This is a genomic window from Streptomyces sp. NPDC030165, assembly GCF_055573595.1.
The window spans coordinates 147,791-262,623 of the sequence record NZ_JBVIBD010000015.1 but is presented as its reverse complement, the minus strand read 5'-3'; the positions used below and the strand labels follow the sequence as shown (position 1 = coordinate 262,623).

At 73.3% G+C, this 114,833-nt stretch carries 93 protein-coding genes (1 of these 93 cut by a window edge); 48 read left to right on the top strand and 45 right to left on the bottom strand.

The features are described 5' to 3' along the window. The 3 genes from ACZ4Z1_RS27285 to ACZ4Z1_RS27275 form a co-directional block, all read right to left on the bottom strand. Positions 1-621, bottom strand: the beginning of a protein-coding gene (locus ACZ4Z1_RS27285) for a GMC family oxidoreductase N-terminal domain-containing protein (RefSeq protein ID WP_468489251.1). The gene continues 1,236 nt to the left of window position 1, outside the view; only the first 621 of its 1,857 coding nucleotides appear in the window; its start codon is at positions 619-621; its stop codon lies beyond the left edge, outside the window. 41 nt (positions 622-662) lie between these two features. Then, positions 663-2,339 carry a succinic semialdehyde dehydrogenase gene (locus ACZ4Z1_RS27280; protein ID WP_468489250.1) on the bottom strand — a complete coding sequence of 559 codons (1,677 nt, stop codon included), beginning with the start codon at positions 2,337-2,339 and terminating at the stop codon, positions 663-665. 354 nt (positions 2,340-2,693) lie between these two features. After that, positions 2,694-4,364, bottom strand: coding sequence for a serine/threonine-protein kinase (locus ACZ4Z1_RS27275; RefSeq protein ID WP_468489249.1), 1,671 nt, complete (start codon positions 4,362-4,364; stop codon positions 2,694-2,696). A 301-nt stretch (positions 4,365-4,665) separates the two neighbouring features. On the opposite strand from ACZ4Z1_RS27275, the gene ACZ4Z1_RS27270 reads away from it, so the two are divergent. Beyond that, on the top strand, positions 4,666-5,811 hold the full coding sequence (locus ACZ4Z1_RS27270; RefSeq protein WP_468489248.1) for a hypothetical protein: 1,146 nt from the start codon (positions 4,666-4,668) through the stop codon (positions 5,809-5,811). Here the strand turns inward: ACZ4Z1_RS27270 and ACZ4Z1_RS27265 are convergent. Beyond that, a complete protein-coding gene (locus tag ACZ4Z1_RS27265; RefSeq protein ID WP_468489247.1) occupies positions 5,753-6,895 on the bottom strand; it encodes a M64 family metallopeptidase in 1,143 nt (380 codons plus the stop codon). The two genes, ACZ4Z1_RS27270 and ACZ4Z1_RS27265, sit on opposite strands and share 59 nt — an antisense overlap. A 439-nt stretch (positions 6,896-7,334) precedes the next feature. Here ACZ4Z1_RS27265 and ACZ4Z1_RS27260 point away from each other — a divergent pair, with 439 nt between their 5' ends. Together ACZ4Z1_RS27260 and ACZ4Z1_RS27255 are read left to right on the top strand one after the other, a co-directional pair. Next, positions 7,335-7,988: a response regulator gene (locus ACZ4Z1_RS27260; RefSeq protein ID WP_468489246.1), complete on the top strand. Its 654-nt coding sequence runs from the start codon at positions 7,335-7,337 to the stop codon at positions 7,986-7,988. A gap of 56 nt (positions 7,989-8,044) precedes the next feature. Then, positions 8,045-9,163: a sensor histidine kinase gene (locus ACZ4Z1_RS27255; RefSeq protein ID WP_468489270.1), complete on the top strand. Its 1,119-nt coding sequence runs from the start codon at positions 8,045-8,047 to the stop codon at positions 9,161-9,163. 139 nt (positions 9,164-9,302) lie between these two features. On the opposite strand, the gene ACZ4Z1_RS27250 is transcribed toward ACZ4Z1_RS27255, so the two are convergent. Further along, entirely contained in the window at positions 9,303-9,677 is a 375-nt protein-coding gene (locus ACZ4Z1_RS27250; RefSeq protein ID WP_398348562.1) for an STAS domain-containing protein, read from the bottom strand. A gap of 407 nt (positions 9,678-10,084) precedes the next feature. Between ACZ4Z1_RS27250 and ACZ4Z1_RS27245 the strand changes: the two genes are divergently transcribed. Both ACZ4Z1_RS27245 and ACZ4Z1_RS27240 read left to right on the top strand, forming a co-directional pair. Further along, positions 10,085-10,696 (top strand): sigma-70 family RNA polymerase sigma factor, encoded by a 612-nt coding sequence (locus tag ACZ4Z1_RS27245; protein WP_468489245.1) that lies wholly within the window; start codon positions 10,085-10,087, stop codon positions 10,694-10,696. After that, entirely contained in the window at positions 10,693-12,057 is a 1,365-nt protein-coding gene (locus ACZ4Z1_RS27240; RefSeq protein WP_468489244.1) for a zf-HC2 domain-containing protein, read from the top strand. The genes ACZ4Z1_RS27245 and ACZ4Z1_RS27240 overlap by 4 nt, the downstream gene beginning before the upstream one ends. Positions 12,058-12,115: 58 nt before the next feature. On the opposite strand, the gene purU is transcribed toward ACZ4Z1_RS27240, so the two are convergent. Together purU and ACZ4Z1_RS27230 are read right to left on the bottom strand one after the other, a co-directional pair. Further along, positions 12,116-12,988, bottom strand: coding sequence for a formyltetrahydrofolate deformylase (gene purU / locus ACZ4Z1_RS27235; protein WP_468489243.1), 873 nt, complete (start codon positions 12,986-12,988; stop codon positions 12,116-12,118). A 105-nt stretch (positions 12,989-13,093) separates the two neighbouring features. Beyond that, positions 13,094-13,543, bottom strand: a complete 450-nt coding sequence (locus ACZ4Z1_RS27230; RefSeq protein ID WP_468489242.1) for an SCO4402 family protein — start codon at positions 13,541-13,543, stop codon at positions 13,094-13,096. A gap of 180 nt (positions 13,544-13,723) precedes the next feature. On the opposite strand from ACZ4Z1_RS27230, the gene ACZ4Z1_RS27225 reads away from it, so the two are divergent. Next, positions 13,724-15,073 (top strand): ABC transporter substrate-binding protein, encoded by a 1,350-nt coding sequence (locus ACZ4Z1_RS27225; RefSeq protein WP_468489241.1) that lies wholly within the window; start codon positions 13,724-13,726, stop codon positions 15,071-15,073. A gap of 73 nt (positions 15,074-15,146) precedes the next feature. Here the strand turns inward: ACZ4Z1_RS27225 and ACZ4Z1_RS27220 are convergent, their stop codons facing one another. The 3 genes from ACZ4Z1_RS27220 to ACZ4Z1_RS27210 are packed head-to-tail and all read right to left on the bottom strand — an operon-like array spanning position 15,147 to position 18,745. Then, a complete protein-coding gene (locus tag ACZ4Z1_RS27220; protein WP_468489240.1) occupies positions 15,147-16,127 on the bottom strand; it encodes an ABC transporter substrate-binding protein in 981 nt (326 codons plus the stop codon). Between the two features lie 45 nt (positions 16,128-16,172). Next, complete coding sequence (gene fes / locus ACZ4Z1_RS27215; protein WP_468489239.1) at positions 16,173-17,585, bottom strand: enterochelin esterase; 1,413 nt, start codon at positions 17,583-17,585, stop codon at positions 16,173-16,175. Continuing rightward, complete coding sequence (locus tag ACZ4Z1_RS27210; protein ID WP_468489238.1) at positions 17,582-18,745, bottom strand: nucleotide disphospho-sugar-binding domain-containing protein; 1,164 nt, start codon at positions 18,743-18,745, stop codon at positions 17,582-17,584. Before ACZ4Z1_RS27210 ends, fes begins: the two co-directional genes overlap by 4 nt. A 156-nt stretch (positions 18,746-18,901) precedes the next feature. On the opposite strand from ACZ4Z1_RS27210, the gene ACZ4Z1_RS27205 reads away from it, so the two are divergent. The 7 genes from ACZ4Z1_RS27205 (at position 18,902) to ACZ4Z1_RS27175 (ending at position 28,391) form a co-directional block, all read left to right on the top strand. Then, complete coding sequence (locus ACZ4Z1_RS27205) at positions 18,902-22,549, top strand: ABC transporter ATP-binding protein (protein WP_468489237.1); 3,648 nt, start codon at positions 18,902-18,904, stop codon at positions 22,547-22,549. Between the two features lie 7 nt (positions 22,550-22,556). Then, the gene (locus ACZ4Z1_RS27200; protein WP_468489236.1) at positions 22,557-23,624 is read left to right on the top strand and encodes a glucose-1-phosphate thymidylyltransferase; all 1,068 of its coding nucleotides are present in this window, start codon (positions 22,557-22,559) and stop codon (positions 23,622-23,624) included. 103 nt (positions 23,625-23,727) lie between these two features. Next, positions 23,728-24,720 carry a dTDP-glucose 4,6-dehydratase gene (rfbB, locus tag ACZ4Z1_RS27195; protein WP_468489235.1) on the top strand — a complete coding sequence of 331 codons (993 nt, stop codon included), beginning with the start codon at positions 23,728-23,730 and terminating at the stop codon, positions 24,718-24,720. Continuing rightward, the gene (gene rfbD, locus ACZ4Z1_RS27190; protein ID WP_468489234.1) at positions 24,717-25,604 is read left to right on the top strand and encodes a dTDP-4-dehydrorhamnose reductase; all 888 of its coding nucleotides are present in this window, start codon (positions 24,717-24,719) and stop codon (positions 25,602-25,604) included. Before rfbB ends, rfbD begins: the two co-directional genes overlap by 4 nt. After that, on the top strand, positions 25,592-26,245 hold the full coding sequence (locus ACZ4Z1_RS27185; RefSeq protein ID WP_468489233.1) for a dTDP-4-dehydrorhamnose 3,5-epimerase family protein: 654 nt from the start codon (positions 25,592-25,594) through the stop codon (positions 26,243-26,245). The genes rfbD and ACZ4Z1_RS27185 overlap by 13 nt, the downstream gene beginning before the upstream one ends. After that, entirely contained in the window at positions 26,242-27,321 is a 1,080-nt protein-coding gene (locus tag ACZ4Z1_RS27180) for a FecCD family ABC transporter permease (protein ID WP_468489232.1), read from the top strand. Before ACZ4Z1_RS27185 ends, ACZ4Z1_RS27180 begins: the two co-directional genes overlap by 4 nt. Beyond that, positions 27,318-28,391, top strand: a complete 1,074-nt coding sequence (locus ACZ4Z1_RS27175; protein WP_468489231.1) for a FecCD family ABC transporter permease — start codon at positions 27,318-27,320, stop codon at positions 28,389-28,391. The genes ACZ4Z1_RS27180 and ACZ4Z1_RS27175 overlap by 4 nt, the downstream gene beginning before the upstream one ends. A 57-nt stretch (positions 28,392-28,448) precedes the next feature. Here the strand turns inward: ACZ4Z1_RS27175 and ACZ4Z1_RS27170 are convergent, their stop codons facing one another. After that, positions 28,449-29,861, bottom strand: coding sequence for a DNA polymerase III subunit gamma/tau domain-containing protein (locus ACZ4Z1_RS27170; RefSeq protein WP_468489230.1), 1,413 nt, complete (start codon positions 29,859-29,861; stop codon positions 28,449-28,451). Positions 29,862-29,975: 114 nt separating this feature from the next. Here ACZ4Z1_RS27170 and ACZ4Z1_RS27165 point away from each other — a divergent pair, with 114 nt between their 5' ends. After that, positions 29,976-30,659 (top strand): hypothetical protein, encoded by a 684-nt coding sequence (locus tag ACZ4Z1_RS27165; protein WP_468489229.1) that lies wholly within the window; start codon positions 29,976-29,978, stop codon positions 30,657-30,659. A gap of 120 nt (positions 30,660-30,779) precedes the next feature. On the opposite strand, the gene ACZ4Z1_RS27160 is transcribed toward ACZ4Z1_RS27165, so the two are convergent. After that, on the bottom strand, positions 30,780-32,171 hold the full coding sequence (locus ACZ4Z1_RS27160; protein WP_468489228.1) for a transcriptional regulator: 1,392 nt from the start codon (positions 32,169-32,171) through the stop codon (positions 30,780-30,782). Between the two features lie 668 nt (positions 32,172-32,839). Here ACZ4Z1_RS27160 and ACZ4Z1_RS27155 point away from each other — a divergent pair. From ACZ4Z1_RS27155 to ACZ4Z1_RS27125, 7 genes are all read left to right on the top strand, one after another. Further along, positions 32,840-33,511 carry a bifunctional DNA primase/polymerase gene (locus ACZ4Z1_RS27155; protein ID WP_468489227.1) on the top strand — a complete coding sequence of 224 codons (672 nt, stop codon included), beginning with the start codon at positions 32,840-32,842 and terminating at the stop codon, positions 33,509-33,511. A gap of 244 nt (positions 33,512-33,755) precedes the next feature. Then, positions 33,756-34,613: an ABC transporter ATP-binding protein gene (locus ACZ4Z1_RS27150; RefSeq protein ID WP_468489226.1), complete on the top strand. Its 858-nt coding sequence runs from the start codon at positions 33,756-33,758 to the stop codon at positions 34,611-34,613. Next, the gene (locus ACZ4Z1_RS27145; RefSeq protein WP_468489225.1) at positions 34,610-36,274 is read left to right on the top strand and encodes a transporter; all 1,665 of its coding nucleotides are present in this window, start codon (positions 34,610-34,612) and stop codon (positions 36,272-36,274) included. Before ACZ4Z1_RS27150 ends, ACZ4Z1_RS27145 begins: the two co-directional genes overlap by 4 nt. A 277-nt stretch (positions 36,275-36,551) precedes the next feature. Then, entirely contained in the window at positions 36,552-37,985 is a 1,434-nt protein-coding gene (locus ACZ4Z1_RS27140; protein WP_468489224.1) for a DHA2 family efflux MFS transporter permease subunit, read from the top strand. Positions 37,986-38,138: 153 nt separating this feature from the next. Continuing rightward, entirely contained in the window at positions 38,139-38,975 is an 837-nt protein-coding gene (locus tag ACZ4Z1_RS27135; protein ID WP_468489223.1) for a hypothetical protein, read from the top strand. After that, positions 38,972-39,502, top strand: coding sequence for a hypothetical protein (locus tag ACZ4Z1_RS27130; RefSeq protein ID WP_468489222.1), 531 nt, complete (start codon positions 38,972-38,974; stop codon positions 39,500-39,502). Before ACZ4Z1_RS27135 ends, ACZ4Z1_RS27130 begins: the two co-directional genes overlap by 4 nt. Before the next feature lie 11 nt (positions 39,503-39,513). Beyond that, positions 39,514-39,678: a hypothetical protein gene (locus tag ACZ4Z1_RS27125; RefSeq protein ID WP_468489221.1), complete on the top strand. Its 165-nt coding sequence runs from the start codon at positions 39,514-39,516 to the stop codon at positions 39,676-39,678. Positions 39,679-40,600: 922 nt separating this feature from the next. Here the strand turns inward: ACZ4Z1_RS27125 and ACZ4Z1_RS27120 are convergent. Then, positions 40,601-41,350, bottom strand: a complete 750-nt coding sequence (locus ACZ4Z1_RS27120; RefSeq protein WP_468489220.1) for a dienelactone hydrolase family protein — start codon at positions 41,348-41,350, stop codon at positions 40,601-40,603. Between the two features lie 108 nt (positions 41,351-41,458). Between ACZ4Z1_RS27120 and ACZ4Z1_RS27115 the strand changes: the two genes are divergently transcribed. Then, entirely contained in the window at positions 41,459-41,950 is a 492-nt protein-coding gene (locus ACZ4Z1_RS27115) for a MarR family winged helix-turn-helix transcriptional regulator (RefSeq protein ID WP_468489219.1), read from the top strand. Positions 41,951-42,038: 88 nt separating this feature from the next. Here the strand turns inward: ACZ4Z1_RS27115 and ACZ4Z1_RS27110 are convergent, their stop codons facing one another. From ACZ4Z1_RS27110 to ACZ4Z1_RS27100, 3 genes are all read right to left on the bottom strand, one after another. Continuing rightward, positions 42,039-43,016 carry an NAD-dependent epimerase/dehydratase family protein gene (locus ACZ4Z1_RS27110; RefSeq protein ID WP_468489218.1) on the bottom strand — a complete coding sequence of 326 codons (978 nt, stop codon included), beginning with the start codon at positions 43,014-43,016 and terminating at the stop codon, positions 42,039-42,041. 64 nt (positions 43,017-43,080) lie between these two features. Beyond that, positions 43,081-43,953, bottom strand: coding sequence for an alpha/beta fold hydrolase (locus ACZ4Z1_RS27105; RefSeq protein ID WP_468489217.1), 873 nt, complete (start codon positions 43,951-43,953; stop codon positions 43,081-43,083). 992 nt (positions 43,954-44,945) lie between these two features. Continuing rightward, the gene (locus tag ACZ4Z1_RS27100; RefSeq protein WP_468489216.1) at positions 44,946-45,638 is read right to left on the bottom strand and encodes a metal-dependent transcriptional regulator; all 693 of its coding nucleotides are present in this window, start codon (positions 45,636-45,638) and stop codon (positions 44,946-44,948) included. A gap of 389 nt (positions 45,639-46,027) precedes the next feature. Between ACZ4Z1_RS27100 and ACZ4Z1_RS27095 the strand changes: the two genes are divergently transcribed. Then, positions 46,028-46,786: an SIS domain-containing protein gene (locus ACZ4Z1_RS27095; RefSeq protein WP_468489269.1), complete on the top strand. Its 759-nt coding sequence runs from the start codon at positions 46,028-46,030 to the stop codon at positions 46,784-46,786. A 37-nt stretch (positions 46,787-46,823) separates the two neighbouring features. On the opposite strand, the gene ACZ4Z1_RS27090 is transcribed toward ACZ4Z1_RS27095, so the two are convergent. Beyond that, positions 46,824-48,152 carry a PAS domain-containing protein gene (locus tag ACZ4Z1_RS27090; RefSeq protein ID WP_468489268.1) on the bottom strand — a complete coding sequence of 443 codons (1,329 nt, stop codon included), beginning with the start codon at positions 48,150-48,152 and terminating at the stop codon, positions 46,824-46,826. A 683-nt stretch (positions 48,153-48,835) separates the two neighbouring features. Next, entirely contained in the window at positions 48,836-49,537 is a 702-nt protein-coding gene (gene pdxH / locus ACZ4Z1_RS27085) for a pyridoxamine 5'-phosphate oxidase (RefSeq protein ID WP_468489215.1), read from the bottom strand. A 539-nt stretch (positions 49,538-50,076) separates the two neighbouring features. On the opposite strand from pdxH, the gene ACZ4Z1_RS27080 reads away from it, so the two are divergent. Continuing rightward, positions 50,077-51,174, top strand: a complete 1,098-nt coding sequence (locus tag ACZ4Z1_RS27080) for a citrate synthase 2 (protein WP_468489214.1) — start codon at positions 50,077-50,079, stop codon at positions 51,172-51,174. Here the strand turns inward: ACZ4Z1_RS27080 and ACZ4Z1_RS27075 are convergent. Next, a complete protein-coding gene (locus ACZ4Z1_RS27075; RefSeq protein ID WP_468489213.1) occupies positions 51,156-51,578 on the bottom strand; it encodes a VOC family protein in 423 nt (140 codons plus the stop codon). The two genes, ACZ4Z1_RS27080 and ACZ4Z1_RS27075, sit on opposite strands and share 19 nt — an antisense overlap. A 140-nt stretch (positions 51,579-51,718) precedes the next feature. On the opposite strand from ACZ4Z1_RS27075, the gene ACZ4Z1_RS27070 reads away from it, so the two are divergent. Further along, complete coding sequence (locus ACZ4Z1_RS27070; protein ID WP_468489212.1) at positions 51,719-52,690, top strand: helix-turn-helix transcriptional regulator; 972 nt, start codon at positions 51,719-51,721, stop codon at positions 52,688-52,690. Here ACZ4Z1_RS27070 and ACZ4Z1_RS27065 read toward each other — a convergent pair. The 8 genes from ACZ4Z1_RS27065 to ACZ4Z1_RS27030 form a co-directional block, all read right to left on the bottom strand. Then, positions 52,687-53,325: a TetR/AcrR family transcriptional regulator gene (locus ACZ4Z1_RS27065; RefSeq protein ID WP_468489211.1), complete on the bottom strand. Its 639-nt coding sequence runs from the start codon at positions 53,323-53,325 to the stop codon at positions 52,687-52,689. The genes ACZ4Z1_RS27070 and ACZ4Z1_RS27065 overlap by 4 nt on opposite strands. After that, positions 53,313-54,116, bottom strand: coding sequence for an enoyl-CoA hydratase family protein (locus ACZ4Z1_RS27060; RefSeq protein ID WP_468489210.1), 804 nt, complete (start codon positions 54,114-54,116; stop codon positions 53,313-53,315). The genes ACZ4Z1_RS27065 and ACZ4Z1_RS27060 overlap by 13 nt, the downstream gene beginning before the upstream one ends. Continuing rightward, entirely contained in the window at positions 54,113-55,705 is a 1,593-nt protein-coding gene (locus ACZ4Z1_RS27055) for a 4-coumarate--CoA ligase family protein (protein ID WP_468489209.1), read from the bottom strand. The genes ACZ4Z1_RS27060 and ACZ4Z1_RS27055 overlap by 4 nt, the downstream gene beginning before the upstream one ends. 131 nt (positions 55,706-55,836) lie before the next feature. Further along, complete coding sequence (locus tag ACZ4Z1_RS27050) at positions 55,837-57,066, bottom strand: acyl-CoA dehydrogenase family protein (protein ID WP_468489208.1); 1,230 nt, start codon at positions 57,064-57,066, stop codon at positions 55,837-55,839. Next, positions 57,063-58,961, bottom strand: coding sequence for an acetyl/propionyl/methylcrotonyl-CoA carboxylase subunit alpha (locus ACZ4Z1_RS27045; protein WP_468489207.1), 1,899 nt, complete (start codon positions 58,959-58,961; stop codon positions 57,063-57,065). The genes ACZ4Z1_RS27050 and ACZ4Z1_RS27045 overlap by 4 nt, the downstream gene beginning before the upstream one ends. A 7-nt stretch (positions 58,962-58,968) precedes the next feature. Beyond that, positions 58,969-60,567, bottom strand: a complete 1,599-nt coding sequence (locus tag ACZ4Z1_RS27040; protein WP_468489206.1) for an acyl-CoA carboxylase subunit beta — start codon at positions 60,565-60,567, stop codon at positions 58,969-58,971. Then, positions 60,564-62,264: an acyclic terpene utilization AtuA family protein gene (locus tag ACZ4Z1_RS27035; protein WP_468489205.1), complete on the bottom strand. Its 1,701-nt coding sequence runs from the start codon at positions 62,262-62,264 to the stop codon at positions 60,564-60,566. The genes ACZ4Z1_RS27040 and ACZ4Z1_RS27035 overlap by 4 nt, the downstream gene beginning before the upstream one ends. Next, positions 62,261-63,070 carry a TIGR03084 family metal-binding protein gene (locus ACZ4Z1_RS27030; RefSeq protein WP_468489204.1) on the bottom strand — a complete coding sequence of 270 codons (810 nt, stop codon included), beginning with the start codon at positions 63,068-63,070 and terminating at the stop codon, positions 62,261-62,263. The genes ACZ4Z1_RS27035 and ACZ4Z1_RS27030 overlap by 4 nt, the downstream gene beginning before the upstream one ends. Before the next feature lie 1,153 nt (positions 63,071-64,223). Here ACZ4Z1_RS27030 and ACZ4Z1_RS27025 point away from each other — a divergent pair. Genes ACZ4Z1_RS27025 through ACZ4Z1_RS27015 form a run of 3 tightly spaced genes read left to right on the top strand, consistent with a single transcriptional unit; the run spans position 64,224 to position 66,807 of the window. Further along, the gene (locus ACZ4Z1_RS27025; protein WP_468489203.1) at positions 64,224-65,456 is read left to right on the top strand and encodes a hypothetical protein; all 1,233 of its coding nucleotides are present in this window, start codon (positions 64,224-64,226) and stop codon (positions 65,454-65,456) included. Continuing rightward, entirely contained in the window at positions 65,453-66,058 is a 606-nt protein-coding gene (locus tag ACZ4Z1_RS27020) for a hypothetical protein (RefSeq protein ID WP_468489202.1), read from the top strand. The genes ACZ4Z1_RS27025 and ACZ4Z1_RS27020 overlap by 4 nt, the downstream gene beginning before the upstream one ends. Further along, positions 66,055-66,807 (top strand): ATP-binding cassette domain-containing protein, encoded by a 753-nt coding sequence (locus tag ACZ4Z1_RS27015; RefSeq protein ID WP_468489201.1) that lies wholly within the window; start codon positions 66,055-66,057, stop codon positions 66,805-66,807. Before ACZ4Z1_RS27020 ends, ACZ4Z1_RS27015 begins: the two co-directional genes overlap by 4 nt. 34 nt (positions 66,808-66,841) lie before the next feature. Here the strand turns inward: ACZ4Z1_RS27015 and ACZ4Z1_RS27010 are convergent, their stop codons facing one another. The 3 genes from ACZ4Z1_RS27010 to ACZ4Z1_RS27000 form a co-directional block, all read right to left on the bottom strand. Beyond that, on the bottom strand, positions 66,842-67,726 hold the full coding sequence (locus ACZ4Z1_RS27010) for an EamA family transporter (RefSeq protein WP_468489267.1): 885 nt from the start codon (positions 67,724-67,726) through the stop codon (positions 66,842-66,844). A gap of 226 nt (positions 67,727-67,952) precedes the next feature. Next, on the bottom strand, positions 67,953-70,841 hold the full coding sequence (locus ACZ4Z1_RS27005; RefSeq protein WP_468489200.1) for an FAD-binding and (Fe-S)-binding domain-containing protein: 2,889 nt from the start codon (positions 70,839-70,841) through the stop codon (positions 67,953-67,955). Positions 70,842-70,901: 60 nt separating this feature from the next. Then, a complete protein-coding gene (locus ACZ4Z1_RS27000) occupies positions 70,902-72,269 on the bottom strand; it encodes an FAD-binding oxidoreductase (protein WP_468489199.1) in 1,368 nt (455 codons plus the stop codon). A 134-nt stretch (positions 72,270-72,403) separates the two neighbouring features. Here ACZ4Z1_RS27000 and ACZ4Z1_RS26995 point away from each other — a divergent pair, with 134 nt between their 5' ends. Both ACZ4Z1_RS26995 and serC read left to right on the top strand, forming a co-directional pair. Next, on the top strand, positions 72,404-73,438 hold the full coding sequence (locus ACZ4Z1_RS26995; protein ID WP_468489198.1) for a helix-turn-helix transcriptional regulator: 1,035 nt from the start codon (positions 72,404-72,406) through the stop codon (positions 73,436-73,438). A gap of 17 nt (positions 73,439-73,455) precedes the next feature. Further along, on the top strand, positions 73,456-74,574 hold the full coding sequence (serC, locus tag ACZ4Z1_RS26990) for a phosphoserine transaminase (RefSeq protein ID WP_468489197.1): 1,119 nt from the start codon (positions 73,456-73,458) through the stop codon (positions 74,572-74,574). A 61-nt stretch (positions 74,575-74,635) separates the two neighbouring features. On the opposite strand, the gene ACZ4Z1_RS26985 is transcribed toward serC, so the two are convergent. After that, complete coding sequence (locus tag ACZ4Z1_RS26985) at positions 74,636-75,457, bottom strand: ABC transporter permease (RefSeq protein ID WP_468489196.1); 822 nt, start codon at positions 75,455-75,457, stop codon at positions 74,636-74,638. Then, entirely contained in the window at positions 75,454-76,449 is a 996-nt protein-coding gene (locus tag ACZ4Z1_RS26980) for an ATP-binding cassette domain-containing protein (protein WP_468489195.1), read from the bottom strand. The genes ACZ4Z1_RS26985 and ACZ4Z1_RS26980 overlap by 4 nt, the downstream gene beginning before the upstream one ends. Positions 76,450-76,583: 134 nt before the next feature. Here ACZ4Z1_RS26980 and ACZ4Z1_RS26975 point away from each other — a divergent pair, with 134 nt between their 5' ends. Beyond that, a complete protein-coding gene (locus tag ACZ4Z1_RS26975; RefSeq protein WP_468489194.1) occupies positions 76,584-77,351 on the top strand; it encodes a TetR/AcrR family transcriptional regulator in 768 nt (255 codons plus the stop codon). A 33-nt stretch (positions 77,352-77,384) separates the two neighbouring features. On the opposite strand, the gene ACZ4Z1_RS26970 is transcribed toward ACZ4Z1_RS26975, so the two are convergent. Continuing rightward, the gene (locus ACZ4Z1_RS26970) at positions 77,385-78,398 is read right to left on the bottom strand and encodes a hypothetical protein (protein ID WP_468489193.1); all 1,014 of its coding nucleotides are present in this window, start codon (positions 78,396-78,398) and stop codon (positions 77,385-77,387) included. Between the two features lie 725 nt (positions 78,399-79,123). Between ACZ4Z1_RS26970 and ACZ4Z1_RS26965 the strand changes: the two genes are divergently transcribed. Both ACZ4Z1_RS26965 and ACZ4Z1_RS26960 read left to right on the top strand, forming a co-directional pair. Beyond that, positions 79,124-79,813 carry a GDSL-type esterase/lipase family protein gene (locus ACZ4Z1_RS26965; protein WP_468489192.1) on the top strand — a complete coding sequence of 230 codons (690 nt, stop codon included), beginning with the start codon at positions 79,124-79,126 and terminating at the stop codon, positions 79,811-79,813. Positions 79,814-79,904: 91 nt separating this feature from the next. After that, positions 79,905-80,903 carry an aldo/keto reductase gene (locus ACZ4Z1_RS26960; protein ID WP_468489191.1) on the top strand — a complete coding sequence of 333 codons (999 nt, stop codon included), beginning with the start codon at positions 79,905-79,907 and terminating at the stop codon, positions 80,901-80,903. A gap of 149 nt (positions 80,904-81,052) precedes the next feature. On the opposite strand, the gene thpR is transcribed toward ACZ4Z1_RS26960, so the two are convergent. The 3 genes from thpR to ACZ4Z1_RS26945 all read right to left on the bottom strand — a co-directional run bounded on the left by thpR (position 81,053) and on the right by ACZ4Z1_RS26945 (position 83,602). After that, positions 81,053-81,619 (bottom strand): RNA 2',3'-cyclic phosphodiesterase, encoded by a 567-nt coding sequence (gene thpR, locus ACZ4Z1_RS26955; protein WP_468489190.1) that lies wholly within the window; start codon positions 81,617-81,619, stop codon positions 81,053-81,055. Positions 81,620-81,716: 97 nt separating this feature from the next. Beyond that, the gene (locus tag ACZ4Z1_RS26950) at positions 81,717-83,123 is read right to left on the bottom strand and encodes an MFS transporter (RefSeq protein ID WP_468489189.1); all 1,407 of its coding nucleotides are present in this window, start codon (positions 83,121-83,123) and stop codon (positions 81,717-81,719) included. A gap of 29 nt (positions 83,124-83,152) precedes the next feature. Beyond that, a complete protein-coding gene (locus tag ACZ4Z1_RS26945) occupies positions 83,153-83,602 on the bottom strand; it encodes a MarR family winged helix-turn-helix transcriptional regulator (RefSeq protein WP_468489188.1) in 450 nt (149 codons plus the stop codon). A 130-nt stretch (positions 83,603-83,732) separates the two neighbouring features. On the opposite strand from ACZ4Z1_RS26945, the gene ACZ4Z1_RS26940 reads away from it, so the two are divergent. Continuing rightward, positions 83,733-83,921, top strand: a complete 189-nt coding sequence (locus ACZ4Z1_RS26940) for a ribbon-helix-helix protein, CopG family (protein ID WP_078624588.1) — start codon at positions 83,733-83,735, stop codon at positions 83,919-83,921. Between the two features lie 45 nt (positions 83,922-83,966). Here ACZ4Z1_RS26940 and ACZ4Z1_RS26935 read toward each other — a convergent pair whose 3' ends face one another. Further along, positions 83,967-85,436, bottom strand: a complete 1,470-nt coding sequence (locus ACZ4Z1_RS26935) for an NCS2 family permease (RefSeq protein WP_468489187.1) — start codon at positions 85,434-85,436, stop codon at positions 83,967-83,969. Between the two features lie 286 nt (positions 85,437-85,722). Here ACZ4Z1_RS26935 and ACZ4Z1_RS26930 point away from each other — a divergent pair, with 286 nt between their 5' ends. Both ACZ4Z1_RS26930 and ACZ4Z1_RS26925 read left to right on the top strand, forming a co-directional pair. Then, on the top strand, positions 85,723-86,010 hold the full coding sequence (locus ACZ4Z1_RS26930) for a DUF2530 domain-containing protein (protein ID WP_468489186.1): 288 nt from the start codon (positions 85,723-85,725) through the stop codon (positions 86,008-86,010). Between the two features lie 137 nt (positions 86,011-86,147). After that, the gene (locus ACZ4Z1_RS26925) at positions 86,148-88,565 is read left to right on the top strand and encodes a cation-translocating P-type ATPase (protein ID WP_468489185.1); all 2,418 of its coding nucleotides are present in this window, start codon (positions 86,148-86,150) and stop codon (positions 88,563-88,565) included. 26 nt (positions 88,566-88,591) lie between these two features. On the opposite strand, the gene ACZ4Z1_RS26920 is transcribed toward ACZ4Z1_RS26925, so the two are convergent. Continuing rightward, the gene (locus ACZ4Z1_RS26920) at positions 88,592-91,855 is read right to left on the bottom strand and encodes a sacsin N-terminal ATP-binding-like domain-containing protein (RefSeq protein WP_468489184.1); all 3,264 of its coding nucleotides are present in this window, start codon (positions 91,853-91,855) and stop codon (positions 88,592-88,594) included. A gap of 755 nt (positions 91,856-92,610) precedes the next feature. Next, positions 92,611-93,510, bottom strand: a complete 900-nt coding sequence (locus tag ACZ4Z1_RS26915) for a DUF3027 domain-containing protein (protein ID WP_468489183.1) — start codon at positions 93,508-93,510, stop codon at positions 92,611-92,613. 586 nt (positions 93,511-94,096) lie between these two features. On the opposite strand from ACZ4Z1_RS26915, the gene ACZ4Z1_RS26910 reads away from it, so the two are divergent. Genes ACZ4Z1_RS26910 through ACZ4Z1_RS26895 form a run of 4 tightly spaced genes read left to right on the top strand, consistent with a single transcriptional unit; the run spans position 94,097 to position 97,670 of the window. Continuing rightward, positions 94,097-95,452, top strand: coding sequence for an MFS transporter (locus tag ACZ4Z1_RS26910; protein WP_468489182.1), 1,356 nt, complete (start codon positions 94,097-94,099; stop codon positions 95,450-95,452). A gap of 26 nt (positions 95,453-95,478) precedes the next feature. Then, positions 95,479-95,991: a hypothetical protein gene (locus ACZ4Z1_RS26905; protein ID WP_361156982.1), complete on the top strand. Its 513-nt coding sequence runs from the start codon at positions 95,479-95,481 to the stop codon at positions 95,989-95,991. Between the two features lie 36 nt (positions 95,992-96,027). Continuing rightward, entirely contained in the window at positions 96,028-96,822 is a 795-nt protein-coding gene (locus ACZ4Z1_RS26900; RefSeq protein ID WP_468489181.1) for a futalosine hydrolase, read from the top strand. After that, a complete protein-coding gene (locus tag ACZ4Z1_RS26895) occupies positions 96,819-97,670 on the top strand; it encodes a 1,4-dihydroxy-6-naphthoate synthase (RefSeq protein WP_468489180.1) in 852 nt (283 codons plus the stop codon). The genes ACZ4Z1_RS26900 and ACZ4Z1_RS26895 overlap by 4 nt, the downstream gene beginning before the upstream one ends. 30 nt (positions 97,671-97,700) lie before the next feature. Here the strand turns inward: ACZ4Z1_RS26895 and ACZ4Z1_RS26890 are convergent, their stop codons facing one another. After that, positions 97,701-98,084 carry a cold-shock protein gene (locus tag ACZ4Z1_RS26890; RefSeq protein WP_031001692.1) on the bottom strand — a complete coding sequence of 128 codons (384 nt, stop codon included), beginning with the start codon at positions 98,082-98,084 and terminating at the stop codon, positions 97,701-97,703. A gap of 211 nt (positions 98,085-98,295) precedes the next feature. Between ACZ4Z1_RS26890 and ACZ4Z1_RS26885 the strand changes: the two genes are divergently transcribed. Next, positions 98,296-98,535 carry a hypothetical protein gene (locus ACZ4Z1_RS26885; RefSeq protein ID WP_468489179.1) on the top strand — a complete coding sequence of 80 codons (240 nt, stop codon included), beginning with the start codon at positions 98,296-98,298 and terminating at the stop codon, positions 98,533-98,535. A gap of 19 nt (positions 98,536-98,554) precedes the next feature. Here the strand turns inward: ACZ4Z1_RS26885 and ACZ4Z1_RS26880 are convergent, their stop codons facing one another. Next, a complete protein-coding gene (locus tag ACZ4Z1_RS26880) occupies positions 98,555-99,238 on the bottom strand; it encodes an HAD family hydrolase (protein ID WP_468489178.1) in 684 nt (227 codons plus the stop codon). A gap of 115 nt (positions 99,239-99,353) precedes the next feature. On the opposite strand from ACZ4Z1_RS26880, the gene ACZ4Z1_RS26875 reads away from it, so the two are divergent. The 4 genes from ACZ4Z1_RS26875 to ACZ4Z1_RS26860 all read left to right on the top strand — a co-directional run bounded on the left by ACZ4Z1_RS26875 (position 99,354) and on the right by ACZ4Z1_RS26860 (position 103,554). Next, positions 99,354-100,382 (top strand): FecCD family ABC transporter permease, encoded by a 1,029-nt coding sequence (locus ACZ4Z1_RS26875; RefSeq protein WP_468489177.1) that lies wholly within the window; start codon positions 99,354-99,356, stop codon positions 100,380-100,382. Further along, a complete protein-coding gene (locus ACZ4Z1_RS26870; protein ID WP_468489176.1) occupies positions 100,379-101,467 on the top strand; it encodes a FecCD family ABC transporter permease in 1,089 nt (362 codons plus the stop codon). The genes ACZ4Z1_RS26875 and ACZ4Z1_RS26870 overlap by 4 nt, the downstream gene beginning before the upstream one ends. Before the next feature lie 92 nt (positions 101,468-101,559). Continuing rightward, positions 101,560-102,420, top strand: coding sequence for an ABC transporter ATP-binding protein (locus ACZ4Z1_RS26865; protein ID WP_468489266.1), 861 nt, complete (start codon positions 101,560-101,562; stop codon positions 102,418-102,420). 57 nt (positions 102,421-102,477) lie between these two features. Beyond that, on the top strand, positions 102,478-103,554 hold the full coding sequence (locus ACZ4Z1_RS26860; RefSeq protein WP_468489175.1) for an ABC transporter substrate-binding protein: 1,077 nt from the start codon (positions 102,478-102,480) through the stop codon (positions 103,552-103,554). Positions 103,555-103,623: 69 nt separating this feature from the next. On the opposite strand, the gene ACZ4Z1_RS26855 is transcribed toward ACZ4Z1_RS26860, so the two are convergent. Then, positions 103,624-104,979: a hypothetical protein gene (locus ACZ4Z1_RS26855; RefSeq protein WP_468489174.1), complete on the bottom strand. Its 1,356-nt coding sequence runs from the start codon at positions 104,977-104,979 to the stop codon at positions 103,624-103,626. Positions 104,980-105,145: 166 nt separating this feature from the next. On the opposite strand from ACZ4Z1_RS26855, the gene ACZ4Z1_RS26850 reads away from it, so the two are divergent. Then, a complete protein-coding gene (locus ACZ4Z1_RS26850) occupies positions 105,146-107,770 on the top strand; it encodes a helicase-associated domain-containing protein (RefSeq protein ID WP_468489173.1) in 2,625 nt (874 codons plus the stop codon). A gap of 57 nt (positions 107,771-107,827) precedes the next feature. Here ACZ4Z1_RS26850 and ACZ4Z1_RS26845 read toward each other — a convergent pair whose 3' ends face one another. After that, complete coding sequence (locus ACZ4Z1_RS26845; protein ID WP_468489172.1) at positions 107,828-108,406, bottom strand: Uma2 family endonuclease; 579 nt, start codon at positions 108,404-108,406, stop codon at positions 107,828-107,830. 343 nt (positions 108,407-108,749) lie between these two features. Between ACZ4Z1_RS26845 and ACZ4Z1_RS26840 the strand changes: the two genes are divergently transcribed. Next, positions 108,750-110,393 (top strand): DNA repair helicase XPB, encoded by a 1,644-nt coding sequence (locus tag ACZ4Z1_RS26840; protein ID WP_468489171.1) that lies wholly within the window; start codon positions 108,750-108,752, stop codon positions 110,391-110,393. Positions 110,394-110,418: 25 nt separating this feature from the next. On the opposite strand, the gene ACZ4Z1_RS26835 is transcribed toward ACZ4Z1_RS26840, so the two are convergent. Beyond that, on the bottom strand, positions 110,419-111,660 hold the full coding sequence (locus ACZ4Z1_RS26835) for a glycosyltransferase 87 family protein (protein ID WP_468489265.1): 1,242 nt from the start codon (positions 111,658-111,660) through the stop codon (positions 110,419-110,421). 328 nt (positions 111,661-111,988) lie between these two features. Further along, positions 111,989-112,180: a hypothetical protein gene (locus ACZ4Z1_RS26830; RefSeq protein WP_468489170.1), complete on the bottom strand. Its 192-nt coding sequence runs from the start codon at positions 112,178-112,180 to the stop codon at positions 111,989-111,991. A 491-nt stretch (positions 112,181-112,671) separates the two neighbouring features. On the opposite strand from ACZ4Z1_RS26830, the gene ACZ4Z1_RS26825 reads away from it, so the two are divergent. Beyond that, positions 112,672-114,708, top strand: a complete 2,037-nt coding sequence (locus ACZ4Z1_RS26825; RefSeq protein ID WP_468489264.1) for a HelD family protein — start codon at positions 112,672-112,674, stop codon at positions 114,706-114,708. The last annotated feature ends 125 nt before the right edge of the window (positions 114,709-114,833 follow it).

The following is a 114,833-nucleotide window of genomic DNA, read 5'->3' as shown; positions in this document are numbered from 1 at the left end:
CGCGCCGCCGAAGTACGGGTCCGGGACCTCGGTGCCGGGCGCGGCCTGCGCCGTACCGCCGGCGTCCTGGCCGTCGCCGAAGAAGACGCCGACGGGCGCCAGGTGGAAGGAGTCGCCGACGCCCATCTTCTCGGCGGTGGCCTTGAGGTGGACGTCCGAGGGGGTCATGGTCGGGTTGAGGCGTACGCCGAGCATCCGCCGCGCCTGGTCGTAGTACGGCTTCAGCTCGTCCTGCCAGTCGGTGATGTGCCCCCACTGCCGGTCGTCGAAGAACTGTTTCGGCGGTACGTAGAGGGTGTTGGCGTAATTGAGCGAACCGCCGCCGACCCCGGCGCCCGCCAGGACCATGACGTTGCCGAGCAGGTGCACGCGCTGGATGCCGTAGCAGCCGAGGGCGGGCGCCCACAGGTAGTTCTTCAGGTCCCACGAGTTCTTGGGCAGGGTGGCGCGGGTGAAGCGGCGCCCGGCCTCCAGGACGCCGACGCGGTAACCCTTCTCGGTCAGGCGGAGTGCGGAGACGGAGCCGCCGAAGCCCGAGCCGATGACGAGCACGTCGTAGTCGTACCCGGTCCCGTCCCCGGAGGCGTCGGACCGGTTTCGGGCAGGGTTGTCCTGGGGCACTGGCACTCCCTCGGTCTCGGGCGGGCGCTGGGGCCCGGGTCTCAGCGGAGGCGGAACGCCTTCATCGCCCGCAGGCTGCGGGTCATGAACGCCGCGTACGTCTCGTCGTCCATGCCGAACGACGGGGCGAGCGGCATGAGGCGCTGGTGGGCGACGGTCTGCGCCTCGGTGTACTTCAGGATGCCCTCGGAGCCGTGGCGGCGGCCGAGTCCGGAGTCGCCCATGCCGCCCATCGGGGACTGGACACTGCCATAGCCCGCGGCGTACGCCTCGTTGACGTTGACGGTGCCGGTACGCAGCCGGGCGGCGACGGCGCGTCCGCGGCGGCCGTCCCTGGTCCAGACGCTGGAGTTCAGGCCGTACGGGGTGGCGTTGGCGCGGGCGATCGCCTCCTGCTCGTCGCGGAAGCGGTAGACCGAGACGACCGGGCCGAAGGTCTCCTCCTCGCAGACGGCCATCGGAGACTCGACGCCGTCGAGGATGGTGGGCTCGTAGAACAGCGGGCCGATGTCCGGGCGGGGGCGGCCGCCGGCGACCAGCCGGGCGCCCTTGGCCACGGCTTCGTCCACGTGCCGGGTGACGGTCTCCAGCTGCCGCTCGCCGGCCAGGGAGCCCATGTCGGCACCGTAGGCGAGGGCGTTGCCCAGGCGCATCGCCTTCGTGCGGGCGGCGAACCGCTCCACGAAGGCGTCGGCTATGGACTCATGGACGTACAGCCGCTCTATGGAGATGCACAGCTGGCCGGCGGAGGAGAAGCAGCCGCGTACGGCGCCCGCCGCGGCCTTGTCCACGTCGGCGTCGTCCAGCACCAGCATGGCGTTCTTGCCGCCGAGTTCGAGGGAGACGCCGACCAGGCGGGCGGCGGCGCCCTGGGCGACCTCGCGGCCGGTGCGGGTGGAGCCGGTGAAGGAGACGTAATCGGCGTGCTTGACGACCTCGGGGCCGACGACCGGCCCGTCGCCGAGGACGACCTGCCAGACCTCCGGGGGCAGCCCGGCCTCGATGAGCTGTTCGCGGGCCCACAGGGCGGTCAGCGCGGTCTCGGTGTCGGGCTTCATGACGACGGCGTTGCCGGCGGCGAAGGCGGGCAGCGCGTCGCCGACGGACAGCTCGAAGGGGTAGTTCCAGGGCGCGATCTGCCCGACGACGCCGCGCGGCTGCCGCAGTTCGGTGACCTTCGTCAGGGTCGGTACGACGCCGGTGTGGCCGCGGGGGCGCAGGTACGCCGGAGCCTTGCGGCCGTAGTGGCGGGCGGCGACGGCGACCGCCTGGATCTCCTCGTGGGCGTGCAGCCGGGCCTTGCCGGTCTCCAGCTGGATCAGGTCCAGCACTTCGGCCTGGCGGCGGAGCACCAGGTCGTGGAAGCGCAGCAGGACGGCGGCGCGCTGCCGTACGGGCACCTCTGCCCAGGCACGCTGGGCGGCGCGGGCCCGCTCGAAGGCGGTGGCGACGTCCTCGGGCGTGGACTCGGGCAGGTCCGCCAGCTTCTCACCGGTGAACGGTGTGTGGTTGGCGGTCCGGCCGCTGCCGGTCACGCCGCGGGTGAGGCGGGTGACCAGGTGCGGGGTGACCACGTCGGCGGCGGTACGGGTGCCGGCGGCAGCGCGGGCGACGGGGTTGCCGCCGGCTGGGGCGGTCCGGTCGGCGACCGTGGTGCCGGCGGGTGCGTCGCCGACGGGTGCGGAGGAGCGGGTTCCGGTGTCCTGCGAGTCCGTCATGCGGGCGAGCGTATGCCGCGCCGGACGCTTTGGGTACCCACCGGTAACGAGTTTTCACGTCCTGGGCACAATCGCGCCAGTATTCACTGGCCACAAGGCCGCTGTGCTGGGAGCTTGCGAGTGCGGGAGCGGGCCGGCGAGGTGTGGCGGGCCGGTCGGGAGTTCCGTGGGGCGTCCGGCCGCGGAGCCGGTGCCCCCTCGGATGCCCTGGATCTTCAGGAAGATCACCGCGTTCGCGAACAGCTCGTCGCCGTCCTTGTCCTTACCTGCCCGGGAACGGCCGCCCGCACCCGGTCCGGTGGGCGGTACCGCCGTGTGACCCGCGTCCCGCTGCCACCTGCGCACATCCCGGGATCAGCCGCCCGGACCGGACTTCACCGGGTGGAACGTGCGCAGGGCGAGCGCGAAGTGCCGTTTTGCCCGGCCGCGTTCGGCGAGCGGCGCCGAGACCCACACGTCGTACGTCCGGCCGCCCTCCTCCCAGCTGAGGTCGAAGGTGTGCCGGGGGCCGCCGTCCCCCGGACCGCCGTCCCAGGTGAACTCCCACAGGGCGGCGGGGCGGCCGCGGTGTGTGGCGCGCGAGACCGTGCCGTCGCGGTAGCCGGGGTAGCGGTCGGGGCCTTCGGCGTGTGCGCGGCGCATCGTGCCGAGCGGTCCGGCGGGGGCCTGCTTCTGGAGGTGGATGCCGAGCCGGTAGCGCTTGCCCGGGGAGTAGTAGAAGACGCGTGGTTTCTCGTAGGAGCGGGAGAAGCCGTCGGGGACGGCGAGAGCGAAGCCGAGCGGGTCGCGCACGATGTGGTAGCCCGGCGGGGCGGTGGCGGTGCCGCCGGGGCTGGGGGCGGGCGTGCCCGTACCCGGACCGTCCGTACCGGCGGCGTCCGTACCAGGGCTGCCCGAACGCTCCTGCGACGGCCGCGACTGCGTGGCCCGGGACCCGCCGCCCTTCCCGTCCGCGTCCCCGCCCCGGAGGACCAGCGCCGCGAGGCCCACACCCGCCCCCGCGAGCACACACACGGCCAGGCCCGTGAGGAGCGCGGTGCGAGCGCGTCCGGTGTGCGGACGGGCCGCGGCGGCCAGTGCGCGGTCCGCCAGGGCGTCCGGTATCGGGACGCCGTGCGTACGGCCCGGCTCGTGCGGATGCCCAGAAGGTCCGGAGGCGGTGGGCGCGGGCGGCGGCGGTGTCCCGGGGGCGCGGCCCGACTGGAGGTAGCCGCGCAACAGCCGCTCCGTACCCGGGATGTCCAGCCGCCGGTCCGGGTCGCGCTCCAGCAGGCCGCGGACCACCGCCAGGAGGGGCCGGGCGGGCTCCGGCAGTTCGATCTCGTCGTGCACGACCGCGTTCAATACGCCGCCCAGCGAGTCGCGGTGGAACGGCGACCGCCCGCTGAGCGCCGCGCACAGCAGCGCACCGACCGACCACAGGTCCGCCGCCGGCCCGGCGTGCCGGCCGGCCATCCGCTCGGGCGCGGTGTACTCGGGCGAGCCGACGAACCCGCCGGCCTCGGTCAGCGTCGGACCGCCGGGGACCTGGGCCACGCCGAAGTCGGTGAGGACGACCCGGCCGGTGCCCTCCTCCAGCAGGACGTTGGCGGGCTTGATGTCGCGGTGCAGGACACCGCGCGCGTGTGCCACCCGCAGCGCGCCGAGCAGGGCGAGCCCGATGCGTGCCACCTCGCGGGGCGCGAGCGGCCCGCCGCCGGTCAGCCGGTCGGCGAGGGAGCCGCCGTCGACCAGTTCCATGACGATCCAGGGGCGGGCGTCCTGTTCGACGACGTCGTACAGGACGATCACGTTCGGGTGCTTGATCTGCGCGACGGTCCGGGCCTCACGCATCGCGCGCGCCCGCTGGTCCACGGGGTCCGCGCCGGCCGGGCCGTCGTCCAGGTGCAGTTCCTTGACCGCGACCTGGCGGCGCAGCATCTCGTCGGTGGCGCGCCAGACCGTGCCCATGCCGCCGCGGCCGAGCCGTTCGCCCAGGCGGTAGCGGCCGGCGATGAGCCGGCCCTCACCCCGCAAGCTCCCCATGGGGTCATCTTGCCCCAACGGCCCGGCACGGGCGGCGGATGTCGTCGGGACACGGGGTGTGCGAGAGGCGCACGAGTCGGTTGCGCACGATTGCGGCGCGCGCCCGGGGGCAGGGAGTGGGAAGCTCCGCCGGACGGTGTGCGGTGGGGCGAGGTGACCGCGCGTACGGCAGTGCCGCACGACACACGCGGGGGAACCTCCGCCGCCTCCGCCGCCGTCCTTGACACAGTGAGGCGGCAGCGGCACACGGCCGTGGGAACAGGGCAGCGACAGGCGGACAGTCGGCAGCACACGGGCCGGCGTGGGTGAGAACGGCTTGGCGGACCGGGGGTCGGACATGGTGATGCAGGACGGCGGTGCGGTGGATGTCCGGCCCGGCCCCGATCCCGGCCGGGCGGCGGCCGGGCACGAGCGCGCGTACCGCACGGCGGGGGCCGCCCTCGCGCTCTACGGCGGCGCGCTCACCGCGTGGACGGTCTACGGGATCATCCAGGGCGACGGCAGCGTCTGGGACTTCTTCGAAGGGCTCTTCAACCCGCGCGCCTCCTTCTTCATGTGGACGCTCGGGCCCGGCGAATGGGCCCTGGTCGTCGCACTGCTGGCGGTCGCGGCCGGGGCGCTGGCCCTGCGGCGGGTGGCACGCACGGGCGCGCTGCTGCTGGGCTGGGTGATGCTCGCCCAGTCGGTGCGCGAGATCGTCGGCCTGTGCCACGCCGGGTACCGGCAGTTGTACGCCCTGGAACCGCTCGGCGGCTGGGTGCTGGCGACACGGGCCCTGGGACTGCTGGCCGCCCTGGTCGTGGTCGTGTCGCTGCTCGGGGCCACGGAACGGGCGGGGGCGGACGGGGACGCCGCGGACGGCGGGGAGCGCGGCGTCCGGGCCGGGGTGGCAGAACGGCCGTGCGCCGGCGCCCACTCGTGGTGGCGGCGCCGGCTCTCCCGTATCTGCGGGGTGCTCTTCCTGGTCATGGGCGTGGCGCGGCTCGCCTGGACGGTCTGGGGCATGGCCGAGGAGCACCTCGCCCCGGGCTCCTACCTGCACCGGGCGGTGGACGGCTCCACGGCCGGCGGAGCCGTCCAGCTGTCCCAGTCCGGCGAGTTCACCACGCTCTCGTCGGTGACCGTCCTGCTGGTGCTCGGTGTGCTCGCCGTCCGCAGCGACCGCGACGTGCGCGGCGCACTCCTGGTGTTCGCCGCTGTCGAGCTGTACCTGACCGTGCGGACGGTGGTGCTGCTGACTGTCACCGGTTTCTTCGGCGGCCCGATCGTCACGGGCGAGAGCGCGGTGTCGCTGGTGCTGACGGCCTACGAACTGGCCGCCACGACCTCGGTGGTGGTCCTGGCGACCGGCCGCTCGTTCAGTGCGTACGGCTCGTACGAGGGTCGGCTCAGCGGCCCGTATGGCGGTGGAAGCCATCGATCATCGCCTGACGGCCGGGCAGGTTGAACTCGCGGCCCAGCGTGCGCATGATCGAGTCGGCGGTGGGCCGGTTGAGGCCCTTCGGGTGGTAACCGGCGCCCTCGAAGGCACCGACCTTGCCGCCGTCCGGCGAGTTCCGGCCGAGATAGCGGTACCACTTGGCCTTCTTGGCCTTCAGCTGCGCGGCGCTCATTTTGGTGATGTTCGGCGCGGCCGGCTCCGGGCCCGTGTACGTGCCGTTGGTGTCGTACACGTACTCGTCGGCCAGCTTCCCCAGGGAGTGGCCCGTCTCGTGGACCGCCACCTGCGCGGAGTCGCGGTGGTCGGAGGAGGCGGTGGCGATGCCGTCGTACCCGACGGGCGAGGTGATGTCGTTGTAGCCCGCGCCGCCGTACTTCGTGGAGTTGCCCAGGACGATGACGAGGTCGGCGTCCGGGGCCTTGGAGGCGTACGACTCGACCTTGCCGGTGTCCACGCACAGCAGGCGCTCGATGTCGTCGCACCAGAAGCGGGCGTCCAGCGCGGTGTCCTTGACCACGTCCTTGGACGGGTCGCCGGAGACGCCGGACTGGTTGGATACGGCGTCCACGGCCCAGACGTTGAACAGCGAGCGGTTCGAGGCGTACGGCTCGACGGCGGAGATCTGCGCCCACTTCGCCTTCACGTCGGCGTGGAAGTCCTTCTGCTGGGCGAGCGTGTAGCCGTCGCCGATGAAGACGACATCGACCTTTTTCGCGGTGGGGCCTTTGCGGATGACCGGGGTCACGTCGCCGTCGGCGGCCAGTTCGGCGGCGGAACGGGCGCGGTGCGCGCCGGCCAGGCTCTTGGGGGTGGCGACCGGGACGGTGGTGTGCCGGGGGTGGCCCTGCGGGCCGGTGAAGTACTCGACCTGCTGGGTGCGGGGGGCCCCGAGCGAGGGCGCCGGGGCCGGGGCAGCCGTGGGGGAAGCCGCGGCGGTGGGGGCGGTGGCCGCTGTGCCGCCGACGAGCGCGAGGCCGGCCGCGGCGGCGGCCAGGCGTATGCCCGTACGGCTGCGGGTGGCCGCCCGGGTGCGTATGCGAGCCCGTATGGAAGTGCCGGGCGGTGTGGGGGTACGCCGGGGTCTGTGCACGAAGAAGCCTCCGAAGCGATGCCGGGCCGTGCCCCGGGGGGCCGTGCTCCGAGGGGGGTGGTGGCCCCGCGCGACGCCCGGCAGGCGGGCGTGCGGCGGATCGCGGACAACCTAGAGGCGGCAGTGACGGGAGGCAACGGGTGGGGCGGAAGTTGTCCGGAGGTGAGGGGATTCGGGCCGCTGACGGGCCGTGCAGCGTGGCGGCCGGGCTCGACGGCAACGGCCGCCGCGTGTGGGGGTCGCGGCGGCCGTCACTGTGAGCTGCACCGCGTGGTCGGCTGGTGGCCCCCTCGGTGGTGCAGCATGAAAGGCACTCTGCCCGCGGGCGCCACCTCACGGCATCCTCCGCAGGTCGTGCACCGACCCCCGCCGTCCGGCGGGGGTGGGCCACGCCACGCGGCGGGCAGGCCCGAGGACGCGATGCAGAGAGGGGCGGCCGGTGATCCGTGTCGCGGTGGTGGACGACGAGCGGCTGGTCAGATCCGGGCTGCGGATGATTCTGGGCACCGCCCCGGACATCGAGATGGTCGCGGACTGCGGCGGCGCCGAGGCCGTGGACACCGTGCTGGACAGCGCGGCGGACGTCGTGCTGCTCGACATCCGGATGCCGGACGTGGACGGGCTGACCGTGCTGCGCCGGCTGCGCGCCGCCCCCGAACCGCCCGCCGTGGCCATGCTGACCACGTTCGACGTGCAGGAGTACCTGACCGCGGCGCTGCGCGAGGGCGCGGCCGGCTTCCTGCTCAAGGACTCCGACCCCGAGCAGCTCGTCCGGGCCGTACGGACCCTGGCCGAGGGCGGCAGCGTGCTGGACCCGGGCGTCACCCGGGCCGTGATCGGCGGCTTCCTCACCGCCGGGGACCAGGCCGCGGCGGCCCGTGCCGTACGGGCCCTGACGCCACGGGAGTCCGAGGTGCTGGCCCTGCTGGGCGAGGGCCTGGGCAACGCGAAGATCGCGGAGCGGATGGGGCTGGCGCCGAGCACGGTCAAGGACCACGTACGGACGCTGCTGGGGAAGCTGGGCGGCCTCAACCGCGTCCAGGCGGCGATCCTCGCGGACCGCGCGGGCCTCGTCCCGGGCGGTCCCCGGTGAGCGCGCGCGGCGGCTTCCCCGGCGGCATACGCCGGGTCGTACCGCTCGTCGTGCCGATGTTCCTGTCCATGGTGGACGCCTTCCTCGTCAACGGACTGGACCTGGGCCTGGAGTTGGGCGTCTCGCTGGTCGCCGCGGCCGCGCTGCTGCTGCGGCGGCGGCTGCCGCTCGCCGTCTACCTGGTGTCCCTGCCCGGCCTGTACATCGGCTACATCTGGTTCGCGCCGATGATCGCCCTCTACACCCTGGCCGCGCTCCGGCCCGGCCGCGCCCGGCTCGGCGTCTGCGCCGGGCTGCTGATCGCCGCGCACTTCCTGCCGTACCCGGTCTCCGACCTGGACCTGGGCGCGCACCGCGAGAACGTCCAGGTGCTGATCGACGCGACGGTGACCTCGGCCGCGCCCATCGCGCTGGGCCTGCTGGTGCGCACCCGCCGCGAACTCGCCGCCCGGGTCGACGACCTGACGCGCAGCCTGCGCCGCGAGGACCGGCTGATCGCGGACCGGGTGCTGGCCACCGAGCGGGCGCGACTGGCCCGCGAGATGCACGACGTGGTCGCGCACCAGGTCAGCCTGATCAGCCTGCAGGCCGGTGCGGTGCAGGTGAGCACCGGGGAGGAGGCCGCGCGGGAGTCGGCCCGCACGATCCGCGAGCTGTCCGTCCGGACCCTGGAGGAGCTGCGGCACATGGTCGGCATCCTGCGGGCGGCGGGCGGCGGCAGCACCGACGCGCGGGAACCGGCGCCGCAGCCGGACCTGGCCGAACTGCCGCGGCTGATCGAGCTGAGCGCCCTGGACGTCGATTACGAGCACGAGGTGCCGGCGGGGGCGGCCGGGGCGAAGGCGGTGGAACGGGCGGCCTTCCGGACCGTCCAGGAGGCGCTGACCAACGTACGCAAGCACGCGCCGGGCGCGCGGGTACGGGTACGGGTCGAGGCGGTGGGGGCGGAGCGGAGCCCCGGAGGGGAAGGGCCGGCGGCCCCGCGGGGACTGCGGGTGGAGGTGCGCAACGGGCCGCCGGACGCTTCCGCTCCGGTCCCGGCGCTGCCGGGCGGCGGCCATGGTCTGGTCGGTCTGCGCGAGCGGGCCCAGAGTCTGGGCGGGCTGCTGGAGGCCGGGCACACCGCGGACGGCGGATTTCTCGTGCGGGCGGAATTTCCGCGGGAGGCGGAGTGACGGCACGTGACCGTTGGGGGGAGTGAATGTCGCGCGGCCGAGAAGAACTCACAGAAAGTCAACAACTCCAGGTAATCGGTTCATTACCTGGAGCGATCAAAAGGGAACGTGTTCGTCCGGCCCTGCCGTGGGCACGCGGTTACGCGGAGAGCGGGGCGGCCGCTTCGTCGACGGCCGTGCTCAGGTCCGGGTAGACCTCGAAGAGACGGCGGACGCCGAGCGCCGCGAGCACCCGGTTGACGTGCGAGCCGTCCACCGCGCCCTGGGCGGGCAGGATCAGCCGCAGCCGTCCCTGGCAGGACCGCATCAGCCGGCGGGCGGCGATCAGCACGCCGACGCCGCTGGAGTCGCAGAACCGGACCTCGGAGAGGTCGAGCACCACGCTGCGGCGGCCCTCCGCGACCGCGTCGTGCACGTGCTGGCGTACCGCCGGCGACGTGACCAGGTCCATCTCGCCGGAGACCTGCAATACGGCCCAGCGGCCCTGCTCGCCTTCTGTCACCTTCAACGACACGCGCTCGAAGCCTTTCGCTCGCTTGCGGACGGGACACCCTCCGACACCAACCGGAATGCACCCTTCCCGCCTCGACTGCCCGGCCGCTCTTCCCTGAAACTCTTCAGAATTCTTTGCGCAACAGGCCGTTCCCCTCCAAGGCTATGCCCAGTGAGCGGGGAACTTTCCCCGGGAACCGGTCACACACGGATAACACATCGGCAGATACGGACGCGAACGGTTGCGCTTCGGTCCGCTATGAACGGGCATTACCACCAAAAGTGACCGTCTCCATACCATCCGTGGACCACCGGTCGAGTGGGTTTGCCGCAAAGAGGCGTCAATGTCGGACCGGACCACTACATTCGATGGCACGGTGGAGTGCGGGACCGTGCCGGGGCACGGCGGCGGCGAGGGATGGGGGCCGGATGGGACATGACGCACCGCCGCGCTGGGACAGGCGGATGCAGCAGCGGCTGGCGCGCGGCGAGGCGGCCGCGCTCGGCGAGCTGTACGACCGGTTCGCTTCGCTTGTGCACAGCCTTGCCCGCCGGGTGCTCGGCAGCGAGACGGCCGCCGACCGCATCACCCGCGAAGTCTTCGGCTACATCTGGGAGAACCCCGACTCCTACGACCCCAAACAGGGCTCGCTGCGCTCCTGGGTGGCCCAGCTCGCCCACCGCCAGTCCGTGCACCGGCTGCGCCAGACCGAGGCCGCCTCCGCCCAGGACCGCGGCCAGGACGCCCCCGAGCCCGCCGAGGTGGAACGCCAGATCCGCGAGGCCTCCACCGCCGCCCGCGCCGACTACATCGTCACGTCCATGCCCGCCCCGCTCCGCGCCGCCCTGGAGCTGGCGTACTTCCAGCGCCGCGACTACCGCCAGACCGCCGCCGACCTGGGCGTCACCGAGGACGAGGCCCGGCGCCGGCTGCGCCTGGGTCTCCAGCTGCTGTCCACCGCGCACCACCACCAGGCCCTGCCGCCCGCCCGGCCCGCGCAGTCCCCGCCCAGCGGCCCCGGACCCGGACGGCAGCCGTGAACGGCCCGGAGGAGTGGGACCGGCACGACCGGCACGACCCTCATGATCCGCACGACCCGGGCGCCCCGCAGGGCCCCGGTACCGGCGGCGCGTCCCGCTCCGGCGGCCGGCCCCGTATACCGTCCCCGCGTACGGCGGCCGAGGACAACGGGCCGCTGCCCGACGCGCCCCCGCCGGCAGCTGAACCGCCGGCGGCGGAACCACCCGAACCGGAGCCGCCGGCACCGGCAGCACCCGCGCCCGCGCCCGCCCCTCCCCCGCACCGGATCCTGAAGTCCCTGCTGGGCGCGTGGGCGCTGGCCGCGTGCTCCCCGGAGGAGACGGCCGCCGTCGAGGACCACCTCACGGACTGCGCGCCCTGCGCGGACGAGGCGCTGCGCCTGCGCGACGCGGTCGGCCTGCTGCATCCGGCCGACCCGCTGGACCTCGACCCGCTGCTGCGTTCCCGCGTCCTGGAGGGCTGTCTGGGCCGCCGTCCGGCCCGTATCCCGGTTCCGGAGTGGGCGGCTCCGTACGACGCGGAGGCGGCCAAGCTGGACGCGCTGCTCAGCGACATGGGCGAGGCGGAGTGGCGGGCTCCGGTACGGCTGCGCTGGTTCCAGGGCGAGCGGCCCGCCGAGCGGCACACCACCGTCGCCGGAGTCATCGGACATCTGATGGCCGTGGACGGCCTGGTCGCCGCCGCGCTCGGCCTCGGCGACCCGCTGGGCGCCGCCGCCCCGCACGGGCCGGCCGGGCCCGGTGACCGTACGGAAGCCTGCTGGCAGGCGATCGCGGACGGCCGCGCCCCGCACGCCACCCGGGCACCGTGGCGCGACCAGAGCCACACCCTGATCCGGACGGTGTCCTTCGCCGGGCACGGCGTCGCCGAACTGACCGTGCCGTACGGGGACGACCACCTGCCGCTGCGCGACGCCTTCCTGGACCGCGCCTTCGAGTGCTGGGTGCACGCGGGCGACATCGCCGAGGCGGTGGACTATCCGTACGAGGCCCCGGCCCCCGGGCATCTGCACCTCATGGTCGACCTGGCGGCCCGGCTGCTGCCCCGCGCGCTGGCCGCACGGCGCCGGGCCGGGCTGGCGCCGCCGCCGCAGCGCCTGGTCGCGGCGGGCGCGCCCGGCCGTACGCTGCATCTGGAGGTCGAGGGCTGCGGCGGCGGTCACTGGTACATATCCCTGGACTCGCCGGGCGCCGTCGGCACACCGGACCGCACGGTCGCGCACATCGCGCTGGACAGCATGGAGTTCTGCCAGCTCGCGGCCGGGCACGTGCTGCCGGAGGAGACGGCCGCCGGGCAGCGCGGCGAGCCGGAGGCGATCCGCGACGTGCTGTTCGCCACGGCGTCGCTCTCACGGCTCTGAGGCTGTACGGCCGTGCGCCCGCCGGGCACCTGACCGGCGGGCCGGCCGGCCCGGGCCGCTACGCGAAGACGACCGTGCGCGCGCCGTTGAGCAGGACGCGGCGCTCGCTGTGCCACTTCACGGCGCGCGCCAGGGCCTGGCACTCCACGTCCCGGCCGACGGCCACGAGCTGGTCCGGCGTGACGCCGTGGCCGACGCGCTCGACCTCCTGCTCGATGATCGGGCCCTCGTCCAGGTCCGCCGTCACGTAGTGCGCGGTGGCCCCGATGAGCTTGACGCCGCGCGCGTGCGCCTGGTGGTAGGGCTTGGCGCCCTTGAAGCTCGGCAGGAAGGAGTGGTGGATGTTGATGATCCGCCCGGACAGGGCCTTGCACAGGTCGTCGGAGAGCACCTGCATGTAGCGGGCGAGCACGACCAGCTCGACGTTCTCCTCCCGGACCAGCTCCAGCAGCCGCGCCTCGGCGGCGGCCTTGGTGTCCTTGGTCACCGGGATGTGGTGGAAGGGGACGTCGTAGGAGCCGGCCAGCTCGGCGAAGTCGGTGTGGTTGGAGACCACGGCCGCGATCTCGACCGGCAGCGCGCCGATCCGGGAGCGGAAGAGCAGGTCGTTGAGGCAGTGTCCGAACTTGGACACCATCAGCACGACGCGCATCTTCTCGTCGGCGCGGTGGATCTGCCAGTCCATCTGGAAGGAGTCGCCGACCGCGGCGAAGCTGGCGCGCAGCTTCTCGACGCTGACCGTGGCGTCCGCGCTGAAGTGGACCCGCATGAAGAAGAGCCCGGTGTCGTGGTCCCCGAACTGCTGGCTGTCCTCGATGTTGCAACCGGTCATGAACAGGTAGCTGGACACCGCGTGCACGATGCCCTGCTTGTCCGGGCAGGAGAGGGTGAGGACGTACTGGTCGGGGGTACTGGGCTGCGAGTCGCTCATGACCTCATAGGGTCGCACATTCCCGGCCGTGGTCCGTCCCCCGGCGGCCGGGCCGCCGCGGGACGGACGCGGGCGAAACCTTTCGGCCGTACGGCCCGGGCGCCCTCAGGCCGCGGCGCCGTGGCTCCGCGTCATGATCGCCAGGACTTCGAGGGAGTGCGGCGGCGCGTCCGGGTCCTCACCGTCCGCCGTCGCCATCCGTACGTGCGCGTCGCGCGCGGCCCGTACCGCCTCCGGCCAGCCGTGGTGCTCCAGGTAGGCGGTGACCGGGGCGTCCGGGCCGACCTGGTGCATGATCCGCAGCACCCGCAGGACGGCGACGTCGACCAGGGACGCCTCCTGGGAGTCGCGGAAGATCGTGCCGACGTACTTCTCGGCGGACCAGTTGTCCAGCCAGGTGTCCTCGACGAGGCGGTACACGGCGTCGGTGACGTCCCCGTACCCCGGGAGGCCGGCCAGCCAGGTCTCCCGCTGGAAGACGGGGTCGGAAAGCATGTGCAGCGCGGAGCGCACATTGCTGCGCCAGCGCCACCACGGCATGTCGGTCAGCGGCATGGCGCCCATGGTGGTCGAGCGACGGCCGCGGCGGGAAGACTTCTCCGAACCTTGCACAGTATTCGATCGTACGTTCTCGGCCGATGATCACCGGCGGCCCCCCGGAGTTCACCCCGCTGTCACCGCTCGTTGCTCCGGCGTCACTCACACGTTCCGGGCGAAGCGGAATGCTCCGTGCACATGACCGGACGGCGACGCCCCTCCTCCCCCCGCCCCTTCCCCCGCGTCCTCGCAGCCGTCACCGCTGCGACGGCCTGCACGGCGGCCCTGGCGTCACTGCTCTCGGCCTGCGGCTCCCTCCCCGGCGCCTCGGGAGGCTCCGGGGAGAAGGAGCCGCTCACGGTGATGACGTGGGCACCGGTGAATACCAAGGCGACCAACATGCCGGGCATGCCCGCGATGGCCGAGGCGTACGCACGCTGGGTCAACTCCCGGGGCGGCATCGACGGCCATCCGCTGAAGGTCGTCACGTGCAACGACCACAACGACTCGGTGGCCGCCGCACACTGCGCGCAGCGCGCGGTCGACGCCGGGGTGGTCGCGGTCGTCGGCTCGTACAGCCAGTTCGGCCGCTCGTTCATCTCGCCCCTGGAGCGGAACGGCATCCCCTACCTCGGCGGCTACGGCGTCTCCGACGAGGAGTTCGCCAGCCCCCTGTCGTACCCGGTCAACGGCGGGCCGGCGGCCCTCCTGGCGGGCAACGGGCGCCAGCTGGCGAGCGTCTGCGAGCGGGTCTCGCTGGTGCGCCCGGACACCATCCAGGGCGACAAGATGCCGGCCCTGATCAGCGCGGGCCTCGCCGACGGCAGCCGCGCCGCCGCGAAGGACGTCCGCGCGCCCGAGGACGGCACCGACTACACCGACGCGGCCCGGCGCGCCCTGGACGGCGTGGGCGCCACGTCGGCCGGGCCGGGCGCGGCGGGCGGCACGAAGGGGGCGGGCGGCTGCGTTTCGGCCACCCTCGGCGAGCGCACCGACACGTTCTTCGACTCCTTCCGGCGCCTCCAGCCCGACGGCTCGAAGGTGCGGATCGCCTCGGTGCTGGGCAGCGTCGGGCAGGCGCTGGTGGACCGTACGGGCGGCCGGTCCGGGCCGCTGGAAGGCGCGTACCTGACCGGCTGGTACCCGGTCGCCAGCGACCCGCGCTGGAACCCGATGCGCAAGGTCGTCAACGACCACGCCTTCGGCGACAACCGCATCGACCCCGCCGACCCGGGCGTGCAGACGACGTGGATCGCCTACACGGTGCTGCGCGCGGTCGTCGAGCAGCTCGGCAAGGAGGGCGTCGGGGACATCACGGCCCACGCCGTGCAGCAGGCGCTGGACCGCGGCGACCGGCCCGTGGACACCGGCGGCCTGACACCGAAGCTGCGCTGGCGCTCCGAGGACATGCTCGCGGTGCAGGACTTCCCGCGCATAGTGAACGGGCTGGTGACCTACCAGGCCGTACGGGACGGGCGGTTGGTGGCGGCGAAGGAGGGCTTCGTGAACGTCGCCGGGACGCTGGAGAAACCGCGGGCGGAGAGCTGAGGGGCGGGCGGCGGCGTGAGCCGTCCGGGGGGCGCCCCGTGACGCCCTCGCCGCCCGCCCCGCGCAGGCCCGTTCAGCTCTTCTTCGCCAGGGCCTGCTCGACGTCCGTGAGGACGGCCTGCGCGGCGAGCGGTCCGCCCGAGCTGTTCCACGCGGAGCCGTCGATCACCACGACGTGGTGCTTCCCGACGGCCTTGAGCTTGGTGAAGTTCGGTACGCCGGTGGCCTCCTTCAGGCCCTTCTCCCCCGCGGCCCTGTCGCCCAGCGCGCCGAGGAACAGCCAGTCGCCGTCGATGGTGTCCAGGCGCTCCAGGCTCACCGCCTCGCTGTGACCGGAGCTGGCCCCCTGCTGGCCCTGCGGCCGCTTCAGGCCGAGCGCGGCGAGGGTGTCGCCGACGTGCCCCTTGCCCTTGCCGACGACCGAGGGCGCGCCGTTCTGCCAGCGGATGACGCTGGTGACGGCCCCGGCGTTGGCCCCGAGCCCGTTCTTGACGGTCCTGAGGCGGGCGTCGAAGGAGGTCAGCCACTTCCGGCCGTCGGCCTTCTTGCCGAGGGCGTCGGCGGTCGCGGTGAAGGCGTCCCGCCAGGGGGCGTTGAGCTTGGCGGTGAGCACGGTGGGGGCGATACGGCTGAGCTTGTCCCGGACGCGCTTGGCGCCCACCGTCTCGTCCAGCAGGATCAGGTCGGGGCGCAGGGCGGCGAGCTTGTCCAGGTCGGGTTCGGCGACGTTGGCGACGATCTGCGCGGACCCGGCCTTCGGCGCGAGGTAGCCGGCCACGCCGGACTGGCCGCGGCCGCTGGTCGCGCCGATCGGGTGGGCACCGAGGGCGAGCGCGGCGTCGAGGGTGGGCTCGCTGAGCGTGACCACCTTCTTGGGGGCGGTGGGCACCGTCACCTTCTTGCCGTTGGCGTCGGTGACGGTACGGGTGCCGGAGCCGCCCGCCGTGCCGTCGGCGCCGCCCTTGCCGCCGGAGCCGCCGTCCCCGCAGCCGGCGAGGGTCAGGGCGCCGGCCAGGGCGACGGTGAGCAGGACGGCGGGTCGGCGGAAACGCATCGGGGTTGCTCCTTGGGTGTGCGGAAAGCGGACGAAGTGGCGGGATCAGCGGGGAGCGGCCACCGGGCGGGCGGCCGGCGTTCCAGGACCGAGGAGGGTGATCAGCCCCTGGGCCAGGGCGACGGACCAACATGCGTAGTCATGGCCGCCGTTGAATTCGGAGCCGGTGACGGGGTGACCGCCGGCGCGGAGCGTCCGGCGCAGGTCGCGGGTCTGTTCGAGCATGCCCCACTCGTGCAGGCCCACGTCCAGGTGCACCCGCAGGCCGCGCGGGGCCCCTTCGGCGTAGCGGCGGGTGATCCACGCGGTCTCTTCGGCCGGTTCGCCCGGAGGCCGCCACCACAGGGAGGGGGACTGGGCGAGGACGTTGCCGAACCGTTCCGGGGCGGCGTACCCGGCGTACAGGGCGGTGAGTCCGCCCAGGCTCTGCCCCGCGACGACCGTGCGCGCCGGGTCCGTGGCGACCGGCAGCCATGCGGCGGCCCAGGGCAGCAGCTCCTCGCCCAGGAAGGTGACGTACGCGGGGTGGCCGCCGAACTCCCGGGCGCGGGTGGCGTTGTCGACGGCGTGCGGGGCGAGCACGGTCAACGGCGGGATCGCGCCGTCGGCGAGGAGGCCGTCGAGCACGTCCTCCAGGTGGAGCTGACCGAACCACATGTCGCCGTCGAGCAGGACGAGGGTGTCGGTGGGCTCCCTTGCGCCGTCCGTGATGGGTGGCTCGTACACCCACACCTCGCGCGCCGCGTCGCCGAGCGCGGCGCCGGTCACCTGGTGCCGCCGTACCGTGCCGCGCGGCGTGCCAGGGCGCGCGGGGAGGGTCCAGGGGCGCGGGGGCGCGTGCGGGAGCTCGAAGACGGACCCGGGCGGTCCGTGCCAGCGGGTGGCGATCGTACGGGGGTTGAGGGGGTCGCCGACGCCGGTGGCGGCCAGGCTGCCGAGGTCGCCGGGCGGGCGGCCCTCGGTGTCGGGGGCGATGCGGTACGAGCCGCGGTGGTCGTCGCGCAGGCGGTACGTCAGGTGCCACACGTCCGTACCGGGCAGGCGGCGCATCAGACCGGCGGCCAGGTCCGCGCGGTCCATCAGCCGGTTGACCATCAGCAGTACCTGGCGGGTGGCGGGGCCGCCGCGCCAGAGGAAGGTGACGGCGCGGTGGCCGGGGTCGCCGTCGAGTGGTTCGACCAGCGGGGTGCCGGCGTCCGCCACTTCGGCCCAGAAACGGTCCAGCACGGTGGCGCGGGCGTCCGCCGCACCGGCGTCGGCCGCGGTCCCGGCTTCGGTCCCGGCGTCGGCCGCGGTACCGGTCCCGGCATCGGCCGCGGTGAGCTGCGCGGCGAGCCGCGTCAGCCGTGGGCTGTCCGTGGTCTCGGCCGGGTGCGGCCGGGGGACGCGGGGCGGCCCGGCGGGGGCCGCAAGGGCGGTGGGGGCACCGGCCGGCGGGGTGCCGTCCGCGTGGGTCATCTGTCCGCTCCCTGGGAGAGGGCCAGTTCGACGAGTCGGGGTACGGCGTCGGCGGGGCTGGGCATGGCGGCCATCTCCTCGGCGGTCTCGCGGGCGGCCGTGGCCAGCGTCCCGTCCTCCAGGAGCCGCCGTACCAGGTCGCGCCCGGGGCGGTCGGGGTCCGCGAGGGCGGACGGGTCCCGCGGTACGAGGCCGCAGCCGCGCGCCTGGACGGCCGCCGCGTTGGCGGGCCGGTCGGCGCCCTCGCCGAGGACGAGCTGCGGCAGGCCGGCGTCCAGGGCGGTCAGGGTGGTGCCGGCGCCGCCGTGGTGGATGGTGGCGTCGCTGCCGGCAAGCAGCGCGCCCAGGGGCGTCCATTCCACGGGGCGTACGTTGCCGGGGAGCGGCCCGAGTGCCGACAGGTCGGCGCCGCCGAGCGCCAGCACGAACTCGGCGTCGGTCACGCGGGCGGCGTCGACGACCCACTCGACGGGCGAGACGCCGTCCACGACCGGGCGGACGGTGCCGAGGGTGACCGCGATCCGGGGGCGCTTGCGGTCCTCGAAGAGCCAGTGCGGGAGCGCGCCGCCGCCGTTGTACGGGACGTAGCGCAGGTGGCGGCGGTGCGGTTCCGCCGTGACGCTCATGGTGGGCGGGGTGACGTCGAGCCAGGCGGCGACCGGTTCCGGCCCGGCGAGGCGGTGGCGGGCGTACCCGTCGGCGAGGGCGTCGTTCATCATCGCGACGTGCCGGCCGGTGTGGCCGAAACCGACCGCGTGCAGGACCGAGGGGATGCCGAGGGCGGCGGCCACCAGCTGGCCGGCGACGCCGTTGGGCGTGTGTACGACGAGGTCGGGCCGCCAGTGGCGGGCGACGTCGACCATGGTGTCCGCCATCTCCTCGCTGAAGAAGGAGAATCCCTTGCCCTTGGGAGCGGCGCGCTGCTCGCCCGGGGCCGGCGGCTTGCCCCGGCGGCCTTTCTCCATTGCGGCGTACAGGGCGTCGGGGTCGGTGCCGGGCGCGCAGTCGACGGCGGGCAGTCCGGCGGCGACGGTGTGGCCGACGGCGCGTCCGCAGGTGGCGACGAGGACGTCGTGGCCCGCGGCACGGAACGCCTGGGCCAGCGGGACCATCGGGTAGAGCAGTCCGAAGAAGGGAGGTCCGGCGAACAGGACACGCATCGACAACCTGCTTTCTTTCCCGACGAGGCGTCAGGTCGGTTCCAGGGCACGGGTGGTGCGGCGGAGCGGCGTGAAACGAGTGGTTCGGCGTGCGTGTGTGCCAGGTCACACACCCTGAGTGGCGATCCGCCACTTAGGTAAGCCTAAGCTAACCACGTGCTCAGCAGGTCAACAACGCCCCCCGGCTGGATACGCAGGCTCGGCGCCGCGTGCCGGCACCACCCCCGACTCCTCCTCGCGGTCGCCGTGAGTTCCGTGTTCGGCACAGGACTTGAGGCGGTCGGCCCGCTGCTGGCCCGGCTCGGCGTCGACGACGCCGTGGCCGGACACACCGGCCGCATCGGCTGGCTCGCCGCCGCCATGGCCGGCCTGGCGCTGGTCCAGTTCGGCGCCGAGTTCACCCGCCGCTACACCGCCGGAAAACTCGCACTCGCCGTTCAACACCGGCTGCGCACCCAGGTGTTCGACTCCCTCCAGCGCCTGGACGGCGTCAAACAGGACGCGCTGCGCACCGGCCAGGTCGTCTCCCGCGCCAACAGCGACCTCACGCAGGTACAGATCATGCTCGGGATGCTGCCGATCCCGCTCGGCACCTCGGCCCTCTTCCTCGTCGCCGTCGGCGCGATGCTGTGGCTGTGCGCCCCGCTCGCCCTGGTCGCGCTCACCGTGGTGCCCGCCACCACGTGGGCCGCCGCCCGCAGCCGCGCCCGCCTCGTCCCCGCCACCCGCGAGGCGCAGGCCGGGGCCGCCCGCGTCGCCGAGCAGGTCGAGGAGGCCGTCACCGGCGTACGGGTGGTCAAGGGGTTCGGCCAGGAGGACCGCGAGACCGACCGGCTGGCCCGTACCGCCCGCGGCCTGTTCGGGCGGCGGATGCGGGTGGCCCGCATCCAGGCCGGCGCCACCGCCACACTCGCGGCGCTGCCCGCGCTCGGCCAGGTCGGGGTGCTCGCCCTCGGCGGCTGGCTGGCGCTGCGCGGCACCATCGGGCCCGGCACCTTCCTCGCCTTCGCCGCCTACCTGGCGCTGCTGGCCGGGCCCGCCCGCCTGTTCGCGAGCTTCCTGGTCACCGCCCAGCAGGCGCGCGCCGCCGCCGAGCGGGTCGGCGAACTCATCGACGCCCGGCCCGACATCACCGAACCGGACGAGCCGGCCGCCCTGCCCGCCGGTCCGGTCGGCCTGGAACTGCGCGACGTACGCTTCGGGTACGCACCCAGCGACCCGGTCCTCGACGGCGTCTCCCTGACCGTACGGCCCGGCGAGACGCTGGCCCTGGTCGGCCCGTCGGGCTCCGGCAAGTCCACCGTCTCCCTGCTGCTCCCCCGCTTCTACGATCCGCAGGCAGGCTCCGTGCACGTCGGCCCACCGGGCGCGGCCCCCGACGTGCGCGCACTCTCGCTCGCGGACCTCCGCTCCACCATCGGCGTGGTCTTCGAAGAGCCCTTCCTGTTCTCCTGCTCCGTCCGGGACAACATCGCCTACGGCCGTCCGGACGCCACCGACGAGCAGGTCAGGGCCGCCGCCGAGGCCGCCGAGGCGCACGGGTTCATCGCCGCCCTGCCCGACGGGTACGCCACCGAGGTCGGCGAGCGCGGGCTGACGCTCTCCGGCGGTCAGCGGCAGCGCGTGGTACTGGCCCGCGCCCTGCTGGCCGACCCGCGCGTGCTCGTGCTGGACGACGCGACCTCCGCCGTGGACGCGGGCACCGAGGCCGCCATCCACCGCACGCTGCGCGCCGTCACCGGCGACCGGACGACCCTGCTGATCGCGCACCGCCGCTCCACGCTCCAGCTCGCCGACCGCATCGCCCTCCTGGACGACGGCCGCGTGGTGGACACCGGCACCCAGGAGGAACTGGCCGAGCGCTGCCCGCTGTTCCGCGAGCTCCTGGCCGGGCCCGGCGACTCCCTCGACGTACGCGTCACCACCGGCCCGCACACCGGCGACCGGGGCGTCACTCCGGACCTCTGGCCGGAACCCCCCGCCGACGCGGACCGGGACACGCCCGAGGACACCACCGACGACCCGCGCCTGGACGAGGCACGGCTGCGCGCCCCCGACCCCGACGCACGCTTCCGGCGGCTGCTCACCCCCGTACGCGCCGCCCTGCTGCTGGGCCTGCTGCTCGTCGTCGCCGACTCCCTCGCCTCCCTCGCGCTGCCCCTCCTCGTCCGTCACGGCCTGGACGCCGGGGTCGGCGCGGGCGACGGCAGCGCCCTCACCGCCACCGCCCTCGCCGCGCTGCTCGTCGTCACTGCCGGCTGGGGTGTACTCACCGTCCAGGCACGCGTCACCCGGCGGGCCGGGGAACGGGTGCTGTACGGCCTGCGGGTGAAGACCTTCGCCCACCTCCAGCGGCTGGGCCTGGACTTCTACGAGCGCGAGCGCGGCGGCCAGATCATGACCGCCATGGTCAACGACATCGACGCGCTCTCCGCCTTCCTCCAGACCCACCTGCTGGCCTCGGTGGCCGCGCTGGCCACACTGTGCGGCGCCGTGGTGGCGATGCTCGCCGTCGACCTGCCGCTGGCCCTGACGGCGCTCGCCCCCGTCCCGCTGATCGCCGTGGCCACCGCCGTCTTCTGGCGGCTGTCCTCCGCCGCGTACACCGACGCCCGCAAGCGCGTCGGCGAGGTCAACTCCAGCCTCCAGGAGAACGTCTCGGGCCTGCGCGTCGCCCAGTCCCAGAGCCGGGAGGGCAGGACCGCCGAGGAGTTCGGCAGGCTCTCCGAGAACTACCGCGCCGCCCGGCTGCGCGCCCAGCGCTACGCCGCCGTGTACTTCCCGTGCGTCAACCTCACCGCCGAACTCGCCAAGGCCACCGTGCTGCTGTACGGCGCGCACCGGGTCGCGGACGGCGGCATCGGCCCCGGCGTCCTGGTCGCCTTCACGCTGCTCCTCGGCATGTTCTTCTCACCGGTCCAGCAGCTTTCGCTCGCCTTCGACGGCTACCAGCAGGCGTCCGTCGGGCTGCGCCGCACCCTGCAACTGCTGCGCGTCACGCCCTCCGTGCGGCCCGCCGCCGATCCCGTACCCGTACCGGACCGGCTGCGCGGCGCGGTCGAACTGCGCGCCGTCACCCTCCGCCACCCGGGCGCCGAACAGCCGTCCCTGGACCGGGTCAACCTGCGCATCGGGCCCGGCGAGACGGTCGCGCTCGTCGGCGCCACCGGCGCGGGAAAATCCACCGTGGTCAAGCTGCTCGCCCGCTTCCACGACGCGACCGAGGGCCAGGTACTGGTGGACGGTGTGGACGTCCGTGCCTACGACCCGTCCGCCTACCGGCGGCTGCTCGGCGTCGTCCCCCAGGAAGCCCACCTGTTCACCGGGGACATCGCCGACAACGTCCGCTACGGCCGGCCCGACGCCACCGACCAGGAGGTCGAGGCGGCCGTACGGGCGGTGGGCGCGCTGCCCGCGGTGGCCGCCCAGCCGTACGGCTTCCACCAGCCCGTCGGCGAACGCGGACAGCGCCTGTCCGCCGGGCAGCGCCAGCTCGTCGCGCTGGCCCGCGCCCACCTCGTCGCCCCCGGCCTGCTGCTGCTCGACGAGGCCACCGCCGCCCTCGACCCGGCCACCGAACGCACGGTCCTGGACGCCGGGGACCGGCTGGCCGCCGGCCGCACCACCGTCCTGGTCGCGCACCGCCTGGCCACCGCCGCCCGGGCCGACCGCATCGTCGTCCTGGACGCCGGGCGGATCGCCGAAGAAGGCACCCACCAGCAGCTCCTCGCCGCCGACGGCCCGTACGCCCGCCTGTGGCACCACCACTCGGCCGCCGAACCCGCCCCCCTCACCCAAGGATGACCCCCTCATGAAGGCACTTGTCCTCTCCGGAGGCACCGGCAGCAGACTGCGTCCCATCACCCACACCGCCGCCAAGCAGCTCGTCCCCGTCGCCAACAAGCCGGTGCTCTTCTACGGCATCGAATCCCTGGTCGCCGCGGGCGTCACCGATATCGGGATCATCGTCGGGGACACCGCGGCGGAGATCCGCGCGGCCGTCGGCGACGGCTCGCGCTTCGGCGCCCGCGTCACCTACCTCCCCCAGGAACGGCCCCTCGGCCTCGCGCACGCCGTCCTGACCGCCCGCGACTGGCTCGGCGACGACGACTTCGTGATGTACCTCGGTGACAACTTCGTGGTCGGCGGGATCACCGAACTCGTCGAGGAGTTCCGGCAGTCCCGGCCCGACGCCCGCATCCTGCTCACCAAGGTCCCCGACCCCACCGCCTTCGGCGTCGCCGAACTCAGCCCCGAAGGGCGCGTGCTGCGCCTGGAGGAGAAGCCCAGCCACCCGCGCAGTGACCTGGCCCTGGTCGGCGTCTACCTCTTCACCCCCGGCGTGCACGACGCCGTACGGGCCATCTCGCCCTCCGTGCGCGGTGAACTGGAGATCACCGACGCCCTCCAGTGGCTGGTCGACGCCGGACGCACCGTGCAGTCCACCGTCATCTCCGGCTACTGGAAGGACACCGGCAACGCCACCGACATGCTGGAGGTCAACCGCACCGTGCTGGAGGGGCTGCCGCCCGCCGTCCTGGGCGACGTGGACAGCGACAGCGAACTGGTCGGCCGGGTCCGCATCGAGGCCGGGGCCAGCGTCGTACGGTCGCGGATCGTGGGCCCGGCCGTCATCGGCGCGGGCAGCGTCGTCCGCGACTCCTACATCGGCCCCTCCACCTCCGTCGCCGACGGCTGCCTGATCAGCGGCAGCGAGGTGGAGTTCTCCATCGTCCTGGGCGACTCCCGCATCGAGAACGCCGGACGGATCGAGGGCTCGCTCATCGGCCGCATGGTCCGCATGAGCGGCGCCGCCCGCGCGCCGCGCGCGCACCGCCTGGTGCTCGGCGATCACAGCCAGGTGCAGATAGCGCCCTGAGCCCGGTGCCCGCCCACGCGCCGCGCCACCCCGGGCCCGGCGGGCCGCCGTCCGCCCCCGCCCGACCGCATCCCCGTTCCCCTTCCCTTCTTGGACCGACACCTTGAGAATCCTCGTCACCGGCGGGGCCGGCTTCATCGGCTCCCACTTCGTCCGCACCCTGCTCACCCCCGAAGGCCCCGGCGGCGGGCCGCACGTCATCACCGTTCTGGACGCCCTGACCTACGCGGGGAACCGCGCCAACCTCCAGCCCGTGCAGGACGACCCCCGGTTCACCTTCGTGCACGGCGACATCCGCGACCAGCCGCTGGTGGACGACCTGCTGGCCGACCACGACGCGGTGGTGCACTTCGCCGCCGAGTCGCACGTCGACCGCTCCATCGCGGGCGGCGCCGACTTCGCCGCCACCAACGTCCTCGGGACCCAGGTCCTGCTGGAGTCCGCCGTACGCCACCGCGTCGCCCGCTTCGTCCACGTCTCCACCGACGAGGTGTACGGCTCGATCGAGGACGGCTCCTGGACCGAGGACCAGCCACTGGCCCCCAACTCCCCCTACTCCGCCACCAAGGCCGGCTCCGACCTCCTCGCCCTGGCCCACCACCGCACCCACGGCCTGGACGTGTCCGTCACCCGCTGCTCCAACAATTACGGCCCCTACCAGCACCCCGAGAAGGTCATCCCGCTCTTCGTCAGCCGCTTGCTGGCGGGCGGCCGCGTCCCGCTGTACGGGGACGGGCTCCACGTACGCGACTGGCTGCACGTCGACGACCACTGCCGGGCCCTGCGCCTGGTCCTCGAGGGCGGCCGGCCCGGCGAGGTCTACAACATCGGCGGCGGCACCGAACTCAGCAACAAGGACCTCACCGAGCGCCTTCTCGCCGCCTGCGGCGCCGGCTGGGACCGGGTCGACCACGTCACCGACCGCAAGGGCCACGACCGGCGCTACTCCGTGGACTGGACGAAGATCCGTACCGAGCTGGGCTACGTTCCGCGGCACTCCTTCGAGGACGGGCTCGCCGAGACCGTCGCCTGGTACCGCGACCACCCCGACCGGTGGGCCCCCACCGCTCAGGTCCTCGGGGGTGCCGCCCGGTGAACCGCTGGCTGATCACCGGCGCGAGCGGCATGCTCGGCCGCGAGGTGTGCCGCCTGCTGGCCGCCGAGGACATCTGCGCGCTCCCCCTGGACCACCGGTCGCTGGACCTGACCGACACCCGCGCCGTGGAGTCCGCCCTGCGCCGCGTCCGGCCGGCCGTGGTCGTCAACTGCGCCGCGTACACGGACGTGGACGCCGCCGAGTCCCACGAGGAGCAGGCGCACCGCGTCAACGCCCACGCCGTACGCGGCCTGGCCCGCGCCTGCGCCCGCGGCGGCGCCCGGCTGCTGCACGTCTCCACCGATTACGTCTTCGCGGGCGACGCCGCCGCCCCGTACACCGAGGGCGCGCCGACCGGGCCTCGCACCGCCTACGGGCGCAGCAAACTCGCGGGCGAACAGGCCGTCCTGTCCGCACTGCCGCACACCGGGACCGTCGTCCGCACCGCCTGGCTGTACGGGGCGCACGGCCGCAACTTCGTCCGGACCATGGCCGAGCGCGCCGCGCGCGGCGCCGCCGTGGACGTCGTCAACGACCAGACGGGCCAGCCCACCCCGGCCCGCGACGTCGCTGAACGACTGCTCGCCCTGGGGCGCGGCCCCGCCCGCCCCGGCGTCTTCCACGCCACCACGAGCGGCCTGACCACCTGGTACGGGCTGGCCCGCGAGGTCTATCGGCTGGCGGGCGCCGACCCGGACCGCGTGCGGCCCACCGACAGCGCCGCCCTGGGCCGGCCCGCCCGCCGCCCCGCCTGGAGCGTGCTGGGCCACGACCGCTGGGCCGCCGCCGGGCTGCCCGCGCCCCGGCACTGGCGGGACGCGCTCGCCGCCGAATTCGCCACCGTCACCGCGACACTGGGAGGAGCCGTCTCATGCGCCCGCTGAGCATAGAAGGAGCCTGGGTCCGCGAACCGCTCGTGCACCGGGACGACCGGGGCTCCTTCCACGAATGGTTCACCCAGCCGGAGTTCACCGGCGCCACCGGGCGCGCCCCGGTCCTGGCGCAGGCCAACTGTTCCGTCTCCCGCCGCGGTGTGCTGCGCGGCGTGCACTTCAGCGAGGTGCCGCCCGGCCAGGCCAAGTACGTCACCTGCGTACGCGGCGCCGTACTGGACGTGGTGGTGGACCTGCGGACCGGCTCCCCCACATACCGCGCCTGGGAGGCCGTACCGCTGGACGAGGACGGGCTGAGCGCGGTGTACCTCTCCGAAGGGCTCGGCCACGCCTTCATGGCCCTGACCGACGACGCCACCGTGGTCTACCTGTGCTCCACCGGCTACCGGCCCCGCCGTGAACACGGCGTCCACCCGCTGGATCCGGACCTGGGCATCGGGTGGCCCGCCGGCGTCACCCCACTGCTGTCCGCCAAGGACGCCGCCGCGCCCACGCTGGAGGAGGCGGAGCGGCTGGGGCTGCTGCCTTCGTACGAGGTGTGTGTACGGCACCGCGACGAGGAATCCGCTCGCCCCGGGGACGAGGAGCCCGTACGTCACCGGGCCGCCGTACGGGAAGGCAGTGCGGCGTGACGACGGCCGCGCCCCCGGCGCGCGCCGGTTCGCCCGCGCCGGAGACCCCGCCGGCCCCGACACCCCCGGCCGCACCACCCGCCGGGCGCCGCGTGCTGCGGGCCGGCGGGCTGCTGCTGGGCCTGGCGCTGCTGGCCGTAGTGGTGCTGGCGAGCATCGCCGTGGGTGCCAAGGCCATCCCTCTCGACCAGGTGTGGCACGGCCTGTTCGAGTCGACCGGCACCGCCGACGACCGGATCGTGCGCGAACTGCGCCTGCCGCGTACCGCGCTGGGCGTCGCGGCGGGTGCCGCCCTCGGGCTGGCCGGCGCCGTGATGCAGTCCCTCACCCGCAACCCCCTGGCCGACCCCGGCCTCCTCGGCGTCAACGCGGGCGCCTCGGCCGCCGTCGTCACCGCGATCAGCGTGCTGGGCATCGCCTCCTTCACCGGTTACCTGTGGTTCGCGCTGGCCGGCGCCGGTGTGGCGGCCGTCCTGGTCAACGCGCTCGGCGGCAGCCGGGCCGCCACCCCCGTACGCCTGGCCCTGGCGGGCACCGCCGTCAACGCCGCCCTCTTCGGCTACGTCAACGGACTCCAACTGACGGACCTGGGCGCTCTGGAGACCATGCGGCACTGGTCGGTCGGCACCCTCGCGGGCCGCCGCGGCGACCTGCTGCTGACCGCGCTGCCCTTCCTCCTCGCGGGCGCCGTCCTCGCCCTGGCCGTGGCCCGTCCCCTGAACGCGGTCGCCCTGGGCGAGGACACCGCCCGCTCCCTCGGCGCCCGGACCGGCCGCACCCGGGTGCTGTCCATCGCCGCCATCACCCTGCTGTCCGGCGCCGCCACCGCCGTCTGCGGGCCGATCGGCTTCGTCGGCCTGATGATCCCGCACGCCGTACGCGCCTTCTGCGGCCCCGACAACCGGTGGCTGTTCCCCTACTGCGCCGTCTTCGCGCCGGTCCTGCTCCTGGGGTCCGACATCATCGGCCGGGTGCTGGTCCCGCCGACCGAGATCGAGGTCGGGGTCGTCACCGCGTTCTGCGGCGGTCTGCTGTTCATCCACCTCGTCCGCCGGCGGAAGGTGGCCCAGCTGTGACCGCCGTACGCACCCCGACCGCGCGCCGCACGGCGCCGCGCCCCACCGTCCTGCGCACCCGCGGCGGGCTCTCCCTCCGGCTGGGCCGCCGCGCCCTGCTGGTCTGCGCGGCGCTGGCGCTGACCGGTGCCCTGGTGGCCGTCCTGTCCCTGGGCACGGGCAGCTACCGTCTCAGCCCCGCCGAAGTCCTCGCCACCCTCTTCGGGGACGGCCCGCCCGGCGCGGACTTCGTCGTGGGCGACCTGCGGCTGCCCCGGGTGCTGGACGGGCTGCTGGCCGGGTTCGCGATGGGCCTGAGCGGCGCGGTCTTCCAGTCACTGGCCCGCAATCCGCTCGGCAGCCCCGACGTCATCGGCTTCGGCAGCGGAGCGTCGGCCGGCGCCCTGGTCTCCGTCATCCTCCTGGAGGCGGGCACCGCGCAGATCGCCCTCGGCGCGGTGCTCGGCGGACTGGCCACCGCCGCCGCCGTCTACCTGCTGGCCTGGCGGCGCGGCGTACACGGCTACCGCCTGGTGCTCGTCGGCCTCGGCGGCTCGGCGGTCCTGGGCTCGCTCACCAGCTACCTCTACGTACGGGCCGACATCGGCAAGGCCGCCGAAGCCGCCACCTGGATGATCGGCAGCCTCAACGGGCGCGGCTGGTCCGACGTGGGCGTGGCCGCGCTCGGCGTCGTCGTCCTGGCCCCCGCCGTCCTGGCGCTGGCCCGGCGGCTGTCCCTGCTGGAGATGGGCGACGACACGGCGGCGGCCCTGGGCGTCGCCCCCGAACGCAGCCGCCTGGCCCTCCTCGCCACCGGCACCGGCCTGACGGCACTCGCCGTCGCCGCCGCCGGCCCCGTCCCCTTCGTCGCCCTCGCCGCGCCCCAGCTGGCCCGCCGTCTCACCCGCTCCCCTGGCCCCAACGTCCTGCCCGCCGCCTGGATGGGCGCCGTCCTGGTCACGCTCGCCGACTGGTCGGCGCAGCGCATCTCCGGTACGGGCATCCTGCCGGTGGGCGTGATCACGGGAGTGGGTGGCGGGGTGTATCTGGCGTGGCTGCTGTTCCTGGAGAGGAGGGCGGGGAAGGTGTGAGGGGGGTGGTGATCGGCGTGGGAGCGTCGGCCGCTCACGGGCCGGGAGTCCGGCCCGTCAGAGCTGTTCCGGGCGGCGTTCGGTCAGCTTGTACTTCTGCGCGATCGGGTTCCACAGCTTCGCCGCCTGCTGTTTGGCCTTCGTGGCCCGCCCACTGTCCGCGTTGCCCTGGGCGGGCTCCTTGCCGCCGCGGGCCTTGCCCTTGTGGCAGCCGTTCTTGCCCTTGACCTGACCGGCCCAGGCCGCGTAGTGGTTGTCGGCCGAGGCGGAGGACTTCCACGCCTCGTTGAGCGCCGCGGTCAGCTCGCCGCTGCCGGGCAGCTTGTCGACGGGGAGCTTGGCCAGGCGGCTGACGAGGTCGTTGCGCTGTGCCGCGGCGTCCCGCAGGTCCTTGGCCGCGGCGTCGAGGTTGTCGCACGACTTGATGCTCTTGACCGCGCCGATCACGGCGGAACGGCTGTTGTTGCTGTCCGCCAGGAGCGCGTCCAGGTCCTTGGCCTGCGCGGCCGCCGGGTCGGCTGACGGCGACGGCTGCTGCTTGGCGTCCGTGCCGCCCGCGCCGTCCTTCGCCGCGCCGGACGCGCCGCCGGACTCCTGCTTCTTGGGGCCGTCGTCACCGCCCCCGCTGAGCGCCCAGCCGACACCGAGACCGGCGCCCGCCAGGGCGACCACGGCCACACCGATGATCACGGCGGGCGCGAGGCGACGACGCCGGCCGCCGCCGTCCGGCTCGTAGTCCGAGTGCGGCGCGTAGTGGTCGTACTGCTGCCGGCCGGAGGGCTGCCGGCTGAAGGACTGCCGGCCGTACGGGCCCTGAGGCGGCTGGTCCGCGTCGTCGAAGCGGGGCAGCTGTGCGGTGGCGTCCGGCACGCCGCCCGGTACTCCGGACGGGGCGGCACCGCCCGGTCCGGAGCGGAACAGGCCCTCGAACTCGGCGGGGGTCGCGCGTTCGCCGGGGGCGCCGGGGGCTGCGGGCGCTCCGGAACCTCCGGGCCGTACGCCGAAGGGTGCGCCGGGGGGCGGCGTGGGACCTCCGGCGCCTATCGGCGGTATGAACTGGGTGGCCTCGGAGTCGGCACCGGGCGGCGCGGGCTGACCGGACGGCGCGGGCTGAGCGGGCTGTGCAGATGGTGCGGGCTGTGCCGCGCCGGGCTGCGGGCCGTTCGGCTTGATCGCACGCAGCGTGCGGGTGGACTCACCGGGCGACTCGGGACGTGCGCCCGCGGGGCCGCCGGCCTGCGGCGGAAGCGGCGCGGCACCGGGCATCGGGCCGGGCTGCCCGCCCTGGGCGCCCGCTCCCGTCCGGCCCTGCTGGGCGCCGATGGGGCGCAGCAGGGCCGTGGATTCCGGGTCGCCGGCGGCGGGCGGCATCGGCGCACCGGCCTGCGGCGTCGCGCGGACGAGCTGGCCGTGCGACGTCTGCTCACCGGACTGCGGGTCGAACGGGGATATCAGTGCGGTCGCTTCCATGTCCGGGGAAGGGGCCTGCCCCGGCTGCGCAGGATTCTGCTGAGGCTGCGTCTGCTGAGGCTGCATCTGCGAGGGCTGCGTCTGCGGGGGCAGAGGCATGGCGGGCGGAGGCTGTTGCTGCTGGAGCGGCGGTTGCGGCTGCTGGGCGGGCGGTTGCTGGGCGAAGGGCTCCTGGCCATACGGCTGCTGCTGGGCGTACGGCGCTTGCTGCTGGCCGTACGCCTGCTGCCCCTGCCCGAACGGCTGCTGCCCGGGGGCCTGCTGCTGGTACTGCGGCGCCTGCCGGCCGTAAGGCTGGCCGGGCACCTGCTGCCCACCGTACGACTGCCCCTGGGCCGACTGCCCCTGGACGGGCTGCCCCTGGGCCGGTTGTCCCTGAACCGGCTGTCCCGGAAGCGGTTGTCCCGGAAGCGGTTGTCCCGGAAGCGGTTGTCCCTGGCCCGGCGCCCCCTGGGCCGGCGCCCCCTGGGCCGGCTGTCCCTGAACCGGCTGCTCGCCCGGTGCCTGCTGCTGCTCGGGGCCCCAGGGCTGCCCCCAGGGCTGGCCCGCGGGTGGTGCGGCCTGCCGGCCGGGGACCCACGGATCACCGTGAGCGGGCAGCACAACGCCCTCTCGCGCGGGCTCGCCCGCAGGATTGTGCGGGTCGTTGCCCTGTCCGCTCTGCGTCACCGGGACTCCTACGATCTGCTGACTTACGGAAGCGTCGGCTCACGCTACCGGGTCGCAGTCGCGTTCGACCATGTCCCCTGGTCACCACCCACCCGAAGCGCCCCACAAGGGGCTTCCAGGCCCTTCTGAGGGCCTTCTGGGGTACGGAGGAACCGCCGGGCGGGCCCTGCGCGGCCCGCCCGGCGGGAAAGGACGAGGCGGCCCGGGCGCCGACCAGCCCTCCCCCGGCTGCCGCGGGCCGCGAATCCGCTACGCGGCTGCCCGCAATTCCAGCCGGGCACCGAACTCCCGCACCACCGGCTCGTCCCGGTACGGCTCCAGCCGCAGCTGGAAGTCCTCCAGGTACTCCGCGCCCCGGTTGGACCGCAGCCCGCTCAGCAACTCGACGGCCTGGGTGCCCGTGTGGCACGCCTGCTCGATCTCGCGCTGCTGGACCTGTGCGCTGGCCAGCAGCACCAGCCCGATGGCGCGGCGTCGTGCCCGCCCTTCGGGATGCCCGTCCACCGCTTCCTGCGCACGCTGGCGGGCCGCGCCCGCCTGCCCCAGGTCGCGGTGGCAGTGCGCGAGTTCGTCGGCCAGGTAGGCCTCGTCGAAGTGGGAGATCCACACCGGGTCGTCGCCGGTGCCGGAGGAGCCGACGGCGCGTTCCATGGCGCCCACGGCCCGGCCCGCCACGACCTGGAAGGCCCGCGCGTCCCCCATCAGGGCGTGCCCGCGCGCCTCCGCCGCGAAGAACATCGCCTCCGCGCGCGGCGTGACATGCCCGCGCGCCCCTTCCTGCGCGGCCTTCGCGAGCTGCGCGATCTCCCGCGGGTTGCCGAGCGAGGCGGCGAGGTGGCTCATGCTGGCGGCCAGCACGTACCCCCCGTACCCGCGGTCGCCGGCCGCCTGCGCCAGCCGCAGCGCCTGGATGTAGTAGCGCTGCGCCAGTCCCGGCTGGCCGGTGTCGACGGCCATGTAGCCGCCCAGTTCGGTCAGCCGGGCGACCGCCGCGAACAGTTCGCGGCCGACCGATTCCCGGTACGAGCCGGCCAGCAGCCCGGAGACGACGCTGTTGAGGTAGTGGACGACGACCGGCCGGACGTGGCCGCTGCCGTAGCGGTGGTCCAGTTCGCCCAGGGCCGTGGTCATGGCCCGTACGGCTTCGACGTCCGAGATGCCCACCCGCGCACCGGCGCTCCGCGCGACCTGCGGGTCGGCGCTGGTGATGAGCCAGTCACGGCTCGGCTCGACCAGAGCGGAGGCGGCCACGGTGGAACCGCTGAGGAAGTCGCGCCGGCCGACGTCGCTGCGCCACAGCTCACAGACCTGTTCGATGGCGCCGAGGACGGTGGGCGAGAACTGCAGGCCCACACCGGACGCGAGGTTCTTGCCGTCGGCCATCCCGATCTCGTCGATGGTGACCGTACGCCCGAGTTTGCGGCCCAGCGCCTCCGCGATGATGGCGGGGGCCCGGCCGCGTGGCTGCTGGCCGCGCAGCCAGCGGGCGACGGAGGTCTTGTCGTAGCGCAGGTCGAGGCCGTGTTCGGCGCCGCACATGTTGACGCGGCGGGCGAGTCCGGCGTTGGAACAGGCGGCTTCCTGGATGAGCGCCTGCAGCCGTTCGTTCGGCTGCCGCGCGACGAGTGGCCTGGCGGCCATGCTGCACCCCCTGATTACTGCTGCGCGTTCACCAGCGAACGCCGTACCCGTGGACCAATTCCCCGCGCATATGCCGGATATCCGGGATATCTCGGATGTGCGTCATGTCCGCCGAAGCCTTGACATTCCCCGGCCGAAGCGGTCGGACCGGCCGGCCGGCGGATCGCTCCGCCGGATTGCGGTGTCCGGTAGGCCCTGCCGCTCCGGTTCCGCGTACTGCCTGACGGGCCCGGTTCATGCTGCTCCGGTCTTCGGTCCGCGTCCTTCGGTCTGCGGTCTCCTCAGGTCCGCGGGCTCCTCGGGACTGTGGAGTCCTCAGGCCCGCGCACTCGGGATTCCGGCCTCCGACTTCGGACTTCGGACGTTCGGTGGGACGGTGTTCCGGGAAATCGGCCGAACCGGGGTACGCCGTGCGGTACCCGCGTCCTGCTCGCGGCGCCCGCCGCACCGTACGGGTCCGGCGTTCGCTCCGGGGTCCGTCTCGGCTGTGCCGCGGCCTGCCGCCGGGCGGCCTCTCCGCCCGTCACGCAGGTGGCTACCCGTTCTTCCGGCGCTCCCCCGCACGCGCCCCCGGCCATGCATCCATGCGCCCCACGTGCGGGAACGATGCGCCGGGGTGGTGCACGTGTCGGCCGTAACCCTTGGTGACAGGGAAAGTTGTCCAGCACGTGGAAGACACCATCGGAGTCACAGGAGCCTCTCAGGTCCCCGAGCAGCGTGGCGAGCTGTTGATCGAAACTGCGGTGCGTTACGCGGAAGAGCGGCATTGGGACGTCTTGCCCGGCGCATGGCTGGAGGACGAGGGCGAAGTGCCGCGCTGCTCGTGCGGCGCGGCCGACTGCGCCGCGCCCGGCGCGCACCCCACGGTCCCCGGCTGGGCCGGCCACGCCACGGGCAGCGCGACGGCCGCCCGCCGCCTGTGGAGCAGGAATCCGCGCGCCTCGATCCTGTTGCCGACGGGCCGTACGTTCGAGGCACTCGACGTGCCCGAGACGGCGGGCTGCCTGGCGCTGGCCCGGATGGAGCGGATGGACCTGCCGCTCGGGCCGGTGACCCGTACCCCGGGCCGCCGGATGCTCTTCTTCGTCCTGCCCGGTGCCTCGGTCAAGGTGCCTGACCTGGTACGGCATCTGGGCTGGCCGCCCGCGACGCTGGACCTGATCGCGCGCGGCGAGGGCGACTACGTCGCCGCGCCGCCGACGCGCGTGGGGGCGCACGGGGCGGTGCAGTGGGTGCGCGAGCCCACCGCCGCCAACCGGTGGCTGCCGGACGCGGACGAACTGATCAGCCCCCTGGCGTACGCCTGCGGGCGGGAGGCCGCGGCGGCACGCGGGCGGTGAGGGCGGGGCGGCGGAGGCGTACGGGGCACGTCTGCCGCGCCGTCGCCCTGCTCCCGTACCCCGTGCGTGTGCGCCGGGCGCGTACCGCACCGTGCACGCCCCCTCCCCACACCACGCTCTCCCTTTTCCCGCTCCTTGCGCCCGGCCGTGCGGCCGCACCGGCCCTGTCGCACACCCGCCCGTATCGTGGGATGAACGGACAGGGGCATGACCAGCCCCTGCGGGGACGTGGAGGGCAGAACCGGTGGCCAACGAACCGGAACAGATCGACCAGTCGGCGGGCACGGCCACACCACCGGACGGCCCGTCCGTCCGGACGGACGGCACGGTTCCGCCCGCCGTGCACGTCCAGGGGCTGTGGAAGAAGTACGGCGAGCAGGTCGCCGTGGCGGGGATCGACCTGACACTGCCCGCGGGCCGGTTCATCGGCCTGGTCGGCCCGAACGGCGCGGGCAAGACCACCACCCTGTCGATGGTGACCGGCCTGCTGCGCCCGGACGCCGGGCAGGTGGAGATCGGCGGCCACGACGTGTGGCACGACCCGGTCGCGGTGAAGTCCCGTATCGGCGTACTGCCCGAAGGACTGCGCCTGTTCGAGCGGCTGTCCGGACGCGAACTCCTGGCCTACATCGGGCGGCTGCGGGGGCTGCCCGGCGCGGAGGTCGACAAGCGCGCCGACCAGCTGCTGGAGGTCCTGGACCTGTCCGGCGCGCAGAACAAGCTCGTGGTCGACTACTCGACCGGTATGCGCAAGAAGATCGGGCTGGCGGCGGCGCTGCTGCACAACCCGGAGGTGCTCTTCCTGGACGAGCCGTTCGAGGGCGTCGACCCGGTGTCCGCGCAGACCATCCGCGGCGTACTGGAGCGCTACACCTCCTCCGGAGCCACCGTCGTCTTCTCCAGCCACGTGATGGAGCTGGTGGAGTCGCTGTGCGACTGGGTGGCGGTGATGGCCGGCGGGCGCATCAGGGCGGACGGCCCGCTCGCCGAGGTACGCTGCGACGCGCCGTCCCTGCAGGACGCCTTCCTCGAACTGGTCGGCGCCAACGGCCGCGCGGCCGGGCAGGACCTGGACTGGCTGGGCGGCGGGGGCGCCCGGTGACCGCCTCCGCCACCTCCACGACACCCACCGGCACGCCGCCCGGCGCCCCGCAGGCGGCCTCGGGCGCGTCACTGACCCCGGTCTTCATCCGCCTCAAGCTGTCCCTGCTGCGCAACGGCCTGCGCCAGTCGTCCGGCCGGACCTTCGCCTACGTGGCGTCGCTCGTGGTGTCCCTGCTGTGTGCGGCGGGCGTCCTGCTCGGTCTGATCGCCCTGCGGGACGTCGACCACGCGGGCGCTCTGGGCGTCCTGCTCGCCGCCGTGCTGACGCTGGGCTGGGCTGCGATGCCGCTGTTCTTCCCGTCGGGGGACGAGACCCTCGACCCGACCCGGCTGGTCATGCTGCCACTGCGGCCCCGGCCGCTCATCGTGTCGCTGCTGGTCACGTCGCTGGTCGGGATCGGCCCCGTCTTCACCCTGGCGCTGGCCGTCGGCTCGGTGATCATGATGGCGCACAGCGCGGGCGCCGCGGCCGTCGGCGTGCTCGCCGTCGTCCTGGTCGTCCTGGTGTGCGTGGCCCTGGCGCGGGCCGTGGCCACCGCCAACGTACGGCTGCTGACCAGCCGCCGGGGCCGCGACCTCGCCGTACTGAGCGGCCTGTTCGTCGCGATCGGCGCACAGGGCGTGAACGTCGGCGCGCAGAAACTGTTCGGCTCCGGCGCCGGGCTGTCCGCCCTGGAGCCCACGTCCGACATCCTGCGCTGGGTGCCGCCCGCCTCGGCCATGGACGCCGTCCGCGCGGCGAGCGAGGGCGCGTACGGGCGTGCCGTCCTGGGCCTGGCGCTGGCCGCGGTGGCGCTCGGCCTGCTGCTGTGGTGGTGGCGGCGCACCCTGACCACGGTGATGACCTCGCCCGACTCCTCCACCCTCCAGGCCGTCGAACAGGACAGCGCGCGCAAGCAGCGCTCCTCGGGCGGCGGTCTGCAGCGGCTGCTGCCGGAGAGCCGTACGGGCACCGTCATCCTGCGGATGATGCGCTACGCCTGGCGCGACCCGAAGTCCAAGATGTCGTGGGCCATGGCGTTCGGTGTGGGCCTGCTCGTCCCGGTGGTTTCCGCCCTCCAGGGCGGCGGCAGCATCTACACGGCGTTCTCGGCGCCGGCCCTGCTGGGCATGCAGATGTACAACCAGTTCGGGCAGGACACCTCGGCGTTCTGGATGGTCGCCTCGACGATCTCCACGCCCCGCGACGCCTACCTGGAACTGCGCGCCCGTGGGCTGGGCCTGGCCCTGGTCGGTGTGCCGTTCGTGACGCTGGTCGTGATCGGCGCGGCCGCCTTCCTCGGCCCGTGGTCCGCGTTCTTCGACGTCTACGGACTGTCGCTGGCCCTGCTCGGCGCCCTGGTGGCGACCGGTGCGGTGACCTCGGCGCTGTTCCCGTACTCGATCCCGGCGGAGAGCAACAAGAACATCGCCCCGGGCCAGGGTGCCATCGCCTGGTTCAGCCTGTTCGGCGGGATGCTGGTGAGCGGTGTGCTGGCCGCACCGGTGGTCGCGCTGATGGTCTGGCTGCACGTGGCGGGCCTGAACAGCCTGCTGTGGCTGCTGCTGCCGGTGGGAGCGGCGTACGGGGTCGGTATCGCGCTCCTGGGGATGCGGGTGGCGGCCCCCCGGGTGGCGCGGCGGCTGCCGGAGATCCTGGGGGCGGTCAGCAAGGGGTGAGACGTGGTCGGGGCATGGTTGGGGGCGTGACTGAGGTGCGGCTGAGCCGCGGCTGGGACGTCGTCACGGCCTCGGCGACTTGACCTCAAGTCAACTTCAGGTCGGAGGGTGTGGGTGATCGGCCGGCCACCGGGGCCGGCCGCCGTCACGGGGAGCCTCCGCCATGCCCACGCCACCAACGCCAGTGCCGTCAACGCCTGCACAACTCCGGGCAACCCGTGCGGATTCGCAACCTTCCCGCACGGGCGGCCGGGCCCGGGCCATGGACCACGGCGTCATGGCGATGGCCTTCGTCATCGTCCTCGGCTCGCTGATGACGGTCCTCGACACCACCGTCGTCAACGTCGCCCTCAACCGCCTCTCCGCGGACTTCCACGCGCCGCTGGCAGCCATCCAGTGGGTGGCCACCGGCTACACGCTCGCCCTGGCCACCGTCATCCCCGTCACCGCGTGGGCCGTCGGCCGCTTCGGCACCAAACGCCTCTACATGCTCGCGATCGCCCTGTTCGCCCTCGGTTCGGCGCTCGCCGGGCTCGCCTGGAACATCGAGTCCCTGATCGCCTTCCGAGTGCTGCAGGGCCTGGCGGGCGGCATGGTCCAGCCGGTCGGCATGACGATCCTCCTCCAGGCGTCCGATCCGGCCCGCCGGGGACGGATGATGAGCGTCCTCGGCATCCCCGTACTGGTCGGTCCCCTGATCGGCCCGGTGCTCGGCGGCTACCTGGTCGACGAGGTCTCCTGGCGCTGGATCTTCCTGATCAACATCCCCGTCGGAGTCCTGGCGTTCGTCCTGGCCGGCCGCGTCTTCCGGCGCGACATCCCGGCACGCGGCCCCCGCCTGGACATCCCCGGCCTGCTGACGCTCTCCCCCGGCCTGGCCATCCTCATCTACGGCCTGAGCAGCGGCGCGGAACAGCGTTCCTTCACCACCGCCGGCGCCCTGGTGCCCACACTGGCGGGCGCCGCGCTGATCGCCGCTTTCGTCGTACGGGCGCTGACCGCCGAGTCCCCGCTGATCGACCTCCGGCTGCTGCGCCGCCGCCCGTTCGGCCCGGCCGCCGCCACCCTCGCCCTGTTCGTCTGCGGCTACTTCGGCTCGATGCTGCTGATGCCGCTGTACTACCAGGTGGTGCGGGGCCAGAGCGCGACCGGCGCCGGGCTGCTGGGCATCCCGCAGGTCCTGGCGACCGGGATCACCATGCAGTTCGCGGGCCGCCTGGTCGACAGGGTCCCGGCGGGCAGACTCGTCCCGGCCGGCGTGGCCCTGGCCGCGGTCGGCTTCCTGACCTTCACCACGCAGGTCGCGGCGGACACCCCGTACTGGGTGCTCGCGGGCGCGCTCGCCGTGATGGGCGTCGGAGTCGGTACGACGATGATGCCGACGATGGCCACCGCCACCCGCGGCATCGACCACGCCCGTCTCCCGGTCGCCTCGACGACGCTGAGCATCATCCCGCAGCTCGCCGGCTCGGTGGGCGCCGCCTTGATGTCCGTCCTGCTCGCGAACGCCATGAGCAGCCGGATTCCGGCCTCGCACGGCGAAGGCGGCGGCCTCGAATCCGTCCACGGCCTGCCCGCCGACGCGGTGCGCGCTCTCGCTCCCCGTCTCGCCGACGCCTTCCAGCACACCTACGTCTGGGCAGTGGCCCTGGTGGCCCTGGCACTCGTCCCGGCCCTGCTGCTCCCCCGCCGCCAACACCCGCTCGGGTGACGGACATCCGGCGCCGCCGAAGGTTGTCCACAGGCTTCCCCACGCCGAGAAACCGGCCGGTACCGTCATGACACACGGCGACGAAGTGATCGCCTGGCTGACACAGACATCGACGAATCCGCCGGCAGAACCGGCGAACGGGGGTGGGAAAGCATGTGGCTGACCCAAAGCACGCCGGCAGAGCGACCACAGCCGAGCAAACGCCCACTGCGCACCGCAGCAACACTCGCCACGACAACACCAATCCTCACGCTACTCACCACCACCCCCACGCAAGCAATACCCCTGACCTCCACCTTCACCTCTGCCTCGACCTCCCTCTCCCCTTCCCTCCCCCGCCTCCTACTCCTCGTCGCCGGACCGCTCCTGCTCATAGCGGCCGTCGGTCTCCTGCTCCGGCGCCGCTCGCGACTGCGGGACTTCGCCCAGCCGTTGTCGATCCCCCGGCAGGTCTTCACCGCCGTGTACCGCGCCGACGAGGCCGGGATACGGGAGCGTGCCACCGAGGAAGTCGCACGTCTGACCGGCCATGTACGGACCGCCAGGGCCGCACCGGCTGCCTCGGAGCGAGCCCGCGAGGCCTGTACCACGGCCGACACCCTGCTGAAGAAGTCCCGAGGAGTCCCCGACCTGGCAGGCGTATTCGCCCTCCTGCACGAAGGCTACGCAGCCCTCGACCGGTCCACGGGCCCGCTCCCCCTGTGCTTCTTCCACCCGCTGCACGGCCCCGCGATCCGGCGCATACCGTGGCGCCCGCCGGTGAACGACGAACGCTTCCAGGCGGGCGTGGCTGCCTGCGCGACCTGCATACGAGCCGTCCGGGCGCACCGTGAGCCGGACACGCTCACCGACCACCTCACGGGCCGCCCCGTCCCGTACTTCGAAGTCCCACCCGAGCACAGCACGTGGTCAGCCACCGGCTACGGCTCCCTTCCGACCGACGACTCCCTGACCACACAAGTCCAACGCGACCTCAACCCCACACCATGAACCCAAACCACCACACCCACCACCACCTAAGACACCGCTGGGGCGAACTACCCACATGGGCGCGGTGGGTCGCCGCGACATACGCGATCGGCTTCGCCCAAGGAACCTGCGCCCACCTCATCGACCTGATGCGCGACGGCATCCACGCCTACGCGGTCTTCCCCCAGGTACCGCTACAGGTGTTCTTCACCAGCCTGGTGATCCTCGACCCGCTGACCGCCTTCCTGGTGATACGCCTGCGCCGTTCCGGGGCCTGGCTGGCATGCGGCGTAATGATCGCCGACGCCACCGCGAACTGGGTCGGCAACTGGCAGTGGATACAGGCCAACCCGGCAGCCCTGATCCGCCCCGTCGGCCTGCTCCCCCTCACCCTCTTCGCCCTGTACGTCCTCGTCACCTGCTTCCCACTACAACGCGCAATGACCCGAACCCGACAGTCGAACAGCCGAACAACCCACACGGAGGAGCCCACATACAGCCACGGATCAACGCCGGCGAATCATAGGCGGCCTACCGATCACCTTTAAGCACAGTCCAGTTGACCGGCCAGTTCGGCCAGGTCATCGGCATACAGATCGAACCGGTCGGAGGAGGTGGGCGGGTCGCCGACGGGGCGGGCGACGCAGGCGGTGCGACATTGCTCGCGTTCGATGTGCTGCTGCCACAACACCAAGAGCTGCTCAACTTTGGAATCTTCGAGTGAGGGGGCGAATGCACGAATGCCGCCACGGATACCGGCCGGCTTCGTCGACGAGCGTGCCGAGCACGTCGAACACGACGGCGTCGATCTCTGACTGGAGCATGGGCGATGTCTCCTGGAGGAGGCAGAGGCGCAAGAAGTGACTGTCAGGCGGAACGCATCGGAATGCCACTCTGATTCCCGGACATCACGGCCGGCACCGCCGGTACGGCAACCACATCAACCCGGTCAGCTAACGGGCCGTCAGCCCTCAACGCACGCCGGGCGTGCCAATGGGGGCCGCTGATCCCGAGTGGGCTGCCGGAGCCATGAGGGGGACCGGACCCTGAGGGCGAAACCGCTCGCCCGGGTCGCGGCGCCGTCTCGGCCGGGGAGTGCGGTGTCGTCTCGCCCGGGACGCGGTGTCGTCACGCTCGGGAGTGCGGTGTCGCGTCCCGCCCAGGTGCGCGGTGTTGACTCACCGGGGCACGGTGGTTCGGCTTCGATCACGCCTGTGAGCTCGAACTCCGCCACGCCTGCGGGCCTCGTAGGTCTCGGGGGGGGCGGGAGGGGGTGGGAGGGGGGCGGGGGCGGGGGGAAGGTAGAGATGCGCGTTGAGAGTGGCGGCCCGGAGGGGGTGGGCCCGTGCACCGCCCCGGGGCAAGTCCACAACGACGGCGCCGGAGGGCATGCTCGTGATGGACGTGAGCGGCAGCGGACCGGGGAGCCGAGGAACGCAGCCGCCAGGTCTGCGCGCGGGGGATGCACGCACGGACGACGTGCACACGGACGATGTGCACACGGACGATGTACGCACGGTCGATGACCGCGATGAGGTGCGGCTTTCGGTGTCTGCATCGTACGTACAGCGAAGGGAAGCCGGAGACGCATGGCCGGGCGGGCCGGCCATGGTCCGGGCCGGCCATGGTCCAGGTGGGCCGGGGGCTCAGTTGTCGGTCAGGGTGTGGGTGAGGAGGGGGAGGAGGCGGTCCCAGTGGCGCTGTAGGCCGGAGGGGCTGAAGGCTTCGGTGTCGGACATGGTGAAGCCGTGGACGGTGTCGGGGTAGACCTCGGTGGTGTAGGTGACACCTGCGGCGTCCAGGGCCTGGTGGAACTCGCTGAGGGCCTCGGGTGTCATGTCGCCCTCGGCGAGGCCGAGGTGGAGCTGGGCGGTCAGCTTGGAGACCTGACGGTGGGGGCTGTCGGGTGCGTCGGTGACCAGGGCGCCGGGGTGGAATCCGGCGACGGCGGCCACCTGGCCGGGGTGGGCCGCCGCGGTGCGCACCGCCAGGACGGCGCCCAGGCAGTAGCCGATGGCGGCGACGGGTCCGGTGCTGGCCTCGGGCTGGGCGGTGAGGAAGGAGAGGTAGGCCTCGGCGTCGTGCAGGACGCGTTCGGTGGTGTGCGCCTCGACCAGGGGCATCACCTCGGCGAAGATCGCTGGCCGGGCCTCTTCCCCGATGAGTTCGGGGAGTTCGAACACCGGGGCGGGGCGGGTCCGGTAGTAGATGTTGGGTACGAGCACGTAGTACCCGTGCTCGGCCAGTTCGCGGGCCATTTCCTTCAGTACGGGCCGCACGCCGAAGGCGTCCGGGTACAGCAGCACTCCCGGGTGCTGCTCGCCGCCGTCGGGGAAGGCGGCGAAAGCGTCGGCCTGGCCGTCCGCGGTGGGAATCCGAAGAGCCTTGGTGGGCAAGTTCTTCCTTCCTTGGAGTTCACTCGAACAACGTTTGTCGCACTAACGTTTTCGGACGAGTGAACGTACATCGTTAGATTGACTAACGCAATGGGTAGGATCTGCGCCATGATCAGAGCCGAGGCCGCGGACCTGCCCGACGACGGCGCGCTCCGGACGCCCGACCGGCTGCGTCGGCGGGCGAGCCGGCTGCTGTCGCAGCTGACCGTGCGGTCGGACCGGCTGATCTGCGAGGGGCTGGCCCAGGTCGACGCCCGCAAGTGGCACTACGCCGTACTCGCCTCATTGCAGGATCACGGGCCGGGCAGCCAGGCGGCACTGAGCGGGCGGACCGGCATCTACCGCAGTGACATGGTCGGCGTGCTCAACGAACTGGCCGAGCGCGGCCTCGTCGAGCGGGCGCCGGACCCCGAGGACCGGCGCCGCAACGTCATCACGATCTCCGCCCAAGGCCGTCGCCACCTGCGTCGCCTCGACAAGGTCCTGGACGATCTCCACGACGAACTCCTCGCGCCGCTGAGCCCGGCCGAACGCGACCAGTTCGTGCAGGTGCTCACCCGCTTGCTGGACCACCACACCCGAACGCCCCGACTGGGCTGAGTGGTTCGGGTTCGGGAGAGACATGGCGTCGGCACACGTCGTGCCCCGGCCGAGACCGACCAGCCCCCCCGCCCCAGCCCCCATCCGCTCAGCTGGTGGGGCGTGAAGCCGGTGTGAAGGGCTGGGCCAGGGCGGCCCGTTCTTCCTCGGGGGTGTAGCCGAAGGGGAGCGATGGCCCGCCGCGGGCGCGGTCCCAGGCCAGGACGTCGGCCGCCGTCACCTCCAGCGGTGTCGCGGGCAGGCCCGCCTGGCGGGCGCGTGCCGCGCTGCGTTGCTGGGTCGTCCAGTCGGGGCGTACGAGCGGGAACATCTCCGGTGCGCCCTCGGGAGAGACCGGCACGATCTCGACCTGGGTGCCTGCCGCTCGCGCGCAGGTCTCGATCAGTTCGCCGAGGGTCGTCGGCTCGGCCGGGCCCACGGCGTGGAAGGCACCCGGGCGGTCGTCGGTGAGCAGCCGCACCACCAGGCGGGCCAGATCGCGGGAGTCGATGACCTGCACCGGCTGGGCGGGGTCGGCCGGCAGCGCCACCCGGCCGCCGCGTGCGGCGCGGCGGACCCAGTACGTGAAGGTGTCCATCGCGTCGTGCGGCCCGGCCACCTTCCCCGGCCGGACGATCGTCGCCCGCGCGCCGTACCGGGCGAGCACATCGTCCTCACAGGCCACCTTGAGCGGGCCGTACGTGGCTTCGCTCAGCTCCTCGGTGTCGCGTACGGGTGGGCGGCGCGGGGTGTTCTCGTCACTGCCCGGGGCCACGCCCGTGCGGGCATAAACCGCGTGGCTGGAGATGAACAGGTAGCGTCCGATCCGGTCGCCCAGGGCGTCCATCGCCTGTCCGACGTGCCGCGGGACGTAGCCGCTGACGTCGACGACCGCGTCCCAACCGCCGTCGCGCAGGGCGGCGTAATGGCCGGTGTCGCGGTCGCCGATGAGCCGGGTCAGGCCGGGGAACAGGTCCGGGTTGGTGCGGCCCCGGCCGAACAAGGTCACCTCGACGCCGGTACGCAGGGCGTCCTCGACGATCGCGCGGCCCACGAAGGACGTACCGCCAAGTACAAGAAGGCGCATGGTCGGCGACACTATCGGCGTCCCGCCGGGCTCGGCAGGCAATTCGGGGTGGGAGGGGCGGCGGTCAGGCCGGGAGGACGGATTCGAGGAAAGGGCCCAGGGCGCCTCGCCACTCCTCGGGGGCTTCCCAGGGGAGCCAGTGCCCGGCGTCCGGTATCTCGGCGTAGACGCCGTGCGGGAGGACGCGGACCATCTCCTGGGCTTCAGCGCGGCCCAGTTCGCCGTCCAGGCCGCGGACCACGAGTGCGGGGCACTGCACCTGGGCGAGCTCCTCCCAGTGCGCGTCATGGACCCAGGTCTCGCGGGCGGTGAGCATCTGGTGGCGGGAGAAGACCGGGCGCCAGCCGTCCGCACGTTCGGCCATGATCTCGGTGAAGAACTCGCCGCGGGCCGGCTTGGACCGCTCCAGGGTCGGGTCGTCCTCACCGAACCACTTGCGTACGTCCGCGAGGGTGGCGAACGGGACCGGCCAGGAGCGGAACCAGTCCGTCCACTCCTGCTGCGAGGCCGCACCCAGGGCGGAGGCCCGCATGTCGCAGATGACCAGCGCGCTGACGAGGTCGGGCCGGCGGGCGGCCACCTGCCAGGCCGTCAGGGCGCCCATGGAGTGACCGATCAGAACGGCGGGCGCCAGGCCGAGCTGCTCGATGGCGGCGATGCCGTCGGCGACGTACGCCTCGCGGTCGTACGGGCCGTCCTGGGGTTTCTCGCTGCGGCCGTGGCCGCGCTGGTCCAGGCCGACGGGGCGGCACCGGGAGCCGAGCCAGCGGGCGGTCTCGGCCCAGTGCGACGCGCGTCCCATGAGGCCGTGCAGGAGCAGTACGCCGGGCCCGCGATCCCCTTCCTCCCCGGCCCGGCCGGTCTTCGGCGGGTCGGTGAACTCCCAGGCGGCGAGCCGGACGCCGCCGGTCCCCGTCACGTCGATACGCCGCACCATGGGCCCTGGCACCCCCATTCGGTCCTTGAGCAGCCCCACACTATCGAACCTCTATTCGAGTAAGTCGTTTCTGCGCCCAATAACCCTCGTTCGGGTGACCACACCCAAGGATTGCCGGTCCCCGCCGAGGGGAGACACGTAGCGGGAGGCGGGCCCCACCGGGAAGGGGGCCCACGGGGAGAGACCCTGAGAGCTCGGGGCTCCGGGTCTGGGCGGGGGACATGGGGAGGCGGGGCCCCGGCTGCTCGCAGCGCCGGGGCCCTGGTCGTTTCCGGGGCCACGATCGCCGCGCCGCCATCGAGGGCAGTTGAGGGCCGAGCCGCAGCGCCTGGGAACGCCGTCACTTTCAAAGTCACGGTCGCCGGGCCGCCGTCGGCAGGCATTGAGGGCCGAGCCGCGTCGCCCGGGAACGCCGTCACTTTCAAAGTCACGGTCGCCGGGCCGCCGTCGGCAGGCATTGAGGGCCGAGCCGCGTCGCCCGGGAACGCCGACGCTTCCGCGACCGGGCCGACGGCCGCTGTACGGGGAGGGCGGCCACGCGCACCCGCCGTCCGCGCAACTTCCCGAAGTCGCCCTGCGCGTACGCGTCCGCAACCGCATCCGCTTCTTCGCGCGCCGCGCGACCGGGGGCGGCGTCCCGGCGTGGGGGTGGGGTCGCGGCGGAGTGCTCCTCACCCGAGCCCCCTCCCCGACCCAGGGCCGCGGCGGCAGGTGTGGTCCTGCCCTGTCCGTCGTCGGCCGCCTCGCCCCAGGTCTCCGGCGCCACACGTCATGAGCCCGCTGTCGTCGCGTGCGCGTACGCCCGCCGGGGCCCGTACGGCATCGCCGCGCGGCCCTCGGCAAGCCGTCGCGCACACGCTCAGCGCCAGCGTGACATGCCACCGGCCGCCGCGCTCGCGTTCCGCCAACTCCGCCGGTTGGTACAGCGGTTGAGCACTGCGCCGGGGCGGCCGTCGCGCCAGGTCAGCCGGGCGGAGCGGGGCGGAGGCAGGTCAGCGCTTGGCCACGAAAACGTGCGCGGCGATCTCGGAGTCCAGCTCCGCCGCCTCGCCGCTGCTGCCGATGAGGACGCCCGTGGACGACTCGGTCACGCTGACCACCGCGCCCGGCTGCACACCGGCCCGCCGCAGCGTGTACATGAGCTGGGCGTCCGCCTGGATGGGCTCGCCGATCCGGCGCACCACGACCGTCTTGCCGTCCGCGCCGGCCTCCAGGTCCATCAGGCTCACCATGCCGGCGTCCAGGAACGGGTCGGCCTCGGCCTTCTCGCCCAACTCCTCCAGGCCCGGGATGGGGTTGCCGTACGGCGACTCCGTCGGATGCCGCAGCAGCTCCACGACGCGGCGCTCGACCGCCTCGCTCATCACGTGCTCCCAGCGGCACGCCTCGGCGTGCACCTGCTCCCACTCCAGCCCGATGACGTCGACGAGCAGACACTCGGCGAGCCGGTGCTTGCGCATGACGCGGGTCGCCAGCCGGCGGCCCTCCTCGGTCATCTCCAGGTGGCGGTCGCCCGCGACCGTGAGCAGGCCGTCCCGCTCCATGCGCGCCACGGTCTGGCTGACCGTCGGGCCGCTCTGTTCGAGCCGCTCGGCGATCCGGGCGCGCATCGGGACCACACCTTCCTCTTCCAGCTCAAGGATGGTGCGGAGATACATCTCCGTGGTGTCGATCAGTCCGGACATGCGTGCCCCTTGATGTGTCGTGCGGTGGCCCTGACCTCAATTCTGACGCATCCCACTGACAACGGTTCCGCGTCCGCTCCGGCCGGCCCCTCCCGGAGCCCCGGTACGGCGGTGCCCGCCCTGCGGCGGGACGGCAACCGGGCGACGCCGGGGCGGCCGGAAGGTCTCCGTCCGGCCGCGCGCGGTGGCGTACACCGTATTGACAGGGCACTGGTCCAGACCGCAACGTGATCCGCGCCACGGCTGTCCCCGGCAGGACCGCCACCGTCCCGTACCGGTGCGTGCCGCCGTCGGCCGGCCCATACTGCCGGGCGCGTCAGAACGTAGGACAAATGTACGAGGACCAACGTACAAGACCGATGAGTACCGACGAGAGGGGCCCCGCGGCGATGGGCGAGAGCAACCGGTTGGCCGGGCAGTACTTCGACGCCGCGATCGGCCTGCTGCGCCGGGTGCGCGACGAGGAGGACGAGCGGATCGGCGCCGCCGGGACACTCATCGCCGACACCGTCGAGGCCGGCGGCCGCGTCTTCACCTTCGGCGCCGGGCACTCCTCCCTCCCCGCGCAGGACACCGTCTACCGGGCCGGCGGCCTCGCCGTCATGAACCTGCTGACCGTCCCGGGCGTCGTCGGCGTCGACGTACGGCCCGCCACGCTCGGCAGCGCGCTGGAGCGGGTGGACGGGCTCGCTGGAGCCGTCCTGGACACCAGCCCGCTGGAGGCCGGTGACGTGCTGATCGTCATCTCCCTGTCCGGGCGCAACTCGCTGCCGGTGGAGATGGCCATGAACGCGCGGGCGCTCGGCCTCAAGGTCATCGGGCTGACGTCGGTGGCGTACGCGGAGGAGACCAGGTCACGGCACGTCTCCGGCACGTATCTGCGGGACCACTGTGACATCGTGCTGGACAGCAAGATCCCGGTGGGCGACGCCGAGTTGACGCTGCCGGGCATCGAGGCGCCGTTCGCCCCGGCCTCGACGGTCGTCACCAGCGCGATCATGCAGTCCGTCGTCGCGACCGCCGCGGGCGTGCTGGCCGACCGCGGCATCGACCCGCCGCTGCTGCGCTCCGGGAACGTGGACGGCGGCCACGACTGGAACGGCCGGGTGATGCGGGAGTACGCGGACCGGATCTACTACCGGCAGTAGCGGACGGGGCCCGGCAGTCGCCGCCGGGCCCGCCCTCTCAAGCCCCCGCCGCCCCTCCGGCCAGGTCGAGGGCCGCCGCGATCCGGGAGGCGACGTCCTCCGCGTACGCCGCGTCCGCGCGGTCGAAGGGGCGCCGCGAGGGGCCGCGCAGGAACGTCACCACGCCCAGCGTCCGCCCCCGGCTGCGCAGTACCACGCACAGGCCGTGCACGGTGCCGTCCGGCCACTTGCGGGCCGCGGCCCAGCCCTCCGCGATCGCCGGGCCCGCGCCGGCCCGTACCGAGCCGCACCGTTCCAGCGCCTGTGCGGCCGGGTGGCCCGCTCCGTAGGCCACCGGAATCCCGGTGGGCGGTACGGCCTCGGAAGGGCCGGGAGCGCCCGCGGGTGAGGCGATGGCCCGTACGAGCGTGGGCGCGTCCTCGGAGGGAGCTCCCAGGCCGCTGTCGGCACCTGTTTCACCCCCGCTGCCCACCACGTCGACCAGCCCGTGATCGGCGAATCCCGCCAGCGCGAAGTCCAGGTGGACCGCCGCCGCCTCCATCGGGTCCTCGCACTCCCCCGCGGCCCGGCCCGCCCGGTGCAGCTGCTGGGCGCGGAAGCGCAGCAGGGCGCCTTCCTGTTCCGTGCGCTTGGCCTCCGTGACGTCCTGGAAGAGCCAGCCGACGCCGAGCGGTACGGGCTCCTCCGTCAGGGGCGAGGCCAGCCGGACGAAGCCGCTGCGCCAGCACCGGCGGGTCTGTTCGGCCTCGTCGGACCGGAGCGTGACCCACAGTTCGGCGGCGGCGGGCGGGGTGCCTTCCGCGAGGACGTGTGTCAGGGCGCTCTCCAGCTCCTCCACGCCCTGGGTCAGCAGGTCGCCCAGCGGGCGCCCGAGGACGGCCGTGCGGCCCATACCGAGGGCGCGGGCGGCGTGCGCGTTGACGACGGCGGGCCGCAGGTCGGCGTCGACCAGCACCACGCCCCAGGAGGCGTCCACGAAGAGCGCCTCGCTCAGCGCGATGGAACGTTCCAGGTCGATCTGGGTGTGCACCTCGCTGAACGCGCAGTACACGCCCGCCGCCCGGCCGTCGGGTCCGAGCACCGCGGAGGACTGGGTACGCACCAGGACGCGGCGCCCGTCCTTCGTCAGCAGCGCGAACTCGTGGACCTGGCGCCCCGGGGAGCGGGACGCCGCCAGCAGGCGGGCCTCCACCTCGTCGGCGTCCTCCTTGCGGACCGCCCAGCCGGCCAGCCCGGGGCGGCCGACCGCCTCGTCCGCCGTCCAGCCGAGGATGCGTTCCGCCTCGCGGTTCCAGTGCGTGACCGAGCCGTCCGCGCCGAAGGCGCACAGCGCGGCGTCCATGCCGTCCAGCAGGGCGGCGAGCAGGCCGGAGTCGTCGCTGTCCGGCTGCGGGTCCGGGTCGGTGTCGGTACACGCGTCCGCGCGCGCGTCGTCCGGAGGCGGGCCGCCCCGGTCCGCCCCGCGGCCCGGTCCCCCGGGCGGTACGGGCTCGAAGCGGTGCGACGAGGACGACGATGACGATGACGACGATGACGACGAGGAGGACGACGAAGACGAAGCAGCCACTGGCACCCCCTACGAACGCGGCCGCACGTGCTGCACGCCGGATCATTCAACTGGAACGTGACCCGGGCCACACCCCATTCGCGGAAATCCCTGCGATCCCGGCCGCCGGAAATTCGGTTGTGCGGCCGCCGCACCGGTTCCTAGGGTGTGGGGCACACGAGAAGGGAGGTGGTTCGGCAGATGATTTCGCACCGGACGCGTGAGGTGGCTGCGGGCTAGCGGCCCGTCGTCGCACTCAGTGTGCAGCGCCGGACCAGCGCAGGAGACAGCTGCGCAGCCGGCCTATTCCCAGCAGTCACCCGACCCGCGGGCTGCCGGTTCGTCCGACCGGCCCCTTCGCGCCCCAGGCGCGGGGGAAGCAGCCCGCGGGTCGTCTGCGTCCGCGGGCGGGCAGGCGTAGCCGTACCCGCCGCCCGTCCGCCTTCGCGGGCACGGACGCGTAGCCGTACCCGCTCCTCCTCGGGGGCCGGACCCGCCGCGGCTCAGGGCGCGAGCCGTACGACGGACCAGCCGCCACCGTCCCCGCCCGCTTCCCGTTCGTACCGCAGCCGGTCGTGCAGGCGGTTCTCCCGGCCCTGCCAGAACTCGACGGCCTGCGCGACGACCCGTACGCCGCCCCAGTGCGGCGGCGCCGGCACCTGCTCGCCTTCGGGGTAGCGGGCCGCCAGGTCGTCGTAGGCGCGTTCCAGATCCGCGCGGGAGGCGACCGGTGCGGACTGGTCGCTGGCCCAGGCGCCGAGCTGGGAGCCGTGCGGGCGGGTGCGGAAGTACGCGGCGGTCTCGTCGCGGCCGATGCGGGCGGCCGTGCCGGTCACGATGACCTGGCGGGCCAGCGGGTGCCAGGGGAAGAGCAGCGAGACGTGCGGGTTCTCCGCCAGGTCGCGGCCCTTGCGGCTGCTGTAGTTGGTGAAGAAGACGAAGCCGTGCTCGTCGAACCGCTTGAGCAGTACGGTCCTTGAGCTGGGGCGGCCCGCCGCGTCAGCGGTCGAGACGACCATCGCGTTCGGCTCGTGCAGTCCGCTGGTGGCCGCTTCCTTGAACCAGCGCGCGAACTGGTCGTACGGGCTGGGGGCGAGTTCGGCCTCGGTGAGTCCCTCGGCGCGGTACTGCGCCCGCATGGCGGAGGGATCGAGCGGGTCCGGGGTGGGCGTGTCGGCGGAGTGCACGGCCACATCTTGCAGCATGCGGGCCTGTTGGGGCAGCCGGGTGGCAGGGAAGTCTGCCCTTGGACAGCGTGCCGTAACCCTTCCTTCAGCGAATCGTCCGGTGTGCCGGATCTCACGCTTCCCGGTACGTACCGGACCGGCCAGAATCGTGCCGCGAGCCACTGTGGCGCACGGTCGGCGCGGGATATCGTGTCCGCCCTGAAGTGATCGAAGTGAGATCGAAGTGACGTGCTCCGGGCGGGACGCCACGGGTGCCGGTCGGGTGACCAACGCCCGCGCGGGGCATGACGGGAGTGACCGGTACGGACCGCGAGCCGCAGGGGCGGCCGCGTAACCGGACCGGCGGCCCGGACCGGCCGTCCGATGCCCGGAGCGGCCCTCGGACCCGGCGGTCCACCCGAGCCGTCCGCCGCCCGGCCGCCGTGCCGGACTCCGGACGACGGCCACCGCGCCGCCGGCCCGAACCGCCCGACCCGACCAGCCTGACCTGACAGATCTTGAACGCACGGCATCTTGGTCATGAGCCGCATGTCGTCCACATCTTGAGGAGCCGCCTGATGTCCGACTTCGTACCCGGACTCGAAGGAGTCGTCGCGTTCGAGACGGAGATCGCCGAACCGGACAAGGAAGGCGGCGCGCTGCGCTACCGCGGTGTCGACATCGAGGACCTGGTCGGCAAGGTCTCCTTCGGGAACGTGTGGGGGCTGCTGGTCGACGGGTCGTTCAACCCGGGACTGCCGCCCGCCGAGCCGTTCCCGATCCCGGTCCACTCGGGTGACATCCGGGTGGACGTGCAGTCCGCGCTGGCCATGCTCGCGCCCGTATGGGGCCTGAAGCCGCTGCTGGACACGGACGAGCAGACCGCCCGTGACGAGCTGGCGCGGGCCGCGGTCATGGCCCTGTCGTACGTCGCGCAGTCGGCGCGCGGGCAGGGCCTGCCGATGGTGCCGCAGAAGGAGATCGACAAGGCCGGCACGATCGTCGAGCGCTTCATGAAGCGCTGGCGCGGTGAGCCGGACCCCAAGCACGTCGCGGCGGTGGACGCGTACTGGACCTCGGCGGCCGAGCACGGCATGAACGCGTCCACGTTCACCGCGCGTGTCATCGCCTCGACCGGCGCCGACGTGGCCGCCGCGCTGTCCGGCGCGGTCGGCGCGATGTCCGGGCCGCTGCACGGCGGGGCGCCGTCCCGGGTCCTCGGCATGATCGAGGAGATCGAGCGGACGGGGGACGCGACCGCGTACGTGAAGCAGGCGCTGGACCGCGGCGAGCGGCTGATGGGCTTCGGCCACCGGGTGTACCGGGCCGAGGACCCGCGGGCCCGGGTGCTGCGGCGCACCGCCCGGGAGCTGGGCGCGCCGCGTTTCGAGGTCGCGGAGGCGCTGGAGAAGGCCGCTCTGGAGGAGTTGCACAACCGGCGTCCGGACCGGGTGCTGGCGACGAACGTGGAGTTCTGGGCGGCGATCGTGCTGGACTTCGCGGAGGTCCCGGCGCACATGTTCACGTCGATGTTCACCTGTGCCCGTACGGCGGGCTGGAGCGCGCACATCCTGGAGCAGAAGCGCACGGGCCGCCTGGTCCGGCCGTCGGCCACGTACGTGGGCCCGGGGCCGCGCGGGCCGGAGTCGGTGGAGGGCTACACGCTGCCCGCGTGAGGGGCCGGGCGCTGCTGGCGCCGTACGGCGTCCTCGGTGACGGGCGTGAAGAGGTTGACCAGGTTGCCGTCGGGGTCCCGCAGGAGCAGGGAGCGGTTGCCCCACGGCATGGTCGTCGGCTGCTGGACGACGGCGCGGCCGAGGGTGGTCAGACGCCGGTGTTCCGCGTCCACGTCCGGGACGCGGAACTCGATGATCACCGTGTGGCCGGTGGCTGTCCGTGCGGTTGCCGCGCCGAACAGGGCCATCGTGCGGGTGCCCGCGATCGCCAGCGTGCAGGACGGCGTGCGCAGTTCGGCGAATTCGGGGGTCGCCCAGGCCGCCGGGACGCCGGTGACGCGTTCGTAGAACGCGACGAGACGGGCGACATCATCGGTGATCATGCGGAGCGAGACGAGGTTCATGAGCCGGCTTTCTGGCGTAGGGACATGCGTGGCGTGAGGAGATGCGTGGCGCAGGGCCATGCGCCCGGATCTGCGGGCTCCGCTCACGCTAGGGCCGATACCGGACAGGTTCCGCCCGGTATGCGCGGCAGACTTTCCGGGTGACCACTTCGACCACTGCCCGGGTGCTCGCCCTGCTGGAGATCCTTCAGGGCGGCGGCATCCGTACCGTGCCCGAGCTGGCCGCCCGCCTCGGCGTCGACGAGCGCACCGTCCGCCGCTACGTCGGCCACCTGCTGGACCTCGGCATCCCCGTCGATGCGGTGCGGGGCCGCTACGGCGGCTACCGGCTCGCCCCCGGCTACCGGATGCCCCCGCTGATGCTCACCGACGAGGAGGCCCTGGCCGTGCTGCTCGGCCTGCTCGCGGGGCAGCGCGGCGGGCCGGGCGCCGCTTCCGCGGCGGCCGGTGAGAGCGCCGCGGCGAAGGTGCGGCGGGTGCTGCCGGTGGCCCTGCGGCGGCGGCTGGAAGCGCTGCTGGAGACGGCCGACTTCACCGAGCGGCCCCGTCCCGCCGCCCCGCCGGAGGCGGCGGTGCTGCTCGAACTCGCCGAGGCCGTACGCCGGCGGCGGCCGGTGGCGTTCGCGTACACCGACCGCAAGGGCGGCGACAGCGCCCGTACGGTCCTGCCGTACGGTCTCGTGGCGCACTCCGGACGGTGGTACCTGACCGCTGCCGGCCGGGACGGCGAGCAGGTGCGGATCTTCCGGCTGGACCGGATCACTTCCGTCAGCGTGCTGTCCGGTTCGTTCGATGTTCCGGACGGCTTCGACCCGGCGGCGACCGTCCTCGGCCATCTCGCCCGCACGCCGTGGACCCATGACGTGTCGCTGCGCGTCCGCGGCAGCGTCGAGCACCTTCGCGGGCACCTTCCGGCCGGGATCGCCGCCCTCTCCGCTGACACGCCCGAATGGGTACGCGTCCGCATCCGGGCCGAGCGGCTGGACTGGATTCCTCCCGTACTGGCCGCGCTGGACCGCCCCTTCGTCATCGAGCGCCCCGCGGAGCTGCGCGACCTCGTCAGCGCGCTGGCCGGCCGCCTCGACACGTACGCCGCCGAGCCCTCCCCTTAGGCCCCGCCACCCGTCCCGTTCAGCACCGTGTCCAGGATGTGCGCCCACTGCGTCACCACACGGTCGCGGCGCGGCTTGTCGTCGGTGAGGAGGGTGGCGAGGCCGAGGCCCCGGGACATGTCGAGGAGGCCCTGTACGGTCTCGCGGACGCCGGTGACCGACTCGTCGGCGCCCAGCAGGCCGACCGCCGTACGGTGCGCCTCGCGGCCGACGCGGGCCTCCAGGGCGGTGACCCGGTCGCGGAGCGGCTCCTCGTCGGAGGCTGCCACCCACAGGTGCAGGGCGGCGCGGAAGAGGGGGCCCGTGTAGAGGCCGACGATCTCCTCAACGACGATGCGGGTGCGCGCGGCGGAGCCGGTGGGCGGCAGGTCGTGCGCCACCGCCTTGAGCGCGACCTGGCGCTTCTCCGCGACGTGTTCGACAGCGGCCGTGAACAGGTCCTCGCGGGTGCGGAAGTGGTGCTGGGCGGCCCCCCGCGAGACGCCCGCGCGTTCCGCGACGACCGCGACGGTGCTGCCGCTCCAGCCGCGTTCGGCGAGGCAGGAGACAGCCGCCTCCAGGAGGGCGCGGCGGGTGGCGCGGCTGCGTTCCTGCTGCGGTTCCTTGGCGGCGCGGGAGGAGGTCACCGTGCCCATGCCGGTTCCCGGCGCTGGAGGAAGGCGGTCATGCCCTCCCGGGCCTCGTCGGAGGCGAAGAGGCGGGCCGAGGTGTCGGCGAGGGCCGCCGTGTCGCGGTCGAAGACGCGCAGGACCTCCGCGGTGACCAGGGCCTTGGAGGCCGCCAGGCCCTGCGGTGAGCCCTTGCGGAGGCCGGCGAGGACCGGTTCCAGGGCGGCGTCCGGGTCGTCGGCGGCCAGCGTCACCAGGCCGGTACGGGCCGCCTCGGCGGCGTCGAAGCGCTCGCCGGTCAGGTAGTAGCGGGCGGCGGCGCGCGGGTCCATGCGGGGCAGCAGCGGCATGGAGATGACGGCGGGGGCGAGGCCGAGACGCGCCTCGGTGAAGGCGAAGGTGGCGCCGGGGCCCGCCACGGACACGTCGCAGGCGCCGAGGAGGCCGAGGCCGCCGGCCCGTACGTGGCCGGTGACCTTGGCGACGACGGGCTTGGGGAGTTCGATGACGGCGCGCAGGAGGCGGGCGAGGCCCAAGGGGCCGGAGGTGGGCGTGTCGCTTCCCGTGGCCGCTTGCTCCGTCGCCTCCGAGAGATCCGCGCCCGCACAGAACGTCGTCCCGGTGTGCGTGAGCAGCACGGCACGCGTGTCGTCGCTGGAGGCCACCGCCGCCAGCGCCGCGTGCAGTTCGCCCACCAGCCGCCGGGAGAGCGCATTGCGGTTGTGCGGAGAGTCGAGGGTGAGGGTGGTGACGCCCCGCTCGTGGGCGTGCCGTACCAGCGGGGCGTCCGGCGAGACTTCCGGCGTGGCGTCGGTCATGAGGCCGTGGAACTCCTTTCCCTGGCGCGCAGTTCGCGTCGCAGGATCTTGCCGGTGGCGGCGCGTGGCACGGCGTCCGTGAACTCCACCCGCCGTACTTTCTTGTACGGGGCGACCTGCCCGGCAACGTACGCGATGACGCCGTCCTCGGTGAGCCGGGCCCCCTGCTCGCCGTGCTGCCGTACGACGTACGCCTTGGGCACCTCGTTGCCGTCCGCGTCGGTGACCCCGATGACCGCGGCGTCCGCGATGCCCTCGTGGGTCAGCAGCACCGCTTCGAGGTCGGCCGGCGCGACCTGGTAGCCCTTGTACTTGATCAGCTCCTTGACGCGGTCGACGACGTGCAGCCAGCCGTCGGCGTCCACCCGGCCGATGTCGCCGGTGTGCAGCCAGCCGTCGGCGTCGATCATCGCGTCGGTCTCCGCGGACCGTCCGAGGTAGCCCTTCATGACCTGCGGGCCGCGGATGAGGATCTCGCCGCTCTCGCCGGTGCCCAGGTCCTTGTCGGCGTCGGTGGAGCGGATGCGCATCTCGGTGCCGGGCAGCAGTTTGCCGACCGTGCCGGGTGGCGGGTCGACGGCGCCGAGCGGTACGGCGTGGGTGCCGGGCGAGAGTTCGGTCATGCCGTACGCCTGCATGATGTACGGGAGGCCGAGGCGGCGGGCGCAGGCGCCGGCGAGCCGGGCGTCGAGCGGGGCCGCGGCGCTGACGACGTAGTCGAGCGAGGACAGGTCGTACTGGGTGACCGCCGGGTGCTTGGCGAGGGCCAGCACGATGGGCGGGGCCACGTACACCGCGTCGACCCGGTACTTCTCGATGGTGCGCAGGAAGTGTTCGAGGTCGAAGCGGGGCAGCACGACGACGGTGGAGCCGTTGCGCAGCGGGGCGTTCATCAGGGCGGTCAGCCCATAGATGTGGAAGAAGGGCAGCACCGCCAGGACGCGGTCGCCGGGGCCGCTGCTGATCAGCCGGTCCAGCTGGACGAGGTTGGTGGCGATGGAGCGGTGGGTGAGCATGACGCCCTTGGGCGTGCCGGTGGTGCCGGAGGAGTACGGCAGGACGGCCACGTCCTGGGCGGGGTCGAGGTGGACGGCGGGTTCGGGCGCGGTCGAGGCGAGCATGTCGCGGACGGAGCGGTGGCCCACGGCGCCGTCGCAGACGAACACCTCGGTGATGCCGCCCGCCTGTTCGGCGGCGCTGCGGGCGGTCTCCAGCAGCGGGGAGACGGTGACGATCCAGTTGGCGCCGGAGTCGCGCAGCTGCTGGGCGAACTCGCCTGAGGTGGACAGGGGGTGGACGGTGGTGACGGCGGCGCCGCAGCGGGAGGCGGCGTAGAAGACGGCCGGGTAGGCGATGGTGTTGGGGCTGTGCAGGGCGAGTACGTCACCGGGCCGGACCCCGGCGTCGGCGAGGGCGGCGGCGATCCGGCGGGTGGCGCCGTCGAGTTCGGCGTAGCTGACCGTGGTGCCGTCCTGGCCGTCGATCAGGGCGGGCAGCGCGGCGTGCTCGGTGGCCGACCGGCCCAGTACGGCTTCGTGGATCGGCAGATCCACCGGCGCGACATCGGCGTACTGACTGTGAAAGACCATGGCCATCCCCTCAGCAGCGGCGCTCGTCCGGGCCGGTCCGGGCCGCGGGCGGGCGTCTGTCCGTGTGCGTGCAGCATCGCGGCTGCCGGTGCGGTTGTCAGCACGGCGGCCGCGATGCGGCGCACCGCGGATCAGTACGACTTGGGCAGGCCGAGGCTCTGGTGGGAGACGTAGTTGAGGATCATCTCCCGGCTGACCGGCGCGATCCGTGCGACGCGGGCAGCGGTGATCAGTGTGGCGAGGCCGTACTCGTGGGTCAGGCCGTTGCCGCCGAGGGTGTGCACCGCCTGGTCCACGGCCTTCACGGCTGCTTCCGCGGCCGCGTACTTGGCCATGTTGGCGGCCTCGCCCGCGCCCATGTCGTCACCCGCGTCGTACAGGTGGGCGGCCTTCTGCATCATCAGGCGGGCGAGTTCCAGCTCGATGTGGACCTGCGCGAGGGGGTGGGCGACGGCCTGGTGGGCGCCGATGGGCTCCTTCCAGACCTGGCGGGTACGGGCGTAGTCCACGGCCCGCCCGACCGCGTAACGGCCCATACCGAGGGCGAACGCGGCGGTCATGATGCGCTCGGGGTTGAGCCCGGCGAAGAGCTGGAGCAGCCCCGCGTCCTCTCCCCCATGGCCTCCGGCGTGGGAGGTGCCCCCGCCCACCAGCGCGTCCGCCGGCAGCCGTACGTCGTCCAGCGTCAGTTCGAACTGCTTCTCCGGAGCGGCCAGTTCCATCGCGATCTGACGGCGGCCGAAGCCGGGGGTGTCGCGCGGGACGATGAACAGGCAGGCCTTGAGCTTGCCGGTACGGGCGTCCTCGGTGCGGCCGACGATGAGAGTGGCCTCGGCGATGTCCACGCCCGATATGAAGACCTTGCGCCCGTTGAGGACCCACTCGCCGGTGGCCGGGTCGCGGCGGGCGGTGGTGGTGATGCGGTGCGAGTTGGAGCCGGCGTCCGGCTCGGTGATGCCGAAGGCCATCTTGCGGGAGCCGTCGGCGAGGCCGGGCAGCCAGGTCCGCTTCTGCTCCTCGGTGCCGAAGCGGGCGATGACCGTGCCGCAGATGGCGGGTGAGACGACGAGCATGAGCAGCGGGCAGCCGGCCGCGCCCAGCTCCTCCAGCACGATGGAGAGTTCGGCGATGCCGCCGCCTCCGCCGCCGTACTCCTCGGGGAGGTTGACACCGAGGTAGCCCAGCTCGGCGGCCTCCGTCCAGAGTTCGTCGGTGTGCTGTCCCTCGGCGACGACGCGGGTGAAGTACTCGCGTCCGTAGCGCTTGCCGAGCGCGGCGACGGACGCGCGGAGGGCGCGGTGTTCCTCGGTCTCGATCACGGGGGTGCTCACGGGTACTCCTTCGAGGGGGAGCGCCGTCATGCGGTGACGACGGCCAGCGGCGTGCCGACCTCGACCTGCTGACCGGCCTTGACGTGCAGGGCGGTCAGCGTGCCGGAGGCGGGGGCGGTGATCTTGTGTTCCATCTTCATGGCTTCGAGCCAGAGCAGCGGGGCTCCGGCATCGACGCGGTCGCCCTCGGCCAGTCCTTCGGCGACCCGGACGACCGTGCCGGGCATGGGGGCCAGCAGGGAGCCCGGTTCGGTGCGGGCGGCGGGGTCGGGGAAGCGGGGCCGGGCGGTGAGGGTGCGGGAGGCCGCGGCGGAGTCGACGAAGACCTGGTCGCCGTACCGGGTGACGGCGAACTCCCGGCGCACACCGTCCACGTCCAGTACGACCCGGCCGGTCGCGGCCGACAGCAGCCGTACGCCGGGAAAGTCCTCGGTGAGCAGACCGTCGCGGCCGACGCGGTAGCGGATCTCGTGCTCGGTGCCGCCGCAGGCGTACGTCTTGGTCTGCGGCTGCGACGGCACGTTGCGGAACCCGCCGAAGCGGGACCGGCCGTGGGCGTCGGCGAGTGCGGCGGCCAGCGCGCACAGGCCGGTGGCCGTGGCGTCGGGGGCCGCCGTCAGCCCGTCCAGGTTGCGGTCGTAGAAACCGGTGTCCAGGCCGCTCGCGGTGGCGAATTCAGGGTGGCGCAGGGACCGTACGAGCAGGTCGCGATTGGTGACCGGGCCGTGCACGCGGGCCCGTTCCAGCGCGCCCGCCAGTTTCCGTACGGCCTCGGGACGGGTCGGCGCCCAGGCGATGACCTTGGCGAGCATCGGGTCGTAGTGCACACCGATGACGGCGCCGTCGGAGATGCCCGAGTCGAGGCGGACGCCCTCGGGCACGGAGAGGTGGTGCAGCGTCCCGGTCTGCGGCTGCCAGTCCGCCGCCGGGTCCTCCGCGTACAGCCGGGCCTCGACGGCGTGGCCGCGCGGCGCGGGCGGCTCGTCGGGCAGCGGCTCGCCCTCGGCCACCCGCAGCTGGAGGGCCACCAGATCCACCCCGTACACGGCCTCGGTGACCGGGTGCTCGACCTGGAGGCGGGTGTTCATCTCCAGGAAGTGGGCGTGGCCGGTGGCGGAGACGAGGAATTCGACGGTGCCCGCGCCGCGGTAGCCGATGGTGCGGGCGGCGTCGGCCGCGGCGGTGTGCAGGGTGGCGCGCAGGCCGTCGGAGAGCCCGGGCGCGGGGGCTTCCTCGACGACTTTCTGGTGGCGGCGCTGGAGGGAGCAGTCGCGGGTGCCGAGTGTCCAGACCGTGCCGTGCGTGTCGGCGAGGATCTGCACCTCGACGTGGCGGCCGCCGACGACGTACGGCTCGGCGAAGACCTCACCGTCCCCGAAGGCCGCGGCGGCCTCGGCCCGCGCCGCCGCCAGTTCGCCCGCCAGGTCCGCCAGTTCCCGTACGACACGCATGCCACGGCCGCCGCCGCCCGCCGCCGCCTTCACCAGCAGCGGCAGGTCGGCGTCGGTGACCCGGTCCGGGTCGACGGGCGCGAGCAGCGGCACTCCGGCTGCCGCCATCAGTGCCTTGGCGCGCGTCTTGGAGGCCATCGCCTCGATGGCGGCGGGCGGCGGTCCGACCCAGGTCAGGCCCGCGTCGCTGACGGCGGCGGCGAAACCGGCGTTCTCGGAGAGGAAGCCGTACCCGGGGTGGACGGCGTCGGCACCGGCGGCCTGCGCGGCCTTCACGATCAGGTCGCCGCGCAGATAGGTGTCGGCGGGGGCGCTGCCCGGGAGGCGGACGGCGGCGTCGGCTTCCCGGACGTGCGGCGCGTCGGCGTCCGCGTCGGAGTACACGGCCACCGTGGTGATGCCCAGCTCCCGGCAGGTGCGGAAGACGCGGCGGGCGATCTCGCCACGGTTGGCGACGAGGAGGGAAGAGATCACTGGTTCCTCACATCCGGAAGACGCCGAAGCCGCCGCGCGCGCCCTCGACGGGGGCGGTGTGCACGGCGGACAGGCACAGGCCGAGGACGGTTCGGGTGTCGCGCGGGTCGATGACGCCGTCGTCGTACAGGCGCCCGGACAGGAACACCGGCAGCGACTCGGACTCGATCTGCTGCTCGACCATGGCGCGCAGCCCGGCGTCCGCCTCGTCGTCGTACGGCTGTCCCTTGGCGGTGGCGGAGGCGCGGGCGACGATCGACAGCACCCCCGCGAGCTGCTGCGGGCCCATCACGGCGGACTTCGCGCTGGGCCAGGCGAACAGGAAGCGCGGGTCGTAGGCGCGGCCGCACATGCCGTAATGCCCGGCACCGTACGAAGCACCCATCAACACCGACAGGTGCGGAACCTTCGAATTGGACACCGCGTTGATCATCTGCGCGCCGTGCTTGATGATGCCGCCCTGCTCGTACTCCTTGCCGACCATGTAGCCGGTGGTGTTGTGCAGGAAGACCAGCGGGATGTCGCGCTGGTTGGCCAGCTGGATGAACTGCGCCGCCTTCTGCGACTCCTCACTGAACAGCACGCCCCGGGCGTTGGCGAGGACGCCGACCGGGTAGCCGTGCAGCCGGGCCCACCCGGTCGTCAGCGAGGGCCCGTACAGCGGTTTGAACTCGTCGAAGTCCGAGCCGTCCACGATGCGGGCGATGACCTCGCGCGGGTCGAAGGGCGTCTTGAGGTCGCCGGGAATGATGCCCAGCAGCTCGTCCTCGTCGTACTCGGGCGGCGCGGCATGCTCCGGATGCGGATGCGCCTTCTGCCAGTTCAGACGGGCGACGACGCGGCGGGCCCGCCGCAGCGCGTCCGGCTCGTCCACGGCGAAGTGGTCGGCGAGTCCCGAGGTACGGGCGTGCATCTCGGCGCCGCCCAGCGACTCGTCGTCGCTCTCCTCGCCGGTGGCCATCTTGACCAGCGGCGGTCCGCCGAGGAAGACCTTCGCCCGCTCCTTGACCATGATCACGTGGTCGGACATGCCGGGGATGTACGCGCCGCCGGCGGTCGAGTTGCCGAAGACCACGGCGACGGTGGGGATGCCGGCGGCGGACAGCCGGGTGATGTCCTTGAACAGCGCGCCGCCCGGAATGAAGATCTCCTTCTGGCTGGGCAGGTCCGCGCCGCCCGACTCCACCAGCGACACGACGGGCAGCCGGTTGGCGAAGGCGATCTCGTTGGCGCGCAGGGCCTTCTTCAGCGTCCAGGGATTGGAGGCGCCGCCGCGTACGGTCGGGTCGTTGGCGGTGACCAGGCACTCCACGCCCTCGATGACACCGATGCCGGTGACCAGCGAGGCGCCCACCGGGTAGTCGCTGCCCCAGGCGGCCAGCGGCGACAGTTCGAGGAACGGCGTGTCGGGGTCGAGGAGCAGCTCGATGCGCTCGCGGGCGAGCAGCTTGCCGCGCTTGCGGTGCCGCTCGACGTACTTCTCGCCGCCCCCGCCGATGGCCTTGGCGTGCTCGGCCTCGATCTCCGTCAGCTTGGCGAGCATCGCCTCGCGGTTGGCCGCGTACTCGGGCCCTGCCGGGTCCAGTCGGCTGCCCAGCACGGTCACAGCAACACCTCCGGTATGTCCAGGTGACGGGCGCGCAGCCACTCCCCCAGGGCCTTGGCCTGCGGGTCGAAGCGGGCCTGCGCGGCGACGCCCGCGCCGAGCAGGCCGTCGATCACGAAGTTCAGAGACCGCAGGTTGGGCAGCACATGGCGGGTGACGGGCAGGTCTCCGGCCTCCGGGAGCAATGCGCGCAGCCGCTCCTCGGTCAGCTCGTGCGCCAGCCAGCGCCAGGCCGCGTCCGTACGGGCCCACACGCCGACGTTCGCCGAGCCCCCCTTGTCGCCGCTGCGGGCCCCGGCCACCAGGCCGAGGGGCGCGCGGCGCGTCCGGCCACCGTGCGCGAGGGGTTCGGGGAGCGCGGGCTCGGGAAGCGGCGTCAACGCACGGGTCTGAGCAGGTGGCGGCACCTCCACTCGGCTGCCGTCCGGGAGCACGGCGAGGTGCGGCACCTCCGTCCCGGCCACGTACTCCGCTTCGAACACGCCGTACGGCTCGCCCTTGCCCGGCGGCGCCGTCACATGGAACCCGGGCACACTGCCCAGAGCCAGTTCGACGGCGGCCCCGCTGACCACCCGGCCCACCGCCTCCTGCTCGGCGTCCCGCACCACCAGCCGCAGCAGCGCGCTCGCCTCCTCCTGAACAGCGGCATCCGCGTGATCGGTCCGGGCCAGCGACCACTCCACCGTCGCCGGACGGCGCTTCGCCGCGTCGAAGGCCGTTTCCATCTGCTCCCGGACGAGCGCGGCCTTGGCCTCGATGTCCAGGCCCGTCAGCACGAACGTGACCGCGTTGCGCCAGCCGCCGATACGGGTCAGGCCGACCTTCAGCGTCGGCGGCGGCGCCTCACCGCGTACGCCGTCGATACGCACCCGGTCCGGTCCGTCCTGCGTCAGCCGTACGGTGTCCAGCCGGGCGGTGACGTCCGGGCCCGCGTAGCGCGCGCCGGCCGTCTCGTACAGGAGCTGGGCGGTGACCGTGCCGGTGGTCACCGCGCCGCCCGTACCGGGGTGCTTGGTGATCACCGAGGAGCCGTCGGCGGCGATCTCGGCGAGCGGGAAGCCGGGGCGGCGCACGTCGTGGGCGGCGAAGAAGGAGTAGTTGCCGCCGGTGGCCTGGGTGCCGCACTCCAGGACGTGGCCCGCGACGACCGCGCCCGCCAGCCGGTCGTGATCGGTCGGCGCCCAGCCGAAGTGGGCCGCCGCCACCCCGCTGACCAGGGCGGCGTCGGTGACCCGACCGGTCACGACCACGTCGGCACCGGCCCGCAGACACGCGGCGATGCCCCCGCCGCCCAGGTAGGCGTTGGCGGTCAGCACACCCTCGCGCCCGCCGTACCGGTCCACGAGGTCGTCACCCACCACATGCGCCACCCGGACCGGCACCCCGACCCGCTCCGCCAGTTCCCGCACGGCGTCGGCCAGCCCGGCCGGATTGAGCCCTCCCGCATTGGCAACAACCCGCACCCCACGCTCGACGGCCAGCCCGAGACCGTCCTCCAACTGCCGCAGGAAGGTCTTCGCGTAGCCGCGCACGGGGTCCCTGAGCCGGTCGCGGCCCAGGATCAGCATGGTCAGCTCGGCGAGGTAGTCACCGGTCAGCACGTCGAGCGGGCCGCCGGTGAGCATCTCGCGTACGGCATCGAAGCGATCACCGTAAAAGCCGGACGCGTTACCGACACGCAGCACCTCGCCGCTCACAGGGAGCCCTCCCGCCCACCACGCCCACCCGGCTCGCGCCCCTTGCCGGGCGGACCGGCGAACGCCTGCGCGATGCCCAGCCAGCGGTCGGCGTCCGCCCCTTCGGCCCGTACGTCCACGTCGTCGCGGTGAGCACGCTGGGTCACCAGCAGGCAGAAGCCAAGGGCATCACCGGTCACCCGCTGCGCAGCACCCTCCGGGCCGTACGCCCAGGTGCCCCCGCCGGGAGCGCGCAGCTCGACCCTGAACTCCTCCTCCGGAACGGCCAGTCCGTGAGCCGCAAACGCGAAGTCCCGCGCCCGCACACCGATCCGAGCCACGTGCCGCAGCCGCACAGTGGGCTCACGCGTCACCCCGAGCGCGTCGGCGATGTCCTGGCCGTGCGCCCAGGTCTCCATCAGCCGTCCCGTGGCCATGGAAGCGGTGTTCATCGCCGTACCGAACCACGGCAGCTTGTCCCCGGCGGTCCGCGTGGCAAGAGCCTCGTACAACTCGCCCCGACCCGTCCGCCAGCGCGCCAACAGCTCGGCGGGCGGCGCCTGCGCTTCCTCCACCGCGCCCTCGTCCACGAAGGTGGCAGGCGCGGCCAGGGCCCGCTGGACCGCTTCCTGAAAGGCGACGGGGTCTGTCGCGGACAGCAGGGCCTGCCGGTCGGTCCAGGCCAGGTGCCCGATCTGATGGGCGACGGTCCACCCCTCGGCCGGCGTCGCCAGCGCCCACCGCTCCGGCGCCAGCCCGCCGACCAGGGCATCGAGCGCGTCCCCTTCGTCCCTCAGGTCCGCCAGTACGGTATCGGCGTCGGACACGCGGCGCTCCCCTCGTCGGCCATCTGCCCTACGGGCAGGGCACGTTGACTGATGCGGTGCGGTCCGAGCGTGACAGCGCCGGGGGAAACAATCAAGCACGCATGCATGATTTTTTGGAAGGGGGGTGCGGACGGACGGCCCCAACGGAGGGCCGCAGGCCGGAAGGTGGCCGAGGCGCCGAGCCGGGAAACGTCGCACCACCCCCAACCGAGCCATGCGCATCTCGCTCCCGGCCACAGGCGTGATCGAGATTCAGCCACATTCAAGAACACAGCCCGACATGCTTCAATTCCCCTTTCCGCATACGCCAGGATGCTAAATCAAACGCGGTTACGTCGTCTTGCAGGGGGGCAATCGGAGCGCCCGAGAAGTTATCGAGACAGCGGACGGCGGGTACTTGAATTTCTTGAATCCTGGACGGCGATCCCGCCCCGGCTGCGAAGGTCGACGGCCCCTGAGGCGCCGCCACTTCGATACCCGGCAGCCTGCCCAGGCAGAGTACAGTCCCACTGCACGGGGCACCTGCACCCGCGCCCACCAGCGCAGTAGTCGACCGGGGCCTGTCCAGGCCGCGCGCGACCGAGCAGAATTCGGCATGCGCAATTCGCGCGTCGACATTCCAGAGCATTGGCGCGAGTGGCTGGCCCGTTCGACGTTCGATCACTTCATAATTGCGGCGGCACCCAAGAGCCGCGCTACAGGGCGAGCAACTACCAGCGAAGCGGCGGCTGGAGCAGCACCATCCGGGACTGGAGGGTCGGCAACGAGTCGCGGCACTGGGATGACGAGGGTTCCATCACCGTCACCTTTCAAGGATGTGACCCGGTGGGCTTGAAGAGCGTCGGTGTCCGGATGCGGGAAGACGTGAGCTGGAATCCGGACCCGACGCTCGGCCTGAAGACGTTCACCCAGTGCACGAAGCCCTTCCCCGGCAACTTCAGCAAGGGAACGCGGAGTGATCCTGTCGCCGCCCGGGCCCTGCGGTCACGCCGACCGGTAGGGTTCAGGCGGCGCGCTCCACTCCGTCCGTTCAAGGCGGAAATGACGTACGAGGCCGGGGTGACTCACCCATCGGCCGCAGGCAAAAGGAGGTTGGGTGCGGCTTTGGAGCCGGGTTCGTTCCAGTAGCGCGCTGTGGGCGGCACCGTTCGTCGTGGCCATTCCGGTTCTTTACTACATCGGCGGTGCAAGCAAACCGGTGGGCGAGGTGTACGGGTACGCCCCCACGGTGGTCTCCGCGCCTTTGTACGCGGCCTATGCCTTCGCCTACGCGGCCGTCGCGGCGCTGGCGGCGTGGGAGAGCGGCAAGCTGAAGGAAGCGGGCGTCCGGTGGCTGGCTCCAGCCCGCAGCCGGTACCGGATCGCCGCCGGTGTGCTGTCGCCGGTGGTTGTTCTGGGCTGGCTGACGGTGATCCTTCCGGTCACCGTGGCCCTGGTGGACTACGGGGTGTGGCCCAGCGAGCTGAGCCTGCGGCCGGTGTGGCTGGCCATGGTGGTGTGCCTGGCGCACGCCGTGATCGGTTTCGCCGCCGGGCAGTGGATGCCCAAGGCCATCGCCGCTCCGGTGCTGGCCATCGGCGTATGGGTGGCCGTCAGTTACAGCGTCACCCTGGACCCCCCGTGGCTCCGCAACGTCTCCGGCGCGTTCTTCAACAAGCTGATGCTCGGGGAAGCCGTCCCCTACCGGGTGCTGCTGCCTCATGTCCTGCTGACCGGCAGCATCGCGCTCGCCCTCGCCCTGGGGTGGGCGCGCCTGGGCAGGGCCGTCCAGCGTACGGTCCTGGCCCTGGCGGTGGTCGCCGCCGGCAGCGGGACCGCCTGCGCGATGGCCGCTGACTGGGGCTACACCCCGCCTCTTCTGGCCGACCAGGCACCCATGGCCTGTTCAGGCCACGCACCACGGGTGTGCGTTCCGCGGACGCTGAGCGGATCTTTGGAGCCGGCCCGGCGCGAAGTGGCCGAGGTGATCGGAACGTTCGGCGCCGCGGGGGTCAGGCTCACCCCCGCACTGGTCAGCGACAATCTCACCCAGGGGCGCCATGCGGGCGAGCGGCCCTCCACGGCGCGCACCTGGCGCCCGCCGCTCACCGCCGCAGCCCGAGGAGGACAGCTGCGGTACGCGGTCACCGTGGCAGCCGTCGTTCCTCCGTGTCCCCGCCCCGACCCGGCACGGATGCTGGCCGCGACACTGTGGGCGACCGGCCTGACAGGGACTCAGCAGGACCTGCGCAAGGACATTGTCACCGACAGCACGGGCGCGCCCGACGAAATGGCCGTACGGGACCGGGCCGAACAGACCTACCTCAAGGCCCGGGAACTGCCCGAGGACCAGCAGGCGGCGTGGTACCGGGCGACGCTGCGCGCCGCGTGCCCTGCGGGATCGTGATGACCCGGTGCGGTGTGTGGTGGTGGGCCAGAGCCCGCCGTCTGTGGGCCCTGGACATGGCGCTGGCCGCCTTCACAGCGCTGGTGGCCGCCACCCAGCAGGGTGCCGCAGTCCCGATCCTGTCTCTCCTGTCCGCCGTGTCGGTACCCGTGCAGCTGCTGTTGTTCGCTCCTGTGCCCGTCGTGGCGGCTCTGGGGTGGTGCCTGGACAACCGGCTGCCGGAAGCCGAGGCCGTCGCGGTACGGCCGGTACGGCTGACCGATACGGCGCTGGCCGCCGCCACCGGCGTCCTGACCGTGGCGGTCACCCTGGTGCTCGCCGCAGCGTCCGATTCGGCGACGGCCGTCGCCGCGGGACGCGACACCTGCTTCTTGGCCGGCCTCATGCTGTGCCTGCGGCCCGTGCTGGGCCAGGGCGCGGTGATGACCGGGCCCGCCTGGCTGGCCGTCGCCGTCTTCTTCGGCTTCACTCCCGACGGCGCCTTGTACCGCTGGACGATCGTCGGCCACCCTGCGTCATCCGTCCCCTCCCTGGCCGTCACCACGCTGACCCTCGCCGCCGGCCTGGCCGTGCTGGCACGACCTACGCGGAAATCTCCATGACCCTGGAACTGTCCGACTGCACCTACCGCTACCGCCGCCGTCGTTCCGCCGTACTGGACGGCCTCACCTACCGGCTTCCGGACGGGCTGACCGTGCTGCTCGGCGCCAACGGGGCGGGCAAGTCAACCCTGCTGCGGCTCGCGGCTTCCGTCACCCGCCCGGAAAGCGGGACCGTGTCCCTCGACGGACTGCGCGCGGGAACCACCCCGTACCGGCGAGCCGTCGCCTGGATGCCGCAGTCCATCACCGCGATGCACGGCCTGACCGCACGCGAACAGGTCGCCTACTGCGGCTGGCTCAAAGGCATGTCGAACAAACGCGCCTGGGAGAAGGCGGCCCAGGCACTGGACGCCGTCGGCCTGAGCGACCGGTCCGGCACGAAGACGACGGAGCTGTCGGGCGGCCAGCTCCGACGCCTCGGCGTGGCCGGCGCGCTCGTCCACGACGCCCGCGTGCTCCTCCTGGACGAGCCGACCGCCGGCATGGACCCCCGCCAGCGCCGCGTCTTCCGCGACCTGTTGAACCGGGTCACCCGCTCCGGTGTCCGCGTACTGATGTCCACCCACGACGTCGCCGACCTCGCCGAGGAAGCCGACCACGTCACCGTCCTGGTGCAAGGCCGCATCGCCCACAGCGGGCCCACCCGCACCTTCCTCGCCCACGCCCCGACCGGCACCCCGCCCGGACGCGCCGCCGAGGCCGCCTACAGCGCCCTCGTGGAGGCCATCGGCGGCAGCACGTCACCGTGACGCGTCACGCGACACCGCTTCAGCGAACGCCGTCCTACCCCCTGCTCGTACTCCGCACCGCCCCCACACTCGCCGACACCACCAGCCCGATCGCCACCACCTCCGCCCAGCCCAGCGCCTGGTGCAGGACCAGGAAGCCGGCCAGCGCCCCGGCGGCCGGTTCCAGGCTCATCATGACGGCGAAGCCGGAGGCCGGGAGTTTGCGCAGGGCGAGCAGTTCGAGGGTGTACGGCGTGACCGAGGACAGCAGGGCGACGGCGGCGCCCAGCCCGATCGTGACCGGGTCGAGGAGTGCCGTACCGGCGGTGGAGATGCCGAGCGGGAGGCTCAGCACGGCCGCCACGGACATCGCCAGGGCCAGGCCGTCCGCCTGCGGGAAGCGCTGTCCGGTGCGGGAGGAGAGCAGGATGTACGCGGCCCACAGGGTGCCCGCCGACAGTGCCAGCCCGGCGCCGAGCGGGTCCAGTCCGTCGAAGCCCTCCCGGCCGAGCAGGGTCACGCCGCCCAGTGCGAGCGCCGCCCACAGCAGGCTCAGCGCGCGTCGTGAGGTGATCACCGAGAGGACCAGCGGGCCCATGAACTCCAGGGTGACGGCGGCGCCCAGCGGGATGCGGTCGATCGCCTCGTAGAAGAGCGAGTTCATGGCGACCAGGGCAACGCCGAAGGCGAGGATCGTGGCCCAGTCGCCCCGGGTGTAGCCGCGCATCCTCGGCCGGCAGACGGCCATCAGTACGAGCGCGGCGACGACCAGCCGGAGGGTGACCACGCCGAGCGCGCCGGCCCGGGGGAAGAGCAGCACCGCGACCGAGGCGCCGAACTGCAGCGAGATGATCCCGCCGATGACCAGCGCCACGGACACCATGTGCCCGCCCGCGGCCGCGTCCTTCTCGGCGGCCCGTACCTCGGGCGAGGCCGGCACCGCTTCGGGGCCCCGGACCGCCGCGGGCCCCCGGACCGCCGCGGAGCCCCGGGCCGCCTCGGGAACCGGGCCCGGTTCCGGAACCGGAGGTACGGACGGCAGGCTGCTGGGCTCGTGGCGCGACTCGTTCACACGCCCACGCTACGGCCCGCCTCCCGCACCGTGAAATACGGATTTCCACCTGGCGTTATGCGCTGTATGCACAAGCAGCGGAATGCGGCATTCCCTACCTTCGGCCCCGCCGCGGCAGCGCCTCGGCCAGCACCTCCGCCAGGTGCCGCGCCCGCCGGTCGGTGAGCTGACCGATCTGGGTACGGCAGGAGAAGCCGTCCGCGAGCACCTCGGCCCCGGGTTCCGCTTCCCGTACGGACGGCAGCAGCTGCTCCTCCGCGCAGGCCACGGACACGTCGTAGTGGCCGCGTTCGAAACCGAAGTTCCCGGCCAGGCCGCAGCAGCCGCCGCTCAGCCCGCCTTCCAGCCCGGCCCGGGCGCGCAGGCGCTGTTCGGCCGCCTCGCCGAGCACGGCGTGCTGGTGGCAGTGGGTCTGGCCGACGGCCGGGCGGCCGATGCGCGGCGGCTCCCAGGCGGGTGCCTGCTCTTCCAGGGTCTGCGCGAAGGTGCGTACGGACGCGGCCACCCGTGCGGCGCGCGGGTCGTCGGAGAGCAGTTCGGGCAGGTCGGTGCGGAGGGCGGCCGCGCAGCTCGGTTCGAGGACGGTCAGCGGGGTGCCGTCCGCCAGCAGCGGGTCGAGGGCGTCGACCGTACGGCGCATGACCGCGCGGGCCTGGCCGAGCTGGCCGGTCGATACGTAGGTCAGGCCGCAGCAGAGGTTCGATCGGCGGCCCACGGGGGGCAGCCGGACGGAGAGGCCGGCGGCCTCCAGGACGTGGACGGCGGCGCGGCCCACTTCGGGAGCGAGGTAGTTGGTGAAGGTGTCCGGCCACAGCAGGAGCGCCGGTCCTTCCGGGGGCTCCGAGGCTGCCCGCTTCGTCCACCACCGTACGAACGGCTCGGTGGCCAGTTCCGGGATCGCCCGTTGCGGCGCGATCCCGCCGAGTCGTTTTCCGGCCCCCGCCAGCGGCGTCCGGGCCAGGGCGTTGAGCAGCGGCGCGACCGGGGCCGCCGTGCGCAGCCAGCGCGGCAGGCGGCCCATCGAGTAGTGCGCGGCGGGCCGCAGCCGCCCCGCGTAGTGGTGGTGCAGGAACTCGGCCTTGTACGTGGCCATGTCCACGCCCACCGGGCAGTCGCTGCGGCAGCCCTTGCACGAAAGGCACAGGTCCAGCGCGTCCCGTACCTCCTCGGAACGCCAGCCGTCGGTGATCACCTCGCCGGCGAGCATCTCGTGCAGCAGCCGGGCGCGGCCCCGGGTGGAGTGCCGTTCCTCGCCGGTGGCGCGGTACGACGGGCACATGACGGCCGACGGACTCGGGGCGGCGTCACGGCACTTGGCGACACCGACGCAGCGCCGTACGGCCGCCGGGAAGTCGCCGCTGTCGTGCGGGTAGCCGAACGCCACGTCCACCGGGCGCTCCGGCAGCGGCGCGAAGCGCAGATTCTCGTCCATCCGGTCCGGCCGGACGAGCATGCCGGGGTTCAGGCCGCCCGCCGGGTCCCACAGGTCCTTGAAGCGTTCGAAGAGGCCGACGAGTTCGGTGCCGTACATCCTGGGCAGCAGTTCGGCGCGGGCCTGCCCGTCGCCGTGCTCGCCGGAGAGCGACCCGCCGTGTGCGACGACCAGGTCGCCCAGGTCGCAGGAGAACGCGCGGAACCGGCGGATGCCGGGGGCGGTCAGCAGGTCGAAGTCGATACGGACGTGGATGCAGCCGTCGCCGAAGTGCCCGTACGGCGTGCCGCGCAGGCCGTGCTGGGCGAGCAGCGCCCGGAAGTCGCGCAGGTAGGCGCCGAGCCGCTCGGGCGGCACCGCGCAGTCCTCCCAGCCGGGCCACGCCTCGGCGCCGTCCGGCATCCGGGTGGCGGTGCCGGAGGCGTCCTCGCGCACCCGCCACAGGGCGCGCTGCCGTGCCGGATCGGTCACCACCGTGTGGTCGGTGGTCGCCGACCCCGCGCCCCGGCACAGTTCCTCGGCGCGGGCAAGGGCCTCCCCCGCGGTCTCGCCGCCCATCTCGACGAACAGCCAGGCGCCGCCCTTCGGCAGGCCCGCCGCGCTGCCCACCAGGTCGGCCGCCATGCCCTCGACGGTCAGCGGACGGTACGGCAGCAGCGTGTGCGCCGCCTCGGCCGCCGCGCTCTCGTCCACGTACCCGAGCACCGCCAGCACCTTGGCGGCAGGCGGCCTGACCAGCCCGACGGTGGCCTCGGTCAGCACGCCGAGGGTGCCCTCGCTGCCGGTGAGCGCCCGCGCCAGGTCGGTGCCCTTCTCGGGCAGCAGGGCGTCCAGCGCGTAACCGGAGATGCGGCGCGGCAGGTCGGGGTAGCCGGTGCGCAGCAGCGCCAAGTCGCCGTCCACCAGGGCCCGTACGCCGTCCCGCAGGCGCTGCGGGAGCGTGTCCAGGGCCGCCGCTCCCCGCCCGGCGCGCAGCCGCTCGCCGCCGTACGTCAGCACCTCCAGCTCGCGCACGCTGTCGGCGGTGGTGCCCCAGGCCACCGAGTGGGAGCCGCAGGAATTGTTGCCGATCATGCCGCCGAGGGTGCAGCGGCTGTGTGTGGACGGGTCGGGCCCGAAGGTCAGGCCGTGCGCGCCGGCCGCCGCCCGCAGGTCGTCCAGGACCACGCCCGGCTGGACGACCGCCGTGCCGGCCTCGGCGTCCAGCGACACGATGCGCCGCAGGTGCCGGGTGAAGTCCAGGACCACGCCGGTTCCGGTGGCCTGCCCGGCGATGCTCGTCCCGCCGCCGCGCGGCACCACCGGCATGCCGCGCTCGCGGCACACCCGCAGGACGGCGGCCACGTCCTCCGCGTCCCGCGGCGCGACCACGGCCCGGGGCACCCGCCGGTAGTTGGACGCGTCCATCGTCATCAGCGCCCGGTCCCCGGCGGCGAGCGAGACCTCTCCCCGGACGGCGTCCGCCAGCTCCCGGGCCAAATCCCGCGTCCCGTCCCGCGTCACGCCCGGTGTGCCGTGCCGCGTCCCGCGTGTCTCCGTACGATCAGCCATGCCCCCAGCCTGCCCACTCGACCGGGGGCGCTCCCTCCCGCTTTCGCGCACTGCGCCCGGCTACGCCCGGAACAGGTTCTCCGGGTCGTACGCCGCCTTGGCGCCGGCCAGCCGCCCGTACGTCTCCTCCTCGTACGCGTCGGCCGCCTTGTCACCGTGATCACCGAACAGGAAGTTGACGCTGCGGCCGACGGCCCGGGACGCCAGCGCCGTACGCACCTCCCCGTGCAGGGCCCGTACGGCCTCGATGTCCGTGCCGTCCAGCGGCGACAGCAGGCGCAGCAGGTAGCGCGCGTCCCGGTGGCCGACGGAGCCGCCGCCGGTGGCGAGCGCGCCGCCGAGGTGGTTGAGCTGGACCACGGTCATCAGCGGGGCGTCCGGCCCGGTCAGCGCGGTCACCGTGCGCAGTTCCGCCGCGTCCAGGCCGTTGAGCAGGACGCTGTCGCCGTCGTAGGCGTGCGGTGTCTCCGGGTCCCGGTGGATGGTGTGCGACTCGGTGTACGGCATGTCGTGCAGTGTGTCGGCCACCCGTGGCCCGACCACGCGCAACGGCGCGACCAGCCGCTCGCCGTCCTGCGCCGTCCCCGTGTACGCGATCCGGATCTGCGCGAGGTAGCGCCCGCGCAGGTGGCCGGGCACCGCCGGGACGTCCGGGTACGCGATCAGGCCGACCGACGAGGTCAGCGTGTCCGGCAGGTCCTCCGTCCAGGCCAGGTACGCGGCCAGCGCTTCGTCCATCAGGTCGGCGCCGAACACCAGTTGGCCGCCGTACACCCGCTCCACCGGCACCAGTCCGAACTCCAGGCCGGTCACCACGCCCAGCCCGTGCCCGCCGCCGAGCAGCGCCCGGAAGAGGCCGGCGTCGTGCTCCGGCGTGACCCGGCGCAGCGCACCGTCGGCGGTCACCATTTCCACCAGCCGCACCCGGTCCGACGCGTAACCGAACTCCCGGCCCAGGATGCCCAGTCCGCCCCCGAGCAGGTAGCCCACGACACCCACGCCGGGCGACGAGCCGTTCACCGGCGCCAGCCCGTACGGCGCGGACTCCTCGATCACGTCGGCCCACAGCGCGCCCGCCCCGGCCCACGCGGTCCGGGCTTCCGCGTCGACGCGCACCTCGTCCATCCGGCGCGTGCTGATCAGCAGCCCGCCGTCGGTGGCCGCGGCCAGGCCGTGGCCGGTCGACTGCACGGATACCGGCAGCCCGGCGGCGCGGGCCCAGCGCACCGCCGCCAGGACGTCGGCCGCCCCCGCCGCGCCGACGATCACCGACGGCCGGTGCCGGTGCCCGGTCTGGAAGCCGGAGCGCTCGGCGTCGTACCCCTCGTCGCCGGGGACGAGGATGACGCCGGCGACCTGGACGGCCAGTTCGGCCAGTGCGGCAGGGGTGGCGGAAACTGCGGGAGCGGTGCGGTGCGTGATGTCCATGGCCGGAACTCTGGCCCCATAACCTGACACCTCCCGTCAGGTTTTCCGCCGGCTTCTCCGGCAGGCTCTCCGCCGGCTCCTCCACCGGTCCCTCCGCCGGCTTCTCCGTCAGCGCTTCCGGAAGACTGGCCCGCGTGAAATCCGACCGCCTCCTCTCCGTCCTGCTGCTCCTCCAGACGCGCGGCCGGGTGCCCGCCGCCGATCTGGCCGCCCGGCTGGAGGTGTCCGTCCGCACGATCTACCGCGACATCGAGTCGCTGTCGGCGGCCGGGGTGCCGGTGTACGCGGAGCGGGGGCGGCACGGCGGGATCGCGCTGCTGCCGGGGTTCCGTACGGACGTGACCGGGCTGACCACCGACGAGGCGCGGGCACTGTTCGTGCTGGCCGCCGAGGGGGCACACCACGCGCTCGGACTGGACGACGCGCTCGGGTCCGCGCTGCGCAAGGTGATGGCCGCACTGCCCGCGCCGCACCGGCCCGCCGCCGAGCTGACCAGCCGCCGCATCCTGGTCGACCCCGGGCGCTGGCGGTCCGGACCCCGGCCGGCCGTGGACCTGGACACGCTGCACACCGCGGTCTTCGCCGACCGGCGGCTGCGGCTGCGGTACCGGCACAGCGGCGAGACGCGCACCCGTACGTACACCGTCGATCCGTACGGGCTCGTCTCCAAGGCCGGGACCTGGTACCTCGTCGCCGACCGGCGGCGGCGCGCGCAGCTGTTCCGGGCCGACCGGGTGGCGGCGGCCACCGTGCTCGACACGCCCGTCCGGCGCCGCGACGGTGTGGAGCTGACCGACGTGTGGGAGGCGCTGCGGCAGCAGGTGGAGGCCCGGCCGGCCGGGCTGCGGGTGACGGCCCGGGTGCTCCGGTCCCGGCTGGACCTGTTCGTCCGCATCGTCGGACCGGCGCTGGTGGAGCCGCCGCAGGACACCGGCGGGACGTGGGTGACGGTCCGGCTGGCGTTGCAGGAGCTGCGCGCGGTCCGCCAGCTGCTCCAGTTCGCGACGTCCCTGGAGGTCCTGGAACCGCCGGAGGCCCGGGAGGAGCTCGCGCGGGCCGCCGCCTCGGTCACCGCCCTGTACGCGGACGCCGCGGCGGCGGACACCCGCCGAACGGCCGCATCCGTTCCGTCTCACCCGGTGGACCCCGGTCCTGACCGGGCCCCGTGACGGATTACGCTTCGCCCGTGGCTGATATCCAGATTCCCGCTGACATCAAGCCCGCCGACGGTCGCTTCGGCGCGGGCCCCTCCAAGGTGCGTACGGAGGCGCTCGACGCCCTCGCCGCCACCGGACGTTCCCTGCTCGGTACGTCCCACCGCCAGGCTCCGGTCAAGAACCTGGTCGGCAAAGTACGCGACGGCGTACGTGACCTGTTCCAGCTCCCCGAGGGCTACGAGGTCGTCCTCGGCAACGGCGGTTCCACCGCGTTCTGGGACATCGCGACCCACGGCCTGATCGAGCGCAAGTCCCAGCACCTGACCTTCGGCGAGTTCTCCTCGAAGTTCGCCAAGGCCGCGAAGCTGGCGCCGTGGCTGGCCGAGCCCACGACGATCTCCGCCGAACCGGGCAGCCATCCGGAGCCCAAGGCGGAGGAGGGCGTGGACGTCTACGCCTTCACCCACAACGAGACCTCCACCGGTGTCGCCGGCCCCGTCCAGCGCGTGGCGGGCGCGGACGCCGGCTCCCTGGTGCTGGTGGACGCCACCTCCGGCGCGGGCGGCCTGCCCGTGGACATCGCGCAGACCGACGTGTACTACTTCGCGCCGCAGAAGTCCTTCGCCTCCGACGGCGGCCTGTGGATCGGCGTCTTCTCGCCCGCCGCCCTGGAGCGCGCCCGCAGCGTCCACGCCTCCGGCCGGCACATCCCCGAATTCTTCTCGCTGCCGACGGCGATCGACAACTCGCTGAAGAACCAGACGTACAACACCCCGGCCCTGTCCACCCTCTTCCTGCTCAACGAGCAGCTGGAGTGGATCAACGGCCAGGGCGGCCTGGACTGGGCCGTGGGCCGCACCGCGGCCTCCTCCGGCGCCCTGTACGGCTGGGCCGAGAACTCCACGTACGCGACGCCGTTCGTCACCGACCCGGCCAAGCGCTCCCAGGTCATCGGCACCATCGACTTCGACGACGAGATCGACGCGGCCGCCGTCGCCAAGGCGCTGCGTGCCAACGGCATCGTCGACACCGAGCCGTACCGCAAGCTGGGCCGCAACCAGCTGCGGGTGGCGATGTTCCCGGCGATCGACCCGGCGGACGTCGAGGCGCTGACCGCCTGCATCGATTACGTGATCGGCAAGCTGTAGGGGCCGCTGACGCACGTGTCCGGGCCCCGGCGGGACGAACTCGCCGGGGCCCGGCCGCCGTTCAGCGGCTGAGGCGCTGGAAGCGGCGTACCGCCAGGGGCAGGAAGACGGCGGTGAGGGCGATCGGCCAGGCCACCGCCATCAGCAGGGCGTGCTGTTCGATCCAGCTGTCGCCGGTCGTGCCGGGCCGGCCGAACAGTTCGCGGACGGCATTCGCCGTCGAGGAGACCGGGTTCCACATCGCGATCGCGCCCAGCCAGTCCGGCATCATCGACGGCGGTGTGAAGACGCTGGAGATCATGCCGAACGGGAAGGCCAGCGCGAACAGGCCGCCCGCCGTCTCCTGGTTGGGCACCAGCAGGCCCAGCAGCACACCGATCCAGATGAGCGCGAAGCGCAGGAGCAGCAGCAGGGCGAAGGCGGCCAGGGTGGCGAGCGGGCCGCCGTCCGAGCGCCAGCCGACGACGACAGCGATCACCGCCAGCACCGCGAGGTCCAGTGCGGCGCCGCACACGTCGGCCACGCCCCGGCCGCTGACCACCGCCGAACGCGCCATCGGCATCGAACGGAACCGGTCGGTCACGCCCCGGTCCTTGTCGACCGCGACCAGCATCGCGGTGTTCATGAAGCCGAAGGCCATGGTCATGGCGAACATGCCGGGCATGGCGTAGTCCCGGTAGGAGCCCTCGCCGCCGACGTCCATCGCGCTGCCGAAGACGTAGACGAAGAGCAGCACGGAGACGATCGGGAAGCCGAGCTGCCAGGCGATGTTGACGGGCTGTTCGACGAGGTGGGTGAGGTCGCGGCGGACGATGGTCCAGCAGTCGGCGAAGGCCCGGTACAGGCGCCGCCCGCGGGCGGGCGAGGTGCCCGGGGTGCTCATGCGGCGGCCTCCGTCCGGTACGCCGGGGCGGTCGCGTCCGCCGTACGGTGTCCCGTCAGCCGCAGGAAGACCTCGTCCAGTGTCGGCCGCCGCAGCCCGATGTCCGCCACGTCCAGCCCCGCGTCCTGGAGCGCCCGGGCCACCTCGGTGAGCGCCGCCACGCCGTCGGTGACCGGCGCGCCGACCCGCCGTTCCGCCACGTCCGTGTCCGGCGCGGCGCCGTCCGCGGCCACCCGGGCCACGATCCGCGCCGCCCGCGGCAGTTCGGCGGGGTCACGCAGCACCACCTGGACGCGGTCGCCGCCGATGCCGTGCTTGAGCCCGTCCGGGGTGTCCTCCGCGATGGTGCGGCCGTGGTCGATGACGGCGATCCGGTCGGCGAGGTGGTCGGCCTCGTCGAGGTACTGCGTGGTGAGCAGGACGGTCGTACCGCCCGCGACCAGGTCCCGTACGGTCTCCCAGACCTCGTTGCGGCTGCGCGGGTCGAGGCCGGTGGTCGGCTCGTCCAGGAACAGCACCTCGGGGGCGAGCAGCACGCTGGACGCCAGGTCCAGCCGCCGCCGCATTCCGCCGCTGTAGTGCCTGACCTGCTTGCCGGCCGCGTCGGACAGGCCGAAGCGCTCCAGCAGTTCGTCGGCGCGGGCCCGCGCCCGCCGCCCGCCGAGGTGGAAGAGCCGACCGAACATCTCCAGGTTCTGCCGCCCGGTCAGGATCTCGTCGACGGCGGCGTACTGCCCGGCCAGGCCGATCCGCTCGCGTACGGCGTGCGGCTCGCGCGCCACGTCGTGCCCGGCGACGGTCGCCCGCCCGTCGTCCAGGCGCAGCAGGGTCGCCAGGATGCGTACGGCGGTGGTCTTGCCCGCGCCGTTGGGGCCGAGCAGGCCCTGTACGGTGCCGCGCCGCACGGCGAGGTCGAAACCGTCGAGTGCCCGCTTGTCCCCGTACCGCTTGGCCAGGCCCTCCGCCAGGACCGCCGTTCCGGATGTCCTCATGTGTCCCCCGTGTCCGGATCGGGTGCGCCGCGCACCCCCGTTTCGAGTACAGCGTACCCAGTTGCGCGTACACCGTACCCGATGTTGCGTACGTCGTACCCGGTTTTCTCGCTGCGGCTTACACTGAGCGCACCATGACGACAGAACACAGCGGCAGCGGCGATGCGGCACGCAGCATGGAGCTGCTCTGGGGCACCGGCGAGCGCCCCACCCGCGGCCCCAAACCCGGCCTGACCCTCGACCGCATCGTCACCGCCGCGATCACGGTCGCCGACGCCGAGGGGATCGGCGCCGTGTCGATGCGCCGGGTCGCCTCCGAACTGGGCGTCGGCACGATGTCGCTCTACCGGTACATACCGGGCAAGGGCGAGCTGCTGGACCTGATGCTCGACAAGATCGTCGAATTCGACCCCGCGGAGTTCCCCGGGCCCGAGGCCGGCTGGCGCACCGTCCTGGAGACCGTCGCGCACGGCAACTGGCAGCTCCACCACCGGCACCCCTGGCTGCTCCAGATCGACCAGACGCGGCCGCTGCTGGGGCCCAACTCCCTGGACGGCCTGGAGGCCACCCTGCGCGGGCTGTCCGGCCTGGGTCTCCCCGACCGGGAGAAGATCCGGATGCTGATGACCGTGGAGGGTTACGTCGCGGGCGCCGCCCGCACCCGGCTGAACTCGGCGATGGCCGAGAAGCGCACCGGCATCAGCGACGACGAGTGGTGGAAGACCCAGGAACCCGTGCTGACGCGGGCGATGGAGAGCGGCCGCTATCCCTACCTCGCCCAGCTCGATGACGACACGTTCGCCCTCGACTGCGAAGGCGACTCCGGCGACGCGGCGTTCGAACTGGGCCTCGGCCGCCTGCTCGACGGTTTCGCGGTGTACATCGAGAAGCTGGGCGGCTGAGCGGGACCTCCGGCCACCCGCGCCGCCCGCTGCTCACCGCCTCCGGAACGCCCTCCGCAGCGCCAGCACCAGCACCGTCGCCACCCCGAACGTCGCCGCCGCCAGCAGTACGTTGCGGTTCTTGCCCGCCGGGTCCTGGCTGCCGTCGGACGCGCCCCCCTTGCCGGCACCGTCGCCCTCCTTGCCGTCGGACCCCTTCGCCGACTCCGGGAGCTGGTCACCACTGAGCCCTACCGGCTGCACCTGGCCGGCCTTGCCCTCCGACCCGAACAGCAGCGTCCGCCCGTCGGGGGTGAACGTCACCGACTCGCCCTGCATCTGGAGCGGCACGCCCACGCTGCCGATGTCCTTGGGGCGCCCGCCCTCCCAGCGGTACATCTCCGCGCCGAAGTAGCCGCGCAGCAGCAGCCGCGTGCCGTCCGGTGAGAACGCGCCGTCCGTCACCCACTGGTCGATGCCCGCGATCCGGCGGAAGGTGTTCGTGCCGCGCGCCGACAGCCGCTCGGGGCCCTCGTACAGAGCCGCGCCGCCGCTCTTCTTCTTGCTGGCAATGTAGACCCGCCCGGTCGCGGGGTGCACCATCATCGCCTCGGCGTCCCGCGGTCCCTCGTCGTACGCGACCGTGAGCTGGGCCGCGGTGACGGTCTGGTCACGCAGCTGCTTCGGCTCGGCGAAGCGGTAGATCCATACGTGGTTCCAGCTGCCGCCGAGGTTGTCGCCGATGTCACCGACATAGACGTTGCCGTCCGGGCCGACCGAGACGGCCTCCACGTCGCGCGGGTCGCCGATGCCGCGCAGGGTGACGGTCGCGACCGTGCGGCCGGTGCGGCCGTCCACGGCGTAGACGTACGGCCCGTCGTCGCTGTCGTTGTGGGTCCAGTACACGCCGGGGTGCGCCCGGCTGGCCGCCAGGCCGCTGGACTCGGTGATCCGCGCGTCCTCGATCGTGAATCCCTCGTCCCCTCCTCCGCCGTCGGCCACCGCCGGCCCGGCCGCCGCGAACAGCACGATTCCCGCGGCCCCGGCCGCGCACAGTAGCGAACGCATGGGCACAGCCTCCCACTTCGTCAGCGCGGCGGGCCCGCCCGGTGCCCGCGCACGGGGAAACCGGCCGTCGGCACACCCGGTGGGCCGGCTCCGCGCCCACACACATTCAGCTCAGGAATTCAGTCGCACAGCAGTACATTCATGGAAAGGGGACAAGATTTGCCGAGTGGCGTCCCTTCACCTTCCGCGGCAGATCGGCCGCATTCCCGACGGGGACACGATCACGTAGTTGGAATTCACGTCGCCATACGTCCAGCAGACCGTCTTGTGCCGGCCGCTCTTCATATTTGTGGTGAACTGGTTCCCGTTCCTCGCCCACTGCCAGTTGTCGTCGTTGAGGTGCGCGCGCCAGTTGTCCGGGTCCGGCTGGCCGTTGTACAGCCCGTACCGGTCGCGGCCACGAGCTGTCGGCCGGAGCCATGGCCGCACCGGTGAGCGTGAGAGCCGTCATCGCCGGACAAGCGCCTTGCGCATAAGTCCTTCCATTTATCTTTCGGGTCGGGATGACCTGACCGCGATCAAGGTATGTGCCGACACCGCGGCCTGCCATCGCTCAAAAAGGTAGGTTTCATTGCGAATCCGCGCGCACATTCCCGGTCCGGCTCCGCCGGACAGCCGCCGGCCCGCCCCGCCCGTCACCCCCGCCGCCCCGCTCCTTATGATCTCCGCATGACCACCCCGACAGCGCTCTCCGGCGCGCCCGGGCCGGGCGGCCGGGAGGTCGTATGCGTGTGATGTTCGTCGGTGACTCGATGACGATCGGCAGCTCCGGTGACTTCACGTGGCGCTACCGGATGTGGCAGCACCTCAACCGGACCTACGGCGGCCCGTACCGCATCGTCGGCCCGCGTACCGAGCTGTACGACGTGTCCGCCGGCGCGGCGGTCTCGCACGCCTACCGCGACCCGGACTTCCCGGAGCGCGCCCGGCGCCACCTCGCCGGGTGGGGCGAGGGCTGGTGCCACATGGCGCCGCTGATCGGCGACGTGGTGCGCAGGACCAAGGCCGACACCCTGCTCGTCTCGCTCGGGCTGATAGACCTCGGCTTCTACACGAACGCGGAGCAGACCGCCGCGAACGTACGCCGCTTCGTCGCCGAGGCGCGGGCGGCCGACGCGGGCGTACGGGCCGTGCTGCTGCCCGTCATCCCGAACACCCGCGCCCTGTCCGACGCGCCCTTCGCCGCCGAGTGCGAGCGCTTCAACGAACTGCTGGCCAAGGCCGTCGCGGACCTGTCGGCCCCCGCCTCGCCGCTGCTGCTGGCCTCCCACCCGGACGGCTACGACCTGGACCGGGACACCTACGACGGGACGCATCCCTCCGCGTCGGGCGAGCACCTGCTCGCGGCGGCCTTCGCGGACGCCCTGCACCAGGCGTGGGACGTGGGCGCCCCGTACACCCCTGTGAACGCCTGAGGGCGCTCGGCCCCGGCCGTCCGTACGGCCGCCCGCGGGTCACGGCGCACTTCTTGATTCGAGCGCACTCCAGGGCGTTGGCTAGGGCCCCATGGAGTACACGCAGCTCGGACGCACCGGACTCAAGGTCAGCCGACTCGTCCTCGGCACCATGAACTTCGGCCCCCAGACGGACGAGGCCGACAGCCACGCCATCATGGACGCCGCGCTCACCGCGGGCGTCAACTTCTTCGACACCGCCAACGTCTACGGCTGGGGCGACAACAAGGGCCGCACCGAGGAGATCGTCGGCTCCTGGTTCGCCCAGGGCGGCGGCCGCCGCGACAGGACCGTGCTGGCCACCAAGGTCTACGGCAACATGGGCGGCGACGGCGAGCAGGTCTGGCCCAACCACGACCGCCTCTCCGCGCTCAACATCCGGCGGGCGGTGGACGCCAGCCTCAAGCGGCTGAACACCCACTACATCGACCTGTACCAGTTCCACCACGTGGACCGGCACACGCCCTGGGACGAGATCTGGCAGGCCATCGACGTCCTGGTGCAGCAGGGCAAGATCCTGTACGCCGGGTCCTCCAACCACGCCGGCTGGCACATCGCGCAGGCCAACGAGGCCGCCGCGCGCCGCGGCTCACTCGGCCTGGTCAGCGAACAGTGCCTGTACAACCTCGCGGAGCGGCGCGCCGAGATGGAGGTGATCCCGGCGGCGCAGGCCTACGGGCTCGGCGTCATCCCGTGGTCGCCGCTGCACGGCGGCCTGCTCGGCGGCGCCGTACGCAAGGAGCGCGAGGGCGGCGGAGCCCGTACGAACGGGGGCCGCTCGGCCGGCGCGCTCGCGAACTCCGCAATCCGGGCGCAGATCGAGGCGTACGAGGACCTGCTCGACCGGCACGGGCTGCCGCCCGGCGAGGTCGCGCTGGCCTGGCTGCTGACCCGGCCCGGTGTGACGGGGCCGATCGTCGGCCCGCGTACCACCGAGCAGCTCGACTCCGCGCTGCGCGCCGTCGAGCTGGAGCTGCCGGCCGAGCTGCTGGAGTCGCTGGACGAGATCTTCCCGGGTACCGGGCCGTCGCCGGAGGCGTTCGCCTGGTGAGACCGGCTTCACGCGGTGCCGTCGGGGGCCGTCCCGCGTCTCAGCGCAGGGCGGCCGCCACGATCACGACGATGAGGAGCACGGCGAAGAGTCCGGACATGATCCGGTTACGGGTTTTGGGGTCCACCCTTCGAGCGTAACCGGACCGCTCACCGGCCCAGCGGCCAGGCCGCCACCGTCTCGTACCGGGGCTGCTCCCCCGCCACCCCGGAGGCCGGCAGGTGGCTGCGGACGAGGGCCAGCTCCCGTACCGTCCACGCGCTGCCCTCGAAGTCCGCCAGGCCGTCGGCGAACGGGCCGAGGCCGAGGGCTTCCGCGCGGTTGCGCGCGACGGTCAGGTGCGGGGTGTACGGGCGGTGGCCGGACATCTCCACCCCGGCGCGGCGGGCCGCCGCCGCGGCCGAGTCCGCCAGCTTGCGCAGCGCCGGCAGGCCGCCCTCGGCCCCGGCCCACACCACCCGGTCGGCGAAACGCCCGCCGCCCTTGAGGCGCAGCGGGACCGGCTCGTGCCGCCGCGCGGCCCGCGCCAGACGTTCGTGCAGACCGGGGAGGGTGGTGTCGGGCACTTCGCCGTAAAAGGCGAGGGTGAAGTGCCAGCCGGCCCGCCCGGTCCAGCGCAGCCGGTCCGCGCCGGGCAGGGCCCGCAACCGGCGTACCCGGGTGTCGAGTTCGTCGACGGCGGCCTCGGGCGGCAGTACGGCGGCGAAGAGTCTCATGCGGTCAGTGTCGCGTACGGGGCGATGCGCGAGAGTTCGTACCCCGGGCGGGGCGGGTGCCCCGGCCGCCGCCGCGCGGCCGGGGCACCGGGGACCGTCAGGCCGCCGCGGCCAGCCGCTCCGGTTCACCGTCACGCTCGCGCGGTACGAACCGTACGTGCTGGTGGCCGCGCCGCAGGTCTATCCGGACCCGCAGACCGCCCGCGCGGCTCAGCATCAGGCCGACGCCGGCCGCCGCCAGGGCGGAGACCACGCCGCCCGCGAGGAAGCCGAGCCGGGCGCCGTACGCGTCGGTGACCCAGCCGACCAGCGGCGCGCCCAGCGGCGTACCGCCCATGAAGACCATCATGAACAGGCTCATCACCCGCCCGCGCATCAGCGGGTCGGTGGCCATCTGCACGCTGGAGTTGGCCGTGACGTTGATCGTCAGGCCGACGACGCCGATGACGATCAGCAGCGCCCCGAAGATCCAGACGGCCGGGGAGAGGGCCGCGGCCATCTCCAGGACGCCGAACAGCAGCGCCGCGCCCACCAGCAGCCGCAGCCGCGACGTGGAGCGCCGGGCCGCGAGCAGCGCGCCCGCCAGCGAACCGGCCGCCATCAGCCCGTTGAACCAGGCGTACATGCCGGCGCCGCCGTGGAAGACCTTGTCGGCGAAGGCGGTCAGCCAGATCGGGAAGTTGAAGCCGAAGGTGCCGATGAAGCCGATCAGGACGATCGGCCAGATCAGCTCGGGGTGGCCCGCGACGTAGCGCACGCCCTCCCGCAGCTGGCCCTTGCCGCGCGGCGCGCGGTCGACCTTGTGCAGCTCGCCGGTGCGCATCAGCAGCAGTCCGGCGAGCGGCGCGAGGAAGGACAGGCCGTTCAGGAGGAAGGCCCAGCCGCTGCCGAGTGAGGTGATCAGGGCGCCGGCCACCGCGGGGCCGATCAGCCGGGCGGACTGGAAGTTGGCGGAGTTCAGGCTGACGGCGTTGCGCAGGTCGTCGGGGCCGACCATCTCGACGACGAACGCCTGCCGTGCCGGGTTGTCGACGACGGTGATCAGGCCGAGTACGAAGGCCATCAAGTAGACGTGCCAGACCGCGACGTTTCCGCTGAGGGTCAGTACGGCCAGCGCCAGGCCGGTCAGGCCCATCGAGGCCTGGGTGACCAGCAGCAGCTTGCGCTTGGAGACCCGGTCGGCGATGACCCCGCCGTACAGCCCGAAGAGCAGCATGGGCAGGAATTGGAGCGCGGTGGTGATGCCGACGGCGGCGGACGAACCGGTGATGCTGACGACCAGCCAGTCCTGGGCGATGCGCTGCATCCAGGTGCCGGTGTTGGAGACGACCTGGCCGGTGGCGAAAAGACGGTAGTTACGGACTCTCAGCGACCGGAACATGCCCCCGCGCGGTTCGGCGGCGGTGCCCTTGGTGCCTGTCGGGGGCGCGGTCGCGGCGTCGGTGGCGGTGGTGTCGTGGGAGTTCGGTGCGGGGGCGGAGTCTGCTCCGGATCCCGTACTCAAAGTGGGTTCGCCTCCTCGGCTCTCGGTTTCTACAGCTGGGCGAGCTTCTCCAGCACGGGTGCGGCGGTCCGCAGTGCGGCCCACTCGTCCTCGTCCAGCCCGGAGGCCAGCTCGGCCAGCCACGCGTTGCGTTTGCGGCGGCTCTCCTCGAGCATCGCCTCGGCCTGTTCGGTCTGGGTGACGACCTTCTGGCGGCGGTCGTCCGGGTGCGGTTCGAGCCGGACCAGGCCCTTGGCCTCCAGCATCGCGACGATGCGGGTCATCGACGGCGGCTGGACGTGCTCCTTGCGGGCCAGCTCACCAGGGGTGGCGTGACCGCACCGGGCGAGGGTGCCGAGCACCGACATCTCGGTGGGGCTGAGCGACTCGTCGACCCGCTGGTGCTTGAGTCGGCGGGACAGCCGCATCACGGCGGACCGCAGAGCGTTCACGGCGGCGGCGTCGGCGGCAGCGTCGTCGCCAAGGGGCAGTTCCGGCATGTTCGTTAGCATAACTCATTACCCTCTCTAATGAAAGCCCGTACATCCGCCCCCCTGCGCATCACCCTTCCGAGTGAGGACGCAGCGGAAAGTGACCCGCCTGACCAGGGCGTGAGAGGACCGTGGCGGTATGGGATCGGGAGTGCTCAGCCTGCGGATGGACGGGGAACTGCTGGAGCGCCTGCGGCAGCACGCCTCGAAACGCGGAATGAGCGTCCAGGACTATGTGACCCGGACGCTCATCCGTGAAGACTTCGACGAACGTTTCAAGATGTCGGTGGACCGGACGGAACGGTTCTACGCGGCGCCGCCGCTCTGAGAACCGCCGCTTTGGGCACCGCCGGCGCTGACGCCCGGCCGGGCGTCAGTGGACGCCCAGCACCTGCTCGATCGGGTTGAGCAGGAAGTAGACGAGGAAAGCCGCCCCCACGGCGTTCAGCAGCCACGGGATCTCCTTGAAGCGGCCGGTCGCCGTCCGCAGCAGGATGAAGGCCAGCACGCCCATGCCGATGCCGTTGGTGATGCTGTAGGTGAACGGCATCGAGATGATCGTCAGGAACGCCGGGACGGCGATCGTGAAGTCGCTCCAGTCGATGTCCCGGACGTTGGCCGACATGATCAGGAAGCCGACGACCAGCAGCGCGGGCGTCGCGGCCTGCGACGGCACGACCGTCGCCAGCGGCGTGAAGACCAGCGCCAGCAGGAAGAGCCCGCCGGTCACGACGTTCGCCAGCCCCGTACGGGCGCCCTCGCCGACACCCGCCGTGGACTCCACGAAACAGGTGTTGGCGGAGGCCGAGCCGACACCGCCGGCCGCGACCGCGATGCCGTCCACCATCAGGATGCGGCCCATGCCGGGCAGGTTGCCGTCCTCGTCGGTCAGCCCGGCCTCCTCGCCGACGCCGATGATCGTGCCCATCGCGTCGAAGAAGCCGGACAGCAGCACGGTGAAGACGAAGAGGCAGCCGGTCAGCAGGCCGACCTCCTCGAAACCGCCGAACAGGCTGATCTGGCCGACCAGGCCGAAGTCCGGCGCGCCCACGATGCCGTCCGGCACGTTCGGGACCGCCAGGCCCCAGCTCGCGTCGGGGATGTCCGCGACGGCGTTGACGACGATCGCGACGACCGCCATCACGACCATGCCGATCAGGATCGCGCCCTTGGTCTTGCGTACGGTCAGGAGGAACATCAGCGCCAGGCCGACGACGAAGACCAGTACCGGCCAGCCCTGGAGCTGACCGCCCTGGCCCAGCGCGAGCGGCACGGTGGTGTGCGCGGCGTCCGGGTTACGGGTGACGAAGCCCGCGTCGACCAGACCGACCAGCGAGATGAACAGGCCGATGCCGATCGCGATGGCGCGCCGCAGCCCGTTGGGGATCGCGTCCATGACCCGCTGCCGCAGGCCGGAGGCGACCAGGATCATCAGCACCAGCCCGGCCAGCACGACCATGCCCATCGCGTCCGGCCAGCTCATCTTGGGGGCGAGCTGGAGGGAGACGACGGCGTTGATGCCGAGGCCGGCGGCGATGGCGATGGGCACGTTGCCGATGACGCCCATCAGGATCGTGGACAGGCCGGCCATCAGCGCGGTGGCGGTGACGAGCTGGCCGTTGTCCAGCTGGTGCCCGAACTTGTCCTGGCCGGCGCCGAGGATGATCGGGTTCAGCACGACGATGTACGCCATGGCGAAGAAGGTGGCGAGACCGCCGCGCAGCTCGCGGGAGACCGTGGACCCCCGCTGGGAGATCTTGAAGAACCGGTCGAGACCGTTCTTGGGCTGCTGCGGGCCTGGGCTCTGGACGGCGTCGACCGGCGTGGTGGCCGAGGGGGACATGCGCGGACCTCAGTCGTACGGGCCTGGGAGAGGCGTGGGGGCCCCGGATCGGGCCCAGAACACAAACAAACCGGATCAGATTGGAGGATTCGACGAATCAAACCATTCAGAACCGGATAGGTTCAGTATGAATAAACAAGTCGATGATCGCTATCTCCGCGCGTAGACCCCGGTATGGAACGGGCCGGAGCCCTTCCACGGCCCGGCCGGGAGCGCCGCCCGCCCGCCACCCGTACGGAACCGGCCTTGTATCGGCCGTGTCGGCGGCTGCCCGTAAGCTGGCCCCATGTGGAAGAAGTCCGAACTGCGCGAGGCCCCGGAGCCTCTTGAGGGTCCCGTCGTCGGCACGATCACCGGCGGCACCATCATCTGGTTCGTGCTCTTCCTGGCCCAGCTCCCCTTCTACGGCTGGTTCGCCGACCACGACCGCACCTGGTGGGTGTGGACCTGCCTGGCCGGCGGCAGTCTCGGCATCCTCGGCATCTGGTACGTCCGCAAGCGCGACGCCGCCATCAAGCGCGCGGCGGCGGCCATCGCGCCGGACACGGACCGGGCCCCGGCCGACGCGTCCTGACACACGCCGGCGAATCCACCCGATCGGGGACGCACCCCACCCCTCCCCGGTTGACGCGGACCCCTCCAACAACTCCCGCCACCTTCCTGTCCGCATCCAGCGGGTGAATCGTCCGTTCCGCCCGTAACGTCGAAGGCATGACTGAGCGGGCCAAGACCGAAGTCGAGGAACCCGAGCCGGGCACCGGAACCGCGGAGGGGCCCGCCACCACGCCGGCCCACCGCGGCCTGAGCGCCGCCGAGGTCGCCGAGCGGGTGGCCAGAGGCGAGGTCAACGACGTCCCCGTACGGTCCTCGCGCTCCACCGCCGACATCGTCCGCTCGAACGTCTTCACCCGCTTCAACGCCATCATCGGCGTGCTCTTCGTGATCATCCTGATCGTCGGCCCGATCCAGGACGGCCTGTTCGGCTTCGTCATCGTCGCCAACACCGGCATCGGCATCATCCAGGAGCTGCGCGCCAAGAAGACCCTGGACAGCCTCGCCGTCATAGGCGAGTCCAAACCGACGGTACGGCGCGACGGGACAGCCGCCGAGATCCCCACCTCCGAGGTCGTCCTCGGCGACGTCATCGAACTCGGCCCCGGCGACAAGGTCATCGTCGACGGCGAGGTCCTGGAGAGCGACGGCCTGGAGATCGACGAGTCCCTGCTCACCGGCGAGGCCGACCCGGTCGTCAAGAAGCCCGGCGAGAAGATGATGTCCGGCAGCTTCGTCGTCGCCGGCGGCGGCGCGTTCACCGCCACCAAGGTCGGGCGCGAGGCGTACGCCGCCCAGCTCGCCGAAGAGGCGTCCCGCTTCACCCTCGTCCACTCCGAGCTGCGCAGCGGCATCAGCCAGATCCTCAAGTACGTGACGTGGATGATGGTGCCGACCGCGATCGGCCTCATCCTCAGCCACCTGTTCACGCTGAACATGGCGGGCGACGAGGCGGTGCGCCGGATGGTCGCCGGCATCGTCCCGATGATCCCCGAGGGCCTGGTCCTGCTCACCTCCGTCGCCTTCGCGATCGGCGTCATCCGGCTCGGCCGCAAGAAGTGCCTGGTCCAGGAGTTGCCCGCGATCGAGGGCCTGGCCCGCGTCGACGTGGTCTGCCTGGACAAGACCGGCACGCTCACCGAAGGCGGCATGGACGTCAGCGAGCTGCGGCCGCTGGGCGGTACGGACGAGGACCGCATCAAGCAGATCCTCGGCGCCCTCGGGGCGTCCGACCCCCGCCCCAACGCCTCCCTCCAGGCGATCATCGACGCCTACCCGGCCGATGACGGCTGGCGGTCCACCGACGCCCTGCCCTTCTCCTCAGCCCGCAAATACAGCGGCGCGGCCCTGGAGGACCCCCACGGCGAACACACCACCTGGCTGCTCGGCGCCCCCGACGTCCTCCTCCCCGCCGGCGACGACGCGCTCACCGAGATCGAAGACCTGAACGCCCAGGGCCTGCGCGTCCTCCTGCTGGCCCACGCCGAACAGGACCTGCACACCCCCTCCGTCGCCGACCACGTACAGCCCACCGCCCTGGTCGTCCTCGAACAGCGGCTACGCCCCGACGCCATGGACACCCTGCGCTACTTCGAGGAGCAGGGCGTCCAGGCGAAGGTCATCTCCGGCGACAACGCGGTGTCGGTCGGCGCGGTGGCCGGCAAACTCGGCATGCCAGGAGCCGAATCCCCCGTCGACGCCCGCAAACTCCCCGCCGACCAGGACGAGATGGGCAAGGTCCTGGAAGACGGCGCGGTGTTCGGCCGCGTCACGCCCCAGCAGAAGCGGGACATGGTCGGCGCGCTCCAGGCACGCGGCCACACCGTCGCCATGACCGGTGACGGCGTCAACGACGTCCTCGCCCTCAAGGACGCCGACATCGGCGTCTCCATGGGCGCGGGCAGCGAGGCCACCAAGGCCGTCGCCCAGATCGTGCTGCTCGACAACAGCTTCGCGACGCTGCCGTCCGTCGTCGCCGAAGGCCGCCGGGTGATCGGCAACATCACCCGCGTCGCCACCCTCTTCCTCACCAAGACCGTCTACTCGGTGCTGCTGGCGATCCTCGTCGCCTGCTGCCAGATCCCGTACCCCTACCTGCCGCGCCACCTGACGCTGCTGTCCACCCTCACCATCGGCGTCCCCGCCTTCTTCCTCGCCCTCGCCCCCAACAAGGAACGCGCCAAACCGCATTTCGTACGGCGCGTGATGCGGTACGCCGTCCCCTCCGGCCTGATCATCGGCCTCGCCGCCTTCGCCACGTACCTCCTGGCCCGCAGCCACTACACCGGCCCCGACGCCCTCCCCGCCGAGACCAGCGCCGCCACCCTGACCCTCTTCCTCAGCGCCATGTGGGTCCTGGCGATCATCGCCCGCCCGTACACGTGGTGGCGCGTCGGCCTGGTCCTGGCCATGGCCCTCGGCTTCCTGATCGTCCTCGTCGTCCCCTGGCTCCAGAACTTCTTCGACCTGAAACTCGTGGGCACGACCCTCCCGTGGGCCGCCGTGGGAATCGCCGCCGCGGCAGCGATCCTGCTGGAGATCGCATGGCGGCTGATCGGGCGGCGGTTCCCGGCATAGACCGCTCGCCCCACCCCCGAAGCGACCTAGTCGAACCAGCGCGCCTCCGCCAGCTCCTCCGCGCGGTCCAGGTCCTCCAGGAGCGCCGCCGTCTCGAAGCGGCGGGGCCACTGGCCGGCGGCCCAGGCGAGGCCCGCGGCGACGCCTTCCAGGGTTGCCGCATGGAGGGTGCCGTCCGGAGTCCAGCGCCAGTCGAGCTCGGTACCGTCCTCGACGGCCAGTTCCCCGTGCTCGACGTACGACCGCGGCGTGTCCGGGCCCAGCAGCGTACGCACCGCCTCCGGAACCTCGTGCCGGCTCCCCTCCGAGGCCACCGGTGCCGCGAAGACCTCACTCAGCCGCCGAACCTGGAACAGCTCCGCCAGCTCCGCCGCACACGCCGGACGCACCGGCAACAGCGGCAGGCCGGCGGCCAGCGGCATCAGGTCCGGCGCGTCCGCGACGACCGCCTCCGCCGCGTCCACGATCCGTACCTCACCGTCCACGACAGCCCGCAGCTCGTCCGGCAGCGTCACCTGCTCGGGGTCCAGATCCGCCAGCACCCCGTACAGCGCATGCAGCTGCGCGGAGCCCACCTCACGCTCCGGGTCCGCGAGACGGGCCAGCAGCTCCGCGGCGCCGCCCGGCTCATCCAGGAGCGCCGCGACGGAAGTCCGTACGCCCAGGGCACGCAGCACCTGCGCGTCCACATCGCCCGCGTCCGCCGACTCGTACAGCCCCGCCAGCAGCGGATCGCCGCCCGCGGCCCGCAGACCGGCCGGCCGGCGGCCGTCCAGCACCGGATGCCCGCGCAGCCACCACGCCGCATACGGGCGCACCGACTCGGTCGTACCGTCCGGCAACAGCACCCGTACGGGCGCGGTCAGCGCGTCCCGCAGCGGCGGCCGCGACAGCATCGCCAGCGCCTGCGGCCACGCGTCGTCATCGACCAGGTCCAGATCCCGTACGGCCACGATCTCCGTCGCGACCGGCGGCACCGGCGTCTCCGGCAGCCCGTCCAGGACGTCCTCGCACCACACGTCCACGGCATCCAGCACGCCGACGTCGTCCGGCTCGGTGAAATCGCCGTCCCGCGGCTCCAGCTCGTCCGGGTCCAGCACCACGTCAGGAGCCCGTACGAGGCTGAAGCCCGCCAGCACGCCGACGGCGGTCAGCGGCTGCTCCCCCCAGCGCTCCGCGAACCCGGCATCGACGGCCGCGAGTTCACCCTCCCGGATCACCCGTTCGAAGTCACTCCCCGGCAGCACCAGTTCACCCGCCGGTGCCGGCTCACCGTCCTCGTCCGGCAGCGCGAGCGCGGCCAGCCACGGCTCGTCACCAGGCGCCAGATGCGCATCCCGAACGAGACCGAGCACGGCCTCCGCCAGCTCCTCACCACCGAGCCCGGCCGGCTCGCCGTCGAAGCCGAAGGCGTAATCGTCCTCGGCCGCGTCCAGTGAGCCCGCGACGGCCGCCCGCACCTGCGGAGTCGTCAGAACGGCACGCGGACTCGCCGGCGTGGCCCCCAGTTTCTCCAGCAACGGGTGCACCGCGTCCGGATGCGCGACCTTCAGGCCCAGCCGGGCCAGCGTCGCATGCCGCTCCGCCGCGTCGCCGCCGCCCTCCCGGAGCGGCAGCAACACCTGCCGCGGACCGATCGTGGTCCGCGCCGCCCGGCCCTCCTCACCCGCGGGCCCCGCAAGCGGCACCGGCAGCCCGCTCAGCCGCTCCGGATCCGTACCGGCCAGCGAGTCGTACAGCCGCCACCACCACGCCGGCGACCGGTCCACACCCGCCAGCCGGTCCACGACCTCGCCCAGCGGCACCCGCGCCACACCCAGCGCCCGCAGCTCCGGACGGCGCTCCAGCCCGGCAGGCAGCAGGCTCGGGAACAACTCCGCCAGCACCCGGACCGTGTCCGCCCCGGCGCCCTCGACCAGCTCGGCGTCGACAGGCCGCAGGACGTACGCGTCCTCCTCACCCCGGGCACCGCCCCAGCCACCGCCCTCACCGGGCGCCAGCTCATCAGGGCCGGACGCTGTCGGCACCGCCTCAAGGGACAGTCCGGCCCCCGTGGCAGGCGCCGCCGCGCTCGGCAGGAACCGCACCCGCGGCAGCAGCTCCAGCACCTGCCGCCGCAGTTCGTTGTCCAGCTCCCCCTTGCCCAGCGGGCCCGGTACGAGATCGATGGTCCCCGCCGACACCGGCTGCCAGCCCGCCAGCAGCGACGCGTACGCCTCGGCGGCGCGCCGTACGAGATGATCCGTGAGCGCCCCTGGCGCGACGCGCCGCCGCGTCGGCTCCAGCGGGAACGACGCGATCAGCAGACCCGGCAGGCCCTGCGGCTCGTCGGTCGGCGTCGGCGCGTGCACGACCGGCGTGGTCGCCGGGCGCGCCGGCGCGCCCTCCTCGTCCACCGGGACCGCCCACGTCACCGCCCAGTACGGGCGCAGCCGCTCCTCCACCGGACGGTCCGCCAGCAGCGCCTCGTCCAGCCCGCCGCTCTCGCTCACGACGCGCCAGCGCGAGGTGCCGCGCTCACTGTCCTCGATGACGACGTACGCGCCCTCCTGGCGCCGCCGCATCTCCCGTACGCCGTCCGGAGTCTCCACCACGACCTCGGCCAGCCCCGGCAGCGTCAGCAGCAACGCGGCGTCGATACCGGCCAGCAGGCGCACCGTCAGCTCGTGCGCGGCGCCGTCGCGCAACGGCAGCACGACGGAGGTGTCGTAACCCTGCGGAGCACTGCCCTCAGCGGGAAAGGGCAGGCGCAGCACCGGTACGTGGCCGTCGCGGCGGCGCAGCTCACCACCGAGGCCGGGGCTGTGCGCGGCGAACTGGGCGGCCAGCTCCCGGGCCTCGGCCAGCGACCAGCGGACGCCGCCGGTACGGCCGACCAGCGCGGGCTCGTCACTGACCGCGAGCACCGCCGAGAAGCCGACGCCGAAACGGCCGACGGCGACCGCGGCCTCGGTCTCGCGCTTGGCGGACGCGCGCAGCGTGGCCAGCGATTCGACGCCGGTGGCGTCGATGGGGGCGCCGGTGTTGGAGGCGACCAGCACGGCGGGGTCGGTGCCGCGGGCCGGTTGCAGGGTCAGCCGCAGCCGCCCGGGCACACCGGCGCGGGCCGCGGCGTCCGAGGCGTTCTGCGCCAGCTCCACGGCGAGCCGGTCGCGGTAACCGCCGAGCGCGAGATCCTCCTCGGCGTTCGCGTCCTCCCGGAACCGGGCCGGCGAAGCCGCCCAGGCATCGAGCACCCCCCGCCGCAGCCGAGCCGTCCCGAACGGATCTGCCTCTGCCGCTTCGCTCACGTTCTCTCCCGTTCCTCCGATGCCGAACTGTTCTTTTTACCGGGTGGGGGGTGGGGGCGGGGGCGTGGGGGTCCGACTGGGAGGTGTGTCCTGGTGGGGGTGCGCGTTCCTGTGTCCTCAAACGCCGGACGGGCTTTTTGTTCGCAGCCGGTCCGGTGGGTGGGGGCTCGGGGCCACACAGGGGTCACTCTCCCCCAGCCTTCGGCCGGGGGGACCCCCACGGCACCGTTGAGCCCTTCCAGTGCGGATTCGGTAGCCGGGAACCCGGCTGCCTGCGGGGAGACCCCTGTATGTCCCCGAGCCCGCGCCGTTTGCGGCTTTCCGAGCATCTGGGCTGGGGGCATGCACAAGCCGAGCCCCATCCGGCGGACGTGTTGGGGTAGCTGCGGCCCACCGGTGCTCACGTGACAATGCCGGGCGCCGGGCAACGGGCTGCCTTCCCGCCCCACCGCCAGGGACCTCACCCCCAGGAGAGCGGGCACCAGGGTCATCGACAGACTCCCCCCAGCTGTCCCGGACTCGCCAAATCGGCCCGAGGGGGTGCGTAGGGGGCCATCCCCGCAGGCAGCCGGGGACCCGGACACCGAATCCGCACTAGTAGGGCTCAACGGTGCCGTGGGGGTCCCCCCGGCCGAAGGCTGGGGGAGAGTTGGCCCCCTGCGCACCCCCGCCCCCCAGAACCAAGCAATGCGATCCGCGCGACAGCGCAAATCCCGCGCGAAGCGCGAACCCCCCCCCGCACCCGGGCACCCGCCTCAGCTGTGCCCGAACTCCTCGGAAGGCCCGGAGTCCTCCACAGACCCCCCCGACCGATCCGGCCGCAGAGCAAAAGGATCAACCACGGTCTCGTCAATGACAGGCGGCGCCGGCCGCGGAGGCCTCGGCATGACGGCGGCCTCGGAGTGCCCCCCGCAGCCGTAGCCGAGGGACACCACGTGCCCATCCGCAGGCCCGAACTCGTTGGCGCAGATGCCGAAGGCCTGGCGGAGCGACCCGGCCAGGGGTACGAGGAAGCCGCAGGAGACACAGTTGGCCGGGGCGGCCTGGGCCATGGCGGTCTTGGGCCCGTACTCCTCCTCCCAGCGGTCGGCCGCAGCGTGCAGGCCGTAGCGGGAGAGGACGCGGGGGCGCCCCATGCCCAGCTCCTCCGCGACCGCGGCAACGCTGCCGCGCGTGGTCGTCTCGGGCTGGGCGGCAGGCGACCCGGGCTCGACATCGGCGTCCTCGGCGTCCGCGAGGTCGGTGACGCCCGGCGGGACCTCGGTTCCGGCGCTCCCGGCGCCCCCGGCGCCCTGTTCCAGCCGGAGGTCCTCGGCCTCGGTGGGGAGCAGGTCGCCGGGCCCCATGTCACCGGGGCGCAGCCGCTCGCTCCAGGGCACCCATTCGGGGGCCAGGAGCGCGTCGGGGCCGGGCAGGAGGACGGACTCGTCGAGGGTGACGTGTTTGGCCCGGGAGGCGCGGGCGACGGTGACGGCCCAGCGCCAGCCCCGGTAGCCGGGCTCCTTGCATTCGAACAGGTGGGTGACGACGCGGTCCCCGTCGGCGACGGCGTCGACGTGCTCGCCGACCGTGCCCGGCGCGGCGGCCTCCTCGGCCGCGGTGCGGGCAAGGTCGACCGCCTCGGCGCACAGGCGGTCAGGGGTACGGCTTCGCATCGCAGCACTCACAAGAATCGATTCTCTCTTCCACGCCGTCTCACGAGTGCGCCAGCCGGAGCTGTCCTGTCCTTGTCCGGACGACCGGCGTGCCGGGGCGGGCGGAGCGGACCTGGGGACCGCGTCGACGTCCGCGCCCGGTCATCTCGGTCGAGCGCACCTCTTACGAACCATTCTGCGGGATCGCGGCAAGGCGCGCGGCCAAGAACGACCGCCGGTGGCGCGCTACACACGCTACCCCTTCAACGGTGTACGACCCCTCGCCGGGAGCGGCAAATGTCAGCGGCAGCGTCCGGTGGCCGTGTGGTCCGGCGCGACAGGGCCAGGAAAGAGCCATGTCCCGGGCGAGTTGGGGCAGTATTGCTGCGTGGCTGCCGGACGGGCGTCGAGAAGGCCGAGGTTGCCGCGGTTGTCGCGGGCGTCGCGGGTCCCCAAGCCGGGGGCCGGGAGGGCGGCCCGGGCCCCGCGGATCGCCAAGGCTTCGCGGATTTCCGCCGGCCCGCGTGTCCCCAAGGAGGCGCGGGCCTCGTCGGCGTCCACGCGGCCGGGGCGGGAGGGCGGCCGGGCGGGCCGGGGCTGCCGTGCTGTGGGCCGGGCGCTGCGCCGTCCGTTCGCGGCGGCCGGGCGGGGCATACGGCGTGCCACGCACGCGCATGGCGCGGGTGAGTCGGGTCTGGGCAAGCTGATCGAGTTGCACGCGGTGAATTCGGCCGGTGACATGTTGATCACGGTTGCGCTGGCTTCGACGGTGTTCTTCTCGGTGCCGACGGATCAGGCGCGCGGCCGGGTGGCGCTCTATCTGGCGGTCACGATGGCGCCGTTCGCGCTGCTGGCTCCGGTGATCGGGCCGCTGCTGGACCGGGTGCCGCACGGCCGCCGGGCGGCGATGGCCGGGGCGATGCTGGCTCGCGCGCTGCTCGCGCTGACCATGTCGGGTGCGGTGGCGGGCGGTGGGCTGGAGCTGTATCCGGCGGCACTGGGTGTATTGGTGTCTTCGAAGGCGTACGGAGTGGTGCGGAGCGCCGTCGTGCCGCGCCTGCTGCCGCCCCGTATCTCTTTGGTGAAGGCCAATTCGCGGGTGACGCTGGCCGGGCTGCTGGCGACGGGGGTGGCGGCGCCGCTGGGCGCCGGGCTGCATCTGATCGGGCCGGGCTGGCCGCTGTACGGGGCGTGCGCGGTGTTCGTGGCGGGCACGTTCCTGTCGTTCTCGCTGCCGCACAAGGTGGACTCGGCCAAGGGTGAGGGGCGGGCCCGGCTGACGTCCGTGGAGGACGCCGAGGGGTCCGGGAAGGGGGCGGGTGAGCGGCCGGGGAAGGCGCTGGCGGGCGGGCGGCGGCCGGGGCTGCGGACGGTCGGGCCGTCCGTGCTGCACGGTCTCCAGGCCAATGGTGCGCTGCGGTCGCTGTCCGGTCTGCTGACGTTCTTCCTGGCGTTCCTGCTGCGCGAGCATCCGCTGGGCGGGCTGGGGCCGGAGGTCTCGCTGGGGCTGGTGGCGGTGGCGGCGGGTACGGGCAACGCGCTGGGTACGGCGGTCGGCGCGTGGCTGCGGTACCGGGCTCCGGAGCTGATCATCGCGGTGGTGCTGGGGCTGGCGCTGGCCGTCGCGGTCACGGCGGCGGTCTTCTACGCGGTGCTGGCGATCGTGGTGGTGACGGCCGTGGCGGCGTCGGCGGGGCTGTGCCAGGCGTTGGGGAAGCTGTCGCTGGACGCGGTGATCCAGCGGGATGTGCCGGAGGTGGTCCGTACGTCGGCGTTCGCGCGTTCCGAGACCACGCTCCAGCTGTCCTGGGTGGTCGGCGGGGCCGTCGGGATCGCGCTGCCGCTGAACGGGACGGTGGGGCTGGCGGTGGCCGCGGCGCTGGTGGCGACGGGCGCGCTGCTGGCTGTACGGGGCCTGCTGGGCGCGGCGCGGCACGGCGCGCCCCACCCTCGTGTGGCGTGACCGGGGCCGACCGATAGCCTGCCCGCATGACCGCGTTCTCTTCTTGGGGTACAGGCCGCCGTGCCGCTGCCGCCCTCGGTGCCGTGTCCCTGGGGCTCGTCACCCTCTCCGCCTGTGAGAAGCCGACTCCGCTCGCCACGGTGACCGCCGGCAAGGACACCGTGACCGCCGAGGCCGCCTGCTACGACGACGGCAAGGTGCTCGGCGATCTGGCCGCCAGCGACAAGAAGGCGCAGGCCGAGTTCACCAAGTGCCTGACGACCGAGCCCAAGAAGACGCTCACCGTGCACCCGGGTGAGAAGCTGCGGCTCGGTGTCGAGCCGGACGTGGCCGAGGACGGCTGGATCGCGCTGTCCAACAACAGCCCGATCACCAATGTCAGCAAGCAGACGTATCAGGTGGTCGGCAGCGCGGATCAGCTCTTCGTCAACCAGCAGACCCGTAGTCTGGCCGATTCCACCGTGGTGTCCGTCGTGGCCACCAAGGGCGGCAAGTACACGGGCGTGTGGAACGTCAAGCTCAAGCGCGCGGAATCCTGAGTCCGCTGACGTACGCGTGGGGCTGGTGGTGGTGAGGTGCCCGTGACGCGTGTCCTGGTCGTCACCGCCGTCGCGGCCGAGCGCGACGCGGTGGTCGCGGGCGTGGCCGGTGACGGTGGCGCGGAGGCCGTCGCGCTGCCCGCGGGCGGCTACGCGCTGCACCGGGTACGGGCAGGCGAGCCGGCCCCGGGCGAGTCGGCCGGCGTGGTCCTCGACGTGCTCGCCGCCGGGGTCGGCCCGGCCGCCGCTGCCGCCGGGACGGCGACCGCGCTGACCGCCGGAATCTGTGGCGGAGCCGGGTACGACCTCGTCATCTCCGCCGGGATCGGCGGCGGTTTCGCGCCCGGCCCGGACGCGGGCGGGCCCGGCGCCGTGGTCGGTTCCGCGGTCGTCGCGGACGAGATCGTCGCCGCGGACCTGGGCGCCGAGACCCCGGACGGCTTCGTTCCGGTGACCGAGCTGGGCTTCGGGACCGTCGTCCACACTCCGGCTCCGGACCTCGTACGGGCCCTCGCCGCGGCCACCGGTGCCGCGTGCGGCGCGGTGCTCACCGTCTCGACCGTGACCGGCAGCGCGGAGCACGCCGCGCGCCTCGCCGCACGCCACCCGCGTGCCCTCGTCGAGGCGATGGAGGGCTTCGGTGTCGCCGAGGCCGCCGCCGCGCAGGGCTTGCCGGTGCTCGAAATCCGTACGGTCTCCAACCCCGTCGGCCCGCGCGACCGCGCCGCGTGGCGCATCGGGGACGCGCTCGGCGCGCTCTCGGCCGCCTGCGCCGCGCTCCCCCGCGTCCTGACGGCGGCCGGGGCCCCGACCTCCTGGAGGACGCCATGAGCGACGCGCTCAAGATCGCCTATTCGCCGTGCCCGAACGACACCTTCGTCTTCCACGCGTGGGCGCACGGCAAGGTTCCGGGCGCGCCCGCGCTGGACGTCACCTTCGCCGACATCGACATCACCAACGGCATGGCCGAGCGCGGCGAGCTGGACATCCTGAAGGTGTCGTACGCGGTGCTGCCGTGGGTGCTGGAGGAGTACGCGCTGCTGCCGTGCGGCGGCGCGCTGGGGCGCGGCTGCGGCCCGCTGGTGCTGACCAGGGAGCCGGGCGAGGCCAAGGACCTGGCCGGCAGGACGGTGGCGGTGCCCAGTGAGCGGTCGACCGCGTACCTGCTGTTCCGGCTGTGGGCGGCCGACGAGGTGCCGGGCGGCGTCGGCGAGGTCAAGGTGCTGCCGTTCGACGAGATCATGCCGGCGGTACGGGACGGCCGGGTGGACGCCGGGCTGGTCATCCACGAGGCCCGCTTCACGTACCGGAACTACGGGCTGAGCTGTCTCGCCGACATGGGCGAGCACTGGGAGCGCACGACGGGGCTGCCGATCCCGCTGGGCGCGATCATCGCCAAGCGGTCGCTGGGCGCCGAGCGGCTGCGTGAGCTGGCCGCGGCGGCCCGCGCGTCGGTACGGATGGCCTGGGACGACACCGAGGCGTCGCGTGCGTACGTACTGGAGCACGCGCAGGAGATGGATCCGGCCGTCGCCGACCAGCACATCGGCCTGTACGTGAACGAGTTCACCGCCGACCTCGGCGAGGACGGCTACGCGGCCGTGCGCGGCCTGCTCACGCGTGCCGCGGCCGAGGGGCTCGTACCGCCCCTCGGCCGCGATGCGCTGCACTTCGGCTAGCCGGAACCGTCCCGGCTCACGGGCCGGTCGTCAGACGTCCAGCTGGTCGGCGACCGCCCGGAGCATGCCGGCGATCTTCGAGCCGTGCGCTTTGTCGGGGTAGCGGCCGCGCTCCAGTTGCTGGGTGACGCTCTCCAGGAGCGTGGTGAGGTCCTGCACGATCGACGCCAGCTCGTCCGGCTTGCGGCGCTGGGCCGCCGCCACCGACGGCGCGGGGTCGAGGATCGTCACCGAAAGCGCCTGGTCACCGCGCTGGCCGGCCACCACGCCGAACTCGACGCGCTGGCCCGGCTTGAGTGCGTCCACGCCGTCGGGCAGCACCGACGAGTGCACGAAGACGTCACCGCCGTCGTCGCGGGAGAGAAAGCCGAAGCCCTTCTCGCTGTTGAACCACTTGACCTTGCCGGTAGGCACGTCTGTCCTCGTCCTCGTACTCGTCGGAAAACCACTGGGGTCTGGTTACGGTTTACGGTGTTTTCTGCGTGTTCTGCGGGAAAACAGCTCTGGATAGCAGTGCAGCGGGCCACCTGACCCGCCACCCCCCAAGGCTAATGGTCCGGTGCCCGGTGACAAGACGTCGCCGGGTGGTTCCCCCGCGCTTCTGGCCCGGACTTACCCTGGTCGTGTGTCTGACGAAACTCCCCAGGCCGGGGATCTGCTGGTCCGGATCGGCGCGATTGTTTTCCTGATTGGCGCGGTGGCCACTCTCGCCACCGTCGCCCCGTTGTTCATCGGGGCCGATCCGCTGCCGTCCGTCTTCTACTGGGTCTGCATGCTGATGGGTGTCGGCTTCGTCGTGGCCGCAGCCGGAGTGCTGCGTTCCGTCGCGGCGCAGCGGCGGCAGGCGAAGTCCTCCACGGCCTAGAGGCCCGGGTCGGGCGGACTCACGCGCTCCGCCGGGCCCGCTCCGCCACGTACTCCTCCAGCCAGGCCGGGAAGCCGGTCAGGTCGTCCAGGAGGACGTTCGCGCCGGCCGCGCGCAGCTCGTCCGCGTCGCACGGGCCGGTGGCCACGGCGACGGACAGCGCGTCGGCGGTCCGCGCACCGCGTACGTCACCGGTGTGGTCGCCTACGTAGACGGCCGCGCCGTGCGCGCGCAGCGCCTCGGCCTTGGCCTCCGCCCACAGCGAGCCGATGACGGCGTCCGCGCCGATGTCCAGGTGGTCCAGGTGCAGCTTGGCGTTGGGCTCGTACTTCGCGGTCACCACGATCGCCCGCCCGCCGTGGCGCTGGACGGCGGCCACCGCCTCGCGGGCGCCCGGCATCGCGAGCGTCCCGGTGATCGCGTGCGTCGGGTACAGCTCCCGGTACAGGTCGCTGATCTCCGCGACCCGCTCCTCGGGGAACCACCGGCGGATCTCCTGCTCCAGCGGCGGACCGAGCCGGGTGATCGCCGCGTCCGCGTCGACGTAGGTGCCCGTCGCGGCGGACAGCGCCTCGTAGGCCGCCTTGATGCCGGGGCGCGAGTCGATCAGCGTCATGTCCAGGTCGAAGCCGACCGTGAGCGCCTGCGAGGCCGTGGCGACCGTGGGATCGGGTACCGGGGTGTGCGAAGCCATGGTGGCCATTGTGGCCGATGACGGCGGCGGGGCGGGCTCCTACACTGGCCCCTCCTGACTGCGCACCCAGACCCTCCTGACCGCACCCCGCCCCGCGCCGCGGCGCCGTCGCGAAAGGGAGCCGATGCCTGTCGTCCGGGCCAGCAGCCCCAGAGCCTTTGTGGTGAGGCGCCGCGTCGGGTGGACGGCGGTGGCGGTGCTCGCCCTGCTGTTGGCGGTGCTCCTCTCGCTCGCGGTCGGCAGCCGCCCGTTCACGCCGTCCGAGGTGCTCGGAGCGCTGCTGTACGGCGGGGACGGCGATGCCGCGCAGGTGGTGTGCTTCCTGCGGCTGCCGCGCACGCTGATCGGGCTGATGGTGGGCGCCGCGCTCGCCCTCGCGGGCACGGCGATGCAGGGCATCACCCGTAATCCCATCGCCGACCCGGGTGTCCTCGGGATCAGCCAGGGCGCCTCGGTGGGCGTGGTCCTCGCGCTGTCCTTCCTGGGGGTGCACACTCTCGGCGGTTACGTGTGGTTCGCCTTCGCGGGCGCCGGGGCCGCCGCGGTCGTCGTGTACGCGATCGCCTCCCGCGGGCGCGGCGGCGCGACGCCGGTGAAGCTGGCGCTGTCCGGGGCCGCGGTCAACGCGCTGCTCGTCGCGGTGACGATGGCGGTGCTGACGACGAAGGCCGCGGCGCTGGACGAGTTCCGGTTCTGGCAGGTCGGTTCGCTGACCGGCCGGGACAGTGAGGTCGCCGCGCGGATCTGGCCGTTCCTGCTGGCGGGTGCGGTGCTGGTGCTGTCCGTCGCGCGCGGCCTGGACGCGCTGGCGCTCGGTGACGACGTGGCGCGGGGGCTCGGGCAGAACGTCGCCGCCGTACGCGTCGTGGCCGGGCTCGGGGCGGCCGTACTGACCGGCGCGGGCGTCGCGGCCGCCGGGCCGATCGCCTTCGTCGGCCTCGCCGTACCGCATCTCGCCCGCGCGGCCGTGGGCGGCGGCCACCGCTGGCTGCTGCCGGTGGCGGCGCTGTTCGGCCCGGTCGTCGTGCTGGTCTCGGACACCGCCGGGCGCGTGCTGTTCCCGCCGTCGGAGGTGCCGGCGGGTGTGATGACGGCACTGATCGGCGTCCCGTTCCTGGTGGTGCTGGTGCGGCGGAGGGGGGTGGCGGCATGACGGCCCCGGTGACCGGATGCGGTGCCGCGGTGCGGCGGGGGCGTGCGCGGCCCACGGGGTACGCCCTCGTGCGCGCCGGGCGCGCGTCCTTCCTCGTGCACCGGCGCTCGGTGGCTGTCGCCGGCGTGCTCGCCGTGCTGCTCGCCGTCGTCTGCCTGGCATACCTGTGCGTCGGTGAGTCCTTCGTGGCCCCTGGTGAGGCCCTGAGGGCCGCGTTCGGGCGGCCCTCGCCCGCCGGGCTGGTCGTTGGCACGCTGCGGCTGCCCCGGATGGTGGTCGGGCTGCTGGTCGGCGCGGCGTTCGGCGTCGCGGGCGCACTGATCCAGACCGTCGCCCGCAACCCGCTCGCCAGCCCGGACGTCATCGGCGTCACCCAGGGCGCGAGCGCCCTGACGGTGGGTGCGATGACGTACGGCGTCACCTCGTACGCCGTCCTGCCGTACCTGTCGGTCGCCGGCGGCGTCCTCGCCGCCGCCCTCGGCTACGTCTTCGCCTGGCGCGGCGGTCTGCACGCCACCCGCTTCGTCCTGATCGGCATCGGTATCGCCGTCGCGCTGCGCTCGGTCACCCACCTGTTCCTCACCAAGGGCGACTACCTCGTCGCCCAGCAGGCGCAGGTGTGGATGACCGGCTCGCTCAACGGGCGCGGCTGGGCCGAGGCCGCGCCGCTCGGCTGGGCGCTGTTGGTGCTGCTGCCCGCCGTCCTGTGGGCGGCCCGCGCCCAGCGCGCCGTCCCGATGGACGACGACACCGCGACCGCGCTGGGCGTACGGCTGAACCGCACCCGGCTCGGCCTGGTCGCGCTCGGCGTGGTGCTGGCGTCGACGGCGACCGGCGCGGCCGGGCCGGTCGATTTCGTGGCGCTGCTCGCCCCGCAGACCGCCCGCCGCCTGACCCGTACGGCACCGCTGCCGCTGCTGTGCTCCGCGCTGCTCGGCGCGTTCGTCGTCGTCCTCGGCGACCTGCTCGCCCGCAAGCTCCTCGCGCCGACCGAACTGCCGGTGGGTGTGCTGACCGCGGCCGTCGGCGCCCCGTACCTGATCCACCTGATCATGCGCAGCCGGGCCGTGGGAGGACGAGGGTGACCGAGGGCGTGGAGGGCGTGGAGGGCGGCGGGGGCGTTCGGGAGACCGGGGGCACCGGGGACGCCGGGGGCACGGGAGGCGCGGGAGGCTTCATCGGTGCGGGAGGCTCCGGGGACGCAGGCCCCCTCGGCAGCCGGCTCACGGCCCGGGATCTGACGCTCGCCTACGAGGACCGCACCGTCGTCGACGGGCTCGACCTCGACATCCCGCACGGCGCGGTCACGGTCGTCGTCGGCCCCAACGCCTGCGGCAAGTCCACGCTACTGCGGGCGCTGGGCCGGCTGCTCAAGCCGCGCCGCGGCGCGGTCCTGCTGGACGGCGCGGACCTGGCCCGCATCCCCACCAGGAAGATCGCCCGGACGGTGGGGCTGCTGCCGCAGTCCCCGGTGGCGCCCGAGGCGATCACCGTCGCCGACCTGGTCTCGCGCGGCCGCCAGCCGCACCAGCACTGGTGGCAGCAGTGGTCCGAGGCGGACGAACGGGCCGTCGCCGAGGCCATGGACCGTACGGACGTGGCGCAGCTCGCCGACCGGCCGGTGGACGAACTGTCCGGCGGGCAGCGGCAGCGTGTGTGGATCGCGATGGCGCTCGCCCAGGAGACCGATCTTCTGCTCCTGGACGAGCCGACGACCTACCTGGACATCTCGCACCAGGTCGAGGTGCTGGATCTGATCCGGCAGCTCAACCACGACCGGGGGCGCACCGTCGTCGCCGTCCTGCACGACCTCAACCAGGCCGCGCGCTACGCCGACCACCTGGTCGCCATGAAGCAGGGGCGCATCGTCGCGCAGGGGCGCCCGTCGGCGGTCGTGACGGCCGGGCTGGTGCGCGAGGTGTTCGGGCTGGAGTCGGTGGTCGTACCCGATCCGGTGACGGGCTCGCCCCTGGTGGTGCCGGGGCGGCCTTGGCAGGCTCCGGGTGGGGAGGGCACGGTCGTACGGGGCCGTTCCTGAGCCGGCTCGTCGGGCGTTCGGCGTTGTCGTGCGTCCAGTCCAGCGAAAGGGCTTGTCATGCCGCTCTCCGCAGTCCTCCGTCCGGGTCAGCGGGCCGGGCGCCACCGTGCCGTGCTGTCCGTGGCCACCGCGCTGGCCGCTGCCATGACGCTGGCCGCCTGCGGGTCGGGCGGTTCCGGCGGCTCGTCCGGAACCGGCAGTTCCGGCGGCTCTTCGGCCGAGGCCGCCGACTGTCCGGCCCAGCCCGCCACCACCTGGGCGCGGCCCGCGTCCGGCGGGGGCACACACCAGGTCCGTACGGCGCAGGGCGAGGTCGCGGTGCCCGACGCGCCGAAGCGGGTGGTGGTGCTGGACACCGCGGAGCTGGACTCCGCGATCACGCTCGGGGTCCGCCCGGTGGGCGCCACCCGCTCCGACGTGGCCGGCGGCTTCCCGAACTACCTGCCGAAGGACAAGCTCGCGGGCATCGAGGACGTCGGCAAGATCGGCGCGCCGAACCTGGAGGCGGTCGCCGCCCTCAAGCCCGACCTGATCCTCACCAGCAAGGTGCGCGACGGCAAACGGTACGAGCAGCTGAAGGCCATCGCGCCCACGGTCATGACGGAGACCACCGGCTATCCGTGGAAGCAGAACTTCGCCACCCACGCCGACGCGCTGGGCAAGATCCCCGAGGCGAAACGGGCGGCCGCCGCGTACGAGGCACACGCCGAGCGGGTCACCGCGGCGCTCGGCGGGACCGCGGCGGCCAAGCGCACCACCACCAACGTCGTCCGCTTCGTCGAAGGCGCCGACACCCGTATCTACGGCTGCCGCAGCTACATCGGCACCCTCCTCGACGACGTCGGCACCGGCCCGACCAGCGTGGTGCAGGACGCGCCGGACGGCATGATGATCGAGGTCAGCGCGGAGCAGATCAACAAGGCCGACGCTGACGCGGTCTTCTACACGGCGTACGGCAGCCCCGAGAAGTCCAAGGAGACGCAGGTCACCGGCGGGGCGCTGTGGAAGAACATGAAGGCGGCCAGGAACGGCCGCACGTTCCGCGTCGACGACGAACTGTGGATCCAGGGCATCGGCTACACGGCGGCCGGCAAGATCCTGGCTCAGGTGCAGGAGAAGCTGGCGAGGAAGTAGGCGGGGGACGAGGAAGCAGGCGGGACGGGCGAGCCGGTTCGCGTACGGTCCGCCCGCCTCACCCGGCGCTCAGCGCGGCTGCCGCCGCATCCGCCACACCAGGAACAGCGCCGAGGCGACCGCCGCGACCCGCACCATCACCGGCAGCACCCCGGCCAGCTCGTGCCCCAGCTGCCCCTCGGCAATGGGTTCGCCCCACCGCCCGTCCACGCGGCCCCACAGCCACACCATCAGCCCGCCCACGATCACCCCCGGCACGCCGAGCGCCGCGAACTTCGCCTCGCCGCGCGGCAGCCGCCGGGACGTGTACGCGATCACCCAGCCACCGGCCAGCGCCAGCCACGAACCCAGCACCGCACCCGTGACCAGCAGCAGCACGGCCAGCAGCAGGACGGGACTGAGCGGCGGCCGCGCGGCCTGCACGTACTCGGCCGGCTCGGGCTCCTCGGCGTACGGCTCGGGCGCGGCCGACCGCCGCCGCCACGCGAGGACCCGGGGCAGCACCCGGGGCAGCACACCGGCGCGCGGCTCTGCGGCCGTCTCCTCGCCGTGCTCGCCGTCCGTCTCCCCGTCCTCGGCCTCCTCGTCGTCCGCCTCGCCGTCCTCGCCCCGCTCGCCCTTCTCCAGGGACAGCGGGCCGTCCTTCCGCTCGCCCGGCGGGCGCTCACGGACCTCCGGGATCTCGATGCCGCCGATGAAGCCGGGCACCGTCTCGCCGGGCTCGTACGGTCCGTACGGCCCGAACGGGCTCTCCTCGACGCGCCACCAGTCGGGCTCGTCGGCCCCTTCGCCGAAGGCCACGGTGCTGTCGCCGAGCTCGTCGAAGCCCGCGAGGTGCGGCGGGGAAGCGGCCGGCGGCGGCTCCGGCTCCCGCGCGCGGACGGAGCGGCGTCTGCCGTCGCGCGGCGCGGGGACCTTGCCGGCGAGACCGCGCAGCCCTTCGCCCAGACCGGACAGGCCCGGGAGACCGCCGCTCCTGGTCGAGCCGGTGTTCCTGGTCGAGCCGTCGCTCTTGGCCGTGCCGCCGTCCGGGCCGTCGGAACCGACGGTTCCGCTCGCCTCTCCGGGGGCGCCCTTACCGCCGTCCGTACCGCTGCCCGTTCCGTCACCCTGGCCGAAGCGGCGCGCGGCCCCGCCCAGCTTGTCGCGCAGGCCCGGCCGCGGCGGCGGTTCCGCCCCGGCCGGCGGCGTCCGCGTGGCCGGCGGGCCGCTGCCGCCCGCCGCCGTCACCACCGCCTCGGGCGTACCCAGCCGGGCCAGCACGCGTCTGACCCCGGGCACCGTGTCCGGCTTCGCTGCGTCCACCTGCGCCCGCAACTCGGCCACCAGGCGCATCCGCGCCCCGGAGGACAGCCCGCGCCGCTGGGCCAGATCCCCGACCCGGCTCAGATAGTCAAAGACCAGCTGGTCGCTCTCGATCCCCACGAAATCCCCTGTGGCACAGCCCGGTTCCCTCCCGAGACCGTACCCCCGATCGCCCTTCCCACGGGGGTGGCGAGGCCGACCGGCCCGCGTGCGGTACGTAGCGGCCGGTGTCGGCGGCGCGGCGCCGCACCCGCCATCGTCACACGCCCCCGCTACCGTGTAGCGGATGAGTGAAACACCCCGCACGCTCGCCGAAGAGCTCCGCACCCGCCCCGACAGCGGGCTCGCCGACCTGCTGCGGGCCCGCCCCGACCTCCTCAACCCGGTCCCCGGCGACCTGACCCAGCTCGCCACCCGGGCCGGCACCCGCGCCTCGGTCGTCCGGGCGGTGGAGCGCCTGGACCGCTTCGCGCTGCAGACCGCCGAGGCGCTGGCGGTGGCACCGGACCCCTGCCCGTACGAGACGCTGCTCGCGCTGATGGCGGGGGACGCGGGGACGGGCGGGGCGGACGGCCCGGAAGGGGAAGTTCCGGCCCTGGCCTCCGCCATCGCCGCCGAACTGCCCCGCGCCCTGCGCACCCTGCGCGGCCAGGCCCTGGTCTGGGGCGGCGACGACCGGCTGCGCCTCGTCCGTACGGCCCGCGAGCTGCTCGCGCCCGGACCCGCGCACCCCTCCCCCACCGGCCTGGGCCCGACCGTCGCCGAAGCCACGTCCGGCATGTCGCCCGGCCGCCTCCAGGAGATCCTGGCCGCCGCCGGACTGGCCGCGACCCACGACCCGGTGACCGCCGTCGCCGCCCTGACCGGGCTGTTCGAGGACCGTACGCGGATGGCCGCGCTGCTCGGTGAAGCGCCCGACGAGGCGCGCGCCGTACTGGACCGGCTGGTCTGGGGGCCGCCGTACGGGGCCGTCACGGACCGGCCCGCCGCGCACCTGCAATGGCTGCTGGACCGCGGGCTGCTGCTGCCCGCCGGGCCGCGCAACGTCGTTCTCCCCCGTGAGGCAGCGCTCCACCTGCGCGCCGGGCGCGCGCACCGTGTGCCCGAGCCGTTGCCGCCCGCCCTCGCGCCCACCACCGAACGCGATCCACAGCTTGTGGACAGCGCCGCCGCCAGCCAGGCGTTCACCGCGCTGGCCACCGTCGAGGAACTGCTCAAGGAGTGGGACCTCGGCGGCCCGGGCGTCCTGCGCGCCGGGGGCCTGTCGGTCCGCGATCTCAAGCGGACCGCCGCCGCCCTGGACGTCACCGAACAGACCGCCGCGTTCTGGCTCGAACTGGCCTACGGCGCCGGGCTGCTGGCGTCCGACGGCGAAGCCGACGAACGGTACGCGCCCACCCCCGCCGCCGAGGACTGGCGCCAGCTCCCGGCGGAGCAGCGCTGGGCCCGGCTGGCGGCATCCTGGCTGGCGGCGACCCGTACGGCAGGACTGGTCGGCACCCCCGACCCGAAGGGCCGCACGCTGTCCGCGCTCGGCCCCCACCTCGACCGTTCCGCGGCCCCCGAGGTACGCCGCCGGACGCTCACCCTGCTCGCCTCCCTGGCCCCCGGCACGTCCGTACCGGCCGAAGCCGTACTGGACCGCCTCCGCTGGGAACGCCCGCTACGCGGCGCGGCCCAGGCACCGGCCCCCGCCACGACCAGCGGCACGAGGACAAGCGCCGCCCGCCGCCCCGACGCGGCCCCCGCATCCACCCCCGCCCCGGACACCGACGCCGCACGCAACGCGGCCACGGCCTCCACGCCGCCCGCCGCCGACGACCTGCGCTCCCGGATCGCCCGGTGGACGCTCACCGAAGCCGAACTCCTCGGCATCACCGGCCGCGGCGCCCTGGCCACCCACACCCGCGCCCTCCTGCAAGCCGGCACCGAGCCCGGCGCCGGCTCCCCCAGCGCCGAGGACCCCACCACCCGCGCCGCCGCCCTCCTCGCCCCCCTCCTCCCCGAACCCCTCGACCACGTCCTGCTCCAGGCCGACCTGACCGCCGTCGCCCCCGGCCCTCTCGAACGCCCCCTCGCCGACGCGCTCGGCGTGCTCGCCGACATCGAGTCCAAGGGCGGCGCCACCGTCTACCGCTTCACCCCGGCCTCCGTACGCCGCGCCCTGGACGCCGGCCGCTCCGCCGCCGAGCTGCAGTCCTTCCTCTCCGCGCACTCCCGCACCCCGGTGCCGCAGCCGCTCGCCTACCTCATCGACGACGTGGCCCGACGCCACGGCCGGCTCCGCGTCGGCGCGGCCTCCGCGTACGTACGCTGTGACGACGACGCGCTCCTCACCGAGATCCTCGCCGACCGCCGCGCCGTCGGCCTGCGCCTGCGCCGGCTCGCCCCGACCGTGCTCGCCTCGGCCGCCCCGCCCGACCAGCTCCTGGAGGGCCTCCGGGCGATGGGCTACGCCCCCGCCGCCGAATCCGCCGAGGGCGACGTCCTCATCGCCCGCCCGGACGCCTACCGCACCCCGCCGCGCACCGCGCCCGCCCCGGTCCCCGAGGGCCCGCCCGCCCCCGACACCACCCTCCTCGAAGCGGCGGTCCGCGCCATCCGAGCCGGCGACCTGGCCGCCACCGCCGAACGCAAGCCCACGAACACCCCCGCCCCGGCCCCCGGCGCCCTCCCGCGCACCACCTCCGCCGAAACCCTCGCCACCATGCAGGCCGCCGTCCTGACCGACGCCACCCTCTGGATCGGCTACGTCAACGCCGACGGCGCCGCCAGCCAGCGCGTCATCGCCCCCGTCCGCGTCGAAGGCGGCTTCGTCACCGCCTACGACCACACCGCCGACGAGGTCCGCACCTTCCCCCTGCACCGCATCACGGGCGTGGCGGAGCTGGCGGACGAGACGGCTTCCTGAGGGGCGCGGAGGCGGGTGGGAGCCGGTCGCGGGGCCGGTCTCCCGGCCCCGGAACCGTCAGCGCCTCTGCCGCACCAGAGCCCCAGGGTCCACCTCGACCGGAAGCGGCTTCTCGATCAGCGTCACGCGCCCGGCCTCGGCCACGGCGCGCTCCACGTAGCGGCCGTTCTCCAGCTCGCAGACGACCAGGGTCGGCACGGGCTCCAGCTCCAGCCGCCACAGGTGCTCGATCCCGGCCTCCGCGTAATACGGCGGCTTGAGCAGCCGGTCGGTACGGCGCCCGGACGACGACGGCGAGACGATCTCGACCACCAGCAGCACGGCCTCGGCGTCGAAATTGACCGGGTCCTGATCGGCGGCGGCGGCATCCACCACAGCGATGTCCGGGATGAAGAGGCCGTCGGGCAGGATCACGTTGACCGCCTCCAGCACCTCGACCGGAGCGCCCTCCGCTTCGACGGCGGCGTCCAGCGTCTGCCACAGACGAGACGACGCCCGCTGGTGCTTGGCTCCCGGAGCTGGTGACATCAAGAGCGCTTCCCCCATCAATTCGCGACGCTGACCACGGTCCTCCCCCAGAGCCAGGACCTGCTCTATCGTCCAGGGGCCGTAGTGATCCTCGTGTGCAACGCTCATCACGCCACCTCCTCAGCGGGAACCATCGTCATCAGTGTGGCATTCGCCACTGACATCGCGCCGCCGGCTTGACAGCGCTCCGCTCACGCGCCCCGGCCGGCCGTGTCCAGAGGCCGCGCGGCCCTCACCTACCCACAGACAGATCACCCGCACCGGGCCCTGAGTGCGCTGCTGCGCTCGCCGGCCGTGCCGCCGGCAGCGCCCGCGCCGTCGGTCCGTGCCCGAAGAGCCGGAGGTGATCGCTCGCGCATGCGGCACACTGGACGTTTGGCCGTACGGACGGCCGGGTGCCGCGGTCGGGCTGGGGAACGGCCGGGTGCAGGTGACGCGAAAGGCGAGGCGCGTGAACGGACCTCTCATCGTCCAGAGCGACAAGACGCTGCTGCTGGAAGTCGACCACGAGCAGGCGGAGGCGTGCCGGCGGGCCATCGCGCCGTTCGCGGAGCTGGAGCGGGCGCCGGAGCACATGCACACGTACCGGGTGACGCCGCTCGGGCTGTGGAACGCGCGGGCCGCCGGGCACGACGCCGAGCAGGTCGTGGACGCGCTGGTCGGGTTCTCGCGGTATCCGGTGCCGCATGCGCTGCTGGTGGACATCGCCGAGACGATGTCGCGGTACGGGCGGCTGACGCTGAGCAAGCACCCGGCGCACGGACTGGTGCTCACCACCACCGACCGGCCGGTGCTGGAGGAGGTCCTGCGGTCGAAGAAGATGCAGCCGCTGGTGGGGGCGCGGCTGGACCCGGACACGGTGGTGGTGCATCCGTCCGAGCGCGGGCAGATCAAGCAGACGCTGCTCAAGCTGGGCTGGCCGGCCGAGGACCTGGCCGGGTACGTGGACGGCGAGGCGCATCCGATCGAGCTGGACGAGCAGGGCTGGGCGCTGCGGCCTTATCAGGAGCACGCCGTCGAAGGGTTCTGGCACGGCGGGTCGGGTGTCGTGGTGCTGCCCTGTGGCGCGGGGAAGACGCTGGTGGGGGCCGGTGCGATGGCGCGGGCCAAGGCGACCACGCTGATCCTGGTCACCAACACCGTCTCGGCGCGGCAGTGGAAGCACGAGCTGGTGAAGCGGACGTCGCTGACCGAGGACGAGGTCGGTGAGTACAGCGGTACGAAGAAGGAGATCCGGCCGGTCACGATCGCCACGTACCAGGTGCTGACGACCAAGCGGAAGGGCGTCTACCCGCACCTGGAGCTGTTCGACTCGCGGGACTGGGGGCTGATCGTCTACGACGAGGTGCACCTGCTGCCGGCGCCGGTCTTCAAGTTCACCGCGGATCTTCAGGCGCGGCGGCGGCTGGGGCTGACCGCGACGCTCGTACGGGAGGACGGGCGCGAGTCGGACGTCTTCTCGCTGATCGGTCCGAAGCGCTTCGACGCGCCGTGGAAGGAGATCGAGGCGCAGGGGTACATCGCGCCGGCGGACTGTGTCGAGGTACGGGTCAACCTGACCGAGTCGGAGCGGCTGGCGTACGCGACGGCCGAGCCGGAGGAGAAGTACCGGTACTGCGCGACGACGGCCAGCAAGCAGAGCGTGACCGAGTCGCTGGTGCGGCGGCACAAGGGCGAGCAGACCCTGGTGATCGGGCAGTACATCGACCAGCTCGACGAGCTGGGTGAGCACCTGGGGGCACCGGTCATCAAGGGGGAGACGACCAACGCGCAGCGCGAGAAGCTCTTCGACGCGTTCCGGGAGGGCGAGATCTCGGTGCTGGTCGTCTCCAAGGTCGCCAACTTCTCGGTCGACCTGCCGGAGGCGACGGTCGCGATCCAGGTGTCGGGCACGTTCGGGTCCCGGCAGGAGGAGGCGCAGCGGCTGGGGCGGGTGCTGCGGCCCAAGGCGGACGGGCACGAGGCGCGGTTCTACTCGGTCGTCGCCCGCGACACCGTCGACCAGGACTTCGCGGCGCACCGGCAGCGCTTCCTGGCGGAGCAGGGGTACGCGTACCGGATCGTGGACGCGACCGAGCTGTTGGCTGAGGGGTGAGCGGTGGGCCCGTCCCCGGGCGGTGTCAGCGTTCGGGGGTGTAGGCGCTCAGTTCCGGGGAGCGGCGGGCGCTGCGCGGCAGGGGGAACGGGCGGCGGGCCAGGGCGGTCGGCGGGGCGGCCGGGGGCCGGCGGCTCCACCAGGCCACCGCCGCCAGCATCGCCAGTCCCAGGACCGGGTACGGGGCCGCCAGCGGCTGCTGCCACCAGGAGAACCGCAGGTCGAGGTCGCCTTGGTGCGGGAGCACCCACATCGTGCGGGCCATGAAGGCGAGCGCCACGACCGTGAGCAGCACCCGGCGCCACCGTACGCCGCGGATGTGCGCCCCGAGGGCGACCAGCAGCGGCACGCACCACACCCAGTGGTGGGACCAGCTGATCGGCGAGACGAGCAGGGCCGTGACGGCGGTGCACAGCACGCCCCAGGAGTCCAGGCCGCGCCGCAGGTACACGCGGCGGGCGACGAGGAGTCCGGCCATGCCGGTCAGCAGCGCCGCGCCCGCCCACAGCAGGCCCGGTTCCTCGGTGTGCAGGCAGCGGGCCAGCATGCCTTGCAGGGACTGGTTGTCGACGATCCACGCCTTGCCGACCCGGCCGGTCTCGAACATCCGCCGCGTCCAGAACTCCACACTGGCGTCCGGCAGGACGAGCACCCCGAGCAGCACGGAGCAGACGAAGCCGGCCAGGGCGGTGCAGGCGGCCCGTACCCGGCCGGTGATCAGCAGGTAGACGGCGAAGACGGCCGGGGTGAGCTTGATGCCCGTGGCGAGGCCGACGGCGAACCCCTTCAGGCGGGCACCGTCCGGGCGGGCCAGGTCCCACAGGACGAGGCAGGTCAGGGCGATGTTGATCTGTCCGAAGACGAGCGTCTGGAAGAACGGTTCGAGCCAGATGGCGCATGCGGTGGCGACGAGCACGGCGGGCAGGGTCCGCGCGCGCCGCAGCCGGGACGCGCCCGCGGGGTCGCTGGTGCCGGTGGCGTACGCGGCCTTGTACGAGAGGTGCAGCAGGACCGGGACGAGGGCCACGTTGACGAGGACGGAGGCGACCTTGAGAGCACCGACCGGGAGCCAGGTCGTCGGGATGAACAGCAGGGCGGCGAAGGGCGGGTACGTCGCGGGGAGGTTCCACTCGGTGACGGTGAAGCCGTACAGGTCACCGCCGGTCGCCGCGGCCTCACCTTCGGCACGGTAGACCACTATGTCCGACATGGACAGGCTTACCAGCTGGAATACGGTGGCCAGCGCGGCCAGTGACACCACGAGCAGTACCGCCGCGGCGACCGTCTTCCTGTCCGGGTGTGTGAGGTGCCGCGTCCACGGCCGTCTGTGCGGTAGCGACCGCGTCCCCTCGGCGGCAGACACTTGTTGAGCCCCTCCTCGTCGCCGGACGCACGCTGTCTGCGGTGACGCTAGTCGATCGAGACCGACTGTTTGTAACGGTTTCCGGTCATCCGGTTGCTGGTTGGGTGGCCGACAGGGGCGGGAGAGGCCCTACGGGCCGGAGGGCCTACAGGCGGGAGAGGGCCGAAAGGCACGAGGGAGAAGGCCCGCGGGCGGGAAGGCGGGCAGACGGGGCACGCCCCCGGAGCGCGGCTCAGTCGTCCGCGTACTCCCCGAGGAGGACGACGCCGACCGCGGCGGCGGCGAAGACCTTGACCGCGCGGAAGACGTTGCCGACCGTGTGCCGCTGCTCGTGGGAGCGCGGCTCACGGTCCGCGTCCGCGCCGAGGGCGGTGGCGCCGTGGGTCGGGGGCAGGGTGGCTGGGGTGATGGTTGCGCTGCTCATGACTCCATGATGGTTTTCGCGCGGGGCCCGCACATCGGCCCACGGGCCCATCCCGCACCGGACTTCGGTCAGTCCCTGGACCCATGCCGACCCCTACGGGAGATGGACGTGGACGGGCGGAAAGTTCAGGGGCCGTCGCGACTCGGGTGCCGGGAGTACCCCGTCACCGCAGGTCGGCCCCGCCGTGGAAAACCGTTGGCGTCCCCGATAGCTGCTGGCTACAATCGCCGGTCTGCCCGCCTCCCCCAGCGGAGTGCCACCGGCCGCACGGAAACCGGCCGGCTTCTCGCTTCACGATTCCGAACGCATCTGCACGCATCTGAAAGCACCCGAAGACGCCTACGAGTACGCCGTCACGTACGTACGTAGCCGGATCCGCCGGAGGCAACACCGTGCCCTCGCACGCCCACGACCAGGCGCCCGCCCAGCCCCAGGACCGTACCGAGCCCCAAGGCCGTACCCGGACCCGGTCCCACGACCAGCCGGACCCCCTGGAACGCGAACGCGCCCACCTCGCCGGCTCCCGGGCCGCGCTGCGCGCCATGCGCGCGGACGCCGAGGCGCTGAACATCGCCGACGTGACCGCGAACTGGGTCAACGCCGAAGTGCTCCAGGGCGAGGTCGACGCCCGTATCAAGGCACTCGCCGACCTCGCCCACACCCCGCTCTTCTTCGGGCGCCTGGACTACCTGCACGCCCCGGGCGTGGACGCCGCCGAGGGCGCTCAGGGCGAGAACTTCTACATCGGCCGCCGGCACGTCCACGACGCCGACGGCGACCCCATGGTCATCGACTGGCGCGCGCCGGTCTCGCAGCCGTTCTACCGGGCCTCCAAGAAGGACCCGATGGACCTCAGGCTGCGCCGCCGCTTCGGTTACACGGGCGGGCAGCTGACCGCCTACGAGGACGAGCACCTGACCGACCCGTCCGAGGCGGAACGGCACAGCCAGCTGCTCCAGTCCGAGATCGAACGGCCGCGGGTGGGCCCGATGCGCGACATCGTGGCGACGATCCAGCCGGAGCAGGACGAGATCGTGCGCGCCGGGATCGGCGGTACGGTCTGCGTCCAGGGGGCGCCGGGCACCGGCAAGACCGCGGTGGGCCTGCACCGGGTCGCGTACCTGCTGTACGCGCACCGTGAGCGCCTCGCCCGGTCCGGCACGCTCGTCATCGGACCGAACCGCTCGTTCCTGCACTACATCGAGCAGGTGCTGCCCGCGCTGGGCGAGTTGGAGGTCAAGCAGGCCACCGTCGACGACCTGGTGGCGCACGTCGAGGTGCGGGGCACGGACGACGCGGCGGCGGCGACGGTCAAGGGCGACGCGCGGCTGGCGGAGGTGCTGCGGCGGGCGGTGTGGTCGCACGTGCGCACGCCGTCCGAGGCGTGCGTGGTGGTGCGCGGTTCGCGGCGCTGGCGGGTGCCGGCGTACGAGATCGAGGAGATCGTCGAGGAGCTGCTGCGCCGCGACATCCGCTACGGCGCGGCCCGGGAGGCGCTGCCGCAGCGCATCGCGCACGCGGTGCTCGTACGGATGGAGCAGGCGGGCGAGGCGCCGGACGACCGGGTGCAGGACGCGGTGGCGCGCAACGCGGCGGTCAAGGCCGTGGTCAAGGAGGTGTGGCCGCCGGTCGACCCGGCCAAGGTGGTGCTGCGGCTGCTGGGTGACGCGGAGTTCCTGGCCGAGCAGGCGGCGGGCATCCTGACGCCGGAGGAACAGAAGACGATCCTGTGGGCGAAGCCGGCGCGCAGCGTGAAGAGCGCCAAGTGGTCGGCGGCGGACGCGGTGCTGATCGACGAGGCGGCGGATCTGGTCACCCGTACGCACTCCCTGGGCCACGTGGTGCTGGACGAGGCGCAGGACCTGTCGCCGATGCAGTACCGGGCGGTGGGCCGGCGTTGTTCGACCGGTTCGGCGACGATCCTGGGCGACATCGCGCAGGGCACCACGCCGTGGTCCACCGACACGTGGGAGGAGGCGCTGGCCCACCTGGGCAAGCCGGGGGCGCGGATCGAGGAGCTGACGCTGGGCTTCCGCGTGCCGCGCGAGGTGATCGCGTACGCCTCGCGGCTGCTGCCCGCGATCGCGCCCGACCTGACCGAGGCCACCTCGATCCGTGAGTCCGCGGGGGACTTCACGATCCGGCCGGTGCCGGCGGCGGAGCTGGAGGCCGCGGTCATCGCCGCCTGCCGCGAAGCGCTGGCCAAGGAAGGATCGGTCGGTCTGATCGCGGCCGAGGCCCGGCTGCCCGCCCTGCGCGCGGCGCTGGACGCGGCGGGCCTGGCCGTCCTGGCGCCCGGCGAGGAGACCTCCGCCGAGGCCCGGCTGACGCTGGTCCCGGCCACGCTCGCCAAGGGCCTGGAGTACGACTACGTGGTCCTCGACGAGCCCGCCGCGATCGTCGACGGCGAGCCGGACGAACGCACCGGCCTGCGCCGCCTGTACGTCTGCCTGACCCGGCCGGTCTCCGGGCTGACGGTGGTCCACGCGGCGGCCCTGCCGGAGAGGCTGGGCGCGGTGGCCGGGTGAGACGGGGGCGGTGAGGCGGGTGTTTTGTTTTTTCTTCCGGAAGAAGGACCCCCCCTCCCCCCCCTCCCTCCCCCCCGACCATGCCCCCCCCCCCCCCCCCCCCCCCCCCCCCCCCCACCCCCCTC

Excerpts from the sequence above, each read along its gene's own strand:
- ACZ4Z1_RS27100 (WP_468489216.1), bottom strand. The coding sequence starts at position 45,638 with ATGTCCGGACTGATCGACACCACGGAGATGTATCTCCGCACCATCCTT.
- ACZ4Z1_RS26845 (WP_468489172.1), bottom strand. The coding sequence starts at position 108,406 with ATGAGCGTTGCACACGAGGATCACTACGGCCCCTGGACGATAGAGCAG.
- ACZ4Z1_RS27245 (WP_468489245.1), top strand. The coding sequence starts at position 10,085 with ATGGGACATGACGCACCGCCGCGCTGGGACAGGCGGATGCAGCAGCGG.
- ACZ4Z1_RS27210 (WP_468489238.1), bottom strand. The coding sequence starts at position 18,745 with ATGCGTGTCCTGTTCGCCGGACCTCCCTTCTTCGGACTGCTCTACCCG.
- ACZ4Z1_RS27255 (WP_468489270.1), top strand. The coding sequence starts at position 8,045 with ATGTTCCTGTCCATGGTGGACGCCTTCCTCGTCAACGGACTGGACCTG.
- ACZ4Z1_RS27135 (WP_468489223.1), top strand. The coding sequence starts at position 38,139 with ATGTGGCTGACCCAAAGCACGCCGGCAGAGCGACCACAGCCGAGCAAA.
- ACZ4Z1_RS27095 (WP_468489269.1), top strand. The coding sequence starts at position 46,028 with ATGGGCGAGAGCAACCGGTTGGCCGGGCAGTACTTCGACGCCGCGATC.
- ACZ4Z1_RS26870 (WP_468489176.1), top strand. The coding sequence starts at position 100,379 with ATGACGGCCCCGGTGACCGGATGCGGTGCCGCGGTGCGGCGGGGGCGT.
- ACZ4Z1_RS27130 (WP_468489222.1), top strand. The coding sequence starts at position 38,972 with ATGAACCCAAACCACCACACCCACCACCACCTAAGACACCGCTGGGGC.
- ACZ4Z1_RS27060 (WP_468489210.1), bottom strand. The coding sequence starts at position 54,116 with ATGACCGACGCCACGCCGGAAGTCTCGCCGGACGCCCCGCTGGTACGG.
- ACZ4Z1_RS27080 (WP_468489214.1), top strand. The coding sequence starts at position 50,077 with ATGTCCGACTTCGTACCCGGACTCGAAGGAGTCGTCGCGTTCGAGACG.
- ACZ4Z1_RS26945 (WP_468489188.1), bottom strand. The coding sequence starts at position 83,602 with ATGCCGGAACTGCCCCTTGGCGACGACGCTGCCGCCGACGCCGCCGCC.
- ACZ4Z1_RS27280 (WP_468489250.1), bottom strand. The coding sequence starts at position 2,339 with ATGACGGACTCGCAGGACACCGGAACCCGCTCCTCCGCACCCGTCGGC.
- ACZ4Z1_RS27140 (WP_468489224.1), top strand. The coding sequence starts at position 36,552 with ATGGCGATGGCCTTCGTCATCGTCCTCGGCTCGCTGATGACGGTCCTC.
- ACZ4Z1_RS27055 (WP_468489209.1), bottom strand. The coding sequence starts at position 55,705 with ATGGTCTTTCACAGTCAGTACGCCGATGTCGCGCCGGTGGATCTGCCG.
- ACZ4Z1_RS26850 (WP_468489173.1), top strand. The coding sequence starts at position 105,146 with ATGAGTGAAACACCCCGCACGCTCGCCGAAGAGCTCCGCACCCGCCCC.
- ACZ4Z1_RS26875 (WP_468489177.1), top strand. The coding sequence starts at position 99,354 with ATGCCTGTCGTCCGGGCCAGCAGCCCCAGAGCCTTTGTGGTGAGGCGC.
- ACZ4Z1_RS27115 (WP_468489219.1), top strand. The coding sequence starts at position 41,459 with ATGATCAGAGCCGAGGCCGCGGACCTGCCCGACGACGGCGCGCTCCGG.
- ACZ4Z1_RS26975 (WP_468489194.1), top strand. The coding sequence starts at position 76,584 with ATGACGACAGAACACAGCGGCAGCGGCGATGCGGCACGCAGCATGGAG.
- ACZ4Z1_RS27110 (WP_468489218.1), bottom strand. The coding sequence starts at position 43,016 with ATGCGCCTTCTTGTACTTGGCGGTACGTCCTTCGTGGGCCGCGCGATC.
- ACZ4Z1_RS26925 (WP_468489185.1), top strand. The coding sequence starts at position 86,148 with ATGACTGAGCGGGCCAAGACCGAAGTCGAGGAACCCGAGCCGGGCACC.
- ACZ4Z1_RS26965 (WP_468489192.1), top strand. The coding sequence starts at position 79,124 with ATGCGTGTGATGTTCGTCGGTGACTCGATGACGATCGGCAGCTCCGGT.
- ACZ4Z1_RS26860 (WP_468489175.1), top strand. The coding sequence starts at position 102,478 with ATGCCGCTCTCCGCAGTCCTCCGTCCGGGTCAGCGGGCCGGGCGCCAC.
- ACZ4Z1_RS26905 (WP_361156982.1), top strand. The coding sequence starts at position 95,479 with ATGACCGCGTTCTCTTCTTGGGGTACAGGCCGCCGTGCCGCTGCCGCC.
- fes (WP_468489239.1), bottom strand. The coding sequence starts at position 17,585 with ATGACCCACGCGGACGGCACCCCGCCGGCCGGTGCCCCCACCGCCCTT.
- purU (WP_468489243.1), bottom strand. The coding sequence starts at position 12,988 with ATGAGCGACTCGCAGCCCAGTACCCCCGACCAGTACGTCCTCACCCTC.
- ACZ4Z1_RS26930 (WP_468489186.1), top strand. The coding sequence starts at position 85,723 with ATGTGGAAGAAGTCCGAACTGCGCGAGGCCCCGGAGCCTCTTGAGGGT.
- ACZ4Z1_RS26895 (WP_468489180.1), top strand. The coding sequence starts at position 96,819 with ATGAGCGACGCGCTCAAGATCGCCTATTCGCCGTGCCCGAACGACACC.
- ACZ4Z1_RS27185 (WP_468489233.1), top strand. The coding sequence starts at position 25,592 with ATGCGCCCGCTGAGCATAGAAGGAGCCTGGGTCCGCGAACCGCTCGTG.
- ACZ4Z1_RS27075 (WP_468489213.1), bottom strand. The coding sequence starts at position 51,578 with ATGAACCTCGTCTCGCTCCGCATGATCACCGATGATGTCGCCCGTCTC.
- ACZ4Z1_RS27160 (WP_468489228.1), bottom strand. The coding sequence starts at position 32,171 with ATGGCCGCCAGGCCACTCGTCGCGCGGCAGCCGAACGAACGGCTGCAG.
- ACZ4Z1_RS27000 (WP_468489199.1), bottom strand. The coding sequence starts at position 72,269 with ATGGACATCACGCACCGCACCGCTCCCGCAGTTTCCGCCACCCCTGCC.
- ACZ4Z1_RS26830 (WP_468489170.1), bottom strand. The coding sequence starts at position 112,180 with ATGAGCAGCGCAACCATCACCCCAGCCACCCTGCCCCCGACCCACGGC.
- ACZ4Z1_RS27105 (WP_468489217.1), bottom strand. The coding sequence starts at position 43,953 with ATGGTGCGGCGTATCGACGTGACGGGGACCGGCGGCGTCCGGCTCGCC.
- ACZ4Z1_RS27230 (WP_468489242.1), bottom strand. The coding sequence starts at position 13,543 with ATGCCGCTGACCGACATGCCGTGGTGGCGCTGGCGCAGCAATGTGCGC.
- thpR (WP_468489190.1), bottom strand. The coding sequence starts at position 81,619 with ATGAGACTCTTCGCCGCCGTACTGCCGCCCGAGGCCGCCGTCGACGAA.
- ACZ4Z1_RS26960 (WP_468489191.1), top strand. The coding sequence starts at position 79,905 with ATGGAGTACACGCAGCTCGGACGCACCGGACTCAAGGTCAGCCGACTC.
- ACZ4Z1_RS27050 (WP_468489208.1), bottom strand. The coding sequence starts at position 57,066 with ATGACGGCGCTCCCCCTCGAAGGAGTACCCGTGAGCACCCCCGTGATC.
- ACZ4Z1_RS26980 (WP_468489195.1), bottom strand. The coding sequence starts at position 76,449 with ATGAGGACATCCGGAACGGCGGTCCTGGCGGAGGGCCTGGCCAAGCGG.
- ACZ4Z1_RS26915 (WP_468489183.1), bottom strand. The coding sequence starts at position 93,510 with ATGCGAAGCCGTACCCCTGACCGCCTGTGCGCCGAGGCGGTCGACCTT.
- ACZ4Z1_RS27005 (WP_468489200.1), bottom strand. The coding sequence starts at position 70,841 with ATGGCTGATCGTACGGAGACACGCGGGACGCGGCACGGCACACCGGGC.
- ACZ4Z1_RS26970 (WP_468489193.1), bottom strand. The coding sequence starts at position 78,398 with ATGCGTTCGCTACTGTGCGCGGCCGGGGCCGCGGGAATCGTGCTGTTC.
- ACZ4Z1_RS27200 (WP_468489236.1), top strand. The coding sequence starts at position 22,557 with ATGAAGGCACTTGTCCTCTCCGGAGGCACCGGCAGCAGACTGCGTCCC.
- ACZ4Z1_RS26880 (WP_468489178.1), bottom strand. The coding sequence starts at position 99,238 with ATGGCCACCATGGCTTCGCACACCCCGGTACCCGATCCCACGGTCGCC.
- pdxH (WP_468489215.1), bottom strand. The coding sequence starts at position 49,537 with ATGCTGCAAGATGTGGCCGTGCACTCCGCCGACACGCCCACCCCGGAC.
- ACZ4Z1_RS27275 (WP_468489249.1), bottom strand. The coding sequence starts at position 4,364 with ATGGGGAGCTTGCGGGGTGAGGGCCGGCTCATCGCCGGCCGCTACCGC.
- ACZ4Z1_RS27225 (WP_468489241.1), top strand. The coding sequence starts at position 13,724 with ATGACCGGACGGCGACGCCCCTCCTCCCCCCGCCCCTTCCCCCGCGTC.
- ACZ4Z1_RS27015 (WP_468489201.1), top strand. The coding sequence starts at position 66,055 with ATGACCCTGGAACTGTCCGACTGCACCTACCGCTACCGCCGCCGTCGT.
- ACZ4Z1_RS27065 (WP_468489211.1), bottom strand. The coding sequence starts at position 53,325 with ATGGGCACGGTGACCTCCTCCCGCGCCGCCAAGGAACCGCAGCAGGAA.
- ACZ4Z1_RS26940 (WP_078624588.1), top strand. The coding sequence starts at position 83,733 with ATGGGATCGGGAGTGCTCAGCCTGCGGATGGACGGGGAACTGCTGGAG.
- ACZ4Z1_RS26985 (WP_468489196.1), bottom strand. The coding sequence starts at position 75,457 with ATGAGCACCCCGGGCACCTCGCCCGCCCGCGGGCGGCGCCTGTACCGG.
- ACZ4Z1_RS27220 (WP_468489240.1), bottom strand. The coding sequence starts at position 16,127 with ATGCGTTTCCGCCGACCCGCCGTCCTGCTCACCGTCGCCCTGGCCGGC.
- ACZ4Z1_RS26935 (WP_468489187.1), bottom strand. The coding sequence starts at position 85,436 with ATGTCCCCCTCGGCCACCACGCCGGTCGACGCCGTCCAGAGCCCAGGC.
- ACZ4Z1_RS27170 (WP_468489230.1), bottom strand. The coding sequence starts at position 29,861 with ATGGAAGCGACCGCACTGATATCCCCGTTCGACCCGCAGTCCGGTGAG.